108 protein-coding genes, 1 tRNA gene and 2 pseudogenes (2 of these 111 only partly in view) are annotated in these 111,606 nt (G+C 69.5%); 50 read left to right on the top strand and 61 right to left on the bottom strand.

What is annotated here, in order from left to right:
• The 3 genes from A3CE_RS0131080 to A3CE_RS0131070 all read right to left on the bottom strand — a co-directional run.
• On the bottom strand, positions 1–54 hold the 5' end (the start) of the coding sequence (locus tag A3CE_RS0131080) for a hypothetical protein (RefSeq protein WP_020644007.1). 1,149 nt of this gene lie to the left of the window's left edge; 54 of the gene's 1,203 nt are visible here — the first part of the coding sequence; the start codon lies at positions 52–54; its stop codon lies off the left edge, out of view.
• Positions 51–1,832: a dynamin family protein gene (locus tag A3CE_RS0131075; protein WP_026469046.1), complete on the bottom strand. Its 1,782-nt coding sequence runs from the start codon at positions 1,830–1,832 to the stop codon at positions 51–53. Before A3CE_RS0131075 ends, A3CE_RS0131080 begins: the two co-directional genes overlap by 4 nt.
• A gap of 101 nt (positions 1,833–1,933) precedes the next feature.
• Positions 1,934–2,941, bottom strand: coding sequence for an IniB N-terminal domain-containing protein (locus A3CE_RS0131070; protein WP_020644005.1), 1,008 nt, complete (start codon positions 2,939–2,941; stop codon positions 1,934–1,936).
• 301 nt (positions 2,942–3,242) lie between these two features.
• On the opposite strand from A3CE_RS0131070, the gene A3CE_RS0131065 reads away from it, so the two are divergent.
• Together A3CE_RS0131065 and A3CE_RS0131060 are read left to right on the top strand one after the other, a co-directional pair.
• The gene (locus tag A3CE_RS0131065; RefSeq protein ID WP_020644004.1) at positions 3,243–4,367 is read left to right on the top strand and encodes an Hsp70 family protein; all 1,125 of its coding nucleotides are present in this window, start codon (positions 3,243–3,245) and stop codon (positions 4,365–4,367) included.
• A complete protein-coding gene (locus A3CE_RS0131060; RefSeq protein WP_020644003.1) occupies positions 4,364–6,748 on the top strand; it encodes a helix-turn-helix transcriptional regulator in 2,385 nt (794 codons plus the stop codon). The genes A3CE_RS0131065 and A3CE_RS0131060 overlap by 4 nt, the downstream gene beginning before the upstream one ends.
• Here A3CE_RS0131060 and A3CE_RS0131055 read toward each other — a convergent pair.
• The 4 genes from A3CE_RS0131055 to A3CE_RS0131040 form a co-directional block, all read right to left on the bottom strand.
• Complete coding sequence (locus A3CE_RS0131055; RefSeq protein WP_020644002.1) at positions 6,745–7,854, bottom strand: IS630 family transposase; 1,110 nt, start codon at positions 7,852–7,854, stop codon at positions 6,745–6,747. The genes A3CE_RS0131060 and A3CE_RS0131055 overlap by 4 nt on opposite strands.
• Before the next feature lie 197 nt (positions 7,855–8,051).
• Positions 8,052–10,688 carry a fibronectin type III domain-containing protein gene (locus A3CE_RS0131050; RefSeq protein ID WP_020644001.1) on the bottom strand — a complete coding sequence of 879 codons (2,637 nt, stop codon included), beginning with the start codon at positions 10,686–10,688 and terminating at the stop codon, positions 8,052–8,054.
• 107 nt (positions 10,689–10,795) lie between these two features.
• On the bottom strand, positions 10,796–11,539 hold the full coding sequence (locus tag A3CE_RS0131045) for a ferredoxin reductase (RefSeq protein WP_020644000.1): 744 nt from the start codon (positions 11,537–11,539) through the stop codon (positions 10,796–10,798).
• A complete protein-coding gene (locus A3CE_RS0131040) occupies positions 11,509–12,108 on the bottom strand; it encodes a sulfite oxidase-like oxidoreductase (protein ID WP_020643999.1) in 600 nt (199 codons plus the stop codon). Before A3CE_RS0131040 ends, A3CE_RS0131045 begins: the two co-directional genes overlap by 31 nt.
• Before the next feature lie 607 nt (positions 12,109–12,715).
• Between A3CE_RS0131040 and A3CE_RS0131035 the strand changes: the two genes are divergently transcribed.
• From A3CE_RS0131035 to A3CE_RS0131025, 3 genes are all read left to right on the top strand, one after another.
• Entirely contained in the window at positions 12,716–13,609 is an 894-nt protein-coding gene (locus A3CE_RS0131035) for an ornithine cyclodeaminase family protein (protein WP_020643998.1), read from the top strand.
• A gap of 140 nt (positions 13,610–13,749) precedes the next feature.
• Complete coding sequence (locus A3CE_RS0131030) at positions 13,750–14,004, top strand: hypothetical protein (protein WP_020643997.1); 255 nt, start codon at positions 13,750–13,752, stop codon at positions 14,002–14,004.
• An 82-nt stretch (positions 14,005–14,086) separates the two neighbouring features.
• Positions 14,087–14,923 carry an LmeA family phospholipid-binding protein gene (locus A3CE_RS0131025; RefSeq protein WP_020643996.1) on the top strand — a complete coding sequence of 279 codons (837 nt, stop codon included), beginning with the start codon at positions 14,087–14,089 and terminating at the stop codon, positions 14,921–14,923.
• Positions 14,924–15,008: 85 nt separating this feature from the next.
• Here A3CE_RS0131025 and A3CE_RS0131020 read toward each other — a convergent pair whose 3' ends face one another.
• The 9 genes from A3CE_RS0131020 to A3CE_RS0130980 all read right to left on the bottom strand — a co-directional run bounded on the left by A3CE_RS0131020 (position 15,009) and on the right by A3CE_RS0130980 (position 25,552).
• Positions 15,009–15,575: a hypothetical protein gene (locus A3CE_RS0131020; protein ID WP_020643995.1), complete on the bottom strand. Its 567-nt coding sequence runs from the start codon at positions 15,573–15,575 to the stop codon at positions 15,009–15,011.
• Complete coding sequence (locus A3CE_RS0131015) at positions 15,572–17,185, bottom strand: extracellular solute-binding protein (RefSeq protein ID WP_020643994.1); 1,614 nt, start codon at positions 17,183–17,185, stop codon at positions 15,572–15,574. The genes A3CE_RS0131020 and A3CE_RS0131015 overlap by 4 nt, the downstream gene beginning before the upstream one ends.
• Positions 17,182–18,309 (bottom strand): toxic anion resistance protein, encoded by a 1,128-nt coding sequence (locus A3CE_RS0131010; protein ID WP_020643993.1) that lies wholly within the window; start codon positions 18,307–18,309, stop codon positions 17,182–17,184. Before A3CE_RS0131010 ends, A3CE_RS0131015 begins: the two co-directional genes overlap by 4 nt.
• A gap of 1 nt (position 18,310) precedes the next feature.
• Positions 18,311–19,378, bottom strand: a complete 1,068-nt coding sequence (locus A3CE_RS0131005) for a hypothetical protein (protein ID WP_020643992.1) — start codon at positions 19,376–19,378, stop codon at positions 18,311–18,313.
• A gap of 91 nt (positions 19,379–19,469) precedes the next feature.
• Positions 19,470–20,963, bottom strand: coding sequence for a carboxylesterase/lipase family protein (locus A3CE_RS0131000; RefSeq protein WP_020643991.1), 1,494 nt, complete (start codon positions 20,961–20,963; stop codon positions 19,470–19,472).
• Positions 20,963–22,384: an ATP-binding protein gene (locus tag A3CE_RS0130995; protein WP_020643990.1), complete on the bottom strand. Its 1,422-nt coding sequence runs from the start codon at positions 22,382–22,384 to the stop codon at positions 20,963–20,965. Before A3CE_RS0130995 ends, A3CE_RS0131000 begins: the two co-directional genes overlap by 1 nt.
• Entirely contained in the window at positions 22,381–24,033 is a 1,653-nt protein-coding gene (locus A3CE_RS0130990; RefSeq protein WP_020643989.1) for a response regulator, read from the bottom strand. The genes A3CE_RS0130995 and A3CE_RS0130990 overlap by 4 nt, the downstream gene beginning before the upstream one ends.
• A gap of 9 nt (positions 24,034–24,042) precedes the next feature.
• Positions 24,043–24,969 (bottom strand): ribonuclease Z, encoded by a 927-nt coding sequence (locus A3CE_RS0130985; RefSeq protein WP_020643988.1) that lies wholly within the window; start codon positions 24,967–24,969, stop codon positions 24,043–24,045.
• A 13-nt stretch (positions 24,970–24,982) separates the two neighbouring features.
• Positions 24,983–25,552: an HdeD family acid-resistance protein gene (locus A3CE_RS0130980; RefSeq protein ID WP_020643987.1), complete on the bottom strand. Its 570-nt coding sequence runs from the start codon at positions 25,550–25,552 to the stop codon at positions 24,983–24,985.
• 688 nt (positions 25,553–26,240) lie between these two features.
• Here A3CE_RS0130980 and A3CE_RS0130975 point away from each other — a divergent pair.
• Positions 26,241–26,313, top strand: a tRNA-Ala gene (locus A3CE_RS0130975).
• A 532-nt stretch (positions 26,314–26,845) separates the two neighbouring features.
• On the opposite strand, the gene A3CE_RS0130970 is transcribed toward A3CE_RS0130975, so the two are convergent.
• Positions 26,846–27,523, bottom strand: coding sequence for a TetR/AcrR family transcriptional regulator (locus tag A3CE_RS0130970; protein WP_084641851.1), 678 nt, complete (start codon positions 27,521–27,523; stop codon positions 26,846–26,848).
• Positions 27,524–27,621: 98 nt separating this feature from the next.
• On the opposite strand from A3CE_RS0130970, the gene A3CE_RS58090 reads away from it, so the two are divergent.
• The 7 genes and pseudogenes from A3CE_RS58090 to A3CE_RS58840 all read left to right on the top strand — a co-directional run.
• Positions 27,622–27,912 carry a cupin domain-containing protein gene (locus tag A3CE_RS58090; protein ID WP_020643985.1) on the top strand — a complete coding sequence of 97 codons (291 nt, stop codon included), beginning with the start codon at positions 27,622–27,624 and terminating at the stop codon, positions 27,910–27,912.
• A gap of 2 nt (positions 27,913–27,914) precedes the next feature.
• Positions 27,915–28,154 carry a cupin domain-containing protein gene (locus A3CE_RS58085; RefSeq protein WP_211231862.1) on the top strand — a complete coding sequence of 80 codons (240 nt, stop codon included), beginning with the start codon at positions 27,915–27,917 and terminating at the stop codon, positions 28,152–28,154.
• Positions 28,155–28,177: 23 nt separating this feature from the next.
• The gene (locus A3CE_RS0130960; protein ID WP_020643984.1) at positions 28,178–29,056 is read left to right on the top strand and encodes an alpha/beta fold hydrolase; all 879 of its coding nucleotides are present in this window, start codon (positions 28,178–28,180) and stop codon (positions 29,054–29,056) included.
• Positions 29,057–29,208: 152 nt separating this feature from the next.
• Complete coding sequence (locus A3CE_RS0130955; RefSeq protein ID WP_020643983.1) at positions 29,209–30,855, top strand: CocE/NonD family hydrolase; 1,647 nt, start codon at positions 29,209–29,211, stop codon at positions 30,853–30,855.
• 47 nt (positions 30,856–30,902) lie between these two features.
• Positions 30,903–31,487 carry an isochorismatase family protein gene (locus A3CE_RS0130950; protein WP_020643982.1) on the top strand — a complete coding sequence of 195 codons (585 nt, stop codon included), beginning with the start codon at positions 30,903–30,905 and terminating at the stop codon, positions 31,485–31,487.
• Between the two features lie 48 nt (positions 31,488–31,535).
• The gene (locus A3CE_RS0130945; RefSeq protein ID WP_026469041.1) at positions 31,536–32,420 is read left to right on the top strand and encodes an NmrA/HSCARG family protein; all 885 of its coding nucleotides are present in this window, start codon (positions 31,536–31,538) and stop codon (positions 32,418–32,420) included.
• 417 nt (positions 32,421–32,837) lie between these two features.
• Positions 32,838–33,031: pseudogene (locus A3CE_RS58840) on the top strand (LuxR C-terminal-related transcriptional regulator); the annotation flags it as partial.
• 76 nt (positions 33,032–33,107) lie between these two features.
• On the opposite strand, the gene A3CE_RS0130940 reads toward A3CE_RS58840, so the two are convergent.
• Positions 33,108–34,112 carry an alpha/beta hydrolase gene (locus A3CE_RS0130940; RefSeq protein ID WP_260473822.1) on the bottom strand — a complete coding sequence of 335 codons (1,005 nt, stop codon included), beginning with the start codon at positions 34,110–34,112 and terminating at the stop codon, positions 33,108–33,110.
• A 386-nt stretch (positions 34,113–34,498) separates the two neighbouring features.
• Here A3CE_RS0130940 and A3CE_RS0130935 point away from each other — a divergent pair, with 386 nt between their 5' ends.
• Complete coding sequence (locus tag A3CE_RS0130935) at positions 34,499–35,071, top strand: TetR/AcrR family transcriptional regulator (RefSeq protein ID WP_020643979.1); 573 nt, start codon at positions 34,499–34,501, stop codon at positions 35,069–35,071.
• Between the two features lie 99 nt (positions 35,072–35,170).
• Positions 35,171–35,947, top strand: coding sequence for an SDR family NAD(P)-dependent oxidoreductase (locus tag A3CE_RS0130930; RefSeq protein ID WP_020643978.1), 777 nt, complete (start codon positions 35,171–35,173; stop codon positions 35,945–35,947).
• A 184-nt stretch (positions 35,948–36,131) separates the two neighbouring features.
• Here A3CE_RS0130930 and A3CE_RS0130925 read toward each other — a convergent pair whose 3' ends face one another.
• Entirely contained in the window at positions 36,132–36,878 is a 747-nt protein-coding gene (locus tag A3CE_RS0130925) for a GNAT family N-acetyltransferase (RefSeq protein ID WP_245589615.1), read from the bottom strand.
• A 336-nt stretch (positions 36,879–37,214) separates the two neighbouring features.
• On the opposite strand from A3CE_RS0130925, the gene A3CE_RS55475 reads away from it, so the two are divergent.
• Together A3CE_RS55475 and tnpC are read left to right on the top strand one after the other, a co-directional pair.
• Positions 37,215–37,490, top strand: coding sequence for a DUF6624 domain-containing protein (locus A3CE_RS55475; RefSeq protein WP_020643976.1), 276 nt, complete (start codon positions 37,215–37,217; stop codon positions 37,488–37,490).
• A gap of 1,052 nt (positions 37,491–38,542) precedes the next feature.
• Complete coding sequence (gene tnpC / locus A3CE_RS51900; protein ID WP_026468424.1) at positions 38,543–39,976, top strand: IS66 family transposase; 1,434 nt, start codon at positions 38,543–38,545, stop codon at positions 39,974–39,976.
• Between the two features lie 1,004 nt (positions 39,977–40,980).
• Here the strand turns inward: tnpC and A3CE_RS51895 are convergent.
• Entirely contained in the window at positions 40,981–42,525 is a 1,545-nt protein-coding gene (locus tag A3CE_RS51895) for an alpha/beta hydrolase (RefSeq protein ID WP_043791163.1), read from the bottom strand.
• A gap of 198 nt (positions 42,526–42,723) precedes the next feature.
• Entirely contained in the window at positions 42,724–43,125 is a 402-nt protein-coding gene (locus A3CE_RS59945; protein WP_084642144.1) for a helix-turn-helix domain-containing protein, read from the bottom strand.
• 91 nt (positions 43,126–43,216) lie between these two features.
• On the opposite strand from A3CE_RS59945, the gene A3CE_RS51890 reads away from it, so the two are divergent.
• Positions 43,217–43,513: a hypothetical protein gene (locus A3CE_RS51890; protein ID WP_020643971.1), complete on the top strand. Its 297-nt coding sequence runs from the start codon at positions 43,217–43,219 to the stop codon at positions 43,511–43,513.
• Positions 43,514–43,607: 94 nt separating this feature from the next.
• Here the strand turns inward: A3CE_RS51890 and A3CE_RS0130885 are convergent, their stop codons facing one another.
• From A3CE_RS0130885 to A3CE_RS0130870, 4 genes are all read right to left on the bottom strand, one after another.
• On the bottom strand, positions 43,608–44,786 hold the full coding sequence (locus A3CE_RS0130885) for a CU044_5270 family protein (protein ID WP_020643970.1): 1,179 nt from the start codon (positions 44,784–44,786) through the stop codon (positions 43,608–43,610).
• On the bottom strand, positions 44,779–45,387 hold the full coding sequence (locus A3CE_RS0130880) for an RNA polymerase sigma factor (RefSeq protein ID WP_020643969.1): 609 nt from the start codon (positions 45,385–45,387) through the stop codon (positions 44,779–44,781). Before A3CE_RS0130880 ends, A3CE_RS0130885 begins: the two co-directional genes overlap by 8 nt.
• Positions 45,388–45,726: 339 nt before the next feature.
• Entirely contained in the window at positions 45,727–45,918 is a 192-nt protein-coding gene (locus A3CE_RS0130875) for a hypothetical protein (RefSeq protein WP_020643968.1), read from the bottom strand.
• Positions 45,919–46,002: 84 nt separating this feature from the next.
• Complete coding sequence (locus tag A3CE_RS0130870; RefSeq protein WP_020643967.1) at positions 46,003–46,602, bottom strand: right-handed parallel beta-helix repeat-containing protein; 600 nt, start codon at positions 46,600–46,602, stop codon at positions 46,003–46,005.
• 824 nt (positions 46,603–47,426) lie between these two features.
• Here A3CE_RS0130870 and A3CE_RS59650 point away from each other — a divergent pair.
• Entirely contained in the window at positions 47,427–48,374 is a 948-nt protein-coding gene (locus A3CE_RS59650; protein WP_026469039.1) for a cold-shock protein, read from the top strand.
• 230 nt (positions 48,375–48,604) lie between these two features.
• Here A3CE_RS59650 and A3CE_RS0130860 read toward each other — a convergent pair whose 3' ends face one another.
• Together A3CE_RS0130860 and A3CE_RS58810 are read right to left on the bottom strand one after the other, a co-directional pair.
• Positions 48,605–48,835 (bottom strand): hypothetical protein, encoded by a 231-nt coding sequence (locus A3CE_RS0130860; RefSeq protein ID WP_020643966.1) that lies wholly within the window; start codon positions 48,833–48,835, stop codon positions 48,605–48,607.
• A gap of 15 nt (positions 48,836–48,850) precedes the next feature.
• Complete coding sequence (locus A3CE_RS58810) at positions 48,851–49,303, bottom strand: HNH endonuclease (protein WP_245589614.1); 453 nt, start codon at positions 49,301–49,303, stop codon at positions 48,851–48,853.
• Between the two features lie 80 nt (positions 49,304–49,383).
• On the opposite strand from A3CE_RS58810, the gene A3CE_RS58075 reads away from it, so the two are divergent.
• The 4 genes from A3CE_RS58075 to A3CE_RS0130835 all read left to right on the top strand — a co-directional run bounded on the left by A3CE_RS58075 (position 49,384) and on the right by A3CE_RS0130835 (position 52,551).
• Positions 49,384–49,677 carry a hypothetical protein gene (locus A3CE_RS58075; protein WP_211231861.1) on the top strand — a complete coding sequence of 98 codons (294 nt, stop codon included), beginning with the start codon at positions 49,384–49,386 and terminating at the stop codon, positions 49,675–49,677.
• Between the two features lie 218 nt (positions 49,678–49,895).
• Positions 49,896–50,468: a hypothetical protein gene (locus A3CE_RS0130845; protein WP_020643963.1), complete on the top strand. Its 573-nt coding sequence runs from the start codon at positions 49,896–49,898 to the stop codon at positions 50,466–50,468.
• Between the two features lie 71 nt (positions 50,469–50,539).
• The gene (locus A3CE_RS0130840; RefSeq protein WP_020643962.1) at positions 50,540–51,211 is read left to right on the top strand and encodes a response regulator transcription factor; all 672 of its coding nucleotides are present in this window, start codon (positions 50,540–50,542) and stop codon (positions 51,209–51,211) included.
• Positions 51,208–52,551: a sensor histidine kinase gene (locus tag A3CE_RS0130835; protein ID WP_051183799.1), complete on the top strand. Its 1,344-nt coding sequence runs from the start codon at positions 51,208–51,210 to the stop codon at positions 52,549–52,551. Before A3CE_RS0130840 ends, A3CE_RS0130835 begins: the two co-directional genes overlap by 4 nt.
• Before the next feature lie 952 nt (positions 52,552–53,503).
• Here the strand turns inward: A3CE_RS0130835 and A3CE_RS59370 are convergent.
• Together A3CE_RS59370 and A3CE_RS51880 are read right to left on the bottom strand one after the other, a co-directional pair.
• On the bottom strand, positions 53,504–53,629 hold the full coding sequence (locus A3CE_RS59370; RefSeq protein WP_020643959.1) for a hypothetical protein: 126 nt from the start codon (positions 53,627–53,629) through the stop codon (positions 53,504–53,506).
• On the bottom strand, positions 53,626–56,421 hold the full coding sequence (locus A3CE_RS51880; RefSeq protein WP_020643958.1) for an AfsR/SARP family transcriptional regulator: 2,796 nt from the start codon (positions 56,419–56,421) through the stop codon (positions 53,626–53,628). The genes A3CE_RS59370 and A3CE_RS51880 overlap by 4 nt, the downstream gene beginning before the upstream one ends.
• A gap of 172 nt (positions 56,422–56,593) precedes the next feature.
• Here A3CE_RS51880 and A3CE_RS0130815 point away from each other — a divergent pair, with 172 nt between their 5' ends.
• The 3 genes from A3CE_RS0130815 (at position 56,594) to A3CE_RS0130805 (ending at position 59,696) form a co-directional block, all read left to right on the top strand.
• A complete protein-coding gene (locus A3CE_RS0130815) occupies positions 56,594–57,145 on the top strand; it encodes a hypothetical protein (protein ID WP_125591585.1) in 552 nt (183 codons plus the stop codon).
• Between the two features lie 845 nt (positions 57,146–57,990).
• Positions 57,991–58,905: an NAD(P)-dependent alcohol dehydrogenase gene (locus A3CE_RS0130810; RefSeq protein ID WP_245589613.1), complete on the top strand. Its 915-nt coding sequence runs from the start codon at positions 57,991–57,993 to the stop codon at positions 58,903–58,905.
• A 269-nt stretch (positions 58,906–59,174) separates the two neighbouring features.
• Complete coding sequence (locus A3CE_RS0130805; RefSeq protein WP_020643955.1) at positions 59,175–59,696, top strand: DUF6461 domain-containing protein; 522 nt, start codon at positions 59,175–59,177, stop codon at positions 59,694–59,696.
• Between the two features lie 543 nt (positions 59,697–60,239).
• On the opposite strand, the gene A3CE_RS0130795 is transcribed toward A3CE_RS0130805, so the two are convergent.
• Positions 60,240–61,334: a S1 family peptidase gene (locus A3CE_RS0130795; RefSeq protein WP_026469037.1), complete on the bottom strand. Its 1,095-nt coding sequence runs from the start codon at positions 61,332–61,334 to the stop codon at positions 60,240–60,242.
• Between A3CE_RS0130795 and A3CE_RS56790 the strand changes: the two genes are divergently transcribed.
• A complete protein-coding gene (locus A3CE_RS56790; protein ID WP_125591592.1) occupies positions 61,333–61,557 on the top strand; it encodes a hypothetical protein in 225 nt (74 codons plus the stop codon). The genes A3CE_RS0130795 and A3CE_RS56790 overlap by 2 nt on opposite strands.
• A 446-nt stretch (positions 61,558–62,003) precedes the next feature.
• Positions 62,004–62,186 carry an STAS domain-containing protein gene (locus tag A3CE_RS0130785; protein ID WP_020643951.1) on the top strand — a complete coding sequence of 61 codons (183 nt, stop codon included), beginning with the start codon at positions 62,004–62,006 and terminating at the stop codon, positions 62,184–62,186.
• A 773-nt stretch (positions 62,187–62,959) separates the two neighbouring features.
• On the opposite strand, the gene A3CE_RS55460 is transcribed toward A3CE_RS0130785, so the two are convergent.
• The 3 genes from A3CE_RS55460 to A3CE_RS0130770 all read right to left on the bottom strand — a co-directional run bounded on the left by A3CE_RS55460 (position 62,960) and on the right by A3CE_RS0130770 (position 68,239).
• Positions 62,960–65,632, bottom strand: a complete 2,673-nt coding sequence (locus tag A3CE_RS55460; protein ID WP_020643950.1) for an RICIN domain-containing protein — start codon at positions 65,630–65,632, stop codon at positions 62,960–62,962.
• Between the two features lie 548 nt (positions 65,633–66,180).
• The gene (locus A3CE_RS0130775; protein ID WP_020643949.1) at positions 66,181–67,191 is read right to left on the bottom strand and encodes an alpha/beta fold hydrolase; all 1,011 of its coding nucleotides are present in this window, start codon (positions 67,189–67,191) and stop codon (positions 66,181–66,183) included.
• Positions 67,192–67,267: 76 nt separating this feature from the next.
• Complete coding sequence (locus tag A3CE_RS0130770; RefSeq protein WP_020643948.1) at positions 67,268–68,239, bottom strand: aldo/keto reductase; 972 nt, start codon at positions 68,237–68,239, stop codon at positions 67,268–67,270.
• A gap of 136 nt (positions 68,240–68,375) precedes the next feature.
• On the opposite strand from A3CE_RS0130770, the gene A3CE_RS0130765 reads away from it, so the two are divergent.
• The 3 genes and pseudogenes from A3CE_RS0130765 (at position 68,376) to A3CE_RS58800 (ending at position 69,537) form a co-directional block, all read left to right on the top strand.
• Entirely contained in the window at positions 68,376–68,981 is a 606-nt protein-coding gene (locus A3CE_RS0130765) for a TetR/AcrR family transcriptional regulator (RefSeq protein WP_020643947.1), read from the top strand.
• A gap of 215 nt (positions 68,982–69,196) precedes the next feature.
• Positions 69,197–69,244 (top strand): annotated as a pseudogene (locus A3CE_RS59645) (hypothetical protein); the annotation flags it as partial.
• A gap of 140 nt (positions 69,245–69,384) precedes the next feature.
• Positions 69,385–69,537: a hypothetical protein gene (locus tag A3CE_RS58800; protein WP_020643946.1), complete on the top strand. Its 153-nt coding sequence runs from the start codon at positions 69,385–69,387 to the stop codon at positions 69,535–69,537.
• Between the two features lie 562 nt (positions 69,538–70,099).
• Here the strand turns inward: A3CE_RS58800 and A3CE_RS0130755 are convergent.
• Positions 70,100–70,759 carry a response regulator transcription factor gene (locus A3CE_RS0130755; protein WP_020643945.1) on the bottom strand — a complete coding sequence of 220 codons (660 nt, stop codon included), beginning with the start codon at positions 70,757–70,759 and terminating at the stop codon, positions 70,100–70,102.
• Positions 70,759–71,937, bottom strand: a complete 1,179-nt coding sequence (locus A3CE_RS0130750) for a sensor histidine kinase (protein WP_043792730.1) — start codon at positions 71,935–71,937, stop codon at positions 70,759–70,761. The genes A3CE_RS0130755 and A3CE_RS0130750 overlap by 1 nt, the downstream gene beginning before the upstream one ends.
• Before the next feature lie 182 nt (positions 71,938–72,119).
• On the opposite strand from A3CE_RS0130750, the gene A3CE_RS0130745 reads away from it, so the two are divergent.
• From A3CE_RS0130745 to A3CE_RS51865, 4 genes are all read left to right on the top strand, one after another.
• Positions 72,120–72,701, top strand: coding sequence for a DUF308 domain-containing protein (locus tag A3CE_RS0130745; protein ID WP_020643943.1), 582 nt, complete (start codon positions 72,120–72,122; stop codon positions 72,699–72,701).
• A 112-nt stretch (positions 72,702–72,813) separates the two neighbouring features.
• Positions 72,814–73,311, top strand: coding sequence for an SRPBCC family protein (locus A3CE_RS0130740; protein WP_020643942.1), 498 nt, complete (start codon positions 72,814–72,816; stop codon positions 73,309–73,311).
• Positions 73,308–74,156, top strand: a complete 849-nt coding sequence (locus A3CE_RS0130735; RefSeq protein ID WP_020643941.1) for a helix-turn-helix domain-containing protein — start codon at positions 73,308–73,310, stop codon at positions 74,154–74,156. The genes A3CE_RS0130740 and A3CE_RS0130735 overlap by 4 nt, the downstream gene beginning before the upstream one ends.
• A gap of 447 nt (positions 74,157–74,603) precedes the next feature.
• A complete protein-coding gene (locus tag A3CE_RS51865) occupies positions 74,604–75,023 on the top strand; it encodes a hypothetical protein (RefSeq protein WP_125591596.1) in 420 nt (139 codons plus the stop codon).
• 90 nt (positions 75,024–75,113) lie between these two features.
• Here A3CE_RS51865 and A3CE_RS0130725 read toward each other — a convergent pair whose 3' ends face one another.
• The 10 genes from A3CE_RS0130725 to A3CE_RS0130680 all read right to left on the bottom strand — a co-directional run bounded on the left by A3CE_RS0130725 (position 75,114) and on the right by A3CE_RS0130680 (position 84,703).
• Positions 75,114–75,764 carry a response regulator gene (locus A3CE_RS0130725; RefSeq protein ID WP_020643939.1) on the bottom strand — a complete coding sequence of 217 codons (651 nt, stop codon included), beginning with the start codon at positions 75,762–75,764 and terminating at the stop codon, positions 75,114–75,116.
• Positions 75,752–76,999 (bottom strand): sensor histidine kinase, encoded by a 1,248-nt coding sequence (locus tag A3CE_RS0130720; protein ID WP_026469036.1) that lies wholly within the window; start codon positions 76,997–76,999, stop codon positions 75,752–75,754. Before A3CE_RS0130720 ends, A3CE_RS0130725 begins: the two co-directional genes overlap by 13 nt.
• A 169-nt stretch (positions 77,000–77,168) precedes the next feature.
• Positions 77,169–78,212, bottom strand: coding sequence for a hypothetical protein (locus A3CE_RS0130715; RefSeq protein ID WP_020643937.1), 1,044 nt, complete (start codon positions 78,210–78,212; stop codon positions 77,169–77,171).
• On the bottom strand, positions 78,212–78,712 hold the full coding sequence (locus A3CE_RS0130710; RefSeq protein WP_020643936.1) for a SigE family RNA polymerase sigma factor: 501 nt from the start codon (positions 78,710–78,712) through the stop codon (positions 78,212–78,214). The genes A3CE_RS0130715 and A3CE_RS0130710 overlap by 1 nt, the downstream gene beginning before the upstream one ends.
• Before the next feature lie 266 nt (positions 78,713–78,978).
• Positions 78,979–79,329, bottom strand: coding sequence for a VOC family protein (locus A3CE_RS0130705; RefSeq protein WP_020643935.1), 351 nt, complete (start codon positions 79,327–79,329; stop codon positions 78,979–78,981).
• A gap of 25 nt (positions 79,330–79,354) precedes the next feature.
• A complete protein-coding gene (locus A3CE_RS0130700; protein ID WP_020643934.1) occupies positions 79,355–80,566 on the bottom strand; it encodes a cytochrome P450 in 1,212 nt (403 codons plus the stop codon).
• Entirely contained in the window at positions 80,563–81,057 is a 495-nt protein-coding gene (locus tag A3CE_RS0130695) for a hypothetical protein (RefSeq protein WP_125591598.1), read from the bottom strand. Before A3CE_RS0130695 ends, A3CE_RS0130700 begins: the two co-directional genes overlap by 4 nt.
• Complete coding sequence (locus tag A3CE_RS0130690; RefSeq protein ID WP_148108213.1) at positions 81,054–82,496, bottom strand: phenylacetate--CoA ligase family protein; 1,443 nt, start codon at positions 82,494–82,496, stop codon at positions 81,054–81,056. The genes A3CE_RS0130695 and A3CE_RS0130690 overlap by 4 nt, the downstream gene beginning before the upstream one ends.
• Positions 82,497–82,871: 375 nt before the next feature.
• Positions 82,872–83,507: a response regulator transcription factor gene (locus tag A3CE_RS0130685; RefSeq protein WP_026469034.1), complete on the bottom strand. Its 636-nt coding sequence runs from the start codon at positions 83,505–83,507 to the stop codon at positions 82,872–82,874.
• Positions 83,498–84,703, bottom strand: coding sequence for a sensor histidine kinase (locus A3CE_RS0130680; protein WP_020643930.1), 1,206 nt, complete (start codon positions 84,701–84,703; stop codon positions 83,498–83,500). The genes A3CE_RS0130685 and A3CE_RS0130680 overlap by 10 nt, the downstream gene beginning before the upstream one ends.
• 160 nt (positions 84,704–84,863) lie before the next feature.
• Between A3CE_RS0130680 and A3CE_RS0130675 the strand changes: the two genes are divergently transcribed.
• From A3CE_RS0130675 to A3CE_RS0130665, 3 genes are read left to right on the top strand one after another with little or no spacing between them, the layout of a single operon-like run.
• Complete coding sequence (locus tag A3CE_RS0130675) at positions 84,864–85,613, top strand: ABC transporter ATP-binding protein (RefSeq protein ID WP_020643929.1); 750 nt, start codon at positions 84,864–84,866, stop codon at positions 85,611–85,613.
• The gene (locus A3CE_RS0130670) at positions 85,613–88,078 is read left to right on the top strand and encodes an ABC transporter permease (protein WP_020643928.1); all 2,466 of its coding nucleotides are present in this window, start codon (positions 85,613–85,615) and stop codon (positions 88,076–88,078) included. Before A3CE_RS0130675 ends, A3CE_RS0130670 begins: the two co-directional genes overlap by 1 nt.
• A 33-nt stretch (positions 88,079–88,111) precedes the next feature.
• Positions 88,112–89,029, top strand: coding sequence for a CPBP family glutamic-type intramembrane protease (locus A3CE_RS0130665; protein ID WP_020643927.1), 918 nt, complete (start codon positions 88,112–88,114; stop codon positions 89,027–89,029).
• Positions 89,030–89,137: 108 nt separating this feature from the next.
• Here the strand turns inward: A3CE_RS0130665 and A3CE_RS51860 are convergent, their stop codons facing one another.
• From A3CE_RS51860 to A3CE_RS0130645, 4 genes are read right to left on the bottom strand one after another with little or no spacing between them, the layout of a single operon-like run.
• On the bottom strand, positions 89,138–89,575 hold the full coding sequence (locus A3CE_RS51860) for a MarR family winged helix-turn-helix transcriptional regulator (RefSeq protein WP_084641845.1): 438 nt from the start codon (positions 89,573–89,575) through the stop codon (positions 89,138–89,140).
• Positions 89,576–89,629: 54 nt separating this feature from the next.
• On the bottom strand, positions 89,630–90,013 hold the full coding sequence (locus tag A3CE_RS0130655) for a hypothetical protein (protein WP_020643925.1): 384 nt from the start codon (positions 90,011–90,013) through the stop codon (positions 89,630–89,632).
• Positions 90,010–90,777, bottom strand: a complete 768-nt coding sequence (locus A3CE_RS0130650) for an alpha/beta fold hydrolase (RefSeq protein WP_020643924.1) — start codon at positions 90,775–90,777, stop codon at positions 90,010–90,012. The genes A3CE_RS0130655 and A3CE_RS0130650 overlap by 4 nt, the downstream gene beginning before the upstream one ends.
• Positions 90,777–91,151, bottom strand: coding sequence for a DUF1330 domain-containing protein (locus A3CE_RS0130645; RefSeq protein ID WP_020643923.1), 375 nt, complete (start codon positions 91,149–91,151; stop codon positions 90,777–90,779). Before A3CE_RS0130645 ends, A3CE_RS0130650 begins: the two co-directional genes overlap by 1 nt.
• A 79-nt stretch (positions 91,152–91,230) precedes the next feature.
• Between A3CE_RS0130645 and A3CE_RS0130640 the strand changes: the two genes are divergently transcribed.
• Positions 91,231–91,839, top strand: a complete 609-nt coding sequence (locus tag A3CE_RS0130640) for a TetR/AcrR family transcriptional regulator (RefSeq protein ID WP_020643922.1) — start codon at positions 91,231–91,233, stop codon at positions 91,837–91,839.
• 79 nt (positions 91,840–91,918) lie between these two features.
• The gene (locus tag A3CE_RS0130635) at positions 91,919–93,160 is read left to right on the top strand and encodes a PP2C family protein-serine/threonine phosphatase (protein WP_020643921.1); all 1,242 of its coding nucleotides are present in this window, start codon (positions 91,919–91,921) and stop codon (positions 93,158–93,160) included.
• On the opposite strand, the gene A3CE_RS0130630 is transcribed toward A3CE_RS0130635, so the two are convergent.
• The 4 genes from A3CE_RS0130630 to A3CE_RS0130615 form a co-directional block, all read right to left on the bottom strand.
• The gene (locus A3CE_RS0130630) at positions 93,157–95,127 is read right to left on the bottom strand and encodes an ATP-binding SpoIIE family protein phosphatase (RefSeq protein WP_020643920.1); all 1,971 of its coding nucleotides are present in this window, start codon (positions 95,125–95,127) and stop codon (positions 93,157–93,159) included. The genes A3CE_RS0130635 and A3CE_RS0130630 overlap by 4 nt on opposite strands.
• The gene (locus A3CE_RS0130625; protein ID WP_020643919.1) at positions 95,124–95,492 is read right to left on the bottom strand and encodes an STAS domain-containing protein; all 369 of its coding nucleotides are present in this window, start codon (positions 95,490–95,492) and stop codon (positions 95,124–95,126) included. Before A3CE_RS0130625 ends, A3CE_RS0130630 begins: the two co-directional genes overlap by 4 nt.
• A 72-nt stretch (positions 95,493–95,564) precedes the next feature.
• The gene (locus A3CE_RS0130620) at positions 95,565–96,497 is read right to left on the bottom strand and encodes a sensor histidine kinase (protein ID WP_020643918.1); all 933 of its coding nucleotides are present in this window, start codon (positions 96,495–96,497) and stop codon (positions 95,565–95,567) included.
• Between the two features lie 112 nt (positions 96,498–96,609).
• Positions 96,610–97,659 (bottom strand): fatty acid desaturase family protein, encoded by a 1,050-nt coding sequence (locus A3CE_RS0130615; RefSeq protein WP_051183798.1) that lies wholly within the window; start codon positions 97,657–97,659, stop codon positions 96,610–96,612.
• 241 nt (positions 97,660–97,900) lie between these two features.
• Here A3CE_RS0130615 and A3CE_RS51855 point away from each other — a divergent pair, with 241 nt between their 5' ends.
• On the top strand, positions 97,901–98,320 hold the full coding sequence (locus A3CE_RS51855) for a DUF6292 family protein (protein WP_020643916.1): 420 nt from the start codon (positions 97,901–97,903) through the stop codon (positions 98,318–98,320).
• 83 nt (positions 98,321–98,403) lie between these two features.
• On the opposite strand, the gene A3CE_RS0130605 is transcribed toward A3CE_RS51855, so the two are convergent.
• Positions 98,404–98,655, bottom strand: a complete 252-nt coding sequence (locus A3CE_RS0130605) for a hypothetical protein (RefSeq protein WP_020643915.1) — start codon at positions 98,653–98,655, stop codon at positions 98,404–98,406.
• An 837-nt stretch (positions 98,656–99,492) separates the two neighbouring features.
• On the opposite strand from A3CE_RS0130605, the gene A3CE_RS0130600 reads away from it, so the two are divergent.
• Positions 99,493–99,828 carry a helix-turn-helix domain-containing protein gene (locus A3CE_RS0130600; protein ID WP_020643914.1) on the top strand — a complete coding sequence of 112 codons (336 nt, stop codon included), beginning with the start codon at positions 99,493–99,495 and terminating at the stop codon, positions 99,826–99,828.
• A 48-nt stretch (positions 99,829–99,876) separates the two neighbouring features.
• Here the strand turns inward: A3CE_RS0130600 and A3CE_RS0130595 are convergent, their stop codons facing one another.
• Positions 99,877–100,974, bottom strand: coding sequence for an AI-2E family transporter (locus A3CE_RS0130595; protein WP_020643913.1), 1,098 nt, complete (start codon positions 100,972–100,974; stop codon positions 99,877–99,879).
• 257 nt (positions 100,975–101,231) lie between these two features.
• Here A3CE_RS0130595 and A3CE_RS0130590 point away from each other — a divergent pair, with 257 nt between their 5' ends.
• Both A3CE_RS0130590 and A3CE_RS0130585 read left to right on the top strand, forming a co-directional pair.
• On the top strand, positions 101,232–101,423 hold the full coding sequence (locus tag A3CE_RS0130590; RefSeq protein WP_020643912.1) for a hypothetical protein: 192 nt from the start codon (positions 101,232–101,234) through the stop codon (positions 101,421–101,423).
• A gap of 223 nt (positions 101,424–101,646) precedes the next feature.
• Positions 101,647–102,195, top strand: coding sequence for an RICIN domain-containing protein (locus tag A3CE_RS0130585; protein ID WP_084641844.1), 549 nt, complete (start codon positions 101,647–101,649; stop codon positions 102,193–102,195).
• Positions 102,196–102,278: 83 nt separating this feature from the next.
• On the opposite strand, the gene A3CE_RS0130580 is transcribed toward A3CE_RS0130585, so the two are convergent.
• Both A3CE_RS0130580 and A3CE_RS0130575 read right to left on the bottom strand, forming a co-directional pair.
• Entirely contained in the window at positions 102,279–103,109 is an 831-nt protein-coding gene (locus A3CE_RS0130580) for an AfsR/SARP family transcriptional regulator (RefSeq protein WP_020643910.1), read from the bottom strand.
• 80 nt (positions 103,110–103,189) lie between these two features.
• Entirely contained in the window at positions 103,190–104,062 is an 873-nt protein-coding gene (locus tag A3CE_RS0130575) for an AraC family transcriptional regulator (protein WP_020643909.1), read from the bottom strand.
• 87 nt (positions 104,063–104,149) lie between these two features.
• Here A3CE_RS0130575 and A3CE_RS0130570 point away from each other — a divergent pair, with 87 nt between their 5' ends.
• A complete protein-coding gene (locus A3CE_RS0130570; RefSeq protein ID WP_020643908.1) occupies positions 104,150–105,088 on the top strand; it encodes an MBL fold metallo-hydrolase in 939 nt (312 codons plus the stop codon).
• Here A3CE_RS0130570 and A3CE_RS51850 read toward each other — a convergent pair.
• Both A3CE_RS51850 and A3CE_RS0130560 read right to left on the bottom strand, forming a co-directional pair.
• Positions 105,058–105,687 carry a nucleoside deaminase gene (locus A3CE_RS51850; RefSeq protein WP_063714215.1) on the bottom strand — a complete coding sequence of 210 codons (630 nt, stop codon included), beginning with the start codon at positions 105,685–105,687 and terminating at the stop codon, positions 105,058–105,060. The genes A3CE_RS0130570 and A3CE_RS51850 overlap by 31 nt on opposite strands.
• A 54-nt stretch (positions 105,688–105,741) precedes the next feature.
• Positions 105,742–106,173 (bottom strand): MarR family winged helix-turn-helix transcriptional regulator, encoded by a 432-nt coding sequence (locus A3CE_RS0130560; protein WP_020643906.1) that lies wholly within the window; start codon positions 106,171–106,173, stop codon positions 105,742–105,744.
• Here A3CE_RS0130560 and A3CE_RS0130555 point away from each other — a divergent pair.
• The gene (locus tag A3CE_RS0130555) at positions 106,172–106,906 is read left to right on the top strand and encodes a class I SAM-dependent methyltransferase (protein WP_281170635.1); all 735 of its coding nucleotides are present in this window, start codon (positions 106,172–106,174) and stop codon (positions 106,904–106,906) included. The two genes, A3CE_RS0130560 and A3CE_RS0130555, sit on opposite strands and share 2 nt — an antisense overlap.
• A 38-nt stretch (positions 106,907–106,944) precedes the next feature.
• Here the strand turns inward: A3CE_RS0130555 and A3CE_RS0130550 are convergent, their stop codons facing one another.
• Positions 106,945–107,865: an AfsR/SARP family transcriptional regulator gene (locus A3CE_RS0130550; protein ID WP_084641840.1), complete on the bottom strand. Its 921-nt coding sequence runs from the start codon at positions 107,863–107,865 to the stop codon at positions 106,945–106,947.
• A gap of 247 nt (positions 107,866–108,112) precedes the next feature.
• Between A3CE_RS0130550 and A3CE_RS0130545 the strand changes: the two genes are divergently transcribed.
• From A3CE_RS0130545 to A3CE_RS56785, 4 genes are all read left to right on the top strand, one after another.
• A complete protein-coding gene (locus A3CE_RS0130545) occupies positions 108,113–109,066 on the top strand; it encodes a UbiA family prenyltransferase (RefSeq protein WP_169524029.1) in 954 nt (317 codons plus the stop codon).
• A 13-nt stretch (positions 109,067–109,079) separates the two neighbouring features.
• Positions 109,080–110,144, top strand: a complete 1,065-nt coding sequence (locus A3CE_RS0130540) for a sensor histidine kinase (RefSeq protein ID WP_026469031.1) — start codon at positions 109,080–109,082, stop codon at positions 110,142–110,144.
• Positions 110,141–110,800, top strand: coding sequence for a response regulator (locus tag A3CE_RS0130535; RefSeq protein ID WP_020643901.1), 660 nt, complete (start codon positions 110,141–110,143; stop codon positions 110,798–110,800). Before A3CE_RS0130540 ends, A3CE_RS0130535 begins: the two co-directional genes overlap by 4 nt.
• Positions 110,801–110,895: 95 nt before the next feature.
• The gene (locus A3CE_RS56785; RefSeq protein ID WP_125591605.1) at positions 110,896–111,075 is read left to right on the top strand and encodes a hypothetical protein; all 180 of its coding nucleotides are present in this window, start codon (positions 110,896–110,898) and stop codon (positions 111,073–111,075) included.
• A gap of 58 nt (positions 111,076–111,133) precedes the next feature.
• On the opposite strand, the gene A3CE_RS0130530 is transcribed toward A3CE_RS56785, so the two are convergent.
• Positions 111,134–111,606, bottom strand: the 3' portion of a protein-coding gene (locus A3CE_RS0130530; protein WP_020643900.1) for a hypothetical protein. The gene runs 1,003 nt beyond the window's last position; 473 of the gene's 1,476 nt are visible here — the last part of the coding sequence; its start codon lies off the right edge, out of view; its stop codon occupies positions 111,134–111,136.

The raw sequence follows: 111,606 nt of genomic DNA, 5'->3' as shown, positions 1-111,606 counted from the left end.
GTCCCGGTAGAGCCCGGCCGCGGCGTGCAGGAGGTCGCGGACGTCCCGGGTCACGCCGAAAGCTCCCGCCGCTGCTGCCGCCCGGCGATCGTGCCGAGCTCGCCCGCGCGCTGGTGCAGCCCGGCGAGCCGGTCGATCTCACGGCGGATGTGCCCGGTCCGCCGCTCGCGCTCGGCCGTGCCGGCCAGGATCGTCTCGCGTTCGCGCGTCAGCTCGTCGGCGAGTTCTTCGGCCAGCCCGGTGAAGTGGTCGCGCAGCCGTCGTTGCACGACGCGGATCGCGTCGCGGGATTCCTTGCCGAACCGCAGGAAGACGTCGTCGACGTGCCGCTGGGCGGCCTGCTTGGCGACGGCCTGGCGGCGCTGCAGCCGCATCCCGCCCTCGTCCTTGATCGTCTTCGCGGCGAACGCCGCGCCGGCGCCGAGCGAGACCGGGTTGATCAGCGGCAGCCCGGCGAGACTGGTGACCAGGCCGAACATCAGCACACCGCCGTACGACCCGCGCAGCCCGGTGAAGGCCTGCTGCCCGATCTTGAACTTCTCGATCTTCGGCCGCAGGACCTCGTCGAGGTCTTCCACGCCCGAGCCGTCGAGCCGCAGGTCGGGCAGCGCGCGGTCGTACTGGGCGCCGAAGCACGCGGCGACCGCCTGCGCGATCCACTCCGCCCGGTCGGCCAGCCACGTGTAGTTGGTGTCGACGGCCTCGGCCAGCGCGTTGTCCAGCCACGGCGCGAACTCGTCCCACACCTTCGCCGGGTCGCCCTCGTCGAAGGTCCGGTCGATGGTGTTGACGATCTTGCGGGTCCGCTCGCGCAGGTCGTACTCGGCGTCGGACAGCAGGTCGGTGATCTCGTCGGAAAGCAGGTTCTGCCACCGGGTGTTCTGCCGCCGCAGGTCGTCGGCGCGGCGTTGCGCCCGCTGCAGCAGCGCGGCCTGGCCGAGCCCGGCGTCTTGGGCGCCTGCATCAACGCGGTCGCGCAGCGACTCGACCAGTTCGGCGGCGGCGGCGCGCACGCCCACCGCTGCGAGCAGCGCGCGGGACTGCTCGGGCGGCCGCGCGGCCTGCTCGGCGATCCAGCCCAGCAGCTCGGGAAATCCCGAGCGGGCGTTGAGATCCGCGTCACCGGTCTTCGCGGCGGCTTGGCGCACAACGGCCGAAACCGGCAAGACGGGCGCGTCGACTCCCGCTTCGGCGAGCATGCCGCGGTCACGTTCGGCGACCGCGCGCCACCCGGGGCTGGCGTCGATCTTCGTGAGCGCCAACACGACATGCGGGCACCAAGTACGCACATGCCGTGCGAGCGCGAGTTCGGCGGCGCTCAGCGGCGCGGTCGCGTCCGAGACGATGATCACAGCGTCCGCTTCGGCGAGGAAGTCCAGCGCGGCGGCGGTCCGCGGTGACCGCGGGTCACCGACCGGCGGGGTGTCGACCAGGACGAGACCGGCCGAGAGGAGTTCGCGCGGCACACCGACTTCGACCCGGCTGAGCGTGCCGGCGGGCCGGGCGCCGAGCTCGCCGGTGAGCCGTTCGACCGCGACGGGGATCCGTTCGAGGGACCGGCCGACCAGGGTCGCGGCGGGTTCGGGCGAGTAGGTGATTTCCGTGGGCACGGCGGGGGTCGCGGCGTCGCCGACCGCGCACACCGGCGCGTTCAGCACGGCGTTGAGCAGGTATCCCTTGCCCTGTTTGGGGAAGCCGAGCACGCCGAGCCGGGTCTGCCCGGACGGGGCGTCGCGGCGTCTGCGCAGGCGCTCGGCGAGATCGGCGCGGCCGTGCGTGCGGCACGCGTCCAGGGTCTCGTTGAGCACTTCGAGCCAAGCAGGGGCGTTCACAGCCAAGGAGTTTCCCCGGTTCACTCCCCGTACGCACACCGGGTGCCCGTCCCGCGGTCGCACCCAGACCGCGGGACGGGCACCTGTGAGGCGTTCGGGGATCAGTGCCCGATGTGGATGTCGTTGTGCGACGCGATGTCACCGATGTGCAGGTTGCCCAGCGCGTTGTGGCTGATGTCGGAGACGCTGGAGACCACGTCGTGGACGGCCGAGCCGTTGCCGCTGACGACGTCGCCGACCTGGCCCGCGACGTTGTGGTCCACGTTGAGGCCGGTGACGGAGGTCACGGTGTCGGTGACGCCACCGAGGCCGTGGACGGCGTTCGTGACCTCGCCGGTGACGTGCTGCACGTCGAGGTCGCCGGCGCCCTTGAGGATGCCGGAGAAGTCGCCGACGTTGCCCACGACCGAGTTGACGGTGTGGGTGAGGTCACCGCTGACGTCGCCGACGTGCGAGGTGGCCTCGTAGACCGGGGCGGTCGCGTTGTTGGAGACGTTGCCCAGCACGCTCTCGCCGAGGCCGCTGACCTCGCCGACCGCGCCGACGGCGGCGCTGTGGTCGACGTCGGTGACCGAGTACACGAGGTTGCCGGCCACCTGGACCGCGTCCAGGCTCGAGCCGAGGTCGCCCGCGGCACCGAAGGCGCCGGTCGGGTCGCCGGCCAGCGCGGTCACGCCGGCGGCGGTGTTGGTGAGGTCGTTCACGACCGGGAGCGAGCCCACGCCCGCGACGGCGGGCAGGCCGAGGTTGCCGACGACCGGCAGCTCGCCCGTGCCCAGCTCGCCGACGACCGGCAGAGCCGAGGTGGCGGGCAGGCCGAGACCCGAGGTGAGGGCGGTGAGCTGGTCGATCGCACCCTGGATGCCGACCGCGTCGGTGCCGACCGAGGAGAGGTCGCCGACGGCCGGGAGCGCGCCCACGGCCGGGAGGCTGTCGACCGGCACGAAGTCGAGCACCAGCGGGATGACCTCGTGCACGTCGGCGGCGCTGACGTCGCCGAGACCGGCGGCGGCGAGGACGCCCTGCGGGTCCGTCCCGAAGGCCGCCAGCGCGGTCGGGTCGTTGAGCAGGTTGAGGGCGAAGTCGTGCAACGTCTGCACGGAGTCCATGGGGTTTCTCCAGATCCGGTGGTTCGGGGGACGGCAACGGCCGCAAGGACCGGTGCTCCGACATCAAGGTAGGGAGACCGTCCCCCAGCGCACATCGGGGATCACTCCGAGTCGCAGTCTGGTCAGCCGATAGGGGATCGATATGTCATCGTTAGGGAGTTAGGGGCTCAACAGAGACGCGCTCAGTTGGGTTAAATCCCTCCAGACCCTTGCCTGACTAACCCGTTTGGGTGAGGATGCCCCGAGCCCTAGGGGGATTCCCTGCCCCTGTTCGGCCCCACGAGGTGAGGAGGAAGCGCCGTTGCCCTACGTCCTCGGGATCGATGTGGCACAGGGACGGACCCACGCCGCCACCTGCCGGCGTCAAGGCCCCGGCTGGGGCGAGCCCGAACCCCTCTGGCTGGGTGAGCGATCCCCCGCCGCGGCGTCCGCGCTGTTCCTCGACGACGAGGGGTACCTGCTCACCGGCGACGCGGCCGCGCAGGCGGGCGCCGGCGTCCCGTCCCGGCTGCTCACCGGCTTCCACCGGCGGATCGGCGACGACGTGCCGATGCTCGTCGAGGGGGAGCCGTTCCCGCCCGAAACGCTCACCGCCGTGCTCGTCGAAGGGATCGCCGAGCACGCCGCACACCTCTTCGGCGGTGCCCCGCACCACCTGGTGCTCACCCACCCCGGCGACTGGGGCAGCTATCGCCGTGACGTGCTGCGGCGGGCACTGGCCGACGCCGGGTTCCCCGACGTCACGCTGGTCCCGGGCCCGATCGCCGCGCTGGGCGCGCACCTGCCCGTCCCCGGTCCCGGCGCCCAGGTCGCCGGGGTGTGCGAGTTCGGCGCCGACGGCGTGAACGTCACCCTGGCGACGGCGTCCGGCGCGAGCGGCTGGCAGCTCGGCGCGAGCGCCGAGGGCGTGGCACCGGCGGCCGCGCTCAGCACCCTGTTCGCCCTCGCCGGCGCGGCCTCGACGTCGCCGAAGGGCCTCGCCGGAGTGGTCTTCTGCGGCGACGTCCCCCCGCACGCGCTGCCGGCCCGGCCGCCGTGCCCGATGTTCGCGGGACCGGTTCCGCCAGCGACCGCCGCGCTCGGCGCAGCCGCCCTCGCCGCACTGCGCGCCGACGGCCGGGGGACGCCGCAGGAACCCCCCGCCGTCGAAACCACCCTGCTCCCCCAGGTGGACACGCTCGGTGAGCTCGGCGAGCGGCCACCCCGGCCGCCGGTCGAGATCACCCCGTTCGAACTGCCCGAGCGCAGCAGCCCGCTGAACCTGTTCCGGCGCCGGCGCCCCCTCGCCGCGGCGATCCTGGTGCTCGCCGCGGCCGTTTCGGCCGGGGCGATCACCCTCACCGCCCGCGAAGCCAACGCCGGTCCCCCCGCTCCGCCCACCCCCGCCCCGAGCCACTGCGCCCCCTCCGGTGAAGGTCACTGTTGAACACACTGCTCATGCAGGTCCCCCCGCTTCGCACCATCCCCGTGCACCCGGCGGCGCGGCGGCTGCTCGACCGCGTCGCCGCCGAACCGGCCGCGCCGCTGCGGCTCGCCGTCGTCGCCCCCGGCGGGTACGGCAAGAGCGTGCTGCTCGCGGCGCTCGACCGCTGCTACCGGGAGGCGGGCGTCGACGCCGTGCTCGTCGACGACGCCGACCGGCTCGCCCCCGACCAGCTGGAAGAGCTGCTCACCGGCGCGGACGGGCCGATCGTCGTCGCGCACCGGCCGGCCGCGGTGGCACCCGGCTGGACACTGCTGCAGCTCGGCCCGCTCGGCGTCGAAGACATCGCGCAGCTGATGTCCGCGGCTGAAGGGTCGTCGGGGTCGCCCGCCGATCCGGCGGCCGCGGCCGAACTGCACGCCCGCAGCGGCGGCGTGCCGCGGCTGGCCGAGCGCGCGCTGCACGGGCGGCTGGAGGAGTTCCGGCCGGAGCTCGACGAGCTCGACGACGACGTGCTGCGCTACCTGATCGCGGCCGAAGCCGGCGCCGGGCGCAACCTGGACCTGTTGTGCGCACTGCTGGACCGCGACGCCGACCAGCTGCCCGGCATCGTCGACGGCGCCCGCGCGACCGGCCTGCTCGCCCCCGACGACACGCTGCTGCCCCTGGCGGCCGCGGCCGTCCGCGACTTCGGGCCGCCCGCCCGCCGGCTGACCACGGTGCAGCGGCTGGTCGAACTGCAGCTGGCGAACGGGCTCCCGGTGCTCGACCTGGCGCGTTCGCTGCTCGGCACGGGCAGTTCCGGCACGTCCGCGGCGGCCGCGTTCGCCGCGGCCGCGGCCGAAGCGCTGCCGTCCGACGCGCGGCTCGCGACCCGGCTGTTCGAAGCCGCCGCCGAAGCGGGCGACCGCTCCACCGCCGTCACGGCGGGCTGGGCGCGCGCGGCGGCGCTGTCCGGAGACCTCGACACCGCGCTGCGCCTCGGCGACGGAATGCTCGGCGCGGCCGACGCGGAAACCCGCGCGGCGGGGGCGGAAATCGCCGCGACGGTCCTGGCCCACCGCGGCGAACTGGCCCGCAGCGCCGAGCTGTACCACTGGGCGGGCCGAACCGACGCGTTCTCGGCGACGGCAATGGTCGGCACGGGCGACCTCGAAGGCGCCCGGCGTCTCCTGGACTCGCCCACGCCCGGCGTCGCGCCGACGTTGTTCGCGGGCGCGGCGGCCCGGATGGCCCGCGGCATCGTGGATTCGGTGTCCGGCTGCGCGACGGAGACGTTGTCGACGCTCCTCGGCGCGGCGGCGATGCTGGAGCCGGCGCTGGGCGGCACGCTGCTGCCGGACAGCCCGGCCGCGCTGGCCGCGCTCGTCGCCCTGCACACGGGGGAGCTGGCGCTGGCGGAGTCCGTGCTGACCCGGGCGCTGGACGGCCGGATCGGCGGAGATCTCCTGGCGGCCCGGCACCGCCTCCTCCTGGGCTGGGTGGCGATGACGGCGGGCGACCTGGCGACGGCGGCGGAACACCGCGACGCCGTGGCGGGTGTCGCGCTGGAAGCCCGCGACGAGCTGTTCTTCGCGACGCTGGAGCTGGGCTTGGCCCGGCGGGCGAGCGACCTGGTCGGGTTGCAGCGGTCGTGGAACCGCGCGTACCAGGCGTCGATGCGGCAGCAGACGGACTTGTTCACGCTGCTGCCGCTGGGCGAGCTGGCGATCGCCGCGGCCCGCACCGGCGCGTTCGCCAAGCTGTCCGGCCAGCTCGAACGCGCCCACGGCCTCCTGTCCCGCCTCGGCGAGCCTCCCTTGTGGACGGTCTCACTGGTCTGGCACGAGCTCCACGCGGCGATCACGCTGGAGGACGCGGAAGCGGTCAAGGCGCACCTGGCGACGTTGAGCAGCCACGCCCATTGCGGCCGCCACCCGCACGCGCTGGCCATGGCGGCCCAGAGCTGGCTGGCGGTCCTGAGCGGCACATTCGACCCGGCAGTGATCTCGGCAGCGGCGGCGGAGCTGCACGAGCTGGGCCTCCGCTGGGACGCGGCCCGCCTGGCCGGCCAGGCGGCGATCCGGACATCGGATCGGAAAGCGATGGTCCAGCTCCTGGAAGCGGCCCGCCAGTTCCAGGGAACGGCGGCCCGCCGCGAACCCGGAGCGTCGGCGGAACCGGCGGCGGGGACGGGACTGGCGGCGTTGAGCGAACGGGAGCTCGAAGTGGCCAGGCTCGTCGTCGAGGGGCTGACGTACAAGCAGGCGGGCAGCAAGCTGTTCATTTCGGGCAAGACGGTGGAGCACCACATGGCCCGGATCCGCGGAAAGCTGGGGGCCGCCGATCGGCGCGAGCTGCTGGCGACCCTGCGGGAGTTGTTGTCGCGGCCCGACGCTCCCTAGTGGTCTGTCTGTGTTTTGATCTGGTTGAGGGTGTCTCGTCCGCGTTGGACCTTCGTGATGATCTGTTCGGCGGTGGCTTTCCAGATGAAGGGCTTCGGGTCCTTGTTCCAGTGTTCGGCCCAGGTGGTGATCGCGGTGGTGAGGTCGGCGACGCTGGTGAACACGCCTCGGCGGAGGCGTTTGTCGGTGAGTTCTTTGAACCAGCGCTCGACGATGTTGAGCCAGGAACTCGACGTCGGAGTGAAGTGAAGATGCCAGCGGCGACGGTCGCGGTGTCCCAGCCACTTCATGATGGCCGGGGTGGAGTGGGCGGAGAGGTTGTCCAGGACCACGTGGACACCGAGCCCGCGGGGAACGGTTTTGTCGATCTGCTTGAAAAACCGCAGGACATCGGCGCCGGCGTGGCCTTTGTGCAGGTCGGTGACGACTTCGCCGGTGGCGATGTTCATCGCCGCGAACAGGTCGATGGTGCCATGACGTTTGTAGTCATGCGTCATGGTCCCGGCCCGTCCGGGTGTCATCGGCAGCGACGGCTGGGTGCGGTCGAGTGCCTGGCATTGGGTTTTCTCGTCGTAGCTGAACACCACCGCCCTGGCCGGCGGGTTGAGGTAGAGCCCGACGACGTCGAGGAGTTTCTCCTCGAACTGCGGGTCGTTGCTGATCTTGAAGGTGTCGACCTTCCACGGCTTGAGGTTGTGGTCGGCCCAGATCTTCGCCACGGTGTCCTTGCCGATCCCCATCCGTGCGGCCAGGGTGCGGGTGCTCCAGTGTGTCGATCCGTCTTCGGGGCGTTCGTGAAAGGTCAGGCGCAGCACTTCGGCCACGGTGCCGGGTGGGAGCGAGGGTTTGCGGCCTCGGCCTTTCGCGATTACCCCGACTCCGTCGGTGCCGTTCTCAGTGAACCGTTTCCGCCAGCGCCGCACGGTGTCGGAGTCGACCTCGCAGCGCCGCGCGATCTCCTCGTTCGCGACTCCATCACCGGCCCACAGCAACGCTTTGGCCTGTATCACCTGCCGATAGGGCAGGACCGACGAAGACGCCATCTTCGTCAGCTCAGTCCGCTGGGTGTCCGACATCGACAGTGGCGCGGCTGTAATGATCGCCATAACCAACCCTACCGCGACAAATCACCGACACACCACTAGAGCTCCCCCCGCCCTCTCCGGGGGACCGGCCCCGTGTCCAGTGTATCGGGGGTGTCCGGCGAAACGCCGGAAAACGCCTTCGGCGGGGCTGGTTGTCCACATTCCCGCCGGGATGTGGACAACCAGCTCAAGTGCCGTCCCATGTGGGGAAACCTGCGTCAGGCCGCTGCCGTCGTGGCTGTGAAAGTCGCTGCCGGACCGGTGCCGGTGGCCGTTACCGCGGCCACCGTGAACGTGTACGCCGTGGCCGGCTGGAGGCCGTCCACCACTCTCGTCATGCCCTTGATCGTCGGCTGGCTGACCAGGGCGTCGCGGCCCTGGACCGGGATCGTGCGGCCGTCCGACACCGTGATCGTGTAGCCCAGTACCGGGGTGTCGCCCGTGGCCGCCGGAGGGTTCCAGCGGATGGATGCCGCCGTTGCGCTCGGGAGGGCCCGGGCACTCGTCGGCGCCCCCGGGAGTGCGCCCGGCTTCGGGCCCGGTGTCACCGGGGCCGCCGCGAGGGAGGGCTCGCTCGTGCCGTAGGCGTTGCGCGCCGCGACCGTCACCGTGTACGACGTTCCGTTTGTCAGGCCCGAGACCTCCGCGTACGCGCGCTTCGCGAAGTCGGCGGCGGACACCGTCGCCGTGAACGTCCGGCCGTCGCCTGTCGCCGTCACCACGTAGTCCGTGACCGGGGCGTTGTTGAAGGCGAACGTCGGGTTCCAGGTCGCGTACAGCTTGCCGTCGGCCGCGAACGTGCCCACGCGCGACGGTGCTTCGGCCGGTGCGCCTCCGCCGACTCGGCGGGAAAGCAGGCCGCGGTAGGCCGGTTCGAGACCCGCGTTCGTGACGATCGCCGCCGGGGCGTCGGACGGGCGGGCCAGGAGCTTGTTGCCGCGCCAGATCGCGCCTTTGTCGGTCTTGTCGCGGTCGCCCTGCTCCCAGTAGTTGTCCTCGACCAGCGTCGGGTCGTTGTTGCCGAGGTCGTCGCGGTAGTCGACGTGCACCGTGCCGACGTTGAAGTACGCCGTGCGGTACAGGACGTTGCCGCGGACCGTCTCGTACGTGTTGCCGTTGTCGGTGTAGACGGCCTTGCCGAGACCCCACTGGTCGTGCACCACGTTGCCGGTGACCTTCTCGCCGTCATCCAGCGAAGTTCCGGTGATGCCCTGGGTGTAGATGCCGCCACCGTCGTCCAGCATGAGCATGTAGTCGAAGATCAGGTTGTCCGAGACGACGTTGTCGTGCGAGAGGTTCGGCGTCGCCGGCTTCTTGATCTTGTCCGGCCAGCCGCCCCAGCCGACCGAGATCGCCGAGTAGCCGACGTGGTCGATCTGGTTGTGCGAGATGGTGTTCCGCACGGTGTAGCCGTTGACGATGGGCACCCCGCCGTGGAATTCCCGGGGCAGGCCGTAGAGGTGGTTGTCGGTCACCACGACGTCGCGGACGACGTCGGCGTCGGTGTCCGTGACGGGCTTGCCGACGCCGCCGACCTGGACGCCGTTGCCGGAGATGTCGGTGAAGACGTCGCCGCGGACCTGAGATTCCTTGGTGCCGTCGATGAGGTCGAGGCCGGCGCCGCCGAGGTGGGCGAACACGCTGTCACCGAACTCGACGCGCCGGCCGTGCGACACGGAGACGTTCGCGGGCTCCCGCGTCCACGACGCGTAGGGGCAGGTGCCGCCGGGAACGAACTGGCACAGGCCCTGCACCGCCCAGCCGTCGGCACCGGTGATCGTGTAGCCCGCCTGGATTTCCGAAAAGCCTTCCGGTGACGACGGCGTCAGCCACGTCGCGTACGAAAAGCGCAACCCGCGGAAGGCGACGTCGTGGATCGGCGCGGCGGCGGTGCCTCGCGCGTCGACGAGCTTCTCGAGCACCGGCACCTCGACGTCGGCGCGGCGCAGGTCCTGGCCCGGCTTCGGCAGGTAGTAGACGACGCGTGCGGATCGGTCGAGGTACCACTCGCCGGGGGTGTCGAGCAGTTCGAAAGCGTTTTCCGCATAGGTCGGGTGCCGGCCGTTGGTGAGGTCGGCCGGGCCGACCATGTTCACGCTGCGGCCGGGGATGTCCGGGAACAGCACGCGTTTCGTCGAGTTGTCCCAGCACGGCTGGGCCATCGTGATCGTCGTGCCCTCGGCCGCGGCGAGGGGGCAGCGAGGCTCGGTCCACTGACCGAGGCCGTCGCGCTGGATGTTCCAGAGCGCTTCGCCGGCGGTGTAGACGAACTCGATGTCCTTCGGATTCCGCCAGTGCGCCGACGTGTCCGCGCTCGCGGTGTATCCGGTGGCGGTCGCCTTGACGGTCACCGGCAGCGGGCCACGGGCGCGCTGTTCGCGGACGCCGTCGACGTAAAGCTGCCGGGTGTTGTCCAGGCCGGCGGGCGCGGGCGCGGCGAACAACCCGGGACGGCCGGGGACCGGCCGCCAGCCGGTGACCCGCAGGCCGCCGTTCAGCTCGGTGTCGCCGCTGCCCTGCCAGACGACGCGGTGGCCGTTGCCGCCGGAGTCCCGGGCGTCGAGGCGCAGCGGCTGCGCCAGCCGGAAGACGCCGGGGGCGAGGTGCACGGTGAGATCGCGGGTGAGGTGCGGCGCGCGCTGCCGCACGAGGTCGCGCGCCTTGTCGAGGGTCCGCACGGGCAGGCGCGCGGTGCCCGGGGCGTGGTCGGATCCGGCGGGCGAGACGTAGACGTCCCGGCTCGCGGCGTCCGGATCCGCCGCGGCCACCGGGCCGGTTGCGGCGAGCAACGCGCCCGCCCCCAGGAGAACGACCACCGCGGTGCGGCGCCGCTTCGAGCCCCACTTGGTCAGCATGGACGAAACATAGGATCTCTCGCCGCCTATGTCGACAATTTCCCGCTCAGCGGGGCACGAAGTCACCTATTCATCGGATGATGCTCGGCCAGACGTTCAGTGGCGGCTCAGTCGCGGCTCGGGCCGAAGCGTTCCGTGCGGATGCGATGCGGGTCGTGGCCGAGGGCGACGAGGATGTCCGCCACCGTCTCCACGAAACCGGTCGGGCCGCAGACGAAGCAGGTCGCGCCGAACTCCGCCGGCCAGCCCGCCGTGTTGAGCGTGGCCACGTCGATGCGCCGAGGAATGCCCGGGAGTCCTTCGGGGAGCTCACGCGTGTAGACGTACGTGACATCCAGCCCCGCCACCGGCGTGCGCAGTTCCTCGGCGTAGTACAGCTCGGCGGGGGTGCGCAGCGAATAGATCAGCTTGAACGGCGTCCGGACGCCGGCCGCGCGGCGGGCACGGACCATCGCCATGAGCGGCACGATGCCCGAGCCGCCCGCGACGAGCAGCACCGGCTCCGGGTCCGCCGGCCGCCAGACGAACCAGCCGCCGACCGGACCACGGATTTCGACCGGATCGCCGATCGCGTACGGGCCGGCGAGGTGCTCGGACACCTCGCCGCCGGCGACGCGCTGCACCGTCAGCTCCACCCGATCGCCGTCGGACGGCGCGGCGAGCGAATAGCTGCGCTGCGCGCGATAGCCGTCCGCGGCCGTGAGCCGGACGTCGACGTGCTGCCCCGCGAGATGCCCGGGCCAGCCGGGCAGGTCGAAGACGAGCGTGCGCGCCGTCGGCGTCTCGTCACGGAAGCCGGCCAGGCGGGCGACCCGCCAGGCTAGTCGCCCTGATACCGCTGTTCGCGCCATGGATCCCCGTAGTCGTGGTAGCCGGCGTTCTCCCAGAAGCCCGGCTCGTCCCGGGTCTTCAGTTCCAGCCCGCGCACCCACTTCGCGGACTTCCAGAAGTACAGGTGCGGCACGAGCAGCCGCGCCGGGCCGCCGTGCTCGGGGGTGAGCGGCTTGCCGCCGTACTCGTAGGCGACCCAGGCCTGGCCGTCGAGCAGGTCGGCCAGCGGCAGATTCGTCGTGTACCCGCCGTAGGAATGCACCATGACGTAGTCGGCTTCGGTGCCGAGCCCACCGACCAGCGTGTCCACCGAGACACCGCGCCACCGGGTGTCCAGTTTGGACCATTGGGTGACGCAGTGGATGTCAACCGTGGGCTTTTCGCTGGGCAGCGCCATCAGCTCGGCCCAGCTCCAGGCGTGCTTGTCACCCGTCTCGGTGGTGACGGTGAACTCCCACGTCTCGGTGCGCACGCGCGGGGTCGGGCCCGCCGACAGCACCGGGAAGTCCTCGGCCAGGTACTGCCCGGGCGGCAGGCGCGGGTTGCCGCCACGCGCCCGGCCTTGGAATCCCGGTGTCACGACACCCATGCGGCACTCCCCTTCCCGGTCCCGGCGAGCCTACGCCCGGACCCGCGGCCGCAGCGACGTGACGAGCGCCGCAGCCGGTTCGGGTGACACGATCACGCTGGCCGGCTCGGCGTTCGGCGGATCGAGCGCCGAGGGGTCGCTGCCCCGCAGGTTGGCGCGCGGCAGGTGAGTCGCGGCACGTAGTGCGCGCGGGTCGGTGCGCAGCAGGCAAGTCGCGGCGGGTGGGTGCGCAGCACGCGAGTGCGCGGCGGGCGGATGCCCGCCGATGGATGCGCCGCAGCTTGACGGCGCGCTGCGTCGCCGCGGATGGGTCCGCGAACACCGCGCCGGCGCCGTTCGGCCCGGCAGGGTCGGCCCCCGCGCATCCGCACCCTCGGGACACGCCCGCTGCCGCCACCGGCGGCGACCGGTCGTTCGCCGGGCCGGCGGGCGCCGATCCGTGGCCGGTCACCTTCCTCTTCCTCCCCTCCCCTCCCCCCTCCCCCCTCCCCACCCACCCACCACCAGTCGTCGCGGAACAGCCATCAGCCCTTGACGGCGATGGATCTTGCGTGGCATCGGACAGCCCGTCAGGCTGGCGGCAGATCCGATCCCGGAGGGGCCGCCCATGCTCGACGCCGACGATGTCCGGAACGCCGTGCCGATGCCGACCGCCGTCGAGGCGGTGCGGGAGGCGTTCCTCGACCTCGCCGCCGGGCGTTTTGTGGTGCCGCAACGGTTGTCCTTCGGCGGGGGTACGACGCTCGTCATGAGTGCCTGCCACACGCCGTCGTCGACGACCGTTGTGAAGACCCTCAACCTGGCTCCCGGCCGGACGCCGATGATCCTGGGCACGCTCGTGTGGAACACCGCCGCCGGCCAGGTGGTCGCCGACGCCGTCGAGGTCACCACCTTGCGCACGGGCGCCGTGTCCGGCGTCGCCACGGATCTGCTCGCTCCGCCCGGCGCGAGCAGGCTTGCCCTCCTCGGTACCGGCGCGCAGGCCGCCGATCAGGTGCGCGCCGTCGCGGCGGTCCGCCCGGTGCGCAGCTTGGCCGTCTTCGGCCGTGACCGCGAGCGCGCGCAAGCCTTCACGGCTCGGTTGAGCCCGGAGTTCCCCGAAGTGGTGACGCGGGTTGCCCCGTCCGCCGCGGACGCGGTGTCGGACGCCGAGATCGTCTGCTGCGCTACTTCATCCAGTACTCCTCTCTTCCCGGCCGAAGCCTTGCCCGAACGGGTTCACGTCAACGCGATCGGTTCGTACCTGCCGTCGATGCGGGAACTTCCCGCGGAGCTTCTCCGGACGGCGAGCTGCGTCGTGGTGGACCAGGTCGACGCCGCGCTCGAGGAAGCCGGTGAGGTGATCCACGCCGTGGACACCGGGCTCCTCGACCGAGCCGGCCTGCTGGAGCTGGGCCACGCCCTCCGCACGCCTCCGGCGGTGACCGGGCGGACGGTGTTCAAGTCCGTCGGCCTCGCCGTGCAGGACTGGGCCATCGCCCGGCTGCTCGGTGTCGACTGAGCGTGCCCATGTGGTTCCGGAGAGCGAACAGAAGCGGCCGAACGGCGCAATCTGTGGCCGGAAGCGTTTGATCGGTCACCCGTTCCGGGAATTTTCCGGACATGTCTCCTTGGCGAACCACCACCAGACGGAACACGGCCGTGCGGGTCATCACGGCGATCGGCGCGATCTTCGCGGGGATCGAAGTTCTCTACATGATCATGGTGCTGGCCGGTGCCAATGCCGGCAACGCCTTCTTCCAGTTCATCAAGTCACTGGCGGTTCCTCTCGCCTTGTTCTGGCCCGGCTTGTTCCCGGTGGACAGCCCCAGCCTCGCCGTGATCCTCGACTTCGGTCTGGCCGCGGTGTTCTGGCTGGTCGTGACCGGCATCATCGCCCGCTTCGCGGGACGGTGACGGCGGGCGACCCGCTGTCCGCACCCGCCTCGGGAGCCACCCGCCCTCGCCGCCCCCGGTGTCCTTCGGCGACACTGGACGGATGAGCGACGGCGGGTGGTTCGACGGCTGGTCGCCCTGGCCCGAGCTGGCCGGGCTGGCTGGACTGGCAGCGGCCGGGCGTTCGCTGTTCCCGAACGTCCCGGTCACGCCAGCTGCTCTGGCGCGCACGGTCACCGAGCAGCTGGTCGGCCGCAGGCTGACGGCGAACATAGGCGGCTCGAACGTGGGCGACCGCGAAGTCCGCTTCACCCTCGCCGAACTCGACTACCCGGCCGACAGCCTCCGGCTGGCCACCGGCCGTGTCGGCGACGTCCGGATCGTCGCCGAGGACGTCGACTGGCCCGAATCCGACGGCGGCAGCGTTCCGCTGCGCCGGGTCACCGTGATCGCCGAAGACGTCCGCCTCCGCTCGCTGCCCACGCCGGCCGCCATGCCCGCCCGAGTGCGGTTGGGGATCGCCGTGTCCGCGGACGTGCTGCGCGAACGGGTGGCGGCGGTCCGGCCCGGGATCGTCGCGGCCCCGGCCGGGAACGGGCTGCTCCGGATCCGCTGGGCCAAGCACCCGCAGTGGGGCCACCTGACCCTGCGGCCCCAGGTCGCGGACGACGCCGTGGTACTGCTGCCCCAGACCCTCCACATCGGACAGAAGGAACTGCGGGCGCCGAAGCGGTTCCGGCCCATCGAGCTGCCACTGCCGGAACTCCCGCCGGGCATCCGGCTGACGAAAGTCGAGCCGCGGCACGACGAACTCGTGCTGCACGCAATGGCGGAGGAATGGCCGGAACGGCTTTCCCGCATTCCCCTTGCCGACCTGCTGAGCTGGCTGACGACCGCCGCGATAACGTTGACCCTGCCGAAACTCGGTACGCGTTCATGACTTTCCTCCCCTGGTGAGCCGGACACCGATGACGTTACTCGAACGCTCGTTCGAACATCATCACTCACAAGGGTAGAGCCTGAACTCAAGCGTCCCGGTCTCGCAGATAACGCGTATGGTCGGCCTGGCGATCGACCTCGGCGGCGTAGAACCGCTCGGCCACCCGGTGCGCCTCCGTCTCGAGCAAACCCAGCTGTGCCACCAGTTCCCCGCCCGCGCCGGCCCGCCGGGCCGCGAACCACCACGGGAGGTTCAAGTACGTTTCCAGCGACAACGGCAGATCCGTCCGCACCAGGCGGACGACGGCGTGCTGCAGATCGGGATCGGCCGAAAGCCTGGCGGGCTGCGCCAGCAGATCCCGCAACACTTCGGCAACGCGCTCCACTGTGTCCACAGTAGACGGAGGCATCCGGGACGCTTGCGCCGAGACCCGGCGCACCAGCGTCTCCAACGATTCCCGCAGCTCGGCGGACGTGTCGGGCACCAGCCGGACCTTCTCCCCCGGCGCGAGCAGCGCACCGGCGGCGTAAAGGGCCACCACGACGAACGGCCAGAACCCCCCGGTCACCCCGGTCAGGTACAGCACGATGCCGATCAGCCCGCCGACGCAGCCGGCGAGGTTCTTCGTCGAGCCCAGATAGCGCAGCATCATTGGTACCCGCGAATCTCCTGGAACACCTGCGAGAGCCGGACGTTCCGCCCGTCGAACACCTTCCCGCCGGTCCGCGTCGCGACCTGGGTCAGCTCGTCGCCGCTGCCCTCGCCGAACAGCACGGTGAACACCGGTACCTGCTTCATCGCGGGCGGCAGCGAACCGGACGAGGCCAGGAAGTCCGCCAGCGACGAGCCGTTCGCGTTCTCGCCGTCGGTCATCAGGACGATCGAGGTGAACCGGTCGGGATCCTTGGCGGCCAAGGGCTCCAGCACACGGTAGGCCTGGGAAAGGCTGTCGTAGATCGCCGTGCCCCCACCGGCGGTCAGCCCTTCGGCGAACGCCTTGATCCGCCCTAGCTCACCTTCGGGGTTCTGCTCGGGCACGGTGAACGTCTGCGGTGCCCCGGGAACGGTGTTGAACGGCAGCATCGTCACCTCCTCCCGGCTCCGGAACCGCCGGAACCGGCCGGTGAGCGAGCCGTCCGCGCCCGTCAGCCCGGCCAGCGCGGTGCGCAGCGCGGCGATCCGGTCGCCTTCCATCGACCCGGACGTGTCGAGCACGTAGAGCGTCCGCGAAGGACGGCGGATCTTGTCGAAGTAGGCCGCCAGGAGCGCGTCGACAGCCTGTCGCGTTGCGGGGAAGGGCAACTCGACGAGGTCGTGCTGCGAGAACTGCGGCCCCAGCGCCACGCCGGGCACCACCGGACGTCGCTGGGTGGTCTCCATGATGCGTTTCTGGGTCTCCGGCGTCCGCAGGTAGTCCGACAGCCGCTGATGCGCCGAACGCGCGTCGGAATTGGCGTCCGCCAGCAGGGAAAGCGGGTAGTCGGCCGTCACGACGCCGTCGCTCGGGTAGATCAACGTCAGCGGCTCCGGCAGCTTCCCGGACGCGTTCGCCGAGAGCAGCACGGACTCGTAGTTGACCAGCCCGTCGACCTTCTGCCCAGGGTCCTGGCCGGTGGCGCGGCGGGTGTACGCATCGGACAGCCAGCCCGAGGAGCCCGCCGAAAGCGCCTGCGCGCTGAAGAACTGCGTCAGCTGCGGAGTGACCGAAGCGATCTGCTGGGCGTCGATCGCGTTGCCGGCCCCCGCGAGCGCCGACGCGACGCCGACCAGCGCGGAGAACCCGGAGTTCGACGCCGACGGGTCCGTCATCCCGTAGCTGAACGCCTTCTTCCCCGCCTGCGCGGCGATCTCGCCCCAGCCGACCGGCTTGCCTGCCCAGCCCAGCCGCCGGACGACCGACGTCGCGAGCCCGAGCACCACCGGCGAGCTCATGATCTTGACCTGGTTCCCGAGCCGCTTCGCCGCTTCGGGAATGCCTGCCGGATAACGGTTCGAGGAGAACCAGACGGCGTCGTACTTGCCGTCGACGCTGCCGTTCGCCAGCGCTTCGGCGCCTTCCAGCGTTCCGGTGAAGGTGAACTTGACCTTGACACCGGTGGCTTTCGCGGCGTCGTCGAGCACCGGCTGCATGTCCGCGAGCTCGCTGCCCGCGAGGATCCGCAACGTCCCCGGCTCGGGGTCCCCCAACGGGGTGGAGGAAGAGTCGGAACAGCCGGCCAGCAACGACACACAGAGAGCGAACGCCCCCAGCTTCCTGATCATGAGTCCCCCTCGTGCGAACGGCGCAGGTGGTCTTCGGCGCGGCGGATCTCGCCGGACAGCGACTCGACGGTGGCCGCCATCGTGCGGACGGCGTCGGCACGGAACCCGTCGATCGCGTCGATCGAGGCGTAGACCCGGTCGAAGGACTGGCGGATCGTCTCGGTCGCGACGGCCGGATCGCTGCTCGCCTTGCGGATCTCGGCGGACTGCAACGTCAGCAGCTCCGAGTTCACCCGGATCAGCCCGTCGGTGGTCGCCTGCAGCGCCGCCACCTCGTCGAGGACGTCACGCTGGCTCGCCAAAGCGCCGCTGACCAGCAACGCGACCCGCAGCGCGGCCACGGTCGTCGACACCGCCCGCTCGACGCCGCGGATCAGCTCGTCGTTGTTCTTGCGCACCAGGTCCAGCGCGAGATAGCCCTGCGCGCTGACCGCGAGCTGGGTCAGCAGGTCCTGGTGGCGTTGCCGGATCGGGTACAGCACGTCACCGCGCAACGCGTTGGCACGCGCGGGATCCGTCAGGTCGAAAACCCCGGCCTGCGCCTCGATAGCGCCGTCGACGGCCTCGGCGAAGGCGGCCGCTTCGGCGAGCTTGCCCATGACCTTCCACAGCCGCTCGCGCTCGCCCTTGATCGCGGCGTTGTCGCGACGCAGGACGTCCTGGCGGCCGCGGAGGTCGACGACCAGCGCGTTGACCGGCTCGTTCGCCGCGCGGTACCGGTCCAGGGCGCGCTTCGCGCCCGCCGCGACCGGGAACATCCCGAGCAGCTTCCGTCCCGTCAACGGCAGTTTCGCCGGGTCCAGCTCGGCGACCGTGCGGCGCAGGCTCGTGAGGCTCGTCGTGACCCCGTCCTGCGGGGACGCCGCGCTGCGCAGGGACCGGTCGAGCATCGACCCCGCGACACCGGCCGCGGCCCGCATGTCGGCCTCGCCGACGGCCAGCAGGTCGTCAAGGAGGTCGGTGAACTCCGGCGAGCGAACATCCAGGGCTTCGAGCCGCGAGGCGAAGGCGTCGGCGCGGACGGCGACTTCCGATCGGGTGTCCTCGCTGAGCGTGATGAGCCCGGCGGCGCGCTCGGCGGGGATCGCGGTGACCGGCTCGGGCGGGGTGAGCGAGAAGTCCATGTCAGTACTGCTTGCCGACGGCGTCGAGCAGCCGCTCGAGGGTTTCGAACGTCGGCGGTTCGATGGCGTCCACGAGGTCAGCGGGCGCGTGCGCCGGCGCGGCGACCTCCGCGAACACCTTCGGGTCGTTCGTGCGGAAGCCGAACGTCGCGGCGAGGCGGCCCAGTTCGGGGTCGGTCGCGAGGAGCTGTCCCACCTTGTCGCCGTCTGCCGAAAGCGGGACCAGCGTGTGCTTCGAGTACACCGTCGGCGCGGTGTAGAGCATCCGCATGTCCGGCCGGATCGAGCCGTCGCCGCGCACCACCCGCCCGACGTACTGCGACTCGTAGATCAACGCCAGCGGCGTCTTGCCCATCCCCGCCGAGAGGTAGTCCTCGAACGGCCCTTCGGTGCTGTTCTGCGTGTACCCCTGGTCTAGGAACAGCTTCGTCACCGACGGCAGCACCTTCGCCTCCTGCTCCGGCGTGCTGACGACGGCGTTCCCGTTGGCCACGAAGGAAACGATCGACAGGTACATCGCCGCGGAGTTCGACTCACGCGGGTCGGTCGTGGTGACCAGGACGTTCTTGCGGGCCGGGTAGGCGGTGTTGCCGGGCAGCTGGTCCCAGCGCGTCCCCGCCTTCGCCAGCTCCAGGTACTTCGCGATGTCGAGGACGTCGTAGTCGCCGGCGCCCTTGTGCACCACGCCGTTCGCCCGCAGCAACGCCACGAGCGGCTCGAAGGTCGCGATCGCCATCGGTGACTGGAACGGCGTGTACACCGTGGTCACCTTGCGGTCGCGCTGGATCTTCTGCGCGGCCGGCGACGACGACGGGAACGCGAACGCGTACTTCCCGAGGTCGACGGTCGTCGCGATCTGCCGCGAGCCGGCGGTGTCCACTTCGACCTTCAGGCCGTGCCGTGCGAAGGCGTCGACGACGCGCTGGTCGGTGAAGAACGGCTGCTTCTCGGAACCGATGACGCCCCGCACGGTCGTGACGTCCTGCTTGGAGTCGTCGCCCCAGATGATCACGGCCGCGACGGCCAGCAGGAGCACGACGGCCAGTCCGATCGACACCCGGCGTTTCACGTGCCACTCCCCTCGACGGCCCTTGTGGACCTTCGCCCATTTGACGCGGGAGCGAGCCGGTTCGAAGTGAACAGCAGGTGAATGAACGGTCTCAGGTCACCGGGAACCAGGTCCCGGACGCCCATTCCGTGTCGCCCCAGGCCTTTCGCTCGTCCGCCCGTGGGTCGAGCACCAGATCCGTGTCTTCCCGGAAAACCAGCACCGGACGCAGTTCCGGGCCGTACGGAGGCCATTCGGGGCCGTCGGCGTCCACGACGCCGTCGCGGATGAACCGCACCCAGCAGCGGTGGATCAGCAAAGCCGCGCGCTCGCGCTTCGGGTTCACGTCGGTCGCCTGTGCGTACAGCGGCAGCGGCGTCTTCCACGCCATCGTGGTCTCGGTGCCGTGGCCGCCGTCGAGCTGCTCGGGCACGCCGGGCGCGGCGATGTCGATGCGGTAGCGGTAGACGGGCGCGTGCGCGGACTGCGCGTCGGCGAGCCGTTGCGTCGGGATGCCGTACCGTTCGTCGCCCATCGCGGCGATCTTCGCGGTCTGCAGGTCGGGAACCCGGCGAAGATACGTCTCGAGAAGCCGCGAAGCGCCTTCTTCGCCGAGGATGCTCGCGAGCACATCGGAAGCGGGAGCCGTCGCGACGTCGTCGCCGAGCATCATCGCGTACGTACTGCCTTCGTTGCTGTTGTTGCCGATCAGCAGCGGGATCCCGGCCGCGCCGCCCCGGCGGATCGGCTCGATTGGCACCTCCGGCAGCACCCGGGGGTGCAACGTCGGCCGCCAAAGCCACAGCGCCTGGAAACCGGTCAGGACGCGTTCCTGCGCCTCGACGAACTCCTTGGCCGGAACCGCCCGCAAAGCACGCATGTCGTGGCAGCCGGCTTCGTCGAGGAGGCGCCGGGCCAGCGCCGTCCCGGCTTCGGGCGTCGCGACGTGGTCGGCACCGCCGCTGCTGCTGATCGCCTGGGCGAACAGCCCGGCGCCCAGCGGGCTGCCCATCAGGTTTCCCACGCTCTTCGCGCCCGCCGAGACGCCGTAGACGGTGATCCGCGCGGGATCCCCGCCGAACGCGGAAACGTTGCGGCGCACCCACTTCAAAGCCTCGACCTGGTCGAGCAGACCGCACACCCCGGCGTCCGCTTCGGACTCGCCGAAGATCCCGGCGAGGTGGAGGAAGCCGAGCGAGCCGAGCCGGTAGTTGATCGTGACGACGACGATCCCGGCGCGCGCGAACTCGTCGCCGTCACCCAGCTGCTCGCCGTGGCCGACACGGTAGCCGCCGCCGTGCAGCCAGAACAACACCGGCCAGCCGCCCTCGGGCACGGGCCCGTCGGGTGCGCAGACGTTGAGGTACAGGCAATCCTCGTCGCACACGGCGGCCGGGTTCATCGGGTCCGGCGACTGCGTCGCGTGCGGGCCGTACTCGGTCACGACGTGCACCCCGCCCGACGGCGACGGCGGCCGCGGCGCCTTCCACCGCAGCTCGCCGACCGGCGGGCGGGCGTACGGGATCCCGCGCCAGACGCGGACGCCGTCACCCGCCAGCCCCACCAGCGCCCCGAGTTCGGTCGTGACCGTCGGGACGGAACCCATCAGAGCGAGGCCTGCTCGACCGTCGGCAGGCAGACCTCGAAGCGGGTGTTCCCCGGCTCGGACTCGACGCGCAGGTCACCCTGGTGGCGTTCGACGACGATCTTCCACGAGATGTCCAGGCCCAGCCCGGTGCCCTCGCCGACCGGCTTGGTCGTGAAGAACGGCTCGAAGATCCGCGGCTTGATGTCCTCGGGGATGCCGGGGCCGGTGTCGCCGATCTCGACGCGCACCTGATCGTTCTGGCCCCAGGTGCGCAGCGTCAGCGTGCCCTCGCCCTTCATCGCGCCGAGGGCGTTGTCGATGACGTTCGTCCAGACCTGGTTCAGCTCGGCCGGGTAGGCCGGGATCTTCGGCAGGGTGCGGTCGTACTCCTTGACGACGCGGATCCCGGGGCCGATCTTGCCCGCGAGCATGACGAGCGTGGAGTCGAGCCCGTCGTGGACGTCGACCCACTGGTGCGGCGCCCGGTCCATCTGGGAGTACTGCTTGGCCTTGCCGACCAGCGCGGAGATGCGCGTCGTCGAATCCTCGATCTCACCCATCAGCATCTCGGTCTCGAGCGCGTAGGCGAGCCAGCGGACGGCGCCTTCGATGAAGGTGTCGCCGACCTGCTCCAGGACGTTGTCCAGGTCCGACGTGGTGAGCCCGGCGCGGACGTAGATGTCGGCGAGGTCCCAGCCGCCGTCGATGCCGCGGTCGTCGAACCAGTCGCCGATCTCGTCCTCGCGGTCGGCCTGCTGCATCGCGGTCAGCTTCTCCGCCTGCGCGACCTGCTTGACCAGGCGTTCCTGGACGTCGATGAGCTGGTAGAGCAGCTCCGGCTCGATGTCCTTCTTCGCCAGGAAGGCGAGCTTGTGCCGCATCCCGGCGACGCGTTCGCGCAGGGCGGACGTCGCCCGGACGGCGGCCGCGGCCGGGTTGTTCAGCTCGTGCGTCAGGCCCGCCGAGAGTTCGCCGAGGGCGAGCAGGCGGCGGCGCGAGCCGATCACGGTGTCGCTGTTGCGCCAGCCGAGGTACATGCCTTCCAGCAGGTGGGTCGCCATCGGGAACCACTTGCGGAACTCGACGGAGAACTCCTTCGACGGCAGCGTGAGCAGCGTGACGTCGGACAGGGCCCGGACCGTCGTACCGAACCGGTGCTCGCCCTCCTGGTGCACGAAGAACTGCGTCGCGCCGAAGTAGGCGCCGCGCTGGTCGGACCGGTTGGTCTCCACCTCGGTGCCGCTGACCAGGCGCGTCATCCGGATCGCGCCGCCCAGCAGGACGTAGAAGCAGGACGCTTCGCCGCCCTCGCTGATGATCGTCGAGTCGCCTTCGTACTCCTCGAGCACGGCGTTGCCGGCGACCCAGTCGAGCTGTTCTTCGGAAAGGTGTTCGAACAGGAAGAGCCCGCGAAGCTCTTCCCGCGGCAGTGCGCTCATTGTTCCTCCAGGTACCGGTGTACCAGCGTCACGGCCATCGCGCCCTCGCCGACCGCGGACGCCACCCGCTTGACCGACTGGGACCGCACGTCACCGGCCACGAACACGCCGGGGATCGACGACTCGAGGTAGTGCGGATCACGGTCGAGCGGCCACCTGGCCGGCCGCTGCCCGGCCGACAGCAGGTCGGGGCCGGTGCACACGAAGCCGTGCTCGTCGCGGTGGATGTCCTCGCCGAGCCAGTCGGTGCGCGGGGCGGCGCCGATGAAGATGAACAGGTGCCCGCTCTCGACCGTCTCGGTGACGCCGTTCTCGCACAGCGTGATCCGCTCGAGGTGGCCGTCACCGTGGACCTGCTTGACCGTGGTGTGCGTGCGGACGTGGATGTTCTCGATGCCGGCGATCTGCTCGATCAGGTAGTGCGACATCGACGTCTCCAGGGACGCGCCGCGCACCAGGATCGTCACGTCGCTGGCGTGCCGGGAGAAGAACACCGCGGCCTGCCCGGCGGAGTTGGCGCCGCCGACGATGTAGACGTGCTCGCCCTTGCACTCGGGCGCCTCGGTCGCGGCCGAGCCGTAGTAGACGCCGCGGCCGCTCAGCTCCTCGATGCCCTCGGCGTCCAGGGCGCGGTAGTTGACACCGCTGGCGAGGATCACCGAGTGCGCGGCGATCTCGCTGCCGTCGCCGAAGGTGATCACCCGCGACGAGCCGCGGGCCTCGAGGCCGACGACGTCGCGCGCGGTCAGCACCTCGGCGCCGAACTTCTGCGCCTGGCGCCGCGCCCGGTCGGTCAGCTGCGCGCCGGAAACGCCGTCCGGGAAACCGAGGTAGTTCTCGATGCGCGAACTCGTGCCGGCCTGCCCGCCGGTGGCCTTTTTCTCGACGAGCACCGTGCGCAGGCCTTCGGACGCGCCGTACACCGCGGCGCCGAGGCCGGCGGGTCCGCCGCCGATCACGACGAGGTCGTAGAACTCCTGCGCCGGGCGGGTCGACAAGCCGACCGCGTCGGCGATCTCGCCGCCGGTCGGCTGCTTGAGGACGGTCCCGTCCGGGGTGACGACCACCGGGATGTCCTTTTCCGTGGCCTCCGCGGCCTGCAGGATCCGAGCGCCTTCGTCGTCGTCGACGGAGTACCAGCGGTACGGAACCGCGTTGCGGGCGAGGAAGTCGCGCAGGTGGAACGACGGCGAGTTGTACCGGTGGCCGATGAGCTTGACCTCTTCGACCGGCTTGTCGCCGACGGCTTTCCACGTCTCGACCAGCGCGTCGATCACCGGGTAGAGCTTCTCCTCCGGCGGGTCCCACGGCTTGAGCAAATAGTGGTCGACGTCGACGACGTTGATCGCCTGGATCGCGGCGTCGGTGTCGGCGTAGGCGGTCAGCAGGGCGCGGCGGGCGTGCGGGAACAGGTCCATCGCCTTCTCGAGGAAGGCGATCCCGTCCATCTGCGGCATCCGGTAGTCGGCGAGGATCGCCGCGACGGCGTCGCCGCGCAGCTTGATCTCGCGCAGCGCGTCGAGGGCGTCGGCGCCGGAGTCGGCGCGGATGACGCGGTAGTCCTTCCCGTAGCGCCGCCGCAGGTCGCGGGCGACCGAGCGGGACACGGCGGGATCGTCGTCGACGGTCATCAGGATCGGCTGGCTCACGAATGCAGCCTACGGCGCCCGGTGCCCCGCCGGGGAGGAACGCCTTTTCGGCACCTGGACCCGCTCCAGGTCCTCGGCCACCACGATCTCCCCGTCGAATTCGGCTTTCGCCTCCTCCAGGAACCGCGCGGGATCGGGGTAGCGCTGCGAGAAGTGGGTCAGCACGAGCTGCCGGACACCGCTTTCCGCGGCGACACGCGCGGCCTGCCGCGCGGTCAGGTGACCGAAGTCCTCGGCGAGCCGGGTGTCCTCGGCGAGGAACGTCGCCTCGATCACGAGCATGTCGGCGTTTTCGCTGAGGGCGTACACCGCGTCGCACAGCCGGGTGTCCATCACGAACGCGAACCGCTGGCCGCGCCGCAGCTCGCTGACGTCCTCGAGGCTGGTGTCCCCGAGGCGGCCCGCGCGCTGCAACCGGCCGACGTCCGGCCCGGTGATGCCGCGTTCGCGGAGCCGCTCGGGCAGCATGGTCCGGCCGTCCGGCTCGACCAGGCGGTAGCCGAACGCTTCGACCGGGTGACTCAGCCGCCGCGCTTCGAGAGCCACCTTCCCGGTGACGATCGGGCCGTCCTCGGCGATCGGGTGTTCCCGCAGGTCCGCCTGCTCGTAGAACGATGTCGCGTGCCGCATCCGCTCGAAGTAGTGCGCGCCGGACGCCGGGAAGTGGGCGTGGACCGGGTGCGCCACCTTGTCCAGCGACAGCCGCTGGATCACCCCGGGCAGGCCGAGGCTGTGGTCGCCGTGGAAGTGCGTGACGCAGATCCGCGTGATGTCCGTGGCGGCGACGCCGGCCCGCAGCATCTGCCGTTGCGTGCCTTCGCCGGGGTCGAAGAGGATCCCCTCGCCGTCCCAGCGGAGGAGGTAGCCGTTCTGGTTGCGGTGGCGTGTGGGCACCTGGCTCGCGGTGCCCAGCACCACCAGTTCGCGGGTCGACACCCCCGCACGGTACTCACGCGGCGGGCGTGGTGTCCGCCAGTTTGCGGAGCCGGAAGGCCAGCACCAGCAGCACGATCCCGTAGAGCAGCGCGTAGATCCCGACGAGCAGCGCGATGCCGTACGCGCCGGCGATCGGGTTGATCACGATGAGGATGCCCGCGAGCACCGAGATCGCGCCGGCCGCGATGAGGAACGCCTCGCCCTGGATCTGCTTGCGCAGCCGGATCGCCGCGGCGATCTCGGCGATCCCCGTGACGATCGCCCACAGGCCGACCAGCAGGGCCAGCAGGAGCACCGTGATCCCCGGCCAGACCAGCACCAGGACGCCGGCGACGATGCCGAGCGCGCCGAGGATGCCGTAGGCCGCGCGGTGTCCGGCGTCGCCCGGGCGGAAGGCCTGCATCAGGCCGCCGATGCCGTCGACGATCGCGTACACGCCGTACAGGATCGCGAGGACGAGCACGGTGGCGCCGGGCCAGATCAGCGCGAAGAGGCCGAAGAGCACGGCGAACCCGCCGCGGACGGCCACCAGCGGCGCCGCTTTGCGGGGTTCGACGACGGAGAACGCTGCGAAGGAGGTCATGAGTCGCTCCTCGGTGTCGGGACACCCAGTATCGCGGCGGCTACCCCCGGTTGGCTTCCCGAACCCCCCGTTCGGGCGTATCCACAAAGGACCGGCGTGCGCCGTGGCCGCCACCACGGCGCACGCCGGTTGCTCAGGGGTAACTCACCAGGTTGACCGGCTTGGTCCCGGACGGGGTCGTCGCGCCGGCGGTGGTGATCACGTGCGTGATCGTGCCCTGGCCGGCATGGGATCACCACGTTCGGGCCGGAGTCGGGCCCGCTCGTCGTCACGGGCGTCAGCAGGAAGGACTGGGCGGCGGTGCCGTTGCAGGCGTACTGCTGGAGTTGCACGGAATCGGCGGCGGAGGCACCGGGCACTTCCCGCTGTTGCGGCTGGCGAAGTGGTAGCGGCCGTTCCCCTCGTCGACCGCCTGCCATTGTGCGAAACCTCCTCCGCCGCGTCCGCGGCGTTCATCGAGCAGAGGCGTGCCCGGCCTGGGGGTAGACGCGGCGTAACGGGCGGAGACCTCGGTGTCACAACCGCGCAAAATGTAACGGCGGCCACATCACGGGTCAATACACGGCTAAAAATAAGGCATAAACATGCAGGTCACGGACTCTGCGTTGCCGTGGGGACCCCCGCGCGAAGGGGGTCTTGGCGGGGTGTAATGTATGGACACACGAGATGCGGAGTTCCACTTCGCCTCGGGGCTATGGCGCAGCTGGTAGCGCACCTCACTGGCAGTGAGGGGGTCAGGGGTTCGAGTCCCCTTAGCTCCACTCTCTCGCAGAACCCCTTCGATCACGCCGTTCCGGCAGCTCGGAGGGGTTTCTTCGTATCCGGGATCGATCTTGAGTGATCCCGCCAGCGGTGATAGGGGCACCCACATCTGCTCGAACGCGTTTGGCCGGCGGGCCCGTCCGCGGTCGGCTCTTAACTGCCGATGTCAGCTTCGGCCCCTTCGGGTATGGGCTGCGGGTGGCCTTCTGCCAACGGCGCTGTAGATCGGCCAGCAACCGCGTCTCCACCTCCGGCGCCACATGCGAGTAGACCTCCACTACCCGGTTCGGCAGGTGATGCCCCAGCCGGCGGGCCTGTGCGATCTCCGGCGCTCCCCGGCGATCAGCCACGTCTTGTGACTGTGCCGCAAGCCGTGGAATGTCAACCCGGGCTGGACCGCATACAGCCGCACCCCCGCCTTACCGCCACCGCCGTCGATCGCCGGGCGCAGCACCCGCCGGTCCCTCGACCATCGCCCGCGCATCCGAGAACGCCAAACTTATGGCTGACGATCCCACCCCCGTCGTTGCTTTACGATCGGTCGCACCGGACGCCGCCCATCACGTTGCGGACCAAGTCACGGGCAAAGTCGTCGGTGAGCAAGTCGGCCCGGGCCATCAACCGGTACAGGCATGCGCCCCACAGTTGTTCCATCAATGTGTCGAGGTTGACGTCGGCGCGAACCTGACCTCGGCGCTGAGCCGTCTGCAGTGCGGCGCGGCCCACAGCGCGGCGCGGGTCGGCATAGACCCGACGGAACGCTTTGACCAGCTCAGGGTCTGTCTGCGCCTCGCCGATCAACTCGGCGACTACTCTCCCGGCGGGGGTGTCACGAAGCAAGCGCACATAGGTCAAAAGCTGTGTCGTGAGGTCGGCCTCGATGTCGCCGGTGTCCGGAACGGCGAGCATGTCGTCGACCTTCGACGCGTAGCCCTCCAAGGCGAGCGCTCCTTTGGACGGCCACCACTTGTAGATGGTCATTTTGCTGGTTCCGGCTATCGCGGCGACCCGCTCGATGGTGAAGGCGGCCATGCCCTCGGCGAGCAGCAGGCGTCCGGCCGCGTCGAGGATGTCTGTGCGTACCTGCTGCGCTGGGCGGCGTCCACGGCCCCGCCGCACTGCGTCCGGCAGCGTGGGACCTGGGCCGGCAGGCGTTGCGCCGGGACGGCGAGGGTTATCCGTATCCCTGCCGAGGTCGCCGCTTGACATGAGATCATTATCGCACGTACTTTTATGGACGCCGCGTCCACATCTTGTGGTCACATAGATGCAGCACCAGAATTTGATCATGGAACTGGAGTAGATCTATGAGTGACGATTGGGGTCCTCCGGTCGCACCCGACGACCCGAGCCGGCGGCTGACGATCGTTCACCCGGACGATCCCGGCCTGGAGCATCTGGGTGTCGTCGACGGCAACTACACCGTGCTGGTGACCGCGCAGGACACCGCAGGCCGGTACGCCCTGATGGACATGCTGATACCGCCCGGCGGCGGGCCGCCACTGCACCGGCACGACTTCGAAGAGATGTTCCACGTTCTCGAGGGCGAGGTCGTCTTCACCTTCCGCGGGGAGAATCGGTCGTCAGCGCGGGAATGACGGTGAACATCCCCGCCCGGGCGCCGCACCACTTCACCAACCAGTCGACGCAGGATGCTCGTCTGCTGTGCATGGTCAGCCCTCCCGGCCTCGAGCAGTACTTCGCGGCATTCGGCGACCCGCTACCGAGCCGAACCACCCCGGCACCGACATTCACCCGCGAGGAAGTGCAACGGCGAGTCGCCGAACTGGCGCCGGCAGCACGCCGCCACCGCATCGAGAACCTTCCCCCTGAAGACTGACCCATCCAGGATCGGACACTCTCGTGCAACATCTGCCGGAGCAATTCACGAAACACTCAGTCGTCGTCAACGGCGCCCGCATCGCCGTCGCCGTCGGCGGCACCGGGAAACCTGTGCTGCTCCTGCACGGCTGGCCCCAAACCGCCGACGCGTGGAACAAGGTCATGGGCCCCCTCGCCGCGCGCGGTTGGAAGGTAATCGCTCCCGACTTGCGGGGGACCGGTGACTCCGCACGCGCCACCAGCGGTTACGCCAAAGACGACCAAGCCGAAGACATGAGGCAGTTGCTGGAACGCCTGGACATCTCGACGCCAGTGCGACTCATAGGACACGACATCGGCGGCATGGTGGCCTTCAGTTTTGCCCGGCTGCATCCTGAACGCGTCGCCCGGCTGGTGCTCATCGACTTGGCGATTCCGGGCTACGGCCTGGAACAAGCGATGGACGTCGCCCACGGAGGAAAGTTCCACTTCGGGCTCTTCATGACGCCCGACGTTCCAGAAATGCTTCTCGACGGCCGCGAGCGGAACTTTTTCAAGTGGTGGTTCGATCACCTTTCAAAGGCACCTTCCAACGACGAGAGCGTTGACGCCGCCACCGCGGCATACCGCGGGCGTGCAAGCCTCACCGCCGGCTTCGCGCACTACCGCACTTTACTTGCAGACGGGCAGGCCAACCGCAGCTGGGGAGACGCAGGCGGGATCCTATCGATGCCGGTCCTGGCTGTCGGTGGCGAGCACAATGCCGGCACAAGACTGGCCGACGCGCTGAAACCGGTCGCCATGGACCTCACTCCCATCGTGATCGCCGGCAGCGGTCACTTCGTACCCGAAGAGCAGCCCAAGCGACTCCTGGCGGTCCTCGACTCCTTCCTCGGAGATCCGGAGGTCCCACACGGATGAAGGAGCAGGGGTGAACGACTTCAACAATCAGATGTCAACGAATTTCGCGCCAACAACGGCCATGTAGCGAGACTTTGCCGATTCTTCGCCCGAGCCGCCGCTAAAAGTTCGGGACATTTCGCGGCTTCAACGCGTCACGAAGGGACGGAAAGATGGTCGATGTCACGGTCGAACCGCGCGAGATCGAAATCATCACCCGAAACGGCGATACGGTCCGCGCCGACGTCTACCTACCGGCGGGCGGCACCGCACCTTTTCCCGTCCTGCTGGGTGCCTCTCCTTACCAAAAAGCGTTACGCCATCTTCCCGCCGCTCCGCCGGTTTTCCCCTTTATCGAATACGGTCCGATGCAGCTGTATCTCGATCAGGGTTACGCGTACGTCGCCATGGATGTGCCGGGCACGGGGCGTTCAACCGGAACGTGGGACCCGGTCTCGCGAGCCGAAGGCGAAGCAATCCACGATGTGATCGAGCACATCGCCACTCTCGACTGGGCCGGTCGTATCGGCATGATCGGAATGTCGTATTATTGCTGGAGCCAGTGGAACGCCGCCCGCACCCGCCCACCGCACCTCGCCACGATCGTCGCGTTCGACGGCGCGACTGACATGTACCGCGACTGGATGTATCAGGGCGGAATCCCGATCCAGGGCTTCCTCAACAGCTGGCTCTACGGATCAGTGCTGCTGCAGCACCACGGCAACGGGCTGCCGATCGCCGACAACGGGCGCGGCGACTTCATCAATGACATCTATCAGCACCCGTTCGACGACGAATGGCAGCGCCGACGATCACCGTTCTGGGAACTCGACCAGGTCGATATCCCTGTGTTTTCGATCGGTGCATGGGGTAAGGCCTCGCTACACCTGCGCGGCAACTTCGAGGGCTATCGCCGAGTGCGGGGCCCGAAACGCCTCCTCATCACCGGCGCCCAGACCTTCGCCGAGACTCAGCGCCTGTTCTTCGATGAAGACTTCCACCGCGCCGAACTTCTTCCGTGGTACGACTACCACCTCAAAGGCTCCGACAACACCGTGATGGAAGGTCCGCCCGCCCGGTTCTTTGTGCAGGGCGAGCAGAAAATCGGCCATGCCACCGACTGGCCTCCACCAGAGGCCGCCGTCGCGGAGTTATTTCTGTCCGCCGAACACAGCGGTAGTCAGACATCACTCAACGACGGCCTGCTGACCGACGAACCGCCGTCCAGCGGCGGAGGCGCCACGAGCTGGAGTTATCCTGATCCGGTGTGGATGGCCGGCGTCACCACCTTCGACAGCCAAGGCGTGCCGCATCACACGCGGCGAGTGGTCACCTACACCACCGAACCGTTCCAACATGACCGTGAGTTCACAGGTCAAGGCGTACTTCACCTCTTTGCCTCATCCGACCAGAACGACATGGACGTCATGGTCAAACTGTCGCTGCTGCCCTCGGAGGCAGTGCCGTCACCGGTCGTCCGCGTCAGTCAAGGCTGGCTTCGCGCCTCGCATCGCGCCGAAGACCCAGCTCTCACCACGGAGATGCGGCCATTCCTGCGCCACGACAAGCCGGATCCGATCGATCCTGGCCGCGTCTACGAGCTGCGCATCGAGCTCCTGCCCATGTCTGTACTTGTTCGCGCCGGGGACCGGCTACGCCTTGAAATCTCCAACTGGGAGTCCTCGATCACGGAAGCACCGATGACTCACTGGTACGGCCAAAAGGTTGGCACGGACACCTACCACCACAACGACGTTCACCCGTCCCGCCTGCGTCTGCATGAACGGCAACGCATTGCCACTGTCCAACAGCTTTCATAAGGCAATCCCCGGATCTGGAACCACTCCTCAATCGCATTGGAGCCGTCATGCCCCTGCAATTGTTCACTCCGCAGGACTCCGCGATCCTGTTGATCGACCACCAGGTCGGTACCATGTCGTGGATTCGCTCGGACGCGATCGACAATGTCAAGGCCGCTGCCTTCGCCCTGGCCAAGGCGGCGGTCGCCCTGGACCTGCCACTGATCCTCACGTCATCTCAGGAAGATCACTTCCAAGGCCCGCTGCAGCCCGAGTTCGAGACGATCGCCCCCAAGCAGTACCAAAACCGGATTCGGCGTACCGGCGTGGTCAACGCCTGGGAGGACCCGGCGTTCGCTGCTGCGGTCAAGGACACCGGCCGCCGCAATCTCATCATCGCAGGTGTCACCAACGACGTCTGCACGGTCTACCCGACGCTCTCCGCTCTCGACGAGGGCTATCAGGTCCAGGCCGTTGCCGACGCCGGGGGATCCATCACCAAACTCGCCGACGATGCCGCCTTGCGCCGCATGGAAAAGGCCGGCGCCATCATCACATCCACCACCATGACCCTGACTGAACTCGCCCGCAACTGGGCGTCAGACGCCGGGCAGAAACTCCTTCCGATCCTCGGCGAACTTCTGCCCCACTGATCAGAGGTGCAGCCCACGGCGAAAGCTTTTCTTGAGAAAGAAGGCGCAATGAGCGCACAGCCAACCGGCACGATCGCCGTCTTCGGCGCAACCGGACAACAAGGCGGGGCGGTCGTCGACGCGCTGCTGTCACGAGGGGCATCGGTACGGGCTCTGGTTCGAAGCCCCGAGTCCGATCGGGCGCGTGAGCTGGCCGGCCGAGGTGTCGAGCTCGCACGAATCGACATCGACGATGCCGCGTCGTTGGTTGCAGCGCTGCGCGAGGTCGACGCATTGTTCTTCATGACCACGCCGGCGGGCCGTGCTCTGGCCGACATCGAGGGCGAGACGAGCCAGGGCGTTGCTCTCGTGGACGCGGCGACGGCCGCACGGGTGCCGCACGTGGTCTACAGCTCGGTGGGTGGCGCGGACCGCAACTCGGGAGTTCCGCACTTCGAGTCGAAACGCCGCGTCGAGGAGCACCTCGAGCGGTCCGGGCTGCGGGTGACATACGTACGCCCGGTGGCGTTCATGGAGAACTTTTCGTTGCGGCCTACCGTCGATAACGGAGAGATCGTATTCCGGCTTCCGCTACCTGACCACGTCCCACTGCAGCTCATTGCCGTCCGCGACATCGGCGAGATCGCCGCCGCGCTGTTGTTGGAGCACGCCAAGACGCCCAACGGCGCGATCGAGGTCGCAGGCGACGTACGGACCGGCAGCCAGATGGCGGCCGCGTTCGGCGAGCACGCCGGCCTGCCAGCGCGGTACGAAGCTCTCCCACTGGCCGTGCTCGGCGGCAGCGAGGACGCGCAAGCAATGTTCCGGTGGTTCGCCGAAACATCCGCCTACCAAGCCGACCTCGACGAGGTACGGGCCATCCATCCCGACGCCTGGGACATGCCTACGTGGCTTCGGGCGACCGGCTGGACCCCACGGCCCCCGGAGCGCTAAACCTGCCGGGCGACTCACACCCGTTGGGCATTGACCGGCTCACCGATGCCCACAGGCGCGGCGCTTGGCTGCCGCCGCAGCCCTGTGTGGCGATCTCTCGGTAAAGGTTCTGCCTTGAGGCAGCCTCTGTCGAATCGCCGCACCGGATAGTTCTTGACCCAGCCGACAAAGCTCAGCAGAACTTGTGACCCTAGGTGAGATATGACTGCTCTGGCGAACGGCGGCCCAGCACAGACTCGGGACATGACAGGTGCACTCGAGATTCCGCGGACCCTGGACCGGCTCACCGACGACGGCCGCCTACGCGAGGCATTCGAGGCCTACGGGATGTTCCTGGTCGACTCACTGCACCGGCTCGCCGGCGCCGCCGAGCCGGACACCGCCGGCCGCCGGACCGCCGCCCCGCCGGACAGCATCCTCAGCCGGCTCAGCCCCCGCGAACGCGACGTGCTGGCACTGATGGCTCAGGGTCTGGGCAACTCCGCCATCGCCGCCGAACTGTTCATCAGCGACGGCGGCGTCACAAACACATCCGCAACATCTTCGCCAAGCTCGGTCTGGCACCCGACGACCGGGCCGACCGGCGGGTCACCGCGGTGCTGCGTTACCTCAGGGAGACCGCCCCGGCCGGGGCCTGGACAGATCCGGCTCGGCCCGGGAAACCCCAGGCCGAGCCGGATGATGTTGTCAGGAGCAGGCCACATCGGCGGCCGGCAGCTTGCCGGCGCTGAAGTACGCGTCCAGGGCGCCGATCGCGCACGCGTTCGGCTTCGGGTGGATCAGCACACCGTGGCCGCCCGCGTCGACGGTGACCAGCACCGCGTCCGAGCCCATCGCCCGGCGCATGCCCTGGGCGCCGCGCAGCGGAGTGGACGGGTCGCGGTCGTTCTGCAGGATCAGCACGTTGCGCTTGCCGATCGGCTTCACTTCCGGTGCCCGCTCGACCGGCTGCACCGCCCATGCCGAGCACGGCGCGAAGTTGGCCGGAGCACCGGCGGTCAACGGGTACGCGACCCGGTCGGCCGCGACGTTGCGGGCGTACGTCGTGACGTCCCGCGGCCACGCCTGGTCGCCGCAGCTGAACGCCCAGCCGATCGAGAACAGGTTGTCCTGCGGGACGTTCGCAAGCGAGCCATGTGCGACCAGGTCGTTGGCCATCCCGGCCAGGAACGCACGGTCGGCCGAGGTGGCGCGACCCGCGGCGGCGTCACCGGCCGACTGCCACAGCTGCGCCATCGGCGGCACCGGTGCGCCGGCGGTCGGGAGCAGGGCGGCGTCGTTGTAGGACAGCTGCCAGGTGAACAACCGCAGGAAGTTGCCGTTGATCGGGGCCTTCGTCTCGGCCAGCCGGACCGGATGACGGTCGAGCTTGTCGGCCAGCGCCAGGTAGTTCTTCCGGACCTGCCGCGCGGTCGTGCCGAGATGCACGGTGCCGGCGTTGCCGACGCCGAACTTGGCCAGGTCGGGCCAGCGGTCCTCCATCGCGAAGCTGAACGACCGGAAGTCGTCGTAGCCCTGCTTGTCCGGGTCCACCGAGCTGTCGATCACCATCCGGTCGATGGTCTGCGGGAACAGCGCCCGGTAGATCGAGCCCAGGCGCGTACCCCAGGAGATGCCGTAGTAAGAGACCGTGCGCTCACCGAGCGCCCGTCGCATGCCGTCCATGTCGCGGGCGACGTTCGCGGTGGTGATGTACGGCGACCGCAGCCAGTGCCATGATGCGGCGCGAAGGAGAGGGGGTATGTGATCTCATACCGAAACCCTAGAAACGACGGTGGCCGGGACCGACCCAGCTGGCTGCCCAAATCTTGGGTAGCCAGCTGGATGGACAACCTCGCCCGGCCGGCGGCCGTCGGTCAGAGACTCTGGCCGCCGGAGAGGTCAATGACGCTGCCGGTCGCCCACTGAGCGCCGTCGACTGGTGATCACCACCGTGCCCGTCCGCACCCACCCAACAACCCCGCCACGTCCTACGGACTGGTCACCTCGTAGCGCTTCCCACGGCGGTAGCCGTGGCTCGGATGTTCATCGAGGACACCCCCTTGACCGCCTACCAACTAGAAGGTAGAAATTGTCACGTGACCACGACAGCGGATCGGATCCTGGACAGCGCTCAGACACTGGTGCAGGTTCGGGGGTACAACGGCTTCTCCTACGCCGACATCAGTGCCGAGCTGTCCATCACGAAGCCGAGCATCCACCACCACTTCCCCACCAAAGCCGCACTGGCCGAGGCCCTGATCGCACGCTATCGGGAACGGTTCGCCGTAGCGCGAAAGGACGTCGACGACGACGCGGCAGGCGCACGGCAGCGCCTGGTGGGTTATGCCGGGCTGTACGCCGAGACCTTCGCCCAAGGCGGCCGCATCTGCCTCTGCGGCGTCTTCGCCGTGGACGCGGAGAGCCTGCCCGTTCAGGTACGGCAGGCGACGGACGCGTTCTTCGCCGATCAGCGGCAATGGGTGGCCGGCGTGCTGGCCGAGGCGGGCATGCCCGCCACCCGGACCGGTGCGGCGGCCGAGGCTTACCTGGCGTCCCTGGAGGGAGCACTGCTCCTGGCCCGCGCTCACGGGCAGCCGGACGGCGCCGCTGGACAGGATCGGGATGTGGTCCGGTCGGTGGCGGCGACCTTGGTCGACGCTCTGCTCTGAAAACGCACCACCGAAGGCCGCCGCGCGTGGCACCGCGGCGCCCTTTTGCATGACCAATCAACCTTCCAACTAGTAGGTAGTCAGATGAGGAGAACCACCATGGGACAGGACTTCACTGGTCGCAAGCTCGTCGTAGTCGGCGGTAGCAGCGGCATGGGCCGTCAGATCGCCGAGGACGTCGTCAGCCGCGGCGGCAGCGCGGTCGTCATCGGTTCCCGCCTCGAGCGGGTCGAGAAGACCGTGGCCGACCTGGCTACCCGCGGACAGGCGTGGGGCATCACCGCCGACCTGCGCGATCCCGCCGAGGTGAGGCGGGTGCGCGAGGAACTGGCCGACCAGCACGCTGACACGACGTTGCTGGTCAACGCAGCCGGCGTGTTCAGGCCGCTGCCGTTCCTCGAACACACCCCCGCCGACTACGACGCCTACCTGGACCTGAACAAGGCCACCTTCCTGATCACCCAGACCGTGGCGCAGAACATGGTGAACAGCGGCCACGGTGGCGCCATCGTCAACATCGGCAGCATGTGGGCGAAGCAGGCCATCGCCGCGACCCCGTCCTCGGCGTACTCGATGGCCAAGGCCGGCCTGCACACCCTGACCCAGCACCTCGCCCTGGAGCTGGCCGCCCACAAGATCAGGGTCAACGCCATCTCCCCGGCCGTGGTAGCCACGCCCATCTACGAGGGCTTCATCCCACCGGCCGAGATCGACACCGTCCTGGCGGGATTCAACGACTTCCACCCGATCGGCCGGATCGGCACCACCGAGGACGTCTCCGCCGTGGCCACCTTCCTCCTCTCCGACCAGGCCGGCTGGGTCACCGGCGCGATCTGGGACGTCGACGGCGGCGTCACGGCAGGCCGAAACCAGTAGCCACCGAGGCGCAGCCAGGCCTGTACGGGTTTCACGGTTCGGAGCCCGTGCAGGCCCTCGCCCCCTTGAGTGCCCAGCACCTCACCCACCACAAGCACAACTGCGGATACCACCGGCTCGAGACCAGCCGAACGTCCGCTCATGGCCGCTGGTCGGGCCTACGTCCGGCGAGTCACCGACCGTGCTACAGCCGCCTGGTGGTGACCAAGGAGCTTCCGTGGACCGCGTCCACCTGCTCACGCCCGGCTTTGGTGAACCCGAGCTTCTCCAGCACGCGGCGGGAGGCAGTGTTCCACTCCCACACCGTGGCCCACAAACGTCCGTACCCGGCCGACCTGGCCCACTCCACCACAGCCATCGCAGCCTCCGTCGCGTAGCCACGCCCCCAAGTCCGACGCAGCAGCTCGAATACCAACTCCGGTTCTCCCTCGAATCTCCGCCCGTCATCGATCAGCCCGCAATAGCCGATCACGTCACCGGTGGCCTTCCGCTCGACCGCCAGCAACCCAGCCGACGACCGGCCCGCACGAATCGCCTGCTCGAGCTCCGCAACAGTGGGATGGCCGGCAGCATCGATCCGCCGATGCGGCGGCACTCGCGGATCACGTTCGAACCACAACTCGCGCTGCACAGCCGCCTCGGCCACCCGCCACGGCCGCAGCAGCAGACGATCGGTCTCGAGCACGCCCTCAAGTCCCGCGGTCTCTCCAGCTGCCATGAGAACAATCTCCCACGCACACGTCCGGTCATGTGACGTCGTCAGATAGGCCTTCGCCTCCGATTCGGTGAACACATCGGCTTGATGTATCCGGCGGCGATGACCACGCAACGCCGCATCTTGACGTCGAGTGGTCACCAGCGTCCTGCCAAATGCTGTGACGGGTCGCCACAATCCAGTCAGGTCGCCCGGACTTCGCAGGTCGTCCAGCACGACCAGCCAGCGCACATCCGTGGCGGCCAGCCACTCCAGAAGGCGTCGCGCACTTGGCATGGCCGCGTTGGACGAGTCGGTCCGGGATCGGCTGGCTGCCGATGGCAGTCTGTTTGAGGTTTACCACCCCGAAATGGAGCAGGTGCACGTCCGTAGCGCCGCACGGTTGACCGAGATCCTGGACGCCGGTGGCCGGCCCGGCCGTGATCGTGTCGGCAAGGCTGGAGCGGACGCCGCCTGGTTGATTGTGCAGCACGCGATCAGTGATCCTGCCCTGCAGCGGCGTGCCCTTGAACTGCTCAGGGCGGCAGGCGATGTGGACCTGTCCAGGTGGCCATGCTTGACGACCGAATCCGTAGCTTCGAGGGCCAGCCTCAGCTGTACGGGACACAGTTCGACTGGGACGAGAACGGCGAACTCAACCCCAAGCCGATGGACGATCCCGAGCTGGTCGACCGGCGGCGGGCCGAACTGGGACTGCCGCTGATGGCGGACGCCATCGCTCGAATGCGCGCGTCGCTCGACGAACCGGCACCGTCCGATCTTGCGCAACGCCGGGCAGAGCAAGGCGCATGGGCTCGCCGCGTCGGCTGGCGTCAGCACCCTTCGTGAGAGTGGGCTGACAGCGCTGGTTGCGTGCGGCCAGGAACACCGTCAACGCCGATTCGGACGGGATCTGCAAGTCACGAAGCAGCCTGGCGAGTCGAGGGCGTAGGCGGTCTCGAGCTCGACCGCTAAAGATCGAATAACCTCACTCCCACCTGGCTCCGGAAGGTAGACCGGCTCTTAACTGCGAAAACGGCCTTAACTAAGTGGTTGCGCGGTGTTCGATCGGTTGGCGCGGCCTCAGACCGTACGCGCAGACGGACCAGAATGGCGTCGCTGCTATCGCACCGTCGCGCACCCTTGTGGCTATTGTGGACAGATCCAGCCGATCATCAATGCGCCATCGACGCCACCCAGGACTTATGCGCGCACTGCTAACACCTCCCGACCGCCACCTGATGGGTGACCGGCTGGTGCGCTGCCACGTCGACTCAGAGGAGTTGGCGGCAGTATTGGCCATGCAACAGGGTAACGCCGTTCGTGGTCGAAAGGGACAGGTTCGAGCACGCGTACGTAACCCGGTCAGAGGTCCGGGTCACCGTGCCCGGACCGCCGGCGGCCGGTCCAGTACACCCACTGCCGAGAACGGGTTGAGCCACCAACATCGGGAAGTACGCCACGCTCACGCAGTCATAGTGCACGCTGTCGGCGTACGCTGGTCCAGCAACTATCACTCCGATCGCCAGCGACACCGCGGCGAGCAACACAGGCGCGCACAGTCGTCTCATGTTCTTCAGTCTGGCGAGCCGACACCTACCTGCCAACCGCCGCCACGGTGACCCGTCGCCCAGGACGGGAGGAACATTCTGAGCAACAGATTCGAAGATCCATGTAGGGCGGTTTTTTCGTTATGCCGGATCTAGAGTTTCGTCAGGAAGAAGTTCAGCTACCGGTCGGTAGTTGGGGCAAAACTGGGGCACCGCGCCGACGGCGGCGAAATGGGGTCACGAAAAGTGCCCCAGTAGCGTCCCCCGAACAGGCGCATCACCAAAGGTTCTCTGAGGGTAACTGGTCAGGTCGTTTCCGGGGTGTGTTTGCCCCCGTGAGATGATCTTGTTGTGCAGGCCGGGGATGGGCGTCCGTCGTATGACGAGCTTGCCGCCCTGGTGGTGCGGCAGGCGGCGGTGATCGAGGAGTTGCGGGTTGAGGTCGCTGCTTTGCGGGCCGAGAACGCTGAACTCCGGCGGCAGTTGGGGCAGAACAGCCGGAACTCGTCGAAGCCACCGTCATCGGATTCGCCGTTTGTGAAGCCGGCGCCGAAGTCGTTGCGGCGCAGGAGCGGCCGCAAGCCGGGCGGGCAGTCCGGGCATCCGGGGTCGACGCTGGCGCAGGTCACCGATCCGCATGAGCGAGTGCGGCATGAGCCCGGTCCTTGTTCCGGTTGTGGTGCGGATCTGGCCTTCGCGGCGGAGGTCGGGGTGGAGCGGCGGCAGGTGTTCGATCTGCCGCCGATCACGGTGCGGGTGACCGAGCACCAGCTCATCGCGCGCCGCTGTGAGTGTGGGACCACCACCTGCGGCGCAGCGCCGGCTGGGGTGACGGCGCCGGTGCAGTACGGGCCGCGGATCACCGCGATCGTCCTCTATCTGTATGTCGGGCAGTTCCTGTCGAAGAAACGCACCGCGACCGCGTTGGCTGAGCTGTTCGGTACCCCGATCTCGCAGGGCACGGTGGCAGCGATGACCGCACGCGCCGCCGACGGGTTGACCGACTTCCTGACCCGTCTGCGTGACCTGATTGCAGCGGCCGCAGTGGCCGGGTTCGACGAGACCGGGCTTCGCGTCGCCGGGACGCTGCACTGGGTGCACTGCGCCCGCACTGAGAAGTACACCCTGATCACGTGTCACCCCAAACGCGGCCGCGCGGGTATCGACGACGCCGGTGTGCTCGGTCGGTTCCGTGGGGTCGCCGTGCACGACGCGTGGGCACCGTATGACACCTACCTCGATGCCGACCATCAACTCTGCTGTGCCCACGCGCTGCGCGAATTGCAGGCCGTGACCGAAACCGTGCCGCCGGAGAGCCCATGGTGCTGGGCAACCCAGGTCGCTGACGCGCTCGTCGCGATGCAACACCTGGTGGCCGAGGCGATCGCCGCCGGTGCCGACGCGGTGGATGCCGACGCGCTGACCATCCAGATCCGCCGCTACCGTTCCGCCGCCCAGGTCGGGATCACCCAGACCGCCGATCGAGTGGATGCGCTGGCGTGCAAGCACAACGCACTCGCCCGCAGACTGATCAACCGGCAAGACGACTACCTCCGCTTCACCACCGACTGGCGGATCCCCGCCGACAACAACGGCTCCGAACGTGACATTCGCATGATCAAGCTGCGGCAGAAGATCTCCGGCTGCCTCCGTACCCTCGCCGGAGCCGGGCAGTTCTGCGCCATACGCAGCTACCTATCCACCGCAGCCAAACACGGCCACCACTTCTTCGACACCCTCGTCACACTCGCCGAGGGAAACCCCTGGCTGCCCGCAATTCCATGACCTGACCAGTTACCTCTGAGGCAGCGCCTTCGCGGCGTCGGCCACATGTCCCGCCACCAACCTGCGCCACCCTCGACGCGGTTGGCCGCGTATCACTGCCGTCCTGTCTCCCCGGACGCGGTCGAACGGAGTTAGCAGCGACCACGACCCGTCGCGCACTCCGAGGACGCCATGCAAACCGATGACCCACTTCGGCAGTCCGACGCCGAACCGCTCGGGCGACCAAGGCAGTCCGAGCCCAACGACTCCCCCGCCGGCACCACAGGCCAGCTCCTCTACACACCGGCCGCTGCAGCCGAGCGGCTGACCATCGGCGAGTCCTGGCTCCGCCGCAAAGCCGGCCAACGCCTCATCCCCTGCACCTTCGTCGGCAAGTACCTTCGCTTCACCGACGAGGACCTCCGCGCGATCGTCGCCGCCGGCAGCCGCGGACCGAACCACCGAGGCCAGGCTCCCAGTCGGCCCGCCCGACGCCGCCGAACCCGTCGCTAGCCCCGATCCGGTCGCACAACGAGGTTCTTCGTCGAATCAGCTTCCTCTCTGTCGCCTATGGAGCGGTCCTGGACACGCACCACCACGCGACCCCCTCACCACACCACAGGGAGGGGATCGGGCGAAGCGGCGACCGAGGGGCCGGTGAACCCGCCACCGGACAGCGGTTCGTAGGGCTCGAACGCGTGGGCGGGATCAGCCCGGGAGGTGGCCTGGCCGGTGCCGGTCGTGGAGAGGGCGATGCCGAGTCCGAACCTCGCTGACAGGCCGATCAACCGGCGGCGGTTCAGTCCGCCCTCCGGCCGAGTTGGCTGTCTCCGGGCACGACGGTTGGAAGGATGCATGAGCGGTCCCCTTCGCAGACGGGTTTGACAACGCTCGAAACCCGGACAGCGGGCAGCAATCCGCTGTCCGGTTCGCTACAGGGTGGTCGGCGGCGCGGCAGCCGGCTGGCCCGCCAACACCACAAAAAGCCCGCGCCCGGATGACGCGGCCCCCCTTGCCTGGCAGCTCTATCGTTGTCTGACCGGCGGTGAATCCGGCAGCGTGGCCGGGCGAGCCGTCCCAGCGTCACCTGTGGTCGGCCATTCGGCGGGACAGTGGGTGCCGGGGGCCGGCGTGTGGAGGGTGAGCAGGTAGGTGTCGACTGCCGCACGCACGCAGGAACTGAGCCGGTAAGTGCCGTGTCCGGTGCCGTCGTAGGCAAGAAGGGTGGACGTCGGCAGTTGAGCGGCGACGGACCGCGCCCACTGGTACGGGGTGGCCACGTCATGGATGCTGTTGGTCATCAGGATCGGAGGTGCCTGAGTGACATGGAGCCGGTGTTGGGGGTTGTTCACCTGACCGCTCCAGCCCAGACATCCGGTGAGCTGGGTGTAGAACGGGCTGAGACGCGTGTGCGGGGCGACGACCTCTGACCGTTTCCGGTACGCCGACAGGGCGGCAAAGCTGTCGACCTCGTTCCATTTCCAGTCACCGCACCAGATAGGCAGTTCACTGCGGGCTCCCGGATCCTGCGACTGGGCGCGAAGCGACCCGGGAGTGCCGTCGGCGAGCGACTTGAGCCAGTCCGCCAGCTCGGGCCACCCAGCCGGGTCGTACATGAAGGGGTACAGGACCTCCTCACGGAGCTGGGCGACCGACAGGGCGTAGCTGCTGCCGGGACGGGTCAGCTTCCCCGCAGTCGCCTTGGCGTAGAGATCGTCCCAGAGGGCCAGCACGTCGCGGTTGTGCAGCGAGCAGGCAGGGGTGCGCCGGCACCAGGCCGCGAAGTCGGTGAAGGAGTCCTCGAACGCCTGGTTCTGGGGGACGAGGAAACCCATGGTGTCCACACTGTGGTCCAGATTGGAATCCAAGGCCAACGCGCGCAGGTGCTCACCGAACAGTTCGGCGTACTGCTGGCCGATCTGGGTGCCGTAGGACTTGCCGTAGTAGCTGATCTTGTCCTCGCCCAGTGCGTGCCGCAGAGCGTCCACGTCCCGTACCACACTGGTCGTGTCAGCGTGATCGGCCAAGGGTCCGCTGTACTGCACACAACTGCGGCCCAAGCGGTCGTTGTGATCGAGCATGCCGCGGTAGTCCGGCTCGGTTTCCGGATAGAAATTGACCCAGTCGTTCAGCACGGCATCGTCGCAGGTGAGCTGGGCACTGCGTGCCACGCCACGCGGATCGAACCCGACGACGTCGAAGTTGTCCGTGAGGGACTGCGACATGACGTGGTTTTCGATGATGTCGGTCGCGAAGTCGACCCCGGAACCACCCGGCCCACCGGGGTTGACGATGAGCACGCCCTTGCGCTGCTGGGGTTTGGCGGCTTTCCCCCGAACGACGGAGATCGGTGTCGTCGGCCCGGCGGGTACGCTCCAGTCGATCGGCATCGGCACGGTCGCGCAGTCCAGCGCCGGGTGTGCGTCGCATGCCTGCCAGTGAATGGACGAAGCCGGACGGGCCACCCCCGTAGGCGTGGCCCCAGGTGTCACCGCTACAGCTGGATTGGCCACGCCGACGAGGGCTATCACTGCTCCCACCGTCACCGTCATGCCGTTCAGTCGCCCCATGTTAATCCCTTCTGCCATTACATTGCCATTCATCGGGATGACGCCTGATCGTCTTGGATGGTTGCGCGACTGCCCGGAATGACGGCGCGAATTGCGCTTTTGGCCAAACTCGATCCACCCATGAATCGGCCGTTTCGACCGACTGGAAGCGCTAACTGCAAAGCCTTGCGCGCGCCTCGCCGGTGATCGAGGGTGAATTCACGTCGACCACTTATCCTGCTTGTTCGGGCAGGCGCCGGAGGAGCGCCCACCACGACGGCGGCCCTCCTTGGCCACGGCCAGGAACAACGCACGCTCCCGCCCGGCAAGCCCCAGCGCGTCCGCCAGCACCTCTGCAGAACGCTGCTGAGCCGCCTGCGCGCGACCACGCTCCAGCTCCCGCAGCGCGCGCACGCTGACCCCCGACGCCTCGGCCAGCTGCGCCTGGCTCAGACCCGCCGCACGCCGACAGCTCAACAGGAGCTTCCCGAACGGTGACTGCCGCTCACCCGTTTCGTCCACAACCTCCACCCGACCGGCAGAACTAACCGGCACAGAAGCTGCCCCCACGGAATCTTGCACTTTCCCTCCCCATACGGTCTTCCGGACACATGTCGTCATCCACGGCCCGGCCGGCCGGCCGCTCGCTGCCCGGCCGGCGACGCCGGCCACACATCCGCGTGGAGTCTGCGCAGCCGATCCGCTCGTCCGGGTGGGCCTGCTCGCCGAACTCCGGAAAAGTGTCGGCATCGAACTGGTCGACGAGCAAGCCGAGGCAGACGTCGTGGTGGTAGCCGCCGAACACGGCCTGCGGGACATGCTGACCTCCACCACCCGGCTCGTGCTGGTCGCGGACCAGCCGCGGCAGGCAGAACTGCTGGCCGCGGTCGAACACGGCCTGACCGTGCTCGTACCACTTTCGGAAGCCACCACCGCCTGGCTGCTGCAGGCGCCACTGGGGTGGTGGGTGTGCGCCATCCGGGACTCGAATCCCAAACCCGCTGGTTAAGTGGGCCTTTTTGGCTGGTCGGCGCGGCTTTGGTGGGCCCGGCGCCCGCCCAGGAGCGAGTGCCGGGTCCACTCTGGTCGGCCTTGTGGGCCGGTCAGTTTCCCGCTGGAACGGTCCCCGCCTGGTCGGTGATGGCGGTGCGGACCGAACTGTAGGCGGCCACGGTGTTGGCTTTGATGCCTTCGATCCCCCCTTCGCCTCCTGGCATGAGCAGGGTCGTCCGTTCCCCGATGAACTCGCCGGTGTCGCAATCGACGATGATCTCGTAGAGATAGCCACCGTCCGGGGGTGTGACACCCAGGGCGACGCCCTTGCGGCCGTCCAGATTCGCCACCTGTGCGGTGATCTTCAGCCCGGGGATCTTGGCCACCGCGCGGTACACCGCTTCCTTGAGATCGGCGGGTACGACACCGGTCTTCAGCAGATCGGCCGCGAGTGTCAGCACACCTCCGCCGCGGGGCTTGTTCACCAGATAGGGATCTTTGAGCATGAGGTCGTAGAGCTGTTGCGGGTCGCGGGGCAAGTCGGCCAGCTGCTGCTTGGTGGGTGCGCCCCATTTGCCGGCGCCCCGACCGGCGAAGATCAACGCTTTCTCGGGGAACTGGCCACCCCGCGCGCGCCACTCACCGGACTGACGGATTTCGTTCACGTTCTGGCCCTCGGTGGTGGTGGCGGTTTGCTCGTTGCCCAGCAGCCACTGCTTGTTCCCCGTCTGCCCGATCTTGAGCAGCCATTCACTGTCGAAGTCGCTCGGCTGCCAGGTCTGCTTCAACTCTTCGGCGAGGAAAGCGAACTGGCGCTCCTTGCTGGCGACCATGTACCAGCCGCGGGTCTCGGTGTACCGGAATTTCCCTGCGGGAATGGGCGCCTCGCCCGTGACATGGATCATGTCGGCCGCTTTGTCCAGGGCCTGCTGCACCGACGCGAATTTCACCGCCGGCACCGACGACGTCGACTGGGCCGAGGGGGCACCGTGGTCTCCGCCGGTGCTCGCCACGGTGGCGCCGACGGCAACGACCACTACCGCGGCGGCCGCCGCGCTGAGCCACCAGCGCCGTCCGGCGGGGAGCCCTGGCTTTCGTGCCGGCTCGGTCACTGGGTCGGTGTCGGTCACCAGGGTGTCCCTTCCTTCGAGTGAGCGTACTGCGTTCAACAGTGTGTTTCGTGCCTCGGCCAGGGGCTGCCGGTTGGCGAGTTCGCCGGGGCGCATCAAGATCAGCCCTTCGTCCAGCTCTTCGTCGGTCCACAAGCGGTGGACGTTGTCCTCAGTCATCGGCCTGTACTCCTTCCTCATCGCGCGCGGAGCTGGGTGCCGCGGAAGCCCTCAGCAAGCGCCGGGTCCGGTGCAGGCGGGAGCGCACAGTGCCGGCGGGAACACCGAGCGTCTCGCCGATCTCGGTCGGCGTCAGTTCCGCCCAACTGGTCAGCAGCAGCACGTCCAGATCGTTCGGCGAGAGTTCCGCCAACGCCCTAGCCAGGTGCTGCACCCGGGTCTGCGCGTCGATCCGTTCGGCCACCCGATCGGCATGCCCGTGCACAACCCGTCTGCTGTGCTCGTGCGCGGCCAGGTGCAACTGCTTGCGTTGGGCAGCGACCTCGTTGCGGACCTCCGTACGCAGTAGGTTTGTCGCGATACCGAACAGCCAGGACCGGGCGCTTCCTCGCTCGGCGTCGTAGCGGTCGCGCTGCTGCAACGCGGTCAGGAACGTCTCGCTGAGCAGGTCACCGGCGATGTCGGCACCGATCCTCCCGACCAGATAGCGGTGCAGGACCGCGGCGTGCTCGTCGAACAGACGCCGGAAAGTCTCCTCGAGATCACCGCGACGCAGGTCAGGCCGATCACCACCGCTTGCCGGAGTTGATTGCCGCGTCATAGTCACAACAAGTATTGGGTTTGCGCGGCGGTAGCGTTGCACGCGACCGGGTCTCCGAAGTGGGTCACCCACGTATCCGCCTTCTGGTGGTCGGCGTTCGATCGAGGAGCCATCCGGTCACCGACTCGGGCTGCCGAGAAGATGGGGGTGGCGAGCCAGATCGGACACGGTTCTGGTGCTGGCCGGACGGCGGACGGAGGTGCCGGAAGGGTGCGCGCTCGCGAACCGATCTCGATCACCCAAGCGGAGTACGTCGATCTGCCCACGTGCAAGAAGAACTGCTCCAGCTCGGGCCTCGTCGGCGCCTCGGCGGACGTCCAGTACACCTTGGCCTGTTCATCAACCACTGTGCCGATGTTCCCCGAGACCGTTCTCCGGCGTGGTGGCTTCCAGTACGCGGGCGGGGCGCCGGCCGCGCCTGCGTCCGGACCGGTACAGCCTGGTCAGCAGCAGCACCGTCAGCGCGAGGCAGTCCGCGCCGATCACCCCCGCCACGGCCAGCACCGGGCCGAGCTCGTCGCGCGAAGTCACGCCGGGCGTCGGGCGGGACGACGGCGGCGGGCCTGCCGCTGCCGCCCTCCTCGGGGAGCACGGCGGTCACCACGGACAGCGGGTTCACCGTGCCCCAGCCCAGCGCCGGGTCCGGCAGTTGCGCGGCCGGATGCGTCGCGCGGCCAGCCCGACCAGCCCCTGGAGTACCGCCAGGGGATCGGTGCCGGATGCCGGGCGCGTCGACCCCGCGCCGACGGGCGCGGCGGGCGGGGTTGCACCGGCGCAGGCCGCGGTGCCGTACTCGTCGTTCGCGAGGTTACCGCTGCTGATCAGCTCCAGCACTTCGATCGCCTTGCTCGGCCGGAGCTGCCGGATACCGCTGCCGTGGTTGTCCCGGACCGTGCACCCCTTCGCGGTGACGGCTTCACCGGTCTCCAGCAGGATCCCGTCGGCGGAGCCGCCGGAGAACTCGGAGTCGAGCACACTGCCGGACGCGCCTTCGGCGAACGTGCAGCCCGCGCCTTTGCTTTCCTGGACCCGGCAGCGTGTCATCGACAGGTCCGCATCCGAGCCCGCGTGCACCCCCTCCTTGCCTGACCGGAAGAGCTGGCTGTCGGACAGCGACAGTGCCGCGTCCGCCACCCGGACAGCGGCTTCGGCGACGTCGCGCGTGTTCAGCCCGCCGACCGACGGCCGCGCCGCACCCGACACGGCCAGCCCCATCCCGCCGCCGTCGATCTCGACGTGCTCCAGCCTGCCTCGGACACTCGAATCGCTTGATTCGGCCGTCCTGTCATGCCGCCGAATGCGCCTCGGCAAGCGGCGCTCGGTCGCCCAACACGGGGACCGGCCGCGCGGCTGACACAGGTCGTAGGTGCAGGTTCAGGCTGCACGGCGCAGCTCGACTTGATGCTGTTCGACTGCCTCCAGCCCACGGTCGTGTGCCACCCGAACCATTGTTCGAACCAAACACCGGCGGTCCTCTCACCAATTCTACTGGGGCACAGCTGGGGCAAACCCCCTGTCACAACTGCACTGAAAAATCCGTGCACTCGTCAAGAAGTGGGGCCGTAGCGGCTTGTCGTCGTCGCCACGCTTGCGCTCGTCGCCGTGCTGGAAACGTCCTCGGCCGAAGGCGAGGCGCCAGTGGCCAGCGGCGACGTGGACATAGTCGAGGTGGCCATCCGGCGTTCGACGTACGGACTCGCCATGACCGCACCGACCTCGATGCCGTCGATTCGGAGTTCGACTCGACCGGCCAACGTCCCCGCGCCGGGATAAGCGACCAGGCTGAACCCCCGGCCGACGCGCGCCTCGATGACAGCGATGGCACCGCAGGCGAGCGGGGGCTACAGCGTGACGGTGCGCGGCGTGCCCACAGCACCGCGGGCGTGCTTGGACCTGGTCTCAAAACTCGGCGTGTCGCTAGGTGAACCAACGGCCCGCCCCTGGCTCCGCACCGCCCGCCTGTGGGCCCGGCCGACGGACCGCGAGGTCTGTCAGAGAGACTGGGGGCCAGTGCCCGCCCTCTCGACCTGGAGTCATTGATGCCGCAAGGGACCGTCCGTTGGTTCGACGCCGAACGGGGTTTCGGCTTCCTCGCGCCCGAGGACGGCTCGCCGGACGTGTTCGTGCACGCCTCCGAGATCGTCGGGGACGGCGGCGCGAAACTGCTCCGCGAGGGTCAGGCCGTCGTGTTCGAGGTCGGCGAGAACGACCGCGGGCCCCAGGCGCTGCGCGTTCGCGTCACCGCCGATGCGGCCACCGGCAGCGCCGTGGGCCTGCTCGGCACCATCAACTGGTACGAGCCGGGCAAGGGGTACGGCTTCGCGTCGCCGGACGGCGGCGGCGCCGACATCTTCGTGCACAGCTCCGCCATCGTGACCGGCGGCGTGGTCACCGAGGGGCAGCGGGTGGCCTTCCTGATCGTCGAAGGCGAGCGCGGCCCGCAGGCCGGGCACGTGATCCCGCTGGGGGCAGGGGCCGGCTCACCCGCTGCGGCTGGTATCGCGGACGGTGCCGACGGCACGGTGGCCTGGTACGACGAGGACAAGGGCTTCGGCTTCATCAACCCCGACTCCGGCGCCGGGGACGTCTTCGTTCACGCCCGGGCCCTGGCCGAGGGGCTGACGTGGCTCGCGGAGGGCGACCGCGTCGCCTACGAGGTGGCCAGTGGAGACAAGGGCCCGCAGGCCCGCGACGTGCACCTGGTCCGGGGCGCCGAGCCCCAGACGGCGCCGCAGCGGTCGGCACCTGCCGCGGCCGCAGGGCCGGCGGCGCGGGACGTGCCCGTACGAGGCGGCGAGGGCGTCGTCGCGCGCTACGACGACGACCGCGGCTTCGGCTTCATCACCCCGGACGCAGGCGGCGACGATCTCTTCGCCCACGCGTCCGTGATCATGGGGTCGGAACCGCTGCAGAAGGGTGACCGGGTCCGGTACACGGTGCGTCAGAGCGACCGGGGCCCGCAGGCCGACCGCATCGAACGCCTCTGAAGAGGCGGCCCCACCGATGGCTGATCACTTCCCGACGAGAGTGCTCGTTCATCCCCGTCGATGGTGCCGTCAGCAACGCGGCTGCAGCCTCCTCCAGGAGATCGATCTCCCTCGTGGTGACGGGGGCCCCGTCCCGACCCGAGGACCTGCTCCGCGCTCAGAAGCTCACCAGTCACCTCCACCCAACGACACAGAGCTACCGATGTATCCCAAACGAGTGAACGGATGCGTTAGACCTGGTCGCTGAGCTCGATCTTTATGAGCCGGCGGACGTTGATCACGGTGCAGGCCAGCGTGAGTAGCGCCAGCGTGGTGCGTTCGGTCCGGTCGTAGCGCAGCCCGAGGCGTTTGAACCGCAGCAGCCAGGAGGATGGGTCGGCCGCGCAGCGACGTGCCAGCTGTGGGCTGGTCCTTTTCCGCGCGGCCTCCCGCCGAACCGGACTTGATGGTTTCCCGATCATCCGGCTCTCCAGTGACTACTGCGTGAGTGGTGCGGCCGGTTGTCCCGTGTGGATCTGGTCGTGGCAGGAGGCGCAGACTACGAGGGTCTTGCGTCGCCGGTTCGCCATCGCTTTGGCCCACAAGGGTTGTAGTGGCCCGGGTTCGCCGAGGTCTGCGAGCGTGCGGACGTGGTGGACCTGAACGTCGCCCGTTCGCTGGCATATCTCGCAGGTATCCGCGAGAAGCCGTGACACGAGCTCCTTGTGCGGATAGTCGACCCGGACCGGCTGACGATCGATGACCGTCGCCGTTTTCTGCCGGTGGAGTGGTGTTTCGCCGAACCGTGCGACCAGCGGCTGCCTGCCATCGCGCTCGATGCGTGCCTCGAAGCAGGTGCGCGGCCCGTGCGGTGTCTGAATTTTGGCTTTGTGTTTGGTCGCCATCTTCGACATCGACGAGCGGTGCGTGCCTGCCGGGGTCTTGAGCATGGAAGTCTCCATGACCCAGCGCAGCCGGCGGAGCCGGTAAACGTCCCCGGCGAGCAGGTCAGGGCCTTCTGCTTGGCGGGTTGGCCGCGGCGCAGGTAAGGGGCGGACTTGGCCTTGATCACCGTCAGAGGGACACGGAGGGCGACCTGCCCGTTGACGCGTCGGTAACGGCCGGTCTTCTTCGTGTCGTTGTGCTGGACGGTGATCTCGTAGCCGAGGAACCGGGCCGCGCCTGTGCGGGCGTGGGTGATCAGCGTCTTGTCCTGGGAGAGTTCGAGCTTGAGTTCGTCACCCAGGAACGCCGCCAACGCGCCCTCGGCAAACTCACCCCGGTCGAGTTTCAGGCCAGCTACACGACCGCACCAGCGGCTTGAAGAACAGTCGACTCCGGTGTCAACCGAAGTCTGGGCAGACCCGAAACCTGCGACGATGTTCCTTAGGTGATTCCAAAGTTGGGTGAAAGTCCCGCTGAAGTGCAGTTGGTGTGATGGGGGCCGGCACCGGATGGGCCGGTGCCCCGCATCGAGCGAGGACACACATGGGGATTCGGATCAGACTTGTCGCTGCTGCCATTGTGGCTAGCCTGACGGCGGTGACCGGCGCGGCCGCCGCGTCGGCAGCGGCTCCGGCGGCTCCGTCGTCGGCACAGCCCGACCACAAGAAGGACGACGGCAAGAAGAACGACGAGCAGTTCGCCAAAGTCGCCGCGAGCTTGCACGTGACGGTCAAGCAGCTGACCACCGCCTTGGACAACCTGAAACACGCTCTGGTCAACGGAACCGACAAGACCACGGCCATCGCCGCGTTCGCCAAGCAACTGGGGATCACGGTTGCCCGTGCGGAAAAGGTGCTGGAGGCACTGTCCGGTAAACCCGGACCCGGCAAACCCGTTCCCGGTAAGGAGGCGGGCGTTCCGGCCGAGGTGGTCAAGCTGCTGGCCGCCGAGCTGAAGATCAGCGAAGACCGGGCCCGGCAGGTGTTCAAGGACCTCGACAAGGTCGGCGGCAAGGGCGACGACGTCACCAAGGATCCGGTGTTCATCGCCATCGCCAAGGGCCTGGGGACCACCCCGCAGCGGCTGCTGGACGGGCTGCGCAAGGTGAAGGAGGAGTTCGCCAAGAAGGAGGGCGGCAAGCCCAAGGACGGGGCGCCGAGCGGGAAGTGATCCTCTCCGCTGGTGTGTCCGGGCCGGCCAACGGCCGGTCCGGACACCGTGGTGTGCTCCATACTGGGCGCGTGCGTGTACTGGTAGTCGATGACGACGAGGCCGTCCGCCGCTCGCTGGAGCATGCGCTGCGCCGGGACGGCTATCAGGTGTCCCTCGCGGCCGACGGCGTGCAGGCGCTGGACGAGCTCGGCCGGTCGCGGCCCGAGGTGATCGTGCTGGACGTGCTGGTTCCCGAACCGAACGGCCTGGAGATCTGCCGACGGCTGCGCCGCCGTGGCGACCAGACGCCGATTCTCATGCTCACCGCGCGCGACCTGGTCGAGGACCGCGTCGCCGGGCTGGACGCGGGCGCCGACGACTACCTGGTCAAGCCGTTCGCGCTGGACGAGCTGCGGGCACGGCTGCGAGCCCTGCTGCGGCGCAGCGGCGCGGTCCAGGAGGTGCTGCGGTTCGCCGGCATCGAGATGGACACCACCACCTGCCGGGTGCAGCGGAACGGACGGGCGATCGAGCTGACTCGCACCGAGTACTCGCTGCTGGAGTTGTTCCTGCGCCACCCACAGCGCGTGCTGAGCCGCGAGCTGATCTTCGAATCGGTGTGGGGCTACGACTTCGGGCCCGCATCCAACCAGCTGTGGGTCTACATCTCCTACCTGCGCGGAAAACTGGAGTCCGCCGGTGAGCCCCGGCTGATCCAGACCGTGCGCGGCCTGGGATACGTGTTACGGGAAGAACCATGACCTTGCGCACCAGGGTTGGCCTCGCGGGTGGACTTGTCGTGCTGCTGGCGCTCGCCGTGGCGTCGTTGGTGGTCTACCCGGCCGTGCAGTCGATCATGCGTCAACAGGTCGACGCGTCGCTGAAGCAGAGCATCAGCGAGGGTGATTCCCTCGCCCGCCAGCTCAAGCAGAAGGTCGCCGAGTCCGGCGACAAGATCCCCATCGACGAGCCGGTCGAACTGGGCAGCATGCTGGTCCAGTTCGTCGGCGGCCCGGTGTATCCCGGCTCGAACCAGGCCTTCGTCGAGATCACCCAACGGGACGCGGACGTCGCCAACGGCACGCAGCCCGCGTACTTCCAGGACACGACCTACAACGGCGTCGAATACCGCCTCCTCACCTCCGGGATGGGCAAGCCGCCGGGTGGACTGATGCGGGTCGCCCAGCGGCAGGACGACCAGACCGCCATCCTGGCCTCGCTGGCAGCGTTGCTGGTCGCGCTGACACTCGGGGGCGGTCTGGTGGCCGCGGTGACCGCGCGGCTCGCGGCGCGCCGGGTGCTGCGGCCGGTCCAGCAGCTCACCCGGACCGTCGAGCACATCACCGCGACCCACGACCTGACCGCGCCCGTGGACCACCTGACCGGACGTGACGAGATCGGCCACCTCGGTCAGGCTTTCGCCGCCATGACAACTGCTTTGGACGCGTCCATGCGGACACAGCGGCAACTGGTCGCCGACGCCTCACACGAGCTGCGCACCCCGCTGACCAGCCTCACCACCAACCTCGAACTGCTCGCCGACGGCGACGGCCTGCGCGCGCCCGAGGCCCCGGCGCTCGTGCAGGACGCGATCGGCCAGGCACGGGAACTGCGGTCGTTGATCAACAACCTGGTCGACCTCGCCCGTTACGGCAAAAACACCGCCCGCACCGAGGACACCCGGCTCGACCTGGTGGCGAAGACCGTGATCGCCAAGGCCGCCACGCGAACCTCAGCCCCTCGGTTCACCTCCGCCCTGACCCCGTGCCTCGTGCACGTCGACCCGGACGCGATCGAGCGGGCCATCGGCAATCTCGTGGACAACGCGGTGAAGTGGAGCCCACCCGACGGCGAGATCACGATCACCGTGACCGATGGCGAGTTCTCGATCACCGATGAAGGCCCCGGTATCCCCGCGGCCGACCTGCCGTTCGTGTTCGACCGGTTCTACCGCTCCACCCAGGCCCGGTCGATGCCCGGATCCGGGCTGGGCCTGGCGATCGTGCGCCAGGTGGTGGAGACCCACGGCGGGCAGGTCGCCGCCGAACCGCTGGACCACGGCCTGCGCATGCGGTTCCACCTGCCGGTCGTGCCCGACTGAGCGGGATCAGAGCTGGGACGCGCCGCTGTCCACCGGGAACTCGGCGCCGGTGATGTAGGTGGCATCGAAAGCCAGGAAGACCACCGCCGTCGCAACCTCACGGGGTCCCTGAACCGCAGCATGGGGTTGTTCGCGGTCATCGGCGCCCGGGATGCGCGGCGGCGGCGGTCGACATCGACGTCTCCAGGATGCCGGTGTCGATCGGGCCGGGGCTAATGCCCTCACGCAGCAGCGGGACGAGCTTCCGCACGGTGAAGTAGGTGCCCCCGGCGTTGATCGTGAACCGATCGTCCTACCCCTGCTCGGACAGCAACGCCACATCGCCACGGACAGCCACCGCACTGTCCCCGAGCGTTCGTGCGCGGCAACGACCCGTGGCACACCGCCGCGTTCGTGGTTTCGCGGGTGCGCAGGTCGCGCTCGCTCTGGCTGCTGACCACCCAACCAAGCCGGTGCGGACTGACGTCCGCGACCACCCATCGCCACCCCGTCCAGCGCCGGCCACCCCCGCCAGGTGCCGGCTCCATGACCGCGACTGCCCACCCCTTCGACACCACGCCACCAGCCTATGGGAGGGCCACGGGCGGCATCCGGTAGCCGGGCAGCCAATTTCACAGACTGCCGCTTCCTGCGCTCGCTCATGGGCAGCCGATGAGAGAGCGACCCCGCCGATCACCTCGACCGAGCCTGGCCCGGCTGCGGTCGTGCCACCAGTAGACAAGAAGCCGATGAGGGGGCGTTCGTCCAGGTTCGAGCGGCTCGACCGTGCTCCCTGACCGCAATTGTCGAGTCCGACAGCAACGCCCACCAGGCCGTTGATCCGCATGTTCGTCCTGAGAGGCCCTTCTCGACATTCGGGCCGAGCAATGACTGATCCGCCGTTGGTGACGCTGCGGCGTGAACCGATGAGCCGGTACCGCCGCTTCCCGCGGCAGTACCGGCTGTGGCCGGGCTACTCCCAGCACCCGATGCAGTCGGGCCGCGACACCGGCTCGGCCGGCTGTGCCGCGGCCGCCGGGGCGACCACCAGGACCGCCGCCGCGACCACAATCCCGGCGAGCGTGAGGATCTTCTTCATTTCTCCCCCTTTTTGTGAACAGCTGAAGCACGAGTATGCCCGGGCCGAGCGGCTCCCAACCCGCCGAGCCGATGCTCCACCCGTTCGCGCTCTTCGTCCCGGCCCTGGCCCCGGTACAGTTCTAGAGCTTCCTGCCACGCTTCGCGCGCCTCGCCGGTCCGTCCGAGGGCAGCGTGTGAAAGGCCGAGACGGTCGAGCGTTTCGGCGGACGCCGGGACGTGGCCGAGACCGCGTCGGAGGGTGAGCGCCCGTCCGTGCAGCCGGATGGCCTCGTTGCCCGCGTCGTGTTCGAGGCGGGCAAGCCGGTCGAGGCTCTCGGCCTCCCCCGCGGCGTTGCCGTGGTCGCGATGCAGAGTCAGGGCAACGTCGAAGTGGCCGCGGGCGGCGTCGTGGTCGCCGAGGTGGGCGGCGTGCCGGCCCACAGCGTTGTGGCCGTGGGCCGTGCACACCGGCAGGCCGAGGCCCTCGAACAGGCGCAACGCCCCGATGGCGTGAGCCAGCGCCAGCTCGTCGTCGTGCCCCTCCAGCGTCCGGGCGAGGGACTGGTGGGCGTGGCCCAGTTCGTAGCGGTCGTCGTGGTCTCCGGCGAGACCGACGGCGTGCCGCAGGTGCCGGACCGACTCCTCGCGCCGTCCCAACGCGGCGCACGCGCGCCCAAGGTGCCGGCGGGCGATGAGCGCGGGAGCCGGGCCCGGCAGCGACGTCGCAGCGTCGACCGCGGCCCGCCATCCCGCAAGACGGTCGTGGCGGTGGCCTCGCCGCTGGCGGGCCGTGTCGGTCGACAGGGCCAGCCACCACACAGTCTTGTGCCAGTCCCGGCTCGCGACGGCTTCCTGAACGGCGAGCAGGGTGGCGCGCTCGGCTTCGAACCAGACCATGGCGGCCTCGGCACCGGACAGCTCGAGGACGTACGGACCGGGCTCGGGCGGAGTGAGGTCGACGGGTCCGCGATGTGTGTCCAGCAGCAGACCGGCGTGGTAGGCGGTGTGGGCGCAGAAACCGAGGACCCGGCGCACGGCCGCGTCCCGCACGCCGCCGGGCAGCGTCCGTGCGGTTTCGGCCGCGTACGCGCGGACCAGGTCGTGCATCCGGTAGCGGCCGTCCGGGTCATGCTCGAGTAGTGACATCTGCTCGAGGCCGCGCAGCACGGCCCGGGCTCGTGCCAGCGGCAACCCCGTCAGGTTCGCCGCAGTGACCAGGGCGGTGTCCGGCCCCGGCGCAAGAGCCAGCAATCCGAACACGGTGGCCTGGTCGTCGGTCAGCGCGGCGTACGACCAGGACAGCACTGCGGGCAGGCTCGCGGCCGGGTCGTCGTCGGCCAGGCCGTCCAGGCCCACCTCCCGCAGTTCCCCGACCAGGGCGGACAGCCGCGCCCCAGCCCGGCCTGCCAGCACGCTCAACGCCAGCGGCAGGCCACCGCAGAGGCCCACCAGTTCGTCGACCGCCTCCCGCTCGGCGTCGACCCGGGCGGCACCAAGCCGGGCGGCCAGCAGCTCGCGAGCGTCCGCCATAGGAAGGACGCCCAGCGCAACGCTGCGGGCGTCGTGCGCCGCGACCAGGCCCGCGAGCCCGTTGCGGCTGGTCACGACCACGGCGCACGACGCACCGCCGGGCAGCAGCGGCACGACCTGATCGGTGCCGGCGGCGTTGTCCAGCACCACGAGCAGCCGCTTGCCCGCAGTCAAGGTTCGGAACAACGCCGACCGGCCGTGCAGGTCCGGCGGAATCGAATCCGGCTCGACACCGAGCGCGGCGAGGAAGCCGAAGAGCGCCGCGGCCGGGGTCATCGGTGCGCCGGCGCCGAAGCCGCCGAGGTCGGCGAAGAGCTGGCCATCCGGGAACCGGTCGAGCCGGCGGTGCGCCCAGTGCAGGGCCAGCCAGGTCTTGCCGAGCCCGCCGGTGCCTCGGACAACGGCGAGCATCATCGTGCCGCTCGCCCTCGCGGCGTCCAGTGTGGCGTCGAGCCGGCGTACGTCGTCGGCGCGACCCGCGAACGACGCGGGCGCGGCGCGAAGCTCGTGCGGAACGGATCGCGATGGTGGGCTCTGCCGGTCGGGCTTGGTGGTCAGGAGCCGGCAGTGCAGTTCCTGCAGCGCGGGGCCGGGGTCGGTCCCCAGCTCCTCGGCGAGGCGGGCGCGAACCCGCTGGTAGTGGTTCAGCGCCTCGGCGGTCCGCCCAGCCTGGTGCAGCGCCAGGAGGTACTGGCCTGCGGTGCGTTCGTCCAGCGGATGCGCCTCGGCGTGCGCCGCGAGCTCGTCCACGGCTTCCTCCCCGAGCCCGAGCCCGAGCCGGAGCCGCGCGTCGGCGAGGTCCTGCGCCGTGGCCAGCCGTTCCCGCTCGAGTCGCTCGCGTTCGGCTTCGGCCCATTCGCCGGTCAGCCCGGTCAGCGCTTCTCCTTGCCACAGGTCCACCGCTTCGGTCAGCAGCGCCGTCGCACGTTCCTCGTCGGCGCGGGCGTTCGCTCGCAGTTCACGGCACCGGAAGAGGTCCACTGTGGACACTTGGGGCTCGGTCACCAGGACGTAGCCGCCGGAGCGGCGGGTGAGGCTGACTCCGTCGGCGCCCGCCAGCGCCGCCCGCAACCGCGAGATGTAGCCGTGCAGAGTGGTCCGTGTGCGCGGCGTCGCGTCGGCACCCCAGACGCGCTCGACCAGCCGGTCCGCGCGCACCACCTGACCCACCTCGAGCGCCAGCACCGCCAGGACACACCGCTGCCGCGGGGTGCCGAGGTCGACCGGACGCCCGTTCACGAGCACGTCGACCTCGCCCAGCAACCGCACCACCGTGCTCATGGGCCGCCCCCTCGACAAGACCACGTCCCAGGGTAGCCGATGCGTCTCCGCTCGAGAGCCGTCAACGACCGCTGACCAGGCATTACAAGCTCGCCTGCAGAAATGCTGACGAACGGCCGGGCACGATCACCGGCGATGTCGGCCCAAGCCGGCACGGAAGGGGAGAGTGACGATGAACAGACTGAAGCGACGGCTCGCGTCGGCGGTCGCGGCCTCCGGGATCGTGGCGACCGCGGTGCTCGGCGGAGCGGCCACCGCGTCCGCGACCGACGCCCAGCCGGGTACTCCGCAGGGGAACTACTGCCTTCAGGCCCTCGAGGGCGGGCCTGCGAAATGCTTCGCCTCCGAGCAGGCGCTGGAGTCCCACCAGGCGGCCGCCGCCATCACTCCGCTGCTCACCGTGTTCGACGACGTCAACTACACCGGCGGGTACAAGAACTACTACCGCACTGACGGCCGGGCTTACTGCGACGACGACGTCACAGTCAACGAGGCGTCCTCCGGCGACCTGAGCAAGGACTTCTTCTCCACCGGCTCCACCGTGAACAAGGACATCACCTCGTTCGTCATCAAGGCCTACTCCTACTGCGTGGTCACGGTCTTCGACCAGACCGGGTTTCTCGGCAACCACCCCGTGCCGAAGGCCAGCAACTGTCCTGACATGAGGACTTGCTTCGCCAGTGGGAGTTGGAACAACAAGGTACGGTCGCTCGCCGTCACATAGCCGCCAGAGTCAGGCGTCCAGAATGGGTGCGGGAATCACGGGATAGAAAGCAGCACCGACGGTGACCGTCAACGGGATGCGTTCACCGGTAGGCGCTGTGATGCGGAACGCTCGGATGCGTTCGGCGATCGCCGGTGTCCGGCGTCTCGGCAGGTTCGAGGGGCCGGTGCCCTGCCGGGGTCCGGGCACCGGCGCGTCACTCGACTCGGTCGATCGTCGGTCCGAGGCGTCATTCCGGCCGCGGCAGGCCCTCCACCCCGGCACCTACGCGACCTGTGTGTTCACCGCCGCCACCGCGAGATGCCTACCACCGTCTCGAGCCGCGGCGTCCACCGTGCCGACGCCAGCGTGGTGCCATCCGATCGAATGCGCCAACGTGGCGCTCACGCCCGGCAACGCCGCCGCGCTGCAGCGCGCGCAGGACCGGCCCGAGAACGCCCTGGCCGATCCTGCGTCGCTTCCCACTCTGCCGGCACACCGCCTGCGGCGCCGCCAACACGACATCGCCTGGCTGCTCGCCAGCACATCCATGCCAACTGGACCTCGCCTGCGCCCAGACCCAACGCCTGACACTCGAAAACGATCAGCTCCGCGAACTGGCCCACGTCACGGCACGCGTCATCCCCGCTCCACCAGAATCAATACCGGGTCATCGCCGCAGAGCAGGTGTCTTGCCAAGTGCGCGCTCCGCCCACACCACCCACTGAACTTTCCTCAACCCTTGCCTGTACCTCGCTACATATGCTTACCTTACGCCGTAAGGCAGAGAAGGTGTGAAGAGGTCTCGTATGAAGGCTGCGGTGCACACCAGGTACGGCCCGCCGGAGGTCGTTCGGATCCGCGAGGTGGACAGGCCGGCGGTCGGGGACCGGGACGTGCTCGTCCGGGTGCACGCGACGACGGTGAACCGGACGGACTGCGCCTACCGGGCGGCCAGGCCCTTCTTCATGCGACTGCTCACCGGCATCGCCCGGCCTCGGCGGACGATCATGGGAACCGAGTTCGCCGGGGAGGTCGAGGCGGTCGGCCGTGGTGTCACGTCCTTCTCGGTCGGCGACCGGGTGTTCGGGTACAACGAGGGCGCGTTCGGCGCGCATGCCGAGTACCTGCCGGTGCCGGAGGACGGGTCGATCGCGACCGTGCCGGCGGGCGTGACCTTCGAGCAGGCCGCTCCCGGTACCGAGGGGGCGCACTACGCGCTCGCGTGCATCAGGCACGCGGGGACCCGGGCCGGACAGGACGTCCTCGTCTACGGCGCGACCGGTGGGATCGGCTCGGCGGCCGTGCAGTTGCTGAAGAGTCTCGACGTCACCGTGACCGCAGTGTGTGCCACGGAGAGCCTGGCGCTGGTGAAACACCTGGGCGCGGACCGGGTCGTCGACTACACGGCAGGGGACTTCACCGAGGACGAGCAGACCTACGACGCGGTGTTCGACGCGGTGGGCAAGAGCACGTTCGGCCGCTGCAGACGACTGCTCAAACCCGGTGGCGTATATCTGTCCTCGGAGCTGGGGCCCTGGGGTCAGAACCTCATCTTGGCATTGGTCACTCCGCTGCTGCGCGGCAGAAGGGTGAAGTTCGCGTTCCCGCGGGACAACCAGGCCATCGTTCGCCACCTGCGAGAGCTGATCGAGTCCGGGGACTTCACGCCGGTCATCGACCGTCGGTATGCACTGGACCAGATCGTCGATGCCTACCGGTATGTGGAGACCGGGCAGAAAATCGGCAACGTCGTGATCACCGTCGCGCAGGTGGACTGACCGACGGCGTCGCGGACAGCCCCTTGCCAACGGCCACAATGAACGGCTGCGCAATACCGCCGTACCGACTTTCCTTCTCCTTGAGATATGAGGCGTTCCACCTCAGCCAGCAAGCGAACTTCGGCATCGACGTTCTCCACGGCATCGAGACCTTCGCCGGCACCGACCGTGAAGGTCACGTCGAAGACCGAGGTCCGGAATCGGAACAGCGTATCCAGCCGTCCGCTTGCCGCCTCGCAACTTCCCATCCAGGCCACTGCAAAGGAGAAGTGACCGAGGATGATTTCGGCTGGCTGTCGACGAGCCCACTGGGTGAAGCCGCCTGCGTGACCATGGTGAAAACGACGGACGTCGACGCCGTGGTGCGCGGCTTCGGCGGGGTCGCAGGCGAGGCCCGAACCATCCCGTCCGCGGAAGCGGGGAACGACCTCGACGGGGCGTATGCGGTCGCCGTGGTCCGTCGGGGCCAGTACGTCATCGCGGTCGAAGTCAACGGCTTTCAGGGCTCGCGGCCCGAGGTTCTGCGCCGGGTGTCGCGGCTCGGTGAAACCGTGAGCGCCTTCTGGAACGTCGAGGCTTTGACCCGGTTCAGCTACGCCGTCGACGGCCGCGTCAAAACGGCCTTCGAAGCCGGCGCCGACTCGTGGAAAACAGGCCAACCGGCACGGCATGTGGACCTGTATGTACCTAGTGTCGCGCGTCGCAAGTTGTTTGGCGCTCGGGCCGCTGGAGTCAGGGCGCTCGCTCAGCCCCGGCGAGGCTCGCCGGCCCCGGCCAAAGGTCTTGAATGACTCATTCAGGACCTCCGAAGACCTGAATGAGTCATTCAGGACGCTCGCCCTCGCAGCCGCGCTGTCAACGAATTTACGGCGCGACACACTAGCTGGGAACATTCGTTTGCAGGCGGACATGGCCAGGTCACCAGGGTCGGTGGCCGGCTGGGGCTCGGGCGAAGCGGAGCATCGTGCTCAGGCCAGCGTGGTCGGATCGGCGAGTTTGGCCTCCAGGTCGGCGACACGGCGGTCTTGGAAGCGCAGGTTGGAGCGGGCGGCTGTCAGGCGTTCCTCCAGGGTGCGGTTGTCGGTGATGAGCTGGCGGACGCGTTGCTTGAGGGTGGTGTTCTCGGTGGTGATCCGCTGGATGGCCTCTTCGGTCCATTTGGCTTGCAGGTCGCGGATCTGGCCGAGGAGTTCGCCGATGCGGGTGCGCTGGGTGAGGATCTCCGCGTTGGCGGCCTTGAGGGCGTCCTCGGCGTTGAACGCCCTCTCCCGCCAGGTCCCCTCCTGTTGCCACCTGCTGCTTCTGTGGGGGGTGCAGGTACTCCCGGAGCCGGGTCAGTGAACGAGTTGGGTGCCGGTCGCCGCGAGCGCGGCGTTTATTGGGTAGTAGTAGCTGTTGACGGTATCGCCGCCGGAAAGCAGGCCCTGCGGCATGGACCTGCTGATGTACGGACCGCCGGAGTCGCCGTGGTCGGACCGGACGTCGGTAAGCACCATGCCGGTCACGGTGCCTTCCGGATAGCGCACGGTCTGGTTCTTGGCCTGGATCGTGCCACAGGTCCAGCCGGTGGTGGAACCGGACTTGCACACCGAAGTGCCGACCGGGAGGTCGCTGGGAGGGCCTACACGCTGGCCCGTGTTGATCCGGCCGACCGGGGTCCAGTCGCTGTTGACCTGCACGTACGCGTAGTCATCGCCAGGGAAGCGGTAAGTGGAGAACGAGCCCATGGCGGCATGGTTGTAGCCGGACACCGCACCGCCGCCGGTGAGCGCCGCGCAGTGGCCCGCGGTGAGGAAGCCGCCGTTCACCGCAAATCCAACTGAGCAGCGGGCCGAACCGCCGATATAGTAGGCGTCGCCACCGAGCACGTCGTAATACGGCTTGGGTGCGGCCGGGGTTTCCGCCACGGCTACCGCCGCAGTGTCCACACCGGACTGTCGGACGAACGCGTCCGCGGCGCTCCGTTGTCCGGTCAGGACACGCAAGGTGATCCGGTTGTTCACGGTGTCGATTCCCCAGCCGGTGACGGCCTTGGGCGCGGCCTTCTCGCGGGCGTTGAACGTCTGCACGATCGAGTCGAGCTGGCGTGCGCTGAACCGGACGACCTGTGCTTCGGCGCCGGCCGCGCGTATCCGGTCGACGAGCGCCGGATCGGTTACCGCGACCCGGGACTTGCCGGTCGCCGCGTCGAAGCTGGTACCGCTGATACGCTCGCCGAGCGCCTTCTCCAGCACCGCGCTGACCTTGGTCGCGGCGTCTTCGCTCGCGAACCGGACGAGCACTTGGCCGTGAGTGAGGCCGAGGTCGCGCTGCATCGCCGCGACCATCTCGGAATTCGGTAGGGCTGCCTCAGCCGACGGGACGTCTGCGAAAGTCGCTGCCACCACCGTGACAGCGGTTGCGGCAGCGATGAGTTTCATGGCTTTCATGCTTCTCCTCGTGTTCGGATCCCCCTGCTCAGCGGCGGCGACGCCCGTGCAGAAGGGCGTCGCGCCCGCCCCGGCCGAAGCGGCGGGTGTCGGCCGCGAAGCAGCCAACGAAGGATTCGACTGGGACCTGACAGTGGCCAGGAAAGGCCAGTTTTTACAGAAACTAGTCCTCCGATCACTATTTTGCTCTAACTTACTATTGGCCGAGCAGCAATCGTTGTGAGATGCTTTAATTTCGGCGAAGGTGCTCCACGGAACACGCTAGCAGGATAGCTTTGGATTGTCACTCGTCCGTTCAGTCGAATCAGTTGGGCTAGCAGTGCGGGAGTGCGCTTGATCTGCGCTTATGGTTCACTTCTGTTGATTCTTCGGTTTTGTCGAAACATTAGGTATGTTGAATTTGTCCCGCTGGGACGGGCAATTTCAGGAATGCCCGGCGACGGATTTCTTTGGCGGGGTGAACTATGAGGAGGGAACGAACACTATGCACACCAATGCCCGCCATCGCGCCTGACCGTCGTGCGCCCTGCCGGCCGTCCCGCAATGACCGTGACCCGCACCGAGAAGTCGATCGTGATCGCCCTGGCCGGGGGCCTCGACCTGTCCGACCTTCCCCGGCTTCGCCGGCTCGTGCCGGGCGAACTCTGATTGTGGCCCGTAGCCCCGCGCGTGGACCTGACCGCCGTGTCCTTCTACTCGGCCCGCGTCCTGGACCTGCTGGGCGCACAGGCCAAGCACGCACACCGGCCCGGAGTGAAGTTCGCGCTGGTCGCCCGGCAGCGCGCGATCCTCCGCCCGCTGGCCCTGCGGGGTCTCGACCGCACGATCCCGGTCCTTCGCCCGTCCCGGTAGCGTTTCCGGGCACGCGGCTGCGACGGGCACCCGGCTAGTACTACAGGGCTAGATCTGATCGCACGGCTCACCGACGGTTGCCGTCATGTCACCGCATCCGCTCATGCCGCAGAGCGTGCGTCCCGGCGAGCCGCTCTCTGCGGCACCTCAACCCGGGAAAAGCCCTCAAACGACGCCGCTCATGAGAGTGGGCTGGCTACACGGCCTTGCTCGGCGTTGTAGTGCTCCGTGGCTCCAAGCCCCGTGTCGCTTGCCGGGTGCGCAGGATGTTCGATCCAGCACGGCCATTTCTCTCACTAATTTTACTGGGGCACTGACAGTGAGGGGGTCAGGGGTTCGAGTCCCCTTAGCTCCACATCGAGACGAACCCCTTCGTTTCAGCCGTACCGGCTGGTCGGAGGGGTTTTCTGCATTCCCGCTTCGATCTTCAGTGATCGTCTTACGGCGTGATCTTGTGCTCATGCTGGGGCAAAACTGGAGCACTACCCCACCCTCGGCGCCGCAGCGGTGCGGTGTTCCCGCCGGTCTCGGCTCGCTGGCGGGTGACCTCCGCCGTGGCGAAGAGGGGACAACCGGCGCCACCCGCCCCCTGTCGACCACACTCGGTGACGGCGTTGGCGACTCTGCCGGCGGGGACCGCAGACGTGTCGTGGGAAAGCGAGCCAGATCCGGGTGAGGCGGGCGAGGAAGGCGACGCACTACTGACGGGGCGTCGGGTCGAATGGTCGTATAGCGTCGACGCCGCGGCAGCAGGCGATAACCGGGCCGTCCGGTCAGGCCCGGTTCAGTTGCCACTGCTGGTTGGCCCCACCGTTGGCGGCCCACTGCACGACCTGCGCCCCGTCACTCGTCGCCGCACCGTTGACGTCCGCCACCAGTCCGCTGTCGTGGCTGACGATGGTGTAGTAGCCGTTGCCGGTGGACCGCAGGTACCACATCTGGTTGGTGCCGCCGTTGGCCGTCCACTGCTGCAGTTGCAGCCCGGCCGTGCTGCTGTTGGCGTTGACGTCGAGCACCTTTCCGCTCGGGACGTACTGGAGGGTGTAGGAGCCGTCGGAGGTCGTGGCGACGGTCCAAGTGGCGGTGCCGCTCTGCTGGACCACCTTGGCACCGTCCGCGGTGGAGTTGCCCGCGACAGCGAGCGGCTTGCCGCTGTTGCGGTTGACGATGCGGTAAGTGCCCGGTGCGGGTCCGTCTCCGCCGCCTCCGGCGAGGTTGAAGTACTCCACCGCGTCGGTGAAGACGGGGATACCGGACTTCGTGGTCGACAGCTGCAGGTACACGCGGTTGCCGGTGGCCGGGGTGGTGAAGGACACCGGCTGGGTGACCCGCGAGCCGAGCGGGACGGTCAGGGTCGTGCTTCCGGACGCGACGACCGCGCCGTCCGGCGCGTCGAGCCGCGCCGTCCAGGTGAAACCCACCGAAGTGTCGGCGAAGTCGTCGTTGAAGACGGTGATGGTGCGGGTGACCGTGGCGTTCCGGGCGTAGCTGGGCACGGCCTGCGGCAGGGGGAAGGTGCCGTTGGCGTCCGAAGCGCCGGAGGCCGACCAGAACGGCAGGTCGACCGCGGCCACCGGGTTGAACGCCGCCTGCACGCGCTGGATCTGCGGGTTGCTCCAGGGGTCCGGGAGGTTGTCCGCGCCGTAGATGGGGTGACCGCCCTCCTCCGGGGTGAAGTCGGTGGTCCGCACTCCGGGCACGACACCGGCCCAGGCGGACAGCAGCGTGTACGGACGCAGGTCGGTGGCGTTCTTGCCGCGCTTGGCCAGGGTTGCCGTGGCGAACCACTCGAAGCCCTGCTTGTTGTTGCAGGCCGGCCAGATGTACTCGCCCTCGCCGTCGGGCCGCCCGTTCCCGGTTTTCAGGCCCTCCCCGTACCTGCCGAAGCCGTCGACATAGTGCGGGATCACCGCGAAGTTGGCGTAAGTCATCCCGGGATACCCGTTGAGATTCCCGTCGACGCCCACCTCGGCAATGACCGGCCGGGTGCCATCGTTGCCGTTGATCGCCGCGTACAGGTCCTTCTCGAACTGTTCGGAATCCTGGCCGCTCTGGTTCGGCTCGTTGGCCTGGCTCCAGCGGATGACCGCGGGGTGGTTGCGGTCGCGCAGGACCAGCGCACGGGCGTGGTTGACCATGTTGTCGTGCCCGGCGATCCAATCCTGCTTGCCGGAGGAGCCGCGAATCGCGGTCTCGCCGATGACCATCAGGCCCATCTCGTCGGCGACGTCGAGCATGTACGGGCTGGCCGGCTCCTGGTGGATCCGCACGACGTTGTAGTTGAGCCGCTGGTAGTTGTCGACCGCCTGCGGCCAGCCGCCGTCGCCGGGCGACGGGGGCAGGAAGCCGGGCAGGGTGTCGTAAGCGTCGCCCTTGCCGCCGTTGTTGATCCGGTCGTAGTCGGCACCCTGGAGGTTGTCGCCGCGGAAGTTCACGCGCACGCCGTTGAGGTAGTAGTAGTCACCGTTCTGGGTGGCCTCCCGGAACCCGAACCGGTAGGTGGCGTCGCTGGTGTGCCCGTCATCGGCGACGGCCTGCACCGTCAGCCCGTGCAGCTGCGCCCGGTACCCCGGCCGGTACGGCACGTTGGGCCACCAGTACGAGGTGCTGTCGAGGTTCCACGCGACCGGCCCGACGGTCACGGTCGCGGTCGAGTGGGCCGCCACGGTGACCGTACGGCTGGGCAGTTCCGGATAGCTGAAAGCCGTTCCGTTGCCGGACGACAGCGACCCGGTCAACGTCACCGACCGGGAACTGCCCGACGTGTTGCGCACCGACACGTCGTAGCTCAACGTCTTGTTCGCCACCGACGTACGCACGAATGTGTCGCTGACGGACACCGCCGGGTACGTCCGCAGGAACGCGGACCGGAAGATCCCCTGCGGTACCGCCTCGGACCAGTCGGCGGCGTCGGGCACCAGGTACCGGCCGTTGGATGCCTTCAACGCGCCGCGGCCCTTCACGGCGACGCTGATCGTGTGGGTGCTACCGGGGGCCGCGTAGGCGGTGATGTCGAAATTCGACGGCGTGAACGACGTGGTCTGCGTCGCCACCACCCGGCCGTCGACCGACAGCGTCGCCTGGTGATTGACTGCCCCGAACTCGATCCACGTCGACTGCGGCTGACCCGAGTCGGGCACGGTGATGGTGCGCGAGTACACCGCCTCGTTCACGTCGGTGAAGCCCTGCTTGTACCAGCCGCCGCCGGGCACGGTGATCGAGGTCGCCCCCCGACCCGTCGGCGTGAAACTCCACGTCCCGGCCAGGTCGACCGAGGCGATCGCGGCGGCGCCGGCAGCTGCGGCCGCGACGGCCGGCTGTGGTGCGACGGCCGGCTGTCCTGCGGCGGCGGGTTGTACCGTGCCGATGATCGCGAGGAGTGTGGCGCCGGCCAGCGCTGCGCGGGCAAGGCGCTGGGATAGCGTGCGAGGGCGGTTCTGACGCATCAAGAAACCCCTTTCGCGGGTGTCGCGTCTACGGGGATACACCGATCATCGGACCCATCGTCACTACCCGCCGGGGCCGCCAAAAGGGAGATGTCCACTATGGACTCGTCTACCGGCTCCATGCCCGCGGAGCAGGGCATCGGTCGGTAAGCAATCGTGTTCGAACCGGTTCGACCGAACGATAAGCGGGGTCGGCTTGTGGTGTCAAACATGTCTATGGCTTGCGACGAAAGAAGAGCGCGATCCCGTGAAACTTTCAAAGCCGCGACTGGGTGCCCCGCCGTCGGCGGTCCACTGGACGACCTGTGCCCCGTCGTTGGTTGCGGCGCCGAAGACGCGGTGTGGAGCCGGGACGCTGGCCCGAATACACTCCGACCGACCCTGGGCGCCGGCCGCCGGCGCGAAGACTCGGGTGCGGCCTGACCGTGGTCGACGCCACGGCCCTCGATGATCGGCGGCGGCCACCGCATCGAGAACACCAGGGCGTGCACGGTCCTCGGACAGTGCACGCCCTGATGTTCAGAGGTTGGTGTCAGCGTTTCCAGCCGTCAGCGCAGAAACTCGAGCAGCAGCGCGGTGAGCTCCCGCGGTCGTTCTTCGGTGAGCCAGTGGCCGGTGTCGGCCATTACTCGGGTCTCGACGTTCGAGGCGTAGCCCTTCCACTGTGTACCGACGGCACTGCTCAGCGCCTCTTCGCCACCGACAGCCAGGACCGGCATCTTCAATAGCCCCGCCTCACGGAACTTCTCGTTCTGGGCAATGTCGGTGTGCAGCGCTTGGTACATGTCCATCCACGCCTTGAACCGGCCGGGCTCGCGGAGGTATCGGGCGTAGAACTCGTAGTCGCCGGTGTCAAACGCGCTGTCCACCGCCAGGTACTGCTCGATGAACCCCTTGACCAGGTCACGCTCGTGCCCACGGACCAGGTCCTGAGCGAAGTCCTTCTGGAAGAATCCCAGGTGCCACGTCGAAAGCTGACCCTCCGGAGGGAAGGCCGGGAACGTGTAGAGGGACCGGTCGGGGATGGGCCCCTCCATCACCACCATCCTGCTGACCTCGGTGGGCCACATCGCGGCGTAAGGGTAGGCAATCCACGCGCCGATGTCGTGAGCCACGATCTGGATGCCCTTGTCGAGGTTGAGGTGGGCGAGCAGCGTGTGCACGTCGTTGGCCAACTGTGTCGTGTCGTAGCCGGTCTCCGGAACCGAGGAGTCACCGGTTCCACGAAGGTCGACAGCGATCACGGTGTGGTTCTTGGCGAGGGCCTGGAGTTGCGGCTCCCACTCGGCGGACGTCTGCGGAAAGCCGTGCAGAAGAACGACCGGTGCGCCGCTGCCTCCACGGAGGTAGTGCATCCGGAAACCGTTCACCCACGCGTAATTCGACTGGTAGCCGATCGGCGGCCGGTGCGACGATTCGGTGGTCCGGGTGGCGGCGCTCGACACGGCAGCCGGCTCCGGCCGGGAGGTCACGGCGGCATCGGCCGAGACCAGGCCGGCCCCCACGACAGCGGTGGCCGCCGTGACGACGGCAACGATCGCCCTGGTCAGTACCGTCATTCTCGTTCTCATTTTCTCCCCTGAAGGTGTGGTCGGCTGGTTGCGGATGCCCGGCCGGGCCCGAGTCCGCGGTCGGTCAGCAGTTGACGGCGGCCATGTTGGCTTCGTCGTAGCGGTCACCGGCGGCCGGCTCCAGGTTGTTCAGCCGGGCGACCTGGGCCTCGGTGAGTTCGATGCCGTCGGCGGCGGTGTTTTCCTCCAGCCGGTCGATGCGTGTGGTGCCGGGGATGGGGGCGATGTCGTCGCCCTGGGCGAGCAGCCAGGCGAGGGCGACCTGTGCGGGTGTGGCCTCTGCTTCGGCGGCGACGGCGGTGACCTCGTCGACGATGCGCAGGTTGAGTTCGAGGTTGCCGCCGGTGAATCGCGGGTTGGTGCGGCGCCAATCGTCGGCGTCGAGGCCGTCCAGCGAGCGGATGTTGCCGGTGAGGAACCCGTGGCCGAGCGGCGAGTACGGGACGAGGCCCACGCCGAGCTCTCGCAGGACCGGCAGAACCTCCGTTTCCGGGTCGCGGGTCCACAGCGAGTACTCGGATTGCACCGCGGCGAGCGGGTGCACGGCGTGCGCGCGCCGGATCGTCGTGGGACCTGCCTCGGACAGGCCGATGTGGCGGACCTTGCCCTCGGCAACCAGGTCGGCCAGGGCTCCGACGGTGTCCTCGATCGGGGTGTCCTGATCGACGCGGTGCTGGTAGAAGAGGTCGATGTGGTCGGTGCCCAGGCGCCGCAGCGATCCCTCGACGGCGCCCCGGATGGAGGCCGGGGTGCTGTCCGGGCCGGGGCGCCCGGTGTGCGAGACGAGGCCGAACTTGGTGGCCAGCACGACTGCGTCCCGGCGCCCCTTGATGGCTCGGCCGACCAGCTCTTCGTTGACGAAGGGGCCGTAAACCTCGGCGGTGTCGATGTGGGTGACGCCGAGGTCCAGGGCGTGCCGGATCGTGCGGATCGACTGATCGTCCAGCCGGCCGGCTCCGGTGTAGAAGTCCGACATCCCCATCGCGCCGAGACCGATGCGGGAGATCTCCAGCCCTCCGAGCGAGGCGGTTTTCATCCTGATGTCCTCTTTCTGATGTGAGGTCGACTGCTTTAAGTTCCGATCGGTACAGAACGCTAGCACATCAGGACCGCTCGGTACTAAAGTCAGCCGCGACGAGAGACAGTGGCTCTGGAGCGAGGAGGGCACCGCCATGGGTGGTTCGGGGAGCACAGCGTTCGGCCGCCCCCGGGAGTTCGACATCGACGAGGCGCTGGAGCGCGCCATGCAGGTGTTCTGGGCTCGGGGCTACGACGGCACGAGCCTGACGGATCTGACCGGTGCCATGGGAATCACCAAGTCGAGCATGTATGCCGCTTTCGGCAACAAGGAGCAGCTCTTCCGAAAGGCAGTGAAGCGCTACGCCGAGGGCCCCGCCTCCTACGCAACGCGCGCCCTGCACGAGTCCACGGCACGAGGGGTGGCCGAGGCGTTCCTTCGCGGAGCCGTCCGGACCACGACATCCCCCGGCGCCCCCGCCGGGTGCCTGTCCGTTCAGGGCGCACTGGCGCTGAGCGAGCAGGGCCGCCCGGCGCACGATGTGCTCGTCGACTGGCGCAACGATGCGGGCGTACGGCTCGAGGAGCGCTTCCGGCGGGCGGTCGACGAGGGCGACCTCGGGCCGGACGCCGATCCGAGGCGTCTCGCCCGGTTCATCATGACGATGGGATTCGGCATCGCGGTCCAGGCCGCGAACGGCCTGGGGACCGCCGAACTCGATGAGATCGCCGCCACCGCGCTGCTCGCCTGGCCGGGTTAGCGCCCCCGCACGTCATAGCCGGCGAAGATGAAGCGAAAGGAAGGCGATGGGAGAAGCCGGAAAACGGCCGGCCGGTGTCGGGATCGTGGGCCTGAGCGCGTCGGGAGGATGGGCGTCCGGAGCACACCTGCCCGCGCTTTCGGCCGTCGACGGCCTGGAACTGACCGCTCTGGCGACGAGTCCAGCAGCTCGCGGAGGACGAGAACGTCGACCTGGTGGTCGTCGCGGTCCAGGTGCCCAGGCATCGCGAGCTGATCTTGCCCGTGCTGGCGGCGGGAGTACCGGTGCTCAGCGAGTGGCCGTTCGCCGTCGATTTGGCGAGGCCGAAGAACTGCACCGAGCCGCCCGGGACGCGTACCTTCATCGGACTCCAAGGGCGTTCCTCACCCGCCGCCTGCATACCTTGGCGCACGCCTACGCGGCGATCCGCAACGATCTCACCCACGGCACCGCGACCGCCCCGGACTTCACCCACGCCGTCAAACGTCACCGGCTCCTGGACGCGATCGGCCGGTCCGCCGCCGAGGGACGACGAGTGTCTCTCCCCAGCCTCTGACAAGGAAACCAAGAACAACACCGTCACACCGAACCCGATCCCGGTAGCACACAGGCGCGCCTGGGCCGGAGTCCCCTTAGCTCCACCGTGACGAAACGCCGCCCACCGGATCCGAAGATCCAGGTAGGGCGGTTTTCGTTGCCGGATCTCGAGTTTCGTCAACAGGAAGTTCAGCTACCGGCTGGCAGCTGGGGCAAAACTGGGGCACCTGCCAGACGGCGGCGAAATGGGGTCACCAAAAGTGCCCCGGCAGCGTCCCCCGGACAGGTAGCGGCTCAGCGTCGCTCCGCAGCCGGCCATGGTTCGCTACCTCGCCGTCACCGAGGTGCGGAGGCGGCCGAACCAGGGGGCGATCGAGCGCTTGTACCCCTCAGGCATCCGCAGCCCGCGCACTTCGTGCTCGGCGAACTCGCAACCCGGCTGTGCTCGTGACTGAGGACGGGCGCCGCGGACGAGGTGGACGTGCAGCCGTAGGTCACGATGAACACGTCCTTCTTCGCCACCGTGATGTGGTAGACCCAGGGTTCAACCTCGGTGACCTGGACTGTGCCGCTCGGCGGACTCAAGGGTAGAGGCCTGCCCGGAAGGTGAACGAGACGAGTTGTGCCCGGTCACGGGCGCCGACCTTCGTCATGGCCCGCACCACGTGCGTCTTCACGGTGAACGGTGACACGAACATCTGGGCCGCGATCTCGTCGTTGCCGAGACCGCCGGCGACGAGAATGACCATTTCGCGTTCCCTGGGTGTCAGGGCGCCGAAGAGTCGCAGCAGGTCCTTGTCGATTACCGGGGGTGGGCTGTCGGTCATGTGCCCGATGAGCGCGGCTGTCGCGGCGGCGGACAGGGCACCGCCGCCGCCGACGACCTCGGTGATTCCGGTGACGAGTTCGGCGGGGCTCACGGTCTTGCTCAGGAAACCGTTGGCGCCTGCGCGAAGGGCGGCGAGAACGATGTCGTCCTGGTCGAAAGTGGTCAGAACGATCACGCGGAGCTTTTCCGGTGGGTGTTCTTCGCGGATCCGGCGGGTGGCTTCGACACCGTCGATGCCGGGCATCCGGATGTCCATCAGCACCAGGTCGACGGGGTGGTCTCGGAGGAAAGGGACGACCTGGAGTCCATCGGAGAGGTCGCCCACCACGACGAGACTCGGGTCGAGCAGGAGGATCGCTCGGATACCGGCCCTGACGTCGGCCTGGTCGTCGACGATCAGAATCTTCGTCATCAGACGCCTCCCAGGGGGCTGAAGTCCGCGCTGACCCGGAATCGCCCGCCGTTGCTGTCGATCGTCAGCTGCCCGCTGGAGGACTCGACGCGTTCGCGCATCCCGACGAGGCCGAGTCCGCTGCCCGAGCCGGAACCCCGGTGTGATTGACCGACGCGGTTCTCCACGGTGACGCGGATTCTGCCGTCGTGCTCGCGCACATCCACCGTTGCCGTTCCCTCGCCGTGCCGGTAGGCGTTCGTCAGTGCTTCTTGGACAACCCGGTAGACCGTCACGCCGATGCTGGGCTCCACGAAACCGCCGGGGATGTCGATGGAGGGGTGGACGTCGAGGCCAATGCTCTCGAACGAGGCGATAAGTCCTTGCAGGCCGCTGAGCGCTGGGGCCGGGCGGAGCGCCTCGTCGTCGGAGATGTCGTCCCCGCGGCGGAGGAGGGCGAGGATCCGTTGCGTTTCGACGACGACGGAGCGGGCGCTGGACCTGGCTGAGACGAGGGCCTGCCGGGACGATTCGGCGTCTTCGGGCAGGCCGATCTCCGCGACGCCGAGATGCAGGCTCAGCATCGCGACTTGGTGGCCGATGATGTCGTGGAGGTCTCGGGCGATGCGGAGCCGTTCTTCGGTCACTCGCCGGGTGGCTTCGATCTCCCGGGTGGCGATGGCGCTTTCGGCCCGTTCCTCGAGGGCCCACCAGTGGTCTCGATGGATGTGGAGCGCGCCGCCTGTCGCACCTCCCGCAATGGCCGAGAAGAGGGCGGCGGCTCCGACGATCGCGCCGCCGCGGAATCCGCCCAGCGTCATGAACGCCCCCAGGAAGAACACCGCCACGATGACGGTTCCGGCCAGCGGCTGCCTTCCCCTGAGGGTGACCGAGAACAGCACGAGCACCGCCATCATCCACACCGACAGGGGGTCATGGCCCACGGCCGTGACGGCGAAGGAGGCCGCGCTCGTCACGACCAGTCCGGCCCACGGTTTCCACCAGGAGAGGGCGACGCCACTGCCGGCCAGGAGTACGGAAAGGGCCGTCGGCCAGTCCGATCCCCTCAGCAGCACTGCCACGATCTGACCGGTGAACACCAGCGCGGCCACTGAATACGCGACGAAGTGCAGCACCTCGGGGCGGCGGACCCACAGGGGCGCCGCGGGCCTGCCTTGATTGTTCCGCGCTGCGACCATGACCTGATTCTCGTGCACGCGCGCCTCGACGGCGTACTTCGAATGAGGTAGACGGCGGACCTCATTCGATCGAGGTGGCGGGCAAACCTACTTCGTTCGAAGTACGTGGCCCCCCTCGATCGATCCTAGTGTCCTGAGCGGGGCAATCGCCTCACCCCGTCACGATCACGCAGGGACACCCCATGGCTCAGACCACCGCACCTTCGACCACGACGACCCCCTCCGGGCTCCGATCGCTCTACCTGATCAGGGTCGTCTTCTCCCTGATCTGGGTGGCACTCGTCTTCACGACCTCCACCGCGCTCGTGCCGGCGGACCGGCCCACCGTGATCGCGGCCGTGCTGCTCGTCATATACCCGCTGTGGGACGTCATCGCCACGCTCCTCGAGCGTCGCATGGCCGGCACAGGCTCCACGAACCGCGTCGGTGTCATCAACATCGCTCTCGGCCTCGCCGCCACCGCCGGGATGCTCGTCGCCGTTTTCTCCACCCTCGGCACGGCCCTTCTCGTCTTCGGCATCTGGGCCCTGCTCTCCGGAGCGATCCAGCTCGTCGTAGCGATGCGACGCCGGCGCACCGTCGGCGCCCAGTGGCCCATGATCATCAGTGGTGGACTGTCCGTTCTCGCCGGTGCGTCCTTCGCTGCCATGTCCGCCTCGGCGACGAGCGGCCTCTCCGCGCTCGCCGGTTACTCGGCCGTCGGTGCCTTCTGGTTCCTTGTCTCCGTCGTCGCACTGAGCCGCCGACGCGCTCAGAGTGTCTAGGCGCAGGCGAGCCTGCACCTTCGCTTCCGAGCGGACCCGGCACGGCGAGACCTCGAGGGTATGTACTGACAGGTGTCTGCCTCGGGCGGGCACGGCCCCTGATGCTGGTGGCATGACGAAAAAGAGCGTTCCGATCACCGTCTTCGCCCGTACGACGGCCGGCCCCGCCCACACCCACCGGGTCATCGTGCCGATCGACCTCGCCCAGGTGTTCAAGCCGTGGGGACCGTTCCCCGGCGTCGCGGAGGTGCGCGACCAGACCGGCACCTGGGACCGGCCGGGGACCTCGCGCCAGACCTGGTTCACCGACGGCTCCAAGGCCGACGAGCGGCTCACCGAGGTCGTGGACGGACACGGGTTCGCCTACGAGCTCAGCGGCTTCACCAACGTGCTGGCCAAGCTGGTCTCCGGGGTGCGTGGCGAGTGGTCGTTCCTCCCCGACGGCACCGGCACGTCGATCCGGTGGACCTACGACTTCCAGCCGCTGCCCGGTCGCCGTTGGATCGTCGCCGGGCCGTTCAAGCCGCTCTGGACCCGCTACATGCGCGCCGCGCTCGCCCGGACGGTGACCGTGGTGCAGGACACGCCCGGTGCGATCATGGGGGAGTGAGCGACCTGAGCTTCGGTGCCCTGGTGCGCGGCTGGCGCGACCGCCTCGACCCGGCCGATGCCGGCTACGCCCGGTCGGCTCGCCGGCGCGCCCCCGGCCTGCGCCGCGAGGAGCTCGCCGAGCTCGCCGGCCTTTCCCACGAGTACGTGCTGCGGCTGGAGCAGAGCCGGGCCACCAACCCGTCCGTCCAGGTGGTCTCGGCCCTGGCCCGCGCGCTGCGGCTCTCCCCTGCCGAACGCGACCAGCTCTTCCGCGCCGCGGGCCTGCTCGCGCCCCGCGACCAGACCGTCGGCACCCACGTGCCACCGAGCATCCGCCGCCTCGTCGACCGCCTCGGCGATCTCCCGATCGGCGTGTTCGCCGCTGATTGGAGCCTGCTGTGGTGGAACGACATGTGGACGGCTTTGCACGGCGATCCGTCCGGCCTGCCGGCCGCCGAACGCAACCTCGCCCGCGCCCTCTTCGGCACGGGCGAGGGTCGCTGGCACCTGCGGCCGGTCACCTCGACAGCCGGACCGTACGCTTTCGAGACCGCGATCGTCGCGGACCTGCGCGAAGCGGTCTCCCGCTACCCGGCCGACCCGGAACTGGTGGCGCTCGTGGACGGCTTGCGGGCGGCCTCACCCTTCTTCGGTGAGCTGTGGCCGGGGGCGGGCATGGGACAGCTCACCGGCGATCTCAAGACGATCAGCCATCCCGAGCTGGGTGACGTCACCCTGGACTGCGACGTGCTGACCGTGCCCGGCGTCGACCTGCGCATCGTCACCTACACGGCAGCCCCGGGAACCAGCGGCGCCGGCCAGCTCGACCTCCTGCGTGCGTCCCGGCTCAGCGACGCCCGCTGACGACCGGGCCGCCCAGGCAACCGGGCCGGCGACACCAGTTCGTCGAACAGGTCGCGCTGCCGGCGACGAACCGTTCCCCTCGTGGCGGCGGCGCCGCTCCCCTGCCCGGGCGGCAGCGCGAACGCGGTCACGACCGGCCCCACGAGTGCGTGGTAGCCGAGGTGAGCAGCTGCACGGACGTCCCGGCCGTGACGAACCCGAGAGCCGGGGATACGCCGCTCCCGCCCCGGCTCGCCCGCGAGGTGCCGTGTCCATGATCCGACGGTAATCGAGGCGGGATCGGCGGCACCATCGTGCAGCCATCCGGATCGGTGCGGTAGCAGGCACCACCACGAAGTCGGAACCACGGGCTACTGATCTTGGCCGGTTTCCGCGGCAGGGTTTCGCCGCAGGGCTGCCCGGCACCGGCGTCGGCGGCAGCACCACGACGTTCGGTGGAGGAGTTTCATGACCGTTCAGACGATGCCCCGGCCACGCGCGGCGACGTCGCCGGGTGCTCGGACCAGGTGGGTGCCCGGCGTGCTGGGCGCGGTGGCGGCGGGCATGGTGCCGTGGGTGTTCGTGCTGGGCCGGACCCTGCCCGAGACCACCCAGGTGCGGCACTGGCCGGCCGTGTGGATCGGACTCGACCTGGCCATCGCGCTCGGCTGCGCGGCCACCGCGCGGTGGTACCACCGGGGCGATGCCCGCGCCCGCCTGTCGGCATCGGCGGTCGCGGCACTCACGGGGATGGACGCCTGGTTCGACGTCCTGACCGCCCGGCCCGGCACTGAACTCACCCAGGCCGTCGTCTGCGCGGTTCCGGAACTGACCCTGGCCGGACTGTGTACCTGGCTCGCCCTGCGCGAAACGGAAAGGCTGTCCTGAAAACGACAACGTCCGCGGCTGGGGCGGTAGGCGTTTTCGCCGCCATGACGTGCGTTCCAGGAACAGCCGAGGCCGTTGTCGGCGGCGCTGTCAGGCCCGGGACGCTCCGAGGAACCGCAGCACAGCCAGGACGCGGCGGTGGTCCGCGTCCACCACGGGCAGGTCAAGCTTGGCGAAGATGTTGTTGATGTGCTTCGCCACGGCGCTCTCGCTGACCACCAGAGCCTGCGCGATGCCGGCGTTGGAGCGCCCCTCGGCCATCAGGCCGAGCACCTCCCGTTCGCGGGGGGTCAGCCGCGCGAGCGGGTCGCTGTCGCGCCGCAGCAGCAACTGGGCGACGACCTGCGGGTCCAGGGCCGTGCCGCCGTCCGCCACTCGCCGGACCGCCGCCACGAAGTCGGCGACATCGGCCACCCGCTGCTTGAGCAGGTAGCCCACACCGCTGGTGTGCGCAGACAGCAGGTCGGCCGCGTACCGCTCCTCCACGTACTGCGAAAGCAGCACCACCGGCGTCCCCGGCCAGCGCCGGCGGATCTCCATCGCCGCCCGCACCCCCTCGTCGGTGAAGCCGGGCGGCATCCGGACGTCGATCAAGGCGAGTTCGGGCCGGTGCTCCGCCACTGCCGCCAACAGCCCCTCCGCGTCGCCGGCTTCCGCGGTGACCTGGAACCCGCCCATCTCCAGCACCTTGACCAGGCCGACCCGCAACAACACCGAATCCTCGGCGATCACCGCGCGCACGGCAGCTCCGCGGTGATGGTGGTGGGCCCGCCGACGGGGCTGCTGACGTGGAAGGCCCCGTCGAGGGAGCCGACCCGCTTGGCCAGCCCGGTCAGCCCCGTGCCGGCGGCGGCGTCGGCACCGCCCAGCCCGTCGTCGGTGACGCGCACTCGCAGCACCTCGCCGACCTGACGGACGATCACCTCCGCACGCATCGCGTTGGCGTGCTTCGTCGCATTGGTCAGCGCCTCGGAGATCACGAAGTACGCGACCGACTCCACGGTGGGCGTCACCCGCTCCTCCAGATCGACCCGCAGCCGCACCGGCAGGGGTGTGCGGGCAGCCAGCCCGGACAACGCCGCGTCCAGACCCCGGTCTTCGAGCACGGCCGGGTGCAGCCCCCGCACCAGGTCGTTGAGTTCGGCGATCGCCTCCTTCGCCTCCAGGTGCGCGCTCGCGATCACCTCGCGGGCATCACCCGGCAGGTCCGGGCGGGTGGCCATGGCCAGGCCCAGGTTGACCGCGAGGGACACCAACCGCTGCTGGGTGCCGTCGTGCAGGTCGCGCTCGATCCGGCGGCGCTCCGCGTCGACGGCTTCGATCAAGCCGGTCCGGCTCACGGCCAGCTGATCGACCCGCTCCTGGAGCCGCTGCGCCCGGCTGGGCCCGAGCAGGCCCACCGCCAGCCGCGCCTCGGCGCGGGCTACTGCCCGCGCGGTCCAGGGCAGGGCGCACAGGAGGAGGAGTCCGGCCGCTGTGTAAGCCGGCAGCTGGGTCAGGTAGCCGAACCAGTCCTGGCGGATTCCGGTGGGCAGCGCCCATGACCAGGCGTAGGCGGTGGCGCCCGCCAGGCACGCCGCTGCCACCGCGAGCACCAGCAGCTCCAGCAGCGCGAGCAACGGGCCCAGCAGGAGGTGGTAGCCGATCGTGCGCCAAGGCCGCGTCGCCGCGAGCCACCGGGCGGCCGAGGCCCACATCCGTTGTTCCGGCGCGGTGGGGGTGCGCCGGGGGACGTCCACACCGATGAGCACCCGGTAGCGAGCCCGCTGAACGGCCGTCAGCACCGGGGTGCCGAGCAGGACCAGGGCGGCCGACACGGAAACCGCAAGGAGCCAGTTCCCCGTCCTGGTGGTGGTCGCCTCCGCCCAGGACCACACGGGCACCAGCGCCAGGTGCGGCAGCACACCAGCGGCAAGAAAGCCGGTGTCCCGCCGCGCCCGGAGGACCGTGCGTCTCAGTCCGGCTGGAATCGTCATGGCACGACGCTAGGGCACCGCAGGAGGACGGTGCCATGAAACCTGCACCCGGTCTCATGGTGAACCTGGTACCAGCTGTGACACCGCAGGTGACTCTCGTAGCGGCGGTTGCCGGCGGGCCGCCAACCGCGGGTCCTCCTCGGTCGCGTCCGAAGAGGACCCGCGGGATTCAGTGGGGCAGGACGAGGTGGTCGGCGATGGCGTACAGCTCCGCCTGTGCGCCGGCACCCGCGACGGCGATCGGCGCGTCGTGGACGGCCTTGAGGATCCAGAGCGTGCGGTAACCGTTCTCGTCCAGGTAGCGCGTCGCGTGTCCCTGGACCGGTTGCCCCGCGGTGCCGCGCACCTGGCCGGCCTCGTCGATGCGGACCTGGACCGGCGGCAGGGTGCTGCACGTGCCCACCGAGTAGCTCGTGCGCTGACCGCTCGGGCCGCCCTTCTCGACGTCGAACGTGCACATCCGCAGGCCGTCGGGCAGCTTGCCGAGGCCGAACGCCGGGGTGACGGTGGTCTTGCCCGGGAAGGTGACGTTCTCCGCGACGCGGCGGCCCGCGTCGATCAGTTGCTGCGCCACCGCCGTGCTGCCCGGCTGCGCGGCCACGTTGACGTACAAGGAGCCGCCATCGGGGTGGGTCAGGTACACCTCATAACCGCCCGGGCCGCCGGAGTGCGAGCTCTCCACGCCGGCCCGCCCGCCGATGGTGACGGGCCGGCCCGGACCGGACTTGAAGGTGGCCTGCTCGACCGGCATCATCCGCATTTCCTGCACGTCCACCAGCAGGACCTGACGCCCGGACGTGACGGTCAGCATGTACTCGCCGCCGTACACCGGCTTGTCGGGGTTCGCCGCGCTGCCACCGATGTTGATCCGGCGCGCGAGGTAGTCGGCCTTGCCGGGCGGCAGCCAGCCGAGCGAGTAAGGCATGGTCAGCTCCGCGATGGCCGCCTCGGCCGGTGCCTCGACGGCGGCCGGACCGCTGGTCTGGCCGGTGCCCGTGGCCACCTGGCTGTCGGGCGCGGGCCGGTTCAGCGCGACGACGGCGACCGCGGCCAGGACGAGCAGGACCACCCCGGCGGCGGCCGCGAGCGGACGGCTCACCACGGCGCGCCCGCGGTCGAGGCGCTGACGCGTGGCCGCCAGCACCTGGTCGCTGTCGGGGGCGTCCTGCTCGTGGGCGGTGAAGGTGTCCTTGATCAGGTTCTCGATGTCCATCAGCTCTCCTTGGCCTGGGCCATCCGGTCGATGCTCAGGCCGTGTCGCAGGGTCGTCAGGGCTTTGCGGGCGTGGGCCCGCACGGTGGCCTGGGCGCAGCCGAGCAGGTCGGCGATGTCGGCGTCGGCGAGCTGCTCGTAGTACCGGAGCACCACGACCGCACGCTGGCGCCGGGGCAACCGCGCCAGGCGCTGCCACATGTCCTCGCGTGCCGCGTGGTCGGACGCGAAGTCATCCGGCCGCGCCTCGTCCGGCGGGTCGCCCACCGCGATCAGCCGCGCCGACCGGCTGCGCCGCCAGGACAGGTGGTCGTTGGTCACCATCCGCAGGACATAACGGTCGGGGTGCTCGGCGTCGCTGACCCGTGACCACCGTCGGTACACCTTGACCAGCACGTCCTGCACCAGGTCAGCGGCCTGCTCCCGGTCCCCGGTCAGCATCGTCGCGTAACGCAGCAACCGCGGCAGGTGCGCCCGGACGAAGTCCTCGTAGTCAGCCATCACTAGGAAGACTGCTGCCGCGCACGATCCGTGTACCTCCACGCAGAACTTCCTTGCGAACCCGCGCACGACGAACGGCCCCCGGAGGGGTGCTCCGCGCGGAAGGCGGCGCGCATCATCCGCGTCAGCGCGGCTCTCGCCCGCAGCTGCGCGAGATCGTCCCAGCGGAAGTCAGGGGTCAGGCGGCCGGGCACGGCCCTACCGCGTGCGGCGGTTATGTGCCGGCCCGCTCGATCGGCGAACCGCCGCGACACCCCGAACTGCCCTCAGCCGTTCGGGACGGCGATGTATTCGAAGACGGAACCGTCCGGATGCCTTGCCACCAGCCGTTCCCCGTTGGGCCCGGCCGACGGCCCCTCGATGATCTCGCCGCCGGCCAGTTCGATGTCCCGGACGACAGGTGCGACGTCGAACACGAGGATGGTCGCGGTCCGATCGGTGTAGCCCTCGGCACCTTCCGCCCGCAGCAGCAGGAAAGGGCCGACACTGGCCAGTTTCACGGGCCCGTGACCGAACTTCTGCACCTCCTCGGCACCGGAAAGTGCCTGGTAGAGCGGGATGGCCTTGTCCAGGTCGTCCACCACGACCCTCGCCAGTACCTTCGCGATGTTGGGCACTGCTGCTCCTGCCATCGTGGACGCGCTACCAGGTGACCGGCAGCGAATGGACGCCGTAGGTCACATTGGACCGGCGGTAGGACACCTCGTCGAAGCCGATCGCCGGCTTCAGCGACGGGAACCTCTTCAGCAAGGCGGGAAACGCGACCTCCATCTCCATCCTGGCGAGAGGCAGGCCCACGCAGTGGTGGATGCCGTATCCATAGGCGAGGTGGGTCCGTGGCGGCCGGTCGAAGTCCAGCTCGTCCGGTCGCACGAACCTGGCCGGGTCGCGGTTCGCCGAAGGCAGCGACACGAGCACCTGCTCGCCACGGCGGATCACCGTCCCGTTGACCAGCACGTCGGCGGTGGCCGTGCGTATCTCGCCGTGGTGCGGAATGCAGACGTACCGGACCAGTTCGTCCACAGCGGATCCGACGATCGCCGGATCGTCGCGGAGCCGGGCGAGTTGCGCGGGGTGGCGCAGCAGGGCCAAGGTGCCGATACCGAGCATGTTGGCCGTGGTCTCGTGGCCGGCGACCAGCAACAGGTTGCCGATCCCCACGAGCTCTTCGTCGGTCACCTCCGAGCCGTACCGCCGGATCACCCTCCCCAGCAGGTTGTCGCCGGGATCGGCCCTGGTGGCCACCACATGAGCGCGCATCCCGGCGCGCAGCGCGTCCCGGGCCGGGATCAGGGTCTCGAGGCTCGACATGACGTCGGTCATGATCCTGGTCAGGGCGGCGAAGTCGAACCCGTCCGCGTCAAGGCCGAGCAGTTCGCAGATGAGCATCGAGGGCACCGGAAGGGCGAACAAGGCGACCAGGTCGACCGGCGGTCCGGCGGCGGCCATCGCGTCGAGCCGCTCCTCGACGATTTCGGTGAATCTCGGCCGCAGGGCGCGCATGCGCTGTTCGGTGAACTCGCCCGCGATCATGCGCCGCAGCCGGGTGTGCTCCGGCGGATCGCATTCGATGAACGTCCCCGGTTGCTGCGATCGCAGCTCGTCGGCCAACGTCCGGTCCTCCGGCTTCGGCAGCACGATCCCGAGCGGTGTCAGCTCACTGCTGAACCGGGCGTCGCCGAGCACTTGGCGTGCGTCGTCGAACCGGGTGATGAGCCAGACCTCATCGCCGCCGTTGATCGACACCCGTGACACCGGCCGCGTGGCGCGGAGCTCGGCGAATTCGGGATCCGGGTCGAACGGGCATCCCGCGGCACGCCGGTACGGCAGCGGCAGGGTGTCGGCCGCGGTCACGGGAGGTCGTTCCCGGGTCCGGCTTCCGGCACCTGCACGGTCCAGTGGCAGCTGCGCTCGCCCAGCTCGTGCGCCACCGTGACGCCGAGCTTGTCCGCCGTCCGGTGATGCAGATCGACGCAGTATTCGCACGGTCGCCGCAGGGTCAGTTCGACGCCCTGTGCCTGCGCGCGCTCGCGGTAGTCATAGATCCCGCAGCGGCGGACGGCGAGCGAAGTGCTGCGCGGCTCGTCGGTCCGGACCGTATCGGAGCCGTAGACGTCGAGCATGGTGGCGAGCCCGGTCAGCAGATCACGCGCGCGGCCGGCCGGGTCCTCGATGCGGTTGAGCATGGCCTCGGAGTTGATGGTGGCCACCCTGTCGGTCCACGCGGGCAGCCCGTCGGCGCCGAGGTACTTCTCGATCGCCGCCTGTGTCCGGAAGTAGACGCCGAGGACGAACTGGGCCTTCTCCGCGTCGGTCATGGCGATTCCGGGGTCGGGAGAGCTCATCGGACTCCTTCTGTCAGGGGGATCGCCGGCCGCAAACCGGTGGTGGCTTCGATCTCGGCGAGCGAGACGCGGACGACCTCCGCGATGGGCGGAGGAAGCCGGTCGGTCATGGCGCGGTCGTCCAGATCGACCAGTCGTGAGAGTTTCCAGCCGAGGTACGAACCGAGGGAAGCCAGCGGCGGCAGCGCCGGGACCGTCCGTACGGAAAGGTGGTGGCCGTCGAACAGGCCGGCCAGCCGCCGTCGTACCGCGTCGAGGCCGGGCGCCTCCGGTTCGCGATCGGTGGTGAGCAGGCATACGACATCGGGGCCACGAAGGACGAGCATGTAGTTGAGGACGGTGAAGTGCCGTGCTTCGGGGCTGTTTTCCGACCACAACACCGATTCCACGTCCTCCTGGCGGACACCGTCGCCGCCGAGGCGCATGACGTCGTGTACGCGCCCCAGGGTCCGCACCACCGGGAGTGCCACCCCGCACGGGCAGGGTGTCCCGGTCACCTCGACCAGGTCACCGGTCCGGTAGCGCAGCAGGGGACGTGCGCGCAGGTCGAGACAGGTGACCACCAGTTCGCCTTCGTCGTGATCGCCACGGACCGGCCGGATCCCCTGGGCGTCGGCCAGCTCGAACAGGTAGCTCTGCACCTGGAGGTGCAACCTGCCCTGCTCACAGGTGGCCGCCGTCGTGCCCGTCTCCGATGAGCCGAAGCTGCCCACGAAGGCTTTCGCCCCCGTCAGCCGCTCCAGGTGCCGCAGCAGCGACGGGCCGGCCTGCTCGGCCATGAGCAGCAGCCGGCGGAATCGGGGCAGCGGCTCTCCGTGCCGGTACGCGAAATGCAGCATCTCCAGCAGGCGCGAAGGGGAACCCACGTATGTGCTGACCGAGAGTTCACGCAGCAACCGCAGGATCCGGGTGTAGTCGCCGGTGACGTTGTCGACCCACAAGCGGAGCGAGAGCACGCCCAGGTACTCCATCACCTTTTCGAACTGGTACCCGGCCGGCGCGAACGGGCCGTTGATCAGGATCAGTGCGGAGTCCGCCGGGGTGAGCACCCGGCGCCACATCTCGCCGATGTTGATCGTGTTCGCGGCGAGGTCGTCCAGTGCTTTGGGCGCGGCCACCGGGTCGCCGGTGGTTCCCGAGGATTCGTAGTAGTGCAGGAACTCGCCTATCGGGCGGGTGAACACCGCACTCGAGCCGGACCGGAACTCCGCCTGACCGAGGACAGCGAGTTCAGCCAGCATCTTCTCGACAAAGGCCGCCGGCTCGTCCGCCCGTGCCCGCACCACGGTCTCCTCGTCGCGCCAACCGGCGAGTGCACTTCCGAACTGCCGGGAATCCGCGGCGGCGACCAGCGTTCGAATGAGTTTGTCCGCGTGCAAGGCGGGAAGATCCTCTTCGCCCGCGTGGACACGGCGGACAGCAGCGATCTGACGGTCCACGAAATCCGCATAGTCGGCGCGTACTTTCCCGTCACTGAACAGCAAGCGAACTCCATTTGTCGCCGACGGAAACGCTCAACCCATTGCCGTTTCCCGAGTCTTTCAGATTTGCGCACGCCATTGTCGAGCACTGGGAACGTCAAGAAAGATACAAAGAATCGACTGACCCAAAATGTATGATTCCACCCTGCGTGGCCATTGCACTCTATCGCCGGCCGTGGCCGGGACGCACCAAAAAGGACCAGCAACCGACCAGAAGTGCCCGTTTTCCTTGCCAAGCTTGCCCGTCCGGACTTCGTCACACGACACTACTTCGCACCTCAACGCGGGAGGTGCTCGACGGCGCGTCACGGCGTCAACACCGCGGACCCCGGCTCAGGCGTTGACGTAGGCGAGCACGGCCAGCACCCGCCGGTGGCCGCTGTCGCTGGTGGGCAGGCCCAGCTTGCGGAAGATGTTGCCGATGTGCTTGGTCACCGCGCGTTCGGTGACGACCAGGTCCCTGGCGATCGAAAGGTTGTCGTGGCCCTGCGCCATGAGGTGCAGCACCTCCTGCTCCCGGGCGGTGAGGCTGTCCAGCGGGTCACGCTTGTTCATCAGCTGGGCCACCACCTCGGGATCGAGCGCGGTGCCCCCGGTCGCGACGCGCTCGAGTGCGTCCAGGAACTCCTCGACCCGGCCGACCCGGTCCTTGAGCAGGTAGCCCGTCCCGGCCGCGCCGGTCGCCAGCAGTTCCTTCGCGTAGGCCTGCTCCACGTACTGGGACAGCACCAGCACCGGCAGCCCGGGAAGGTGCTCGCGGGCCGCGATCGCCGCGCGCAGGCCTTCGTCGCGGAAGGTCGGGGGCATCCGGACGTCGAGGACCGCGATGTCCGGCCGGTGCTTCAGCAGCGTCGGAAGGATCTCCGGGCCGCTGGCCGCGATCCCCACGATCTCGTGCCCCGCGCTCTTGACCAGCAGCGAGATCCCCTCCCGCAGGAGTGCGTTGTCCTCGGCGAGCACTATGCGCATGGCAGCAGTACCTCGATCGTCGTTCCCACGTTCACCGGACTGTCGATCCGGGCGGTTCCGTCCAGCGCCGCGACCCGGCGCCGGATGCCGGACAACCCGCTGCCGCCTTCGGCATCGGCGCCGCCCTGGCCGTCGTCGCGGACCGTGACGCGCAGGCTCTGCCCGTCGCCGTCGAGGATCACTTCGGCGTGTGCGGCCGTGCTGTGCTTGGTGACGTTGGTCAGCGACTCGGCGACGACGAAGTATGCCGCCGCCTCGATCGCCGCCGGTGGCCGGGGCAGGTCGTCGGGCACGCGGACGGTGACCGGGATGCGCTGCCCGCCGGCCAGTGCGTGGACGGCACCGCTCAGTCCCCGGTCGGCGAGGATCGGCGGGTAGATGCCGCGGATGATTTCGCGGAGGGTGCCCAGGGAGTCCTCGATCCCCGTCCTGGCGTCCTTGAGCAACGCCGTCGCCGGGCTCTCCGGGTCGGTCCCCAGGGTGCGTTCGGCGAGGCCGATCCGCACCGCGACGGCGACCAGCTGGGCCTGGATCCCGTCGTGCAGGTCGCGCTCGATGCGACGCAGTTCGGCGCCGTGCGACTCCAGCGCCTCGGCCCTGGTCCGGGTGAGGGTCTCGACCTGCTGGGCCAGCACCTCGGCGTCGCTCGGCCCGAGCAGCGAACGCGCGAGCCGGAGCTGGCCGCGGGCGACCAGCGGCACCAGCCAGATCACCGCGGCGGCGTACGTCGCCGCCTGCAGCAGCGGCAGCGTGAGCGCCTCCGGCCAGGTCTCGATCCGGATGAGCATCCCGGTGAAGCTGCCCGGCGGGAACAGCCGCCAATACGCGGGTGTCAGCGCGCTCGTCACGATCGCGAGCCACAACGCGGTGCCGGTCACGCCGAAGAAGGTGCCCGCGAATCCGTGCACGACCATCCAGAGCAGGTCGCGCCAGGTGGCCGGGTCCCGGACCGCGCGCCACCGGCTGCCGTCCTCGACGTGGGTGGCCTCCGGCAGGCGGTACCCGAGGTGCCGCCCGGCCCGCTCCCGTTCGAGCCCGGCCAGCGCCCGCACCGGCTTGGCCGCCGCCGGCACGAAGGGCAGCAGCACCACCAGCAGTGGCGCGACGAACACGCCGGCCAGGGCGGGCAGCGCGGTCTGCAGCCCGGATGCCAGCACCGCGGTCGCGCCGGTGCTGCGTCTGATCGCTGTCCTCATCGCCGCTCCCCTGGCCTGCGGTGCCGTGTCCGCACCCTACTGAACCCCCCGAGGGGGTGTAGCTGGCTACACCCCTGGTTCGGGATTCCAGCCCCGTGTGCCGCGCCCCGCCCGCTCATAGCGTCTGGATCACCAGATTCCAGGGGAAAGGAAACCGGCCATGACAGCGGTCGCGAACGGGCTCGAATACGCGGTGCGGATGGAGTCCGTGGCGAAGACCTACGGCAAGGGCGACGCCGCCGTGACCGCGCTCAAGGACGTGACCCTCGGCCTGCGGCGCGGGAGCTTCACGGCGATCATGGGCCCGTCCGGGTCGGGCAAGAGCACTTTCCTGCACTGCGCCGCAGGCCTGGACCGGCCCACCTCGGGCCGCATCATGCTGGGCGACACCGAGCTGACCGGGCGCCGCGAGTCCGAGCTGACCGCGTTGCGGCGGGAGCGGATCGGCTTCGTCTTCCAGTCCTACAACCTCCTGGACGCGCTCACGGTCGAGCAGAACATCGTGCTCCCGCTGCGCCTGGGCAACCAGCGGTTCGACCCGGTGTTCCTCGCCGAGGTCGTCCGGTCGGTCGAGCTGGACGTCCCCCTCGACCGCCGTCCGAGCAAGCTTTCCGGCGGCCAGCAGCAACGCGTCGCGATCGCCCGTGCCCTGGTCACCCGGCCCGAGGTGGTGTTCCTCGACGAGCCGACAGGCGCGCTGGACACCCGCACCGCGCGGCAGGTGCTCGGCACCCTGCGCCAGACGGTGGACCGGTGGGGCCAGACGGCGCTGATGGTCACGCACGACCCGGTCGCGGCCTCCTACGCGGACACCGTGGTGTTCCTCGCCGACGGCCGGATCGTCGGCGAGCTGACCGGCGCGGACCCGGAGCGGATCGCCCAGCGCATGACCCACCTCGGGGAGTGGTGATGAGCATGTTCGCCTTGGCCTGGCAGACGATCCGCGCGCGCCGGACGGCGTTCGCCGCCGCGTTCGTCGCGGTGTTCGCCGGTTCCGCCTTGATCACCGCGAGCGGCGTCCTGCTCGAATCCGGGCTGCGCTCGGGAATCCCGCCGCAGCGCTACGCCGCCGCCGCGGTGGTCGTCACCGCGGAGCAGACACTGTCCACAGGGGACGAACCCGGCCAGCGGTTCGCCGAGCGCGTTCCGCTGCCCGTCGCCCGCGCCGCCGGCATCGCCCGGGTGCCCGGGGTCGCAGCGGTCGTGCCCGATGTCAGCGTGCGGGCGGCCCTGCGCGGGCCGGCCGGATCGGCTCCGCTCGTCGCCCACGGATGGTCGTCGACGCGGCTCGGTGCCGGCACGCTCACCGGTGGCCGGGCGCCGGAGCGGCCCGACGAGGTCGTGCTCGACGCCGGGCGCGTCGGCGATGTCGCCGAAGTGACGGTCGGCGGGATCGCGTCGTCGTACCGGGTGGTCGGCACCATCGCGGCCGGGCAGCCGTCGGCGTTCTTCACCGACGAACAGGCCCGAGTCGTCGCCGGCCGGCCGGACGTGGTCGACGCCGTCGCCGTGCTGGCCGCGCCCGGCGTCGACGAAACGGACCTCTCCCCGCGGATCGGCGCGGCCGTGCCAGGGGTGGCGACGGCCACCGGCGACGACCGGGCCGCGGCCGAGTTCCTCGACGTCGGTGCGGCACGCTCGTTCTTGACGGTCGTCGCGGCCTCGTTCGGCGGGACGATGTTCATGGTCGTCCTGCTGGTCGTCGCCAGCACCCTCGGCCTGGCCATCCAGCAGCGCCGTCGCGAGTTCGCCCTCCTGCGGGCGATCGCGGCGGGGCCGGGGCACATCTACCGGCTGATCGGCATCGAGTCCGCCCTGGTGTCGGCGGTGGCGGCCGTACTCGGCGTCGGCCCCGGAGTCGCCCTGAGCCTGTGGTTGCACGGCGTGTTCGTCCGCTACGGCTCGATCCCCGCGGGCTTCGGGTTCGTGATCGGCCCGCTCCCGATCGTCGCCGCGGTCGTCGGGTCCGTGCTGTCCGCGGTCGCGGCCGGCCTGATCGCCGGCCGCCGCGCGGCGCGGATCAGCCCGGTCGACGCGCTGGGCGAAGCCGCCGTCGAACCGCCCAAGCTCGGCCGCGGGCGGGTGCTCACAGGCTGGGTGCTCGCGATCGCCGGGACCGTGGCGGGCATCGCGCTCCCGCTGGTGATCAGCGGAACGGCCGGGACAGCCGGCGCGGCGTCGTCGGCGCTGCTGCTGGTCGTCGCCATCGCGCTGCTCGGCCCGCGGCTGCTCACCGCGACCTCGTCGGTGCTCGGCGCGCTCGGGCTGCGCCACGGGTCCACCGGGTTCCTCGCCGGGGCCAACACCCGCGCCCGCTCCCGGCGGCTCGGTGCCGCGACCACCCCGCTGATCATGGGCGTGACGCTGGCGGCGGCGCAGATCTTCACCGTCACGACGACCGCCGCCGCGGCGCGGCACCAGACCGAGACCGGCCTGCTCGCCGACCAGGTGCTCGTGGCCGACGGCGGCATCGCCCCCGCGGTAGCTGACGCTGTCCGGCGAGCGCCGGGGGTGACCGCGGCGGTTTCCGTGGTGCGAACGCAGGTTCTGGTCACTGCGCAGATGTTCGGTGAGCCGATGACCGAGGGCTACTCCGCGCAGGGCGTCACACCGGACGGGCTCGGCCGGGTCATGCACCTCGACGTGCGCCGGGGCAGCCTGGACGGGCTCACCGGAGACGCCGTCGCCGTGAGCGAGAACGCGGCCGGCACGTTCGGGGTGAACCTCGGCGGGACGATCTCGATGCGGCTCGGCGACGGCACTCCCCACAACGCCCGCGTCGTCGCGATCTACGGCAGCGGCCTCGGGTTCGGTGACCTGACGCTGCCGCACGACGCCGTCGCCGGGCACACCACGAGCGGGCTCGACGACGAGATCCTGGTCGCGGGTGCGCCGGGAGCCGATTTCCTGCGGGCGTACCCGGAAATCCGCGTCACCGACCGGAAGTCGTTCGCGACGGCGCAGAACGACGCCGCGGGCGCGCAGTCCACGGTGAACCTGCTGCTCAACCTCGTGCTGATCGCCTTCATCGCGATCGCGGTGGTGAACATCCTGGTCCTGGCCACCGCCGCCCGGATCCGCGAGTTCGCGCTGCTGCGGCTGGTCGGGGCGAAACCCCGCCAGGTCCGCGCCATGACGCGGCGCGAAGCGGCCGTCGTCGTCGTGGCCGCGGTCGTGCTCGGCTCGCTGGCCGCGCTGCCGCCGCTGGTCGGGATCAGCCTCAGCCTGACCGGCGCCGCCATCCCCGCCGTGCCGCCGCTGGTCTACCTCGGCATCGTCGCGGCCGCCGCCCTCCTCGGCTGGGGCGCCATCGCGATTCCCACCCGGTTCGCTCTTCGCCCGGCCGCCGTCGCGGCCATGCGCGTCGGCGAATAACCGTCCACATCAGACACTCGAGAAAGGATCGTCGTGGCAGTTCCGCAGAAAACCGCACCGCACAGCGGAATCCGTGGCCTGATCGCCCGGAACCCGCTCGTCAGCTTCTTCACCCTCGCGTTCGCACTCAGCTGGATCGCGTGGACGCCGTACATCCTGGGCAAGACCGGCCTCGGCGTGGAGCCGGACTTCGACTTCCCGAAGATCCTGGGCACGACCCAGCTGCTCGGCGTGCTGCCCGGCGCCTACCTCGGCCCGATCCTGGCGGCGTTCATCGTCACCGCGGCCGCCCACGGCCGCCCGGGCCTGCGGCGCTGGGCCGGCCGGTTGCTGAAGTGGAACGTGAACTGGCGCTGGTACGCCGGCTCGATCCTCGGCGTGCCGGCGGCGCTCGTCGTGACGAGCTTCGTGCTCAACGGCGGTGACATCCACCTCCCGAGCGCGATGGTGTTCGTGGCCCTGGTCCCCGGCCTGGTGCTGCAACTGGTCACGACGGGCCTCGCCGAAGAGCCCGGCTGGCGTGACTTCGCCCTGCCCCACCTGCAGCCCAAGTTCGGGCCGCTGCGCGGCACGCTCATCCTCGGGCCGCTGTGGGGCCTGTGGCACGTGCCGCTGTTCTTCTCCGAGTGGGGCCACTGGCCGGAGGTGACCGTGTGGACGATCGTCGAGTTCATCGCCACCACGACCCTCTTCAGCATCCTGATGACGTGGGTGTTCAACCGGAGCGGCGAAAGCCTGCCGATCGCGATGCTGGTGCACACCAGCGTCAACAACACCATGTCGATCGCGTGGACGGAGCTCTTCCCCAGCACGACCGTCGACGACATCGCGCTGACGTTCCTGGTCTCGTCGGGTGTGGCCGCCGCAGTGGTCGTCATCGCCACCCGAGGCCGGCTCGGGTACCGGAGCCCCGAAGTACCGGCGTCCGCCCCGGCATTGCCGGGCCGGTAACCATTGACCGTGAGAGAAGCCCTGGCCGGGTCCGGCCAGGGCTTCTCTCACGTTCGCGAGTCGACGGCGGAGCGGAACCCGGGCGCCTCGCCGAGATCCCGGCCCGGCCTACGACGGAAGGGCGGCCTCCGCGATCGACTGCAACGACGTCCGCAGGGCCCGCAGGCTCCGATCACCGAGCCCGGCGAGCAGCGTGGTCATCACGTCCTCGACAAGGGCGTTGCAGCGACGCACGAGCTCGTCCCCCGCCGGCGTGATCCGGTGCAGAATCGCCTTACCGGCACCCGGCCGGCGTTCGAGCAACCCTCGCTGTTCGAGGCGCGCGACCACCGCCCCCGCCGACTGATCGGACTGGCCGATGAACAGGGCCAGCGCGTGGGTCGAGGAATCGGGCTCGGCCGCGACGGCGTACAGCATGCCCCACTGCGGCAACGTCAGCCCCACCTCGGCGAGCGCGGCTTCACAGGCCAGCTGCTTGCGCAACTGCGCCCGCCGCAACAGCATCGCGACATCGACACCACTGGGCACGTTCCGATCAGCCGCCATCCCGCCAGCATATAACAACACGTATATGAGGATCGGGAGAAGCTCCGCCGCCTGTCACGAAAGTGCCACCACGCACCGGCAGGACCCGGCCACATGACTGATCCGGATCCGATCGGCCGCGGTGAACACCTCCGGGCCGGTTGCGCCGAAGTCCACGCCGATGCTTTCGTGGCCGACATCGGTCACCACGCCGCGGCGTACGAGGGACCACCCGGTCACCGGATCCGGCTCGCCGAACACGAGCACCCGGTCGCCGGTGCCGAAGTGGCGCCGGCGGTCAGCGTCGAGGTCGCTCGTGACCGCGGTGAAAGCCTTCTGGACCGTCGAGAGTTCGGCACCCAACGCCGCAGCCAGGCGGACGGGCGCGTTCGCGGCGTCGGCGATCGACGTGGCGCGGGATGCCAGTTCGGAGCCGGGCCGGTCCGGCGAAGCCCTCACCCGCGATCCAGGGAAGACCAGAAGCGGGTGAGAACCCGGGCGCCACGGCCGGGATCGTGCGTCATCCACCAGTGCCCGAGTCCATCGAGGGCCTGCACCCGGGCACCGGCCCGGCGAGCGGCGCGGCGACGCTGCTCGACCGTCCCGACCGCGTGGTCCTCCGTGGCGAGCAACGCGAGTCCCGGCCGCCGCGCCGCCCGTTCCAGGCCCCGGCCGAGGTCGGCCATCCGCGGTTGCGCGGCCGAGGCGTAGAGCGCGAGCACGGTCCGGCCCATCACCTCGTCCTGACCCCTGGCCACCTTCCCGGCCACCGCCTCACTCATCCCCCGCTCGACGAGCGTCGCGATCCGCTGGTCGAGAGGCGCGCCGAACCGGGCGGCCACATCGGCTTCTCCCGCTCCCGGCGTCTGCCACCGCCGGGCGAGCTCGTGCCAGACGTAGCCGGGGTCGAAGATCCCGATCGAGTCACTCACCCAGCTGCGCACGAGGTCGGGGCGGCTCATCACCACGGTGAGCACGTGCCCGCCGCCCCAGTCGTGGCCCACCAGGTCGACGGGCGCGGCCAAGCCCGCCAGCTCGCCGATCAGCCAGTCGCGATAGTCGCCGACGGTCGCGCCGAACCCGGGCGGCACCGGCGCGCCGAACCCGGGCGGGGACAGGCAAATCAAGCTCCGACGAGCCGCGCCGGCCCCCTCCAGCTCGGCGAGCAGCGGGTCCCAGACCGCCGCCGTCTCGGGATTGCCGTGCACGAAGACCGCGGTCATCAGGCCGGCGATCCGAGTGGCGCGGTCGGCTGCAGAACCGATTCCACCAGCGCTTCGCTGCGAAAATGGGACACCGCCTGGTAGTCGGGGTCACGGATCATGTCGGCGAAGGCCTGCCGGCTCGGGTAGCGGACCAAGACCACCATGTCCCAGGCCTGGCCGGCCTCGGCGACCAGAGCGCGCCCACCGTCGCCCAGGTAGTCCACCTGCACGCCGTACCGCGCGTTGATCGCCGGGCCGAGCGCCTCGGCGTAGCGCTGGTAGCTCTCGCGGCCACCGTCCGGGCGGAACCGCAACAGGTTCAGCATCACCACGGGACCGCCGGGATCCTCGGTCAGCAGGGCATCCAGCGCGTGCTCGTCGATCTCGATCATCGAAATCCTCCGTTCAGGCAGTACGGCCAGCCTGGCATACTTGTTGGTCGACTGGCAAGTATGTTGTAGAATCGCTCTCATGACCACTACCCGTCGTACCCAGCAGCAGCGCCGCGACCAGGCCGAAGCCGCGTTGCTGGGCGCCGCCGCCGAACTCGTCGTCGAACAGGGCGTGCGCTCGCTGACGCTGGCGCGCGTGGGTGAGCGCGCCGGGTACAGCCGCGGCCTGGTCACTCATCACTTCGGGTCCAAGCAGGTACTCCTCGAACGCCTGGCTCGCGCGACGCAGACCGGATTCGTGCCCGGGCTCGGTGGCCTGTCACCTGGTCTGGACCGGCTCCTGCGGCTGATCGACGGGTACGTCGGAGCGCTCGGCGGAGTGGGTGTGCTGAACCGGGCGTTCCTGCTGCTGTGGGCCGAGGCGGCCACGGCGTCGGAGCTGGCCCCGATCTTCCGCGAGCGGGACGAGGCGTTTCGCGCCGACCTGCGCGAAGACGTCGCCGCGGGAATCGACGACGGCACCATCCGGCCCGACGTCGAACCCGGCGAGGTGGCGATCGCCGTCGTCGGGCAACTCCGGGGAATCGGGCTGCAGCGACTTCTCGATTCGAAAGCCGTCGACACCGAACGGTTGCGGCGGTCGGTCACCGAGTACTGGCATCGGACGCTGAGCCGATCCCACGCTTGACCACCGGTGATTGCCGCTGCCGTCGCGGCTCGCGTCGTCGGTGGTCTTGCGTCCGGGCCGGTGTGGATGATGTGGTGGGGTGGACTCCGAGTGGTCGGGGGTGGCGGTGGACGGTGTGGCGTTGGAACCGGGCGATGTGCTGGCGGCGGCCGAGACCGCCCCGCCCGTCGAATCTGTCGAGGTCGTCGCGCGCGACCTGGCGAAGCGGTTCGGTGCCTTCGACGTGTCCTTCCTCCTGGTCGACCTCATCGAGGAACACCTGGTCCGGCTGACCTCGACCGCGCAGGACCCGGACGGGCGCGCCCCCGAGCCGGTCGATCTGCCGGGCAGCGTCTACGAGCGAGTGCTGCGCACCCAGCAGCCGTGGCAGGAGCCGAACGACGGCGGGGTGCGGGCGGTGCTGCCGGTGACCAACCGCGGCGACTGCGTCGGCGTCCTCGAGGTCACCGTGCCCATCTGCGACGACGCGGTGCTGGTCCAGCTGGGCCACGCCGCCCACGCGCTGGCCTACGTCATCGTCACCGACCGCCGCTTCACCGACCGCTACCACACCGGCCGGCGCACCACCCCGATGAGCCTGGCCGCGGAAATCCAGCACCAGCTGCTGCCCTCGGCGTCCTGCTGCGAGGCAGCCCAGTTCACCATCGCCGGCGCCCTGGTGCCCGCCGACGACATCGGCGGCGACACCTACGACTACTCCCTCGACCGCGAAACCCTGCACCTGTCGATCACCGACGCCGCCGGGCACGACGTGGCCTCGGCACTGACCGCGACCCTGCTGGTCGGCGCGCTGCGCGGGGCCCGTCGAGCCGGTCGCGACCTGGCAGAACAGGCGCAGCAAGCCAACCGGGCGCTGCTCGACCACGGCGGCGAGGTGGCACTGGCGACCGGGCTGCTGCTGCGCGTCGGCCTGCAAACGGGCCGGGTCGAGCTGGTGAACGCCGGACATCCCCCACCACTGCTGCTGCGCGACGGTGTGGTGGGGCCGATCGAGCTGGAATCGGATCTGCTTTTCGGCGTCCGCCCGTACCGGTACCGGGTGCAACGGCTGGATCTGCGTCCCGGTGACCGGCTGGTGCTGCTCACCGACGGCATGTTCGAACGCGCCGCCGCCGGCGCCGACCTGCCCGCTCTGGTCCGCCGGACCGCCGGGCTGCACACCAGAGAGCTGGTGCGGGCCGCGACCAGTGCGGTGACGCACGCCTGCCGCGGTCACCTGCAGGACGACGCCACCGTGCTGTGCCTGGACTGGCACGGGACCGAGCGCACCGAACGCCTGGCCGACAACGGCGCCGACACGGAGACCGCCTCGCCCGCCTAGCCGGGAAGGGTCCAGGTCAGGGTGACGGTGGTGCCGTTGTCCCGGTGGATGGTCGAGGTGTGGTCGGCCAAGGCGTCGATCAGCAGATGGCCGCGCCCTCGCAGCGTGTCGGTGACGTCCGGGGCCTTCCAGGTGCCGTAGTCGGTGACGGTCACCGTCACCTCGCCGCGGTGACGTTCGCCGTGCACCTCCAGGCCGCCGGGCCGTGGGTGGTCGCGGTAGGCGTGTTCGACGGAGTTGGACATCGCCTCGTAGCTGGCCAGGACCAGATCTTCGTGGCGCTCGACGCTCATGCCCAGTCCCGCCGCCCACCGGGTCAGGCCGCTGCGCAGTCCGGCGAGCTGGTCGACGGTGGCGTCGGCACGTTGGTGGAATTCGGCCGCCGGGGGGTCGACGCGGCGGTGGACGTGGATGAGCGCGATGTCGTCGTCGTGGCGGCCGAGGGTGAGCTCGGAGATCAGCTCGTCCCATGCCGTCTCCAGGTCGGCCGCGCCGAGCACCCGGCCGATTCCCTCCAGCAGCCATTCGATGCCGACGGTCAGGTCGCGGGTGCGGCTTTCGACCAGGCCGTCGGTGTAGAGCACCAAGTCCACCCCGGGCGGGAACGGCGTCGTCCGTTCGGGGAACTCGGCGCCCACGCCCAGCGGTTGGGCCAGTGCTTCCCCGATCTGGTGGGTTTCGCCCTGCGGCTCGACGAGGATGGCCGGGAGGTGGCCGGCGTTGGCGTAGGTGAGGATGCGCCGCCCGGGGTCGTGCACGGCGTAGAAGCACGTGACGAAGCCGGCTTCGGCCAGTCCGGCGGTCAGCTGGGAGACGTTGCGCAGAACCTCGGACGGACGCAGTTCGAGCAGGGCGTAGGACCGGATGGCGATGCGGACCTGGCCCATGATGGTCGCGGCGGTGACACCGTGGCCGACGACATCACCGATGACGAAGGCGGTGGCGCCGGAGGTGAGCGGGATGACGTCGAACCAGTCGCCGCCGATCTTGCTGCCGGTCGCCGCCGGCAGGTACCGCGTCACCACGTCCGCCCCCGCGACCTCGGGGACGTCCGGCAGCATGCTGCGGGACAACTCGGTGACCAGGGTGCGTTCGCGCTCGTACAGCCGCGCGTTGTCCAGGGCGATGGCGGCGTAGCGGGCGATGCCTTCGGCGAGGAACTCGTGGCGCGCGGTGAACCGATCCGGCTGCGGGTGGCCGAAGAAGAAGCCGCCCAGTACCTCTTCGGTCGTCGGGCTGATCACCGGGACGGCGAGGTAGCTGCACACCGGCAGGTGACCTTCGGGCATCCCGTAGTACGGCGCGTTCCGGCCGAAGCGGGTGTCCTGGGTGATGTCGGCACTGCGGAAGGTGCCGGCACCGTCGAACGTGGGAGCGAACACCTCGTTGTTGCGGGGCATCGGGAACCGGGAGAACGCCTCCCGCGGCACCCCGGAGATCGTGTACCCGGTGTAGGACTCGCCCAGTTCGTCGACCAGGTTGTAGAAGAACGCGCCGAACGCGGCTCCGGTCGCTTTCGTGGCCGCGTCGGTCGCGTTCTGCACCATCCGGTCTCGGTCGAGCTGAGCGGTCAGTTCGCGGCCCACCGAGTGCACCAGGTCCAGGACCGACGCTTCGGCGCGCAGTTCCCGGACCAGCCCGGCGACCGGGCCGGTCACCAGGCCGGCGCCCTCCACGAGAGTCCGGTGGCGGTGGCCGACCGGGTCGGTGGCGAACATCAGCACGCCCTGTCCACGGCTGACGACGCCCACGGCCGCGGACACCGGCACCCCGGGCAGCAGCTCCTCCAGCACCGCAGTGCCGGGAACGACCACGGCCAGGCCGTCGTCCGGGTCACCGTCCATCAGGCGGTGCAGCTGAGCGTCGTCCAGCTGGTGTGTCCCGACGTCGAGCGGGTCACCGTCGCGGCCGACGAAAGCGCCGCGCAACGCGTCGATCAGCTCATCGAATCCGCTGTGGCCGGTCACACACGATCCAGCGCGGCCGAGAGCGTCGGAACGATCACCAGTTCGTCGGCCAGCCGCGTGAGCTCGAGCGGACGCAAAGTGACCCGCCCCGTGGCCACGACCCGCACTGCCGTCGACGCGGCGAGGCGATGGGCCCGCACCAGTTCCGCCATCCCCGCGGATGCCAAGAAGTCGACCTCGGTCAGGTCGATGACCAACACCGGCGGGGCCAGCCGCCGCGCGCGTTCGACGAGCTGACGGACCTTCGGCGCCAGAGTGAGATCGAGAGCTCCGGTTACCCGCAGGACAAGCGCGTCGCCCAGCGTTTCGAGTTTCACTCCGTCCGCCGCGCCACCGGCATTCCCCACACCATCCGTCTCGAACATGCCGCAATTCTGCCTCGACCTCACGGCAGGTGCTGAGCAGATCTCCCTGCGCCCGGGCCGGAACCGACCCTCTCAGCCGAGTTCGAAGCGGACTTCGACGGTGGTGCCGGATGGCGCGGTGTGCACGCGGACCAAGTCGACGAGGTGGTTGACCAGCAGCAGCCCGCGACCCCGCACCTGGCCGGGCACTTCCGGCAGGCGCCCCGCGAGCGGGTCCGCGATGTGTCCCCGATCGCGGACCTGGCAGACCAGCTGCCCACCGCCCAGACCCAGCAGAACCGTCGCGTCACCGCGCGCGTGCTCGACACTGTTGGACGCCAGCTCCGTCACGACGAGCACGACGTCGTGGGCGCGGTCCTCGGCCAGACCGGCGCGGACGGCCGTCTCCTCGACGAACTTGCGCAGCTCGCGCAGTCCGTTCGGGGCGACCACCAGCATGGCGGCGTCCGCCGGCTCCGGAAGTTCGCGGTTGTAGTCGGCGACCACGTCGTCGGGCGAGTACGCGCCGCTCGCTCGCCACTCACCCGCGCCGTCCACCAGCCACGGATGCGTCCGGACGGCGTCCGCCAGCGCGACCGGCCCCAGGGACGCCGTGTCATAGGGACACAAGATCGTCACCCACCGGCCGGCGAAGGCGTGGTTGATCAGGGCCTCGTGCTGCGCGCACGCCGGGTATTCCGCCTCGGACCGCCCGGCCCAGACCGGCTCGCCGATGATCCGCACGTGGACGGCGGGGTGCGCGTCGGCGAACGCCCGCAGGACACCCGGGATGATCCGGCCCGGGTTGCGTCCGACCTGGGTCATGTCCAGCAGGTGCACCCGGTCGGCAGCAGCCCCGAGCTCGCGTCGCAGCAGCTCGAGGTTGGCCGGCGGCACCGCCACGGCCACCGGCTCCCCCATCGCCAGCGCCCCGGTGACGAACGGCACCGTACCGGCGAGGTACTCCGCCGGCGTGCCGTAGAACAACGCCGGGTGCACGAAAGAGCACTCGGCCGACACGGGCATCAGCTACGCGGCTTCGTCGGCGCACGACCCGCTGACAGCATGGACATGAGGCGACCATACGCCCCCACGAGCCGGGTGGTCCCCCACGCGGACGGCTCACGGCCGACGGTGATCACCGGGCACGTGCGCTCTTCTCGCGGAGTGGTGCGCTGACGTCGTGCAGGTGCTGCAGGACGTAGTAGTAGGTCTTCAGCAGCCCACACTGGGCGTAGTCGATCCCGTGGTCGGCGCAGAACTGGCGCACCAAAGGTTGCGCGCGGCGCAGGTTGACGCGCGGCATGCTGGGGAACAGGTGGTGCTCGATCTGGTGGTTGAGCCCGCCGAGCGTGAAGTCGACCCACCGGCCGCCGCGGATGTTGCGGCTGGTGAGGACCTGTTTGCGCAGGAAGTCGAGCTTGGTCTTGTCGGTGAAGGTGGGCATGCCCTTGTGCCCCGGCGCGAACGAACATCCCATGTAGACGCCCCACAGCCCTTGGTGCACGGCGATGAACGCGATCGCCACCGGCGGGGACAACACCACGAACACCGCACCGAGGTACACCACGAAGTGCGCGACCAGCGACACCGCCTCCAGGCGGCGGGCTTTGACCTTTCCGCGCCACACGGCATCGATGCCGGCCCAGTGCAGGCTCAGCCCTTCCAGGAACAACAACGGAAAGAACAACCACGCCTGGTGCTTCGACGTCCAGCGCACGAACCCGCTCTTCTCCGCCGACTGCCCCCGGGTGAAGGCGAGCAGCGGGATGTCGATGTCGGGATCGTCGCCTTCGTGGTTGGGATTGGCGTGGTGCCGGCTGTGCTTGCCCATCCACCAGCCGTAGCTCATGCCGACGACGGCCCCGAGGGCATAGCCGGCACGGTCGTTCGCCCGTCCGCTGCGGAAGATCTGGTTGTGCCCCGCGTCGTGGCCGAGAAACGCCACCTGGGCGAACATCACCGCGAAGAAGACCGCCGTGACCAGCTGCCACCACGAGTCGCCCAGCAGCGCGAACGCCACGCACCCGCCGGCCAGCGCGAGCAGGGTGAGACTGATTTTCACCGCATAGTAACCGTAGCGACGGTCAAGCAGACCTTCACTCCGCACGAGGCGAATCAGCTCACCGAAGTCGTTACGCGACGTCGCGCGGGCGCCCGCGTCGGCGTTCGCCGGAGACACAACCATCGAAGTCCTTCCCCAAATCCTGCGCCACCGGGAGTTGGGGCGACCACTTGCCACTGCTTGACGGAGATTCCCCCAAGCGCTTGCACTAAACCAGATCGAGCCGGCGGTGTGACAGGAGACCCAGCCCGGCCCCACCGCCGCGGCCGCTCAGGTCCGGGGGTAGCCGCTGAGGGCGCTTCGAACCGCGCTGCGCCGATCGGCCGCCCGGCACGCCGATCGGCCGCCCTCTAGCGTGACGGGCATGGAGCACTCCGAACTCGACACCCGAACCCTCGAGCGCGGCCTGGGCGAGTACGTGCGCGCGGTCGCGGCCGCGGTCGGCGTCCCGGACGAGAGCACCACGGTGGAGATCAGCGACACGGCCACCGCCTACCTCGGGCTGCCCCGGCGGTGGCTCGACCGGCCCGACCACGACGTCATGCTGGTGTGGAGCGAACGGCGGGGGTGGTCGCTCGCGGTGGAAACCGAGCCTGCCGAAGATCCGGTCGTCATCGCGCGCCATGGCGGTGACGACCTCGTGCCGAGCCCGGGCGCGGTCGCGCGGTTCGTCGCCGACGCCGCCGCCGGGCACCACACCGGCGAGGAGGGGCCCGCCCCGGCGACCGTGACGACCCGCAAGTCGCTGACCGAGCGGCTGAGGCCCTACCTCCGCTCTCGGTGACCGGAAACACCGAGGGGTCGTGATCGGCAGCGAGGCACCCCGGCGTGGGCCGAGGCCCGGCGAGCGTGTCCAGGGGCCCGCGCTCAGGCGCCGAGGCGGCTGTAGATCCGGCTGGCCATGGTCGCGGCGAGCTGGTGCAGCTTGTCGGTGGGGTCGAGCTGGGCGTACTGGCCCAGCAGTTCGGCCACGGCGTAAGCCTCGGTGCCCGACAGCAAGGCGACGCAGCGTTCCCGGCGACCTCGATCGATCAGCCGGGTGAGGGCGCCGGCGTAGTCCTCGCGGTTGCGCACCGCGGCGAGTTCGAACGGCTCCTGCCCCGCGACCTGATCACTCATCGCACTGTCCTCTCCTGTCCGTGCGCTCCGGGGCGTCCCCCAGAGCGTTGACCTGCGAACTCCGCGAGGTGGAGGTACCTCGTTCGGGTCACGCGGTAAATCTATGGCGGCCGGAGTAGACATTCGGAGCTGGGTGTGTGTAGAGTCCTCCTCGTACCGAGAGAGACAACGTCAAGCAGGCGCGGGAGAGGACGTAACTACCCGCGAAGTGAGACAAGCGGTCAGGCAGGACGGGGCCAATCAGTGAACAGGTCTCGACTGGTGACCGAAGCTGTGCCCGGGACCGGGTTGTGAAGATGAAGTCAGAGGTAACGGTCCCGGTGAAGTGAAGTAGTGCAAGGCGTGGGCGGAGTTCGAGTGCCCGCGGAGCAAAGTAGTACGCAGTAGTCAGCTAGTCCGCAGTATCAGCAGTACCCGTAGTTGATAGATCGCAGTAAGCAGTGAAAGACAGCCAGGTGGCCGGGGCCGATCAAGGTAAGGGGTTCCGGGCAGTGGCCCGCGGTATCACGCGTGCTGGGGCCGATCGGTGAAAGGGTTCCGGCCGGTGATGACCGCAGAAGCAGTACGCAGCAAGAAGGAAACACCGGAAAGAAGGGAAAGGGCACATCATTGGATCGCCCGCAGCGGCTGGGCAGTAGCGCCGCGCGGGTACCGCAGTCCCATCGGATTGGTAGGTGGTTCTCGGTTACGAATCAGCGATCCCCGCGTCATCGGCCTCGGTGCCGGACGCGAGTGCAGGAAGCCGACGGTCGCGTCGGTTGACAATGGTGAAACCCAACCCCTGGGACCCCGGGTGCCGCGCGCGGCACCCGGGGTCCCTTGTGATGTGGAGGTCGCATGATCCCTGCCCAATACGACCCGGCCGCACCCAGGCCGGCCGGCAAGTTCGACGACGAGCACTACCCCGGCTACACCATGGGCCGGGCCGCGGAAATGCTCGGCACCACGCAGAACTTCCTGCGCAGCCTCGACGAAGCCGGTTTGATCGAGCCACAGCGCTCCGCCGGCGGGCACCGGCGCTACTCCCGCCACCAGTTGCGCATCGCCGCGCGGGTACGGCAACTCGTCGACGAAGGCACCGCCATCGACGCCGCGTGCCGCATCATCTCCCTCGAAGACCAGCTCCACGAAGCCCGGCTACGCAACACCAGTCCCCAACCCGCCGCCGGCTGAGCCGCGAGGTGTACCGCCGAGGTCTCGCGGGCGGTACACCTCGATCGCTCACTCCGGATCCGGCCGGGCGGTCAAGCTCCGCACGCCCGAACTGAAGACCGCCACCAGCGGCACAGCGAGCAAGGCGCCGACGACGCCCGCGACGACGAGCCCGGCAGCGAGCGCGAGGACGACGGCCAGCGGGTGCAGCCGGACCGCCCGCCCGAGCAGCAGTGGTTGCAGCACATGGCTTTCGACCTGCATCACGCCGACCACGACGGCGAGCACGATGACGGCCGACCATGCGCCGTGGGTCACCAGGGCCACGAGGACGGCGACCGCGCCGGCGATCACCGAGCCGATGACCGGGACGAACGCGCCGAGGAAGACCAGCGTGCTCAACGGGGCGGCCAGCGGGACTCCGATGATCACCAGCCCGAGGCCGATGCCGGCGGCGTCGACGAACGCGACGGCCGCCGTGCCGCGGATGTAGTGCGCCAGGGTGGTGAACCCGCTGCGCCCGGCGACGTCGACGCGATCGCGCAGGCGCGCCGGCACGGCCCGCAGCACGAACACCCAGATCGCCCGCCCCTGGGCGAGGAAGAAGATCAGGCAGAACACCACCAGCAGCAACTCGGCGAGCAGCTCGCCCACGGTCACCGCCGTGGTGAGCGCCCCCGAGGCGATCACCGACTTGTTCCGGCCGAGCATGGCGGTCAGGTTGCCGAGCATCTCGTCGAGCTGGCCCTGGCTCAGGTGCAGCGGCCCGGCGCGCAGCCAGGCGTGCAGGTCCGTCACGCTCGCCGTGACCTGATCGATCAGCCCGGGCATACCCGCGGTGACAGTGATGACCACGAACGTGACAACGCCGCCGGCCAGCGCGATGCCCACGACGAGCACGATCGCGGTGGCGAGCCCGCGTGGGACCTTCCTGCGCGTCAGCCAGGAAACGGCAGGCGAGAAGAGACCGGCCAGCAACAGGGCGACAGCGACGGGGACCACCACGGACGCCAGCTTGACGGCCAGGAAGCCCACGACGGTCAGGGCACCCGCGACGACCAGCGCGCGCCAGCAGACGGCGGCCGCGACCCGGAGTCCGTGGGGAACCGCGGACAGGACCTCCTCGGAGGAGTCCCTCTCCCGGCTCACCGGCTGATCGGTTGTCATGCGTGTCGGCCTTTCCGTGATGTCGCCACTCGTCCGGCAAGGACGTGGCCTGCTCCAGCGTGCCCGGGACGTCACGCCGCCGCCGGGCGGGGATTCCCGGCCGGCGTCGCGGCCAACCGGTTCCCGGCCGGCGCCGGTCCGGTTGCCGTCCCGGCCAGTATCGGCCAACCGGCGTCGGTCTCTTCCGTGTTCCGCGGGGCGTGGGGATCACGTAGTGTGCTATCGCCTGTGCACGGCCTCTTTGAACAGGAGACGACATGCAGTTCGCAAGCGAAGAACGACAGGGGCCGCGGCAAGTGAAGGTCGTCGACCGTGACGATATCGGCTTGGTCGTCGACGAAGGCAAAAGCTTCGGCTCCGGCAACGCCCATGTCTACTGTGTCGGCATCCATTTCCCCGCCACCGGGGAAGTGAGGTTCTACGACAAGAGCAAGGTCACGACGGTCTGACGTCGCGACACCAAGCGACGCGGTTGCCCCGCGGAACAATTCGGTGTACACGCCGGCTCGGCAGGCAGGCTGCAGGAACATGTCGTCCGGCGCACCCCTGCCCGCTGACCGCCGGCCACCGGAACACTGCCGGCTCGCCACCGCCGCGAACTAGCTTCCGCGTAAGGGAACTCCACGCCACGCACGACGTGCCGGCGCGGAATTCTTTACGGAGGAGGGACAAATGCGAGCAAGAAAACTGCTGACCGTGGTGGCCGTGGTCGTCGGTGTCACGACGGGAGAGGTCGTGGCGGCCGGTTCGGCGGGCGCGGCGAGCTCCGGCACCGATGTCCGGGCCGGCACTTTCCAGCTGATGAACATCACGACCAACCTGTGTGCCGGCCCGTCGGTCAAGCCGGAGACCGGCAGACAGGTGGTACAGCGGCGCTGTACGGGCCTGCCGGCCACGTTGTGGGCGGCACAACCGGTTCCGGAGTCGATCAACACCCTGCTCGTCAACCAGGACACCGGTCTGTGCATGGACCTGATCGACGGGACCGGTGACGACCTGCCGGTCGTGCAGGCGCCCTGTTCTCCCAAGCTGGTCAGCCAGCAGTGGCAGTTCGTGACACGCGAGGTTCCCAACCGGGTCAAGATCGTGAACGCGAAGCTCGGGCAGTGCCTCGAAGTCGAGAACGGTGAGGCGCCGGTCGGCGCACCGGTCCAGGTGTCGGCTTGCGTCTTCTCGGCCCGCCACCAGATATGGCAGACGGGTGCGGTTTCCGCGACGTGAAGGACTGAGTTCCGGCCGTCCACCGCCGGCGTGGACCGCCTCGGCGGCCCACGCCGGGCACGGTCGAGCCACCTCGACGACGATCAGGGTCTCGCGCACCGGGAATCGGCCAGGCTCAGCTCCCGCCTCCGGCCGGCTGGTGGCCGCGGGAGGTACGTTGCCACGTCGGGCTCACCGGCCAGCACCGCCGCCTCCAGCCGCCGTAGCTCCGGCCCGGGTTCGACGCCGAACTCCTCGACGAGCACCGACCGCACCCGCCGGTAGGTCCGCAACGCGTCCGCCTGCCTGCCGGACCGGTGCAACGCGACCATCAGCAGCTCCCACAGCCGCTCCCGCGACGGATACCGGCCCACCAACCGCTCGATCTCCCCCACGGCATCGGCGTGCCGGCCGGCCATGAGCAGGGCCGTGACCGTCTGCTCCTCCGCCAACGCCCTCGCCTCACACAGCCGGGTGAGCTCGGCGACGGCCCAGCCGGCCACCGCGCAGTCCGCGAGGGGATCACCCCGCCACAACGCGAGCCCCGCCTCGAGCCGCACGTGCGCCTCCGCACCGTCGCCCCGGTCCAGTGCCGCGCACCCAGCCCGGACGTGCTCGGCGAACCGGTGCGTGTCGACCTGCGCCGGATCGACCTCGAGCACGTAACCGGGCTCCCTGGTCACCAGCACACCGCCGAGCCCGGCTCCCGACAGCGCCTTGCGCACCTGCGCGATGTGCCCCTGCAGCGTCTTCGTGGCCGTCGCCGGCGCGTCGTCGCCCCACAACGCGTCGATCAACGACGAACGCGACACCAACCGCCCGGGCCGCAACGCGAGCAGCGCGAACACCGACCGGCGCCGCCCACCGGCGAACGACACACTGCCGCGAGACCCGACGACCTCCAACGGCCCGAGCAGACGCAAGTCGGCATACATGAATTCCCCACCCGTGGTCGGCACACTCGACGCACTGCTCATCGTCACAAAGCCCGTCGACAATCCATCGACAGCTGCCGTCAGCGGCCGGCCCGGAAACCGCCCGGCGCGACGCCGAACTGGCGCTTGAACGCGTGCGAGAACGCGAACGGTGAGGCGTAACCGACGTTCGCGGCGATCGACGGCAAGGGCAGGTCCGTGTCCTGGAGCAGGCGCGCCGCCGTCGTCAGCCGCCACCAGGTCAAGTACGCCATGGGCGGCTGACCCGTCAGCGCCGTGAACCGGCGGGCCAGGGTCGCCCGGGACAAGCCCACCCGGGCGGCCAGGTCCTCGATCCGCCACGGCGCTTCGGGATGCTCGTGCAGGGCTTCCAGCGCGGCGGCGATTTCGGGGTCTCGCAGCGCCTGCGGCCAGCCCGTGCCCGGGTGGCCGTCCAGCCACGCGCGGATCAGGTAGACCAGCAGCAGGTCCAGCAGGCCGGTGAGGACCGTGGCCGAGCCCGGCCGCCGGTCGCTCACCTCGCCGCCGAGCAGGTCGATGGCCGCGCGCAGTTCGGGCTGCCGCCCGATCTCGGCGGGCAGGTGCACCACCTCCGGCAGGCTCGCGAGCAGGGGGTGCCGCCGCGGGTGGGCCAGCCGGTACTTGCCGCACAGGAACTCGGTCCGGCCGTCCGGCTCGGCCACCGCCGTTTCGAACGGCACCGCGCCGGCCGCGTCCGGCGCCGAGGACAGGGTGTGCGCGCCGCCGTGCGGGACCAGGACCGCGTCGCCGGGGCCGAGCGCCACCGGCGTCCCGCCGTCCGGGAGCAGCCAGCCGCTGCCGCGCAGCAGCACGTGGAAGCCCGCGCCCTCGTACGGCGCGAAGCGGTAGCACCACGTCGAACCGGCCTGGAGGCGGTTCGACGTGGGCTGCCCGACCCGCACCGCGGCGATCGCGTCACTCAGCACGTCCATCAACTCATCGTACCTCTGAGACGATCACACATCAGAACGAGCAATTTACGCATTGGAACACTCACAACCTCCTTCTAACGTGGAGTCATGCACATCGGTGAAGTCGAAGTCGTGAAGGTCGCCGAGTGGCAGGGCGAGATCGCCCCGGTGCGGTCCATCCTCCCCGGCAGCCCGCCCCGGCTCTGGACGGACAACGCCGCCTGGCTCGTGCCCGACCACTGGGACCCGGAGACCGGCGGCTACCGCGGCGCCATTCAGACCTGGATCCTCCGCAGCGAAGGCCGGGTGATCCTGGTCGACACCGGTGTCGGCAACGACCGGAACCGGCCGCAGATCCCCCTGTTCGACCACCTGGCGACGCCGTTCCTCGACCGGCTCGCCGCGGCCGGCGTCCGGCCGGAGGACGTCGACGTCGTCGTCAACACGCACATCCACTACGACCACGTCGGCTGGAACACCGAGCTGCGCAACGGCGAATGGGTGCCCACCTTCCCCCACGCCACCTACCTGATTCCCCGCGTCGACCAGGTGTACTTCGATCCGCGCAACGCCCACCGCCGCCCCGCTCCCCGCACCGAACACGAGCAGCTTCGCCGTGAAGGCAGCCTGCTCGTCTACGCCGACAGCGTCGCCCCGGTGCTCGGCCGGGCCGTGCTGTGGGAGGGCAGCCACCGCATCGACCGGAACCTGACGCTCGAACCCGCGCCCGGCCACACCCCGGGCTCGTCGGTCCTGCGCGTGTCGTCCGGCGCGGACAGCGCGGTGTTCGTCGGGGACCTGCTGCACAGCCCGGTGCAGATCCTGGCGCCGGAGCACAGCAGCTGCTTCTGCGAAGACCCGCGGCAGGCCACCACCACCCGGCTCGGTGTCCTCGAACGCGCCGCGGACAACGGCGAACTCGTCGTTCCCGCCCACTTCGGCGGACCGGGTGCGGCCGAAGTCCGCCGGGACGGCAGCCGGTTCGCCGTCAGCATGGCTTCGAGTTCGGTCACGGGTCAGCCGCCGACGCGAAGCTGCCGCCGCTGAGCGGCGTTGACGACGTGCGACCAGATGGGTCCCAGTGCGTCCGGCAGGGTCGCGGTCCGCCACTGGTGCGGCGCAACCGTGTCGAGCAGGTCGGTGGTCTCCGGCTCACGGTCGCGGGCTCGCCGGAGCATCGGGGCATTCGCACCCGAGTACGCGCGGATGCCGGCCAGAAAGAGCAGGTTGGCGACGATCAGCCACCGGCCGTCCACGCCGATCGGATCGGGGCCGGGCTGATCGTCCGACGGGTCCGGCGCTACGAACCGAACCCGTCCCACGCCGGTGAATTCGCACGCCGCCGCACACATCGCGCACGGGCGGTGGGAGCTCCACAGTGTGGTCGTGGACAGATCCGCGCTGGTGGCGACGCGGGCCAACGCGTTCATTTCCGCATGAGCGATCGGGCTGCCCTGCAACCGGTCATCACCACCGGGCGGGTCATACGCCCGGTTACGGCCTTCCGCGACCACGTCACCGCCGGAGCCGATCACCACGGCGCCGACCGGCAGGCCGCCGGCGACCAAAGACCGATGAGCGAGCTCCAGGCTCCGCGTGACACCCGGACCGGCGTCATGCCATGCAGCGATCGAGTCCACAGTCACAGCCCGGCATCATGGCACGCCGAACACGCCAGGACCCACTGGTTCGCAGCGGGATCACCGCCGGGACACCACCGGGCCGACCGCGACGAGGAGCCGCCGGAGCTCGCGCCGTTCCTGTTTGCCGAGCTTGCCCAGGACCCGGTCCTCGGCCTCGGCCACCTCGGGGTCGAGGCGCGCGAGCAGGGTCACGCCCTCGCGCGTCAACGTGGCGGGCAACGACCTCCCGGATGACACGGTGGCGGGTCGCGTCACCAGACCACGATCCTGCAGCTCGCGAATCACCTTGTTCATCGCCTGGGGCGACACCTGGGCCTCGCGGGCCAGCTGGGCATTGGACTTCGGCGCCTGCGCCAGCATCCGCAGGCAGAGGTACTCGGGCGCCGCCAGCTCCGCCGGCTCGAGCACGGTGGCGGCCACCTCGGCGCGCAGGGCCGCGGTGACCCGGTGCAGCAGGTAGCCGAGTGGCTCGTCCCGGAAGGTTTCCATGTCAACCATGTTGACATATATCAACCTGGTTGACATGCTGGGGTGCATGACGAACTCAGCCGGCGACGCACTGTTCGAATCCGCCTATCGTGGCCAGGCTCCCGAAATGGGGCCGGGCCTCCGGCCGCCGTGGAGCATCGGCGAACCGCAACCCGAGATCGCCGCGCTCATCGACACGGGCGCCTTCCACGGCGAGGTCCTCGACGCCGGCTGTGGAGAGGGCGCGACGTCGCTTTACCTCGCCGAGCGGGGCTACACGACCGTCGGTCTGGACCAGTCGCCGACCGCGATCACGCTCGCGCGCGCCGACGCCGCCCAGCGCGGCTTGCTCAACGCCGGCTTCGCGGTCGCCGACATCAGCACGTTCACCGGCTACGACGGCCGTTTCGGCACCATTGTCGACAGCACCTTGTTCCACTCGATGCCGGTCGAGCTGCGCCGCGGATATCAGGAATCGATCGTGCGCGCCGCGGCGCCCGGCGCGTCCTATTTCGTGCTGGTGTTCGACAGCGCGACCGTGCCCTCGGGCAAGGTCAACCCGGTCTCCGCGCAGGAACTGCGGGAAGTGGTCGGCGCGTACTGGACGATCGACGAGATCCGGCCCGCCCGCATCCACGCCAACGTCCCCGAAAACTTCCCCGACTTCGCGGACTTCGCCGGCAGCGACATCCGAGACGAGGCCAACGGCCGCAAGTCAACACCCGCCTGGCTGCTGTCGGCGCACTTGTCCTGACAGTGACGTCGTGCCGAGAGGCTGTCCGCCGGGACGGCTCATCGACGCGGCCGGGCGGTCCACGACGCGGGCCGCGCACCGGGAGGGCGCCTCGACCGCGGTGCCGGGCAGCGGCGCGCGTCGTCGGTTCGTGTCGTCGTGGGTTGCGCCGCTCGGAGCTCACCCCGGACCGCCCTGGCGAAGATGCGTCGGGTGGTCTCGGTCGGGGGCGCGTCCAGGTCGTGCCGCAGCCGTCGCACGCACATCCGGTGCCAGTTGCGCACCTGACCGAGTTCGCCGCGCCTGGCGTGCAGGACCATCAGCGTCTGGTACACCTCCTCGTGGTACGGGTCGATGTCCAGGATCCGGTGGCACAGCTCGATGGCTTCGGCATAGTCACCCCGCCGCAGCGCGTCGGCGCGCAAGCAGGTCAGTGCGTAAAGCGCCCTGGTCCGGTAGTACTCCCGCTGCTCCTCGACCCAGTCCCCGGTCTCCCCGGCCAGGAAGTCACCGGCGTACAGCTGCGCGGCCCGCCGGTAGCAGGCCACGGCCTCGGCTCGCGCGCCCTGTGACTCCGCGGCGTGGGCTTCGCGCATGGCACTGTCGAACCGGTCGACGTCCAGCCACAGATCGGTCGCGTTGAGCTGGTAACCGTGCGCGCGGCAGACGATCTCGACCGGCCGGTGTCCCGGTGCCTGGTCGAGCGTCCGGCGGACGGCGTGCACCGCCACCTTCAGCGAACTCGTCGACGGTGACCACGCGCCACCCGGCCACAACGTCTCGAACAGCTTCTCCCGCCGGACGATCCGGCCACGGTTCAGCAGCAGGTACTGGAAGAGGTTGCGCGCTTTGCCCGCGTGCCAGCTGATCACCGGCTCGCCGGCCAGGGACACCTCGAAAGCGCCGAAACACCGGACCACGACCGCGGTATCATTGTCCCGACCACGCAGGCCCGTTGACTCCGTATCGTCGTCTTGCATGATGTCATTCCCCTCAGACCGCCGAGAACCGATACCCCCGTGAACGATTCCACGCTAGGTGGCCGTGATCCGCCGCTCAATCCCCGGCCCGCCAAGGAGGAACCAGCTCGGGACGATGGTCGCGCGGGCATGTCACGAACGTCGTAGCCCGCTTTCCGCCTCCGGCAATGTCCTCCCCGCTTTTCCTCACCGAGAATCTCCATTGTTCGTGACATTCCGAGGGATACCCGGCCGAACGGAGGTGCCGATGACGTCGACGACCATGCCGAGTGGTTCGTTCAATTTTCCTTCAGCCCGGTCCGCCTGCACTGTGCTGCTGCGCCGGCTCCGCCTCGCGTGGCGGGAGGCGCGGCCCGTGGTCCAGCTCATCTTCCTGCTCCGGTTCGCCGCGGGCGCGGCGCTCGGGGTGGCCGGCAGCGTGTACGGAGCGGTGAACAGACCCGCGCTCCTCCTGGCCGCGCTCGGCTGGCTCGCGACGACGTGGGCCGTCTACCTGCTGAACGGCGTCGCGGACGTCGTCGAAGACCGCGCCAACGGGCAGGCGCGCCCCATCGCGCGGGGCGAACTGTCCCGGCGGCCGGCGGTCGCGATCGTCTGGGCGTTGTCGGTGGCCGCGCTCGTGTTCGCGGCGGCGGTGTCGTCGACCCAGGTCCTGTTGACCGCTGCGATGCTCGGGGTCGGCTGGGCCTACTCGCTGGGGCCGTGGCCGCTGAAGGCGAACCTGGCCGGGTTCGTCGCGGCGGTGACCGCGCTGGGCGTGCTCACCTACCTGGCCGGCTGGTCGGCGGCCGGCGGCGGGCGGGTGACCGAACCGGTGTTCCTCTTCGGGCTCATGATGTCCCTGTGGATGGGACTCGGCGGATCGACCAAGGACCTCGCCGACGCGAAAGGCGATCGGCTGGCCGGCCGGAAGACCCTGCCGGTCCTTCTCGGTGATCGCCGGGCGCGCGCGGTGATGGCGATCGCGGCGAGCGCGGTCGGCTGGACGTTCGCCGTTCTGTGCGCGATTCGGGGGAATGGAATACTCCCCGCGGCCGTAGTGGTGCTCGCCGGTTCGGCAGCGCTTTCCGGCACGGTGCTCACGTCGTCGAGCCGCGGCTCCCGGTCCGCGCAACGCCGTCCTTATCGCGTGTTCATGGTGACCCAGTACTGCGCCCATCTCGCGCTGTTCGGTTGCCTTGGGCTGACTTCGCCGTTGTGAGACAATTCCCGGTGTGGCCGATGAGGACGTGATGTTCCCCGCCGCCATCCGGCGGGAGACCGTGCGCTCGTTCCATGATCACCTGCAGGCGGCGGGCAATCGCCTGGCCGATGTCCCGGAGGCCACCGCCCAGTTGCTGCGCCAGGCGGAATCCGTCCTCGAGGACGTCGAAACCGCGATCGCGGGCACCCCGCCGCCCGCGGACGAGGGGGAACGGCTCAGCGCGGAGATCGGCGCCAGCCGGGCCAGCCGGGGCGTGCACCCGATCGAGTCGGCCCACGCCGCGGTGACGATGTACCGGGTCCTGCTTCCGGTGGTGCTGGAGCGGACCCGGCTGCGCGACCGGGAAGAGACCGCGCTGCTCACCGCCGCCGGCGCGCTGCAGGAGTCGATCATGCACCGGGTCGGGATCGGCGCGGTGTCCTACGCCAGCTTCCTGCTCGGCAAGGTGAACCACTCGCACCGCGACGAACGGCGCCGGATCGGCCGGGAGCTGCACGACCGCGCCGCCCATTCGGTCGGCGTGGCCCTGCAGGACCTCGAGCTGTACGACGTCTACGCCGACACGGACCCGATCCGCGCCCGGGCGCGGATCGGCACCGCCCGCACCGCGTTGCGCGAAGCCCTCGACTCGATCCGCGGCCTCGCCAGGGAACTGCGGGAGTCCGCGGTCGAGATCGGCGGCCTCGCGAAGGCGCTCGACGACTACGTGGCCACCCGGGTCCCGTCGTGCATTCGCACCACGGTGTCGGTGACCGGCGACGAGCACCTGCCGGACGAGGTGTGCGAGGAGCTGTACATCGTCCTCCGCGAAGCCATCCGGAACGTCGTGCTGCATTCGGGCGCGCGCACGCTGGAGGTGACCGTCACGGTGGCCGACGCGGCGGTGCACGCGACCGTGCGGGACGACGGGCGGGGGTTCGACCTCGCCGCCGCGCTCGCCGCGCGGTCGGGTGTCGGGCTGTCGTCCATGCGTGAGCGGCTCGAGCTCCTGGGGGGCACGTTTTCGATCACCGCCACCCCGGACGTGGGAACGGAGATCTCGATCGTGGTCACCCACCTCGGAGCTCATCGATGACCGGCGCGCGCGAGCCGAAGGTCACCATCGTCGTCGCCGACGACCACACCCTGTTCCGCCAGGGGCTGCGCGAGCTGCTGTCGACGGATCCGGAGTTCGACGTCATCGGCGAGGCCGCCCACGGGGACGAGGTCGTCACGCTCGTCCAGCGGCACCGGCCGAACGTCCTGCTGCTCGACGTCGAGATGCCCGGGCCCGGCGCGAAGGCGGTGATCGAGCGGGTCCGGCGGACGTCCCCCGACACGGCCGTGGTCATCCTGACCATGCACGACGCGCCCGCGCTCGTGCGCGAACTGCTGGACTACGGCGCGGCCGCCTACCTGGTGAAGAGCATCGCCCGCGACGAGCTCATCGCCGCGATCCGGTCGGTGAGCCGCACCAGGGACAACGTGCTGCTGTCGATCCCGCGCGCGACGATGGAGTCGCTCGAGCGGCAGCAGGAGCAGCGAACCCTGCTGTCCGAACGGGAGCTGGAGGTCCTGCGGCTGGTCGCCGCGGCGATGAGCAACGCGCAGATCGCCTCGCGCCTGTTCATCAGCGAGGGCACCGTGAAACGGCACCTCACCAACATCTACGGCAAGCTGGGTGCGGTGTCCCGCGTCGACGCGATCAAGAAGGCGGTCCAGGCCCGGCTCATCGAGGGCCTCGACTACTGACCGAGTGTCCACTGAGGACTCACACATAACCGTGGCGTAGCCGTCGCCTGTCATTCTCCGGGTATCGAAAACCCTCGACATCACCGGAGGTTCCGATGGCAGCGATGTGGGTCGACTCGGCACCCCAGCCGTGTCCGCGCTGTGCGCGGTCGACGGTGCTGGCCACGTTGCGGTGGCGGCGGCAGTGGGTGCACGTGGGCACCTGGCGGCCCGAGTGCGAGCGAAGTCCCGCACCGGCGGTTTCGGGCGGTGCCCTCGCCGCGGCAACCAAGTGACGCACGAAAGACGAAATCCCCGGCCACCAGGTGGCCGGGGATTTCTCGCTTTGTCGCTTCAGGACGCGAGCCGGAACCGGAAGTTCCGGAACAACTCCGTCTCGGCGCGGTCCCGTCCTCGCAACCGCAGGGCGTAGCTGACCAGCGCGTGGTCCAGCATGGAGAGCCGGTTCCCTTCTTCCCGGCCGCCGTCGGACAGGTGGTCGACGACCCAGGCCACGGCCGAGCGGCCGCCGTACCGGGCCGACGGCACGTAGAGCCGGTCCACCGCACCGATCTCGCCCAGCATGTTCAGCGCGTAGCTGAACGGGTAGGGACGGTTGGCCCGGTCCAGGTCGGTCCGGTCCAGATCGGGGTAGGAGCCGGCCAGGCGGTCCAGCCCCCGTGCGGTGATCAGGTCCGGCCGGCCGGTCACCATGGCCGTCTCGATCATGTAGGGGTAGGCGATCCCGTTGCGGAAGAAGTTCGCGCCGGGATCGGCCTGATCCCACTGCCCCAGCACGTCTTCCACGAAGGCGTCCAGGTCCGGCA

It is taken from the genome of Amycolatopsis balhimycina FH 1894, from assembly GCF_000384295.1.
GTDB classification, from domain to species: domain Bacteria; phylum Actinomycetota; class Actinomycetes; order Mycobacteriales; family Pseudonocardiaceae; genus Amycolatopsis; species Amycolatopsis balhimycina.
Note: the sequence above shows the minus strand (reverse complement) of the source record. Positions and strands in the feature narration are given on the sequence as shown.

Excerpts from the sequence above, each read along its gene's own strand:
- A3CE_RS0131070 (WP_020644005.1), bottom strand. The coding sequence starts at position 2,941 with ATGGACTCCGTGCAGACGTTGCACGACTTCGCCCTCAACCTGCTCAAC.
- A3CE_RS0131055 (WP_020644002.1), bottom strand. The coding sequence starts at position 7,854 with ATGGCGATCATTACAGCCGCGCCACTGTCGATGTCGGACACCCAGCGG.
- A3CE_RS0131050 (WP_020644001.1), bottom strand. The coding sequence starts at position 10,688 with ATGCTGACCAAGTGGGGCTCGAAGCGGCGCCGCACCGCGGTGGTCGTT.
- A3CE_RS0131045 (WP_020644000.1), bottom strand. The coding sequence starts at position 11,539 with ATGGCGCGAACAGCGGTATCAGGGCGACTAGCCTGGCGGGTCGCCCGC.
- A3CE_RS0131040 (WP_020643999.1), bottom strand. The coding sequence starts at position 12,108 with ATGGGTGTCGTGACACCGGGATTCCAAGGCCGGGCGCGTGGCGGCAAC.
- A3CE_RS0131035 (WP_020643998.1), top strand. The coding sequence starts at position 12,716 with ATGCTCGACGCCGACGATGTCCGGAACGCCGTGCCGATGCCGACCGCC.
- A3CE_RS0131025 (WP_020643996.1), top strand. The coding sequence starts at position 14,087 with ATGAGCGACGGCGGGTGGTTCGACGGCTGGTCGCCCTGGCCCGAGCTG.
- A3CE_RS0131020 (WP_020643995.1), bottom strand. The coding sequence starts at position 15,575 with ATGATGCTGCGCTATCTGGGCTCGACGAAGAACCTCGCCGGCTGCGTC.
- A3CE_RS0131015 (WP_020643994.1), bottom strand. The coding sequence starts at position 17,185 with ATGATCAGGAAGCTGGGGGCGTTCGCTCTCTGTGTGTCGTTGCTGGCC.
- A3CE_RS0131010 (WP_020643993.1), bottom strand. The coding sequence starts at position 18,309 with ATGGACTTCTCGCTCACCCCGCCCGAGCCGGTCACCGCGATCCCCGCC.
- A3CE_RS0131000 (WP_020643991.1), bottom strand. The coding sequence starts at position 20,963 with ATGGGTTCCGTCCCGACGGTCACGACCGAACTCGGGGCGCTGGTGGGG.
- A3CE_RS0130995 (WP_020643990.1), bottom strand. The coding sequence starts at position 22,384 with ATGAGCGCACTGCCGCGGGAAGAGCTTCGCGGGCTCTTCCTGTTCGAA.
- A3CE_RS0130980 (WP_020643987.1), bottom strand. The coding sequence starts at position 25,552 with ATGACCTCCTTCGCAGCGTTCTCCGTCGTCGAACCCCGCAAAGCGGCG.
- A3CE_RS0130970 (WP_084641851.1), bottom strand. The coding sequence starts at position 27,523 with ATGTCAAGCGGCGACCTCGGCAGGGATACGGATAACCCTCGCCGTCCC.
- A3CE_RS58090 (WP_020643985.1), top strand. The coding sequence starts at position 27,622 with ATGAGTGACGATTGGGGTCCTCCGGTCGCACCCGACGACCCGAGCCGG.
- A3CE_RS0130955 (WP_020643983.1), top strand. The coding sequence starts at position 29,209 with ATGGTCGATGTCACGGTCGAACCGCGCGAGATCGAAATCATCACCCGA.
- A3CE_RS0130950 (WP_020643982.1), top strand. The coding sequence starts at position 30,903 with ATGCCCCTGCAATTGTTCACTCCGCAGGACTCCGCGATCCTGTTGATC.
- A3CE_RS0130945 (WP_026469041.1), top strand. The coding sequence starts at position 31,536 with ATGAGCGCACAGCCAACCGGCACGATCGCCGTCTTCGGCGCAACCGGA.
- A3CE_RS0130930 (WP_020643978.1), top strand. The coding sequence starts at position 35,171 with ATGGGACAGGACTTCACTGGTCGCAAGCTCGTCGTAGTCGGCGGTAGC.
- A3CE_RS55475 (WP_020643976.1), top strand. The coding sequence starts at position 37,215 with ATGCTTGACGACCGAATCCGTAGCTTCGAGGGCCAGCCTCAGCTGTAC.
- A3CE_RS51895 (WP_043791163.1), bottom strand. The coding sequence starts at position 42,525 with ATGGGGCGACTGAACGGCATGACGGTGACGGTGGGAGCAGTGATAGCC.
- A3CE_RS59945 (WP_084642144.1), bottom strand. The coding sequence starts at position 43,125 with ATGACGACATGTGTCCGGAAGACCGTATGGGGAGGGAAAGTGCAAGAT.
- A3CE_RS0130885 (WP_020643970.1), bottom strand. The coding sequence starts at position 44,786 with ATGACTGAGGACAACGTCCACCGCTTGTGGACCGACGAAGAGCTGGAC.
- A3CE_RS0130880 (WP_020643969.1), bottom strand. The coding sequence starts at position 45,387 with ATGACGCGGCAATCAACTCCGGCAAGCGGTGGTGATCGGCCTGACCTG.
- A3CE_RS0130870 (WP_020643967.1), bottom strand. The coding sequence starts at position 46,602 with ATGGGGCTGGCCGTGTCGGGTGCGGCGCGGCCGTCGGTCGGCGGGCTG.
- A3CE_RS59650 (WP_026469039.1), top strand. The coding sequence starts at position 47,427 with ATGCCGCAAGGGACCGTCCGTTGGTTCGACGCCGAACGGGGTTTCGGC.
- A3CE_RS0130860 (WP_020643966.1), bottom strand. The coding sequence starts at position 48,835 with ATGATCGGGAAACCATCAAGTCCGGTTCGGCGGGAGGCCGCGCGGAAA.
- A3CE_RS58810 (WP_245589614.1), bottom strand. The coding sequence starts at position 49,303 with ATGCTCAAGACCCCGGCAGGCACGCACCGCTCGTCGATGTCGAAGATG.
- A3CE_RS0130835 (WP_051183799.1), top strand. The coding sequence starts at position 51,208 with ATGACCTTGCGCACCAGGGTTGGCCTCGCGGGTGGACTTGTCGTGCTG.
- A3CE_RS59370 (WP_020643959.1), bottom strand. The coding sequence starts at position 53,629 with ATGAAGAAGATCCTCACGCTCGCCGGGATTGTGGTCGCGGCGGCGGTC.
- A3CE_RS51880 (WP_020643958.1), bottom strand. The coding sequence starts at position 56,421 with ATGAGCACGGTGGTGCGGTTGCTGGGCGAGGTCGACGTGCTCGTGAAC.
- A3CE_RS0130815 (WP_125591585.1), top strand. The coding sequence starts at position 56,594 with ATGAACAGACTGAAGCGACGGCTCGCGTCGGCGGTCGCGGCCTCCGGG.
- A3CE_RS56790 (WP_125591592.1), top strand. The coding sequence starts at position 61,333 with ATGCTTCTCCTCGTGTTCGGATCCCCCTGCTCAGCGGCGGCGACGCCC.
- A3CE_RS0130795 (WP_026469037.1), bottom strand. The coding sequence starts at position 61,334 with ATGAAAGCCATGAAACTCATCGCTGCCGCAACCGCTGTCACGGTGGTG.
- A3CE_RS55460 (WP_020643950.1), bottom strand. The coding sequence starts at position 65,632 with ATGCGTCAGAACCGCCCTCGCACGCTATCCCAGCGCCTTGCCCGCGCA.
- A3CE_RS0130775 (WP_020643949.1), bottom strand. The coding sequence starts at position 67,191 with ATGACGGTACTGACCAGGGCGATCGTTGCCGTCGTCACGGCGGCCACC.
- A3CE_RS0130770 (WP_020643948.1), bottom strand. The coding sequence starts at position 68,239 with ATGAAAACCGCCTCGCTCGGAGGGCTGGAGATCTCCCGCATCGGTCTC.
- A3CE_RS0130765 (WP_020643947.1), top strand. The coding sequence starts at position 68,376 with ATGGGTGGTTCGGGGAGCACAGCGTTCGGCCGCCCCCGGGAGTTCGAC.
- A3CE_RS0130755 (WP_020643945.1), bottom strand. The coding sequence starts at position 70,759 with ATGACGAAGATTCTGATCGTCGACGACCAGGCCGACGTCAGGGCCGGT.
- A3CE_RS0130750 (WP_043792730.1), bottom strand. The coding sequence starts at position 71,937 with ATGGTCGCAGCGCGGAACAATCAAGGCAGGCCCGCGGCGCCCCTGTGG.
- A3CE_RS0130745 (WP_020643943.1), top strand. The coding sequence starts at position 72,120 with ATGGCTCAGACCACCGCACCTTCGACCACGACGACCCCCTCCGGGCTC.
- A3CE_RS0130740 (WP_020643942.1), top strand. The coding sequence starts at position 72,814 with ATGACGAAAAAGAGCGTTCCGATCACCGTCTTCGCCCGTACGACGGCC.
- A3CE_RS51865 (WP_125591596.1), top strand. The coding sequence starts at position 74,604 with ATGACCGTTCAGACGATGCCCCGGCCACGCGCGGCGACGTCGCCGGGT.
- A3CE_RS0130720 (WP_026469036.1), bottom strand. The coding sequence starts at position 76,999 with ATGACGATTCCAGCCGGACTGAGACGCACGGTCCTCCGGGCGCGGCGG.
- A3CE_RS0130715 (WP_020643937.1), bottom strand. The coding sequence starts at position 78,212 with ATGGACATCGAGAACCTGATCAAGGACACCTTCACCGCCCACGAGCAG.
- A3CE_RS0130710 (WP_020643936.1), bottom strand. The coding sequence starts at position 78,712 with ATGGCTGACTACGAGGACTTCGTCCGGGCGCACCTGCCGCGGTTGCTG.
- A3CE_RS0130695 (WP_125591598.1), bottom strand. The coding sequence starts at position 81,057 with ATGAGCTCTCCCGACCCCGGAATCGCCATGACCGACGCGGAGAAGGCC.
- A3CE_RS0130685 (WP_026469034.1), bottom strand. The coding sequence starts at position 83,507 with ATGCGCATAGTGCTCGCCGAGGACAACGCACTCCTGCGGGAGGGGATC.
- A3CE_RS0130680 (WP_020643930.1), bottom strand. The coding sequence starts at position 84,703 with ATGAGGACAGCGATCAGACGCAGCACCGGCGCGACCGCGGTGCTGGCA.
- A3CE_RS0130675 (WP_020643929.1), top strand. The coding sequence starts at position 84,864 with ATGACAGCGGTCGCGAACGGGCTCGAATACGCGGTGCGGATGGAGTCC.
- A3CE_RS0130670 (WP_020643928.1), top strand. The coding sequence starts at position 85,613 with ATGAGCATGTTCGCCTTGGCCTGGCAGACGATCCGCGCGCGCCGGACG.
- A3CE_RS51860 (WP_084641845.1), bottom strand. The coding sequence starts at position 89,575 with ATGGCGGCTGATCGGAACGTGCCCAGTGGTGTCGATGTCGCGATGCTG.
- A3CE_RS0130650 (WP_020643924.1), bottom strand. The coding sequence starts at position 90,777 with ATGACCGCGGTCTTCGTGCACGGCAATCCCGAGACGGCGGCGGTCTGG.
- A3CE_RS0130645 (WP_020643923.1), bottom strand. The coding sequence starts at position 91,151 with ATGATCGAGATCGACGAGCACGCGCTGGATGCCCTGCTGACCGAGGAT.
- A3CE_RS0130640 (WP_020643922.1), top strand. The coding sequence starts at position 91,231 with ATGACCACTACCCGTCGTACCCAGCAGCAGCGCCGCGACCAGGCCGAA.
- A3CE_RS0130625 (WP_020643919.1), bottom strand. The coding sequence starts at position 95,492 with ATGTTCGAGACGGATGGTGTGGGGAATGCCGGTGGCGCGGCGGACGGA.
- A3CE_RS0130620 (WP_020643918.1), bottom strand. The coding sequence starts at position 96,497 with ATGCCCGTGTCGGCCGAGTGCTCTTTCGTGCACCCGGCGTTGTTCTAC.
- A3CE_RS0130615 (WP_051183798.1), bottom strand. The coding sequence starts at position 97,659 with ATGGTTGTGTCTCCGGCGAACGCCGACGCGGGCGCCCGCGCGACGTCG.
- A3CE_RS51855 (WP_020643916.1), top strand. The coding sequence starts at position 97,901 with ATGGAGCACTCCGAACTCGACACCCGAACCCTCGAGCGCGGCCTGGGC.
- A3CE_RS0130605 (WP_020643915.1), bottom strand. The coding sequence starts at position 98,655 with ATGAGTGATCAGGTCGCGGGGCAGGAGCCGTTCGAACTCGCCGCGGTG.
- A3CE_RS0130600 (WP_020643914.1), top strand. The coding sequence starts at position 99,493 with ATGATCCCTGCCCAATACGACCCGGCCGCACCCAGGCCGGCCGGCAAG.
- A3CE_RS0130595 (WP_020643913.1), bottom strand. The coding sequence starts at position 100,974 with ATGACAACCGATCAGCCGGTGAGCCGGGAGAGGGACTCCTCCGAGGAG.
- A3CE_RS0130590 (WP_020643912.1), top strand. The coding sequence starts at position 101,232 with ATGCAGTTCGCAAGCGAAGAACGACAGGGGCCGCGGCAAGTGAAGGTC.
- A3CE_RS0130585 (WP_084641844.1), top strand. The coding sequence starts at position 101,647 with ATGCGAGCAAGAAAACTGCTGACCGTGGTGGCCGTGGTCGTCGGTGTC.
- A3CE_RS0130580 (WP_020643910.1), bottom strand. The coding sequence starts at position 103,109 with ATGTATGCCGACTTGCGTCTGCTCGGGCCGTTGGAGGTCGTCGGGTCT.
- A3CE_RS0130575 (WP_020643909.1), bottom strand. The coding sequence starts at position 104,062 with ATGGACGTGCTGAGTGACGCGATCGCCGCGGTGCGGGTCGGGCAGCCC.
- A3CE_RS0130570 (WP_020643908.1), top strand. The coding sequence starts at position 104,150 with ATGCACATCGGTGAAGTCGAAGTCGTGAAGGTCGCCGAGTGGCAGGGC.
- A3CE_RS0130555 (WP_281170635.1), top strand. The coding sequence starts at position 106,172 with ATGTCAACCATGTTGACATATATCAACCTGGTTGACATGCTGGGGTGC.
- A3CE_RS0130560 (WP_020643906.1), bottom strand. The coding sequence starts at position 106,173 with ATGGAAACCTTCCGGGACGAGCCACTCGGCTACCTGCTGCACCGGGTC.
- A3CE_RS0130550 (WP_084641840.1), bottom strand. The coding sequence starts at position 107,865 with ATGCAAGACGACGATACGGAGTCAACGGGCCTGCGTGGTCGGGACAAT.
- A3CE_RS0130545 (WP_169524029.1), top strand. The coding sequence starts at position 108,113 with ATGACGTCGACGACCATGCCGAGTGGTTCGTTCAATTTTCCTTCAGCC.
- A3CE_RS0130535 (WP_020643901.1), top strand. The coding sequence starts at position 110,141 with ATGACCGGCGCGCGCGAGCCGAAGGTCACCATCGTCGTCGCCGACGAC.
- A3CE_RS56785 (WP_125591605.1), top strand. The coding sequence starts at position 110,896 with ATGGCAGCGATGTGGGTCGACTCGGCACCCCAGCCGTGTCCGCGCTGT.